The 96,314-nt window shown below is 58.3% G+C and carries 102 protein-coding genes, 1 tRNA gene, 2 pseudogenes and 1 riboswitch; of the genes and pseudogenes, 49 read left to right on the top strand and 56 right to left on the bottom strand.

The genetic code is table 11. The annotated features are described in order from the left end of the window. Positions 1-78 precede the first annotated feature (78 nt). The 11 genes and pseudogenes from OCV66_RS06585 to OCV66_RS06535 form a co-directional block, all read left to right on the top strand. Positions 79-345, top strand: a pseudogene (locus OCV66_RS06585) (VirB4-like conjugal transfer ATPase, CD1110 family); the annotation flags it as partial. Then, positions 342-1,301: a DNA-methyltransferase gene (locus tag OCV66_RS06580; protein WP_002569173.1), complete on the top strand. Its 960-nt coding sequence runs from the start codon at positions 342-344 to the stop codon at positions 1,299-1,301. The pseudogene OCV66_RS06585 and the gene OCV66_RS06580, both read left to right, overlap by 4 nt. A 35-nt stretch (positions 1,302-1,336) precedes the next feature. After that, positions 1,337-3,406: a C40 family peptidase gene (locus tag OCV66_RS06575; RefSeq protein ID WP_002569174.1), complete on the top strand. Its 2,070-nt coding sequence runs from the start codon at positions 1,337-1,339 to the stop codon at positions 3,404-3,406. A gap of 34 nt (positions 3,407-3,440) precedes the next feature. Further along, on the top strand, positions 3,441-3,719 hold the full coding sequence (locus tag OCV66_RS06570) for a DUF4315 family protein (RefSeq protein WP_002569175.1): 279 nt from the start codon (positions 3,441-3,443) through the stop codon (positions 3,717-3,719). After that, positions 3,712-4,413, top strand: coding sequence for a DUF4366 domain-containing protein (locus OCV66_RS06565; protein ID WP_002569176.1), 702 nt, complete (start codon positions 3,712-3,714; stop codon positions 4,411-4,413). The genes OCV66_RS06570 and OCV66_RS06565 overlap by 8 nt, the downstream gene beginning before the upstream one ends. Next, positions 4,410-4,598: a hypothetical protein gene (locus OCV66_RS06560; protein ID WP_002569177.1), complete on the top strand. Its 189-nt coding sequence runs from the start codon at positions 4,410-4,412 to the stop codon at positions 4,596-4,598. The genes OCV66_RS06565 and OCV66_RS06560 overlap by 4 nt, the downstream gene beginning before the upstream one ends. 15 nt (positions 4,599-4,613) lie before the next feature. Further along, positions 4,614-6,704 carry a DNA topoisomerase 3 gene (locus tag OCV66_RS06555; RefSeq protein WP_002569178.1) on the top strand — a complete coding sequence of 697 codons (2,091 nt, stop codon included), beginning with the start codon at positions 4,614-4,616 and terminating at the stop codon, positions 6,702-6,704. A gap of 212 nt (positions 6,705-6,916) precedes the next feature. Continuing rightward, a complete protein-coding gene (locus tag OCV66_RS06550; RefSeq protein WP_456237155.1) occupies positions 6,917-7,879 on the top strand; it encodes an antirestriction protein ArdA in 963 nt (320 codons plus the stop codon). A 98-nt stretch (positions 7,880-7,977) separates the two neighbouring features. Next, complete coding sequence (locus OCV66_RS06545; protein ID WP_456237154.1) at positions 7,978-8,538, top strand: hypothetical protein; 561 nt, start codon at positions 7,978-7,980, stop codon at positions 8,536-8,538. A 2-nt stretch (positions 8,539-8,540) separates the two neighbouring features. After that, positions 8,541-8,747, top strand: a complete 207-nt coding sequence (locus OCV66_RS06540) for a transposon-transfer assisting family protein (protein WP_002569181.1) — start codon at positions 8,541-8,543, stop codon at positions 8,745-8,747. Beyond that, entirely contained in the window at positions 8,744-9,109 is a 366-nt protein-coding gene (locus tag OCV66_RS06535; RefSeq protein WP_002569182.1) for a cysteine-rich VLP domain-containing protein, read from the top strand. The genes OCV66_RS06540 and OCV66_RS06535 overlap by 4 nt, the downstream gene beginning before the upstream one ends. A gap of 177 nt (positions 9,110-9,286) precedes the next feature. Here the strand turns inward: OCV66_RS06535 and OCV66_RS06530 are convergent, their stop codons facing one another. The 4 genes from OCV66_RS06530 to OCV66_RS06515 all read right to left on the bottom strand — a co-directional run bounded on the left by OCV66_RS06530 (position 9,287) and on the right by OCV66_RS06515 (position 11,859). Continuing rightward, positions 9,287-9,538, bottom strand: coding sequence for a helix-turn-helix domain-containing protein (locus OCV66_RS06530; protein ID WP_002569183.1), 252 nt, complete (start codon positions 9,536-9,538; stop codon positions 9,287-9,289). 63 nt (positions 9,539-9,601) lie between these two features. Then, positions 9,602-10,948, bottom strand: a complete 1,347-nt coding sequence (locus OCV66_RS06525) for a relaxase/mobilization nuclease domain-containing protein (protein ID WP_002569184.1) — start codon at positions 10,946-10,948, stop codon at positions 9,602-9,604. Next, positions 10,909-11,238: a plasmid mobilization protein gene (locus OCV66_RS06520; RefSeq protein WP_002569185.1), complete on the bottom strand. Its 330-nt coding sequence runs from the start codon at positions 11,236-11,238 to the stop codon at positions 10,909-10,911. Before OCV66_RS06520 ends, OCV66_RS06525 begins: the two co-directional genes overlap by 40 nt. Positions 11,239-11,505: 267 nt before the next feature. Further along, the gene (locus OCV66_RS06515; RefSeq protein WP_002569186.1) at positions 11,506-11,859 is read right to left on the bottom strand and encodes a helix-turn-helix transcriptional regulator; all 354 of its coding nucleotides are present in this window, start codon (positions 11,857-11,859) and stop codon (positions 11,506-11,508) included. Positions 11,860-12,243: 384 nt separating this feature from the next. Between OCV66_RS06515 and OCV66_RS06510 the strand changes: the two genes are divergently transcribed. The 7 genes from OCV66_RS06510 to OCV66_RS06480 all read left to right on the top strand — a co-directional run bounded on the left by OCV66_RS06510 (position 12,244) and on the right by OCV66_RS06480 (position 17,077). Beyond that, on the top strand, positions 12,244-12,423 hold the full coding sequence (locus OCV66_RS06510; RefSeq protein WP_002588768.1) for a cysteine-rich KTR domain-containing protein: 180 nt from the start codon (positions 12,244-12,246) through the stop codon (positions 12,421-12,423). 23 nt (positions 12,424-12,446) lie between these two features. Further along, positions 12,447-13,436: a 23S rRNA (adenine(2503)-C(2))-methyltransferase RlmN gene (rlmN, locus tag OCV66_RS06505; RefSeq protein WP_002569187.1), complete on the top strand. Its 990-nt coding sequence runs from the start codon at positions 12,447-12,449 to the stop codon at positions 13,434-13,436. A 250-nt stretch (positions 13,437-13,686) separates the two neighbouring features. Beyond that, the gene (locus OCV66_RS06500; protein WP_009243795.1) at positions 13,687-13,872 is read left to right on the top strand and encodes a hypothetical protein; all 186 of its coding nucleotides are present in this window, start codon (positions 13,687-13,689) and stop codon (positions 13,870-13,872) included. 101 nt (positions 13,873-13,973) lie between these two features. Continuing rightward, positions 13,974-14,414 (top strand): RNA polymerase sigma factor, encoded by a 441-nt coding sequence (locus OCV66_RS06495; RefSeq protein ID WP_002569188.1) that lies wholly within the window; start codon positions 13,974-13,976, stop codon positions 14,412-14,414. Continuing rightward, positions 14,395-14,655: a helix-turn-helix domain-containing protein gene (locus tag OCV66_RS06490; RefSeq protein WP_002569189.1), complete on the top strand. Its 261-nt coding sequence runs from the start codon at positions 14,395-14,397 to the stop codon at positions 14,653-14,655. Before OCV66_RS06495 ends, OCV66_RS06490 begins: the two co-directional genes overlap by 20 nt. Before the next feature lie 417 nt (positions 14,656-15,072). Further along, the gene (locus tag OCV66_RS06485) at positions 15,073-15,300 is read left to right on the top strand and encodes a transposon-encoded TnpW family protein (protein ID WP_004613661.1); all 228 of its coding nucleotides are present in this window, start codon (positions 15,073-15,075) and stop codon (positions 15,298-15,300) included. A 100-nt stretch (positions 15,301-15,400) separates the two neighbouring features. Continuing rightward, positions 15,401-17,077 (top strand): recombinase family protein, encoded by a 1,677-nt coding sequence (locus tag OCV66_RS06480; RefSeq protein ID WP_002569190.1) that lies wholly within the window; start codon positions 15,401-15,403, stop codon positions 17,075-17,077. A 48-nt stretch (positions 17,078-17,125) separates the two neighbouring features. Here the strand turns inward: OCV66_RS06480 and OCV66_RS06475 are convergent, their stop codons facing one another. Next, on the bottom strand, positions 17,126-17,350 hold the full coding sequence (locus OCV66_RS06475; RefSeq protein WP_147573972.1) for a recombinase family protein: 225 nt from the start codon (positions 17,348-17,350) through the stop codon (positions 17,126-17,128). A 76-nt stretch (positions 17,351-17,426) separates the two neighbouring features. On the opposite strand from OCV66_RS06475, the pseudogene OCV66_RS15615 reads away from it, so the two are divergent. Next, positions 17,427-17,849: pseudogene (locus OCV66_RS15615) on the top strand (tyrosine-type recombinase/integrase); the annotation flags it as partial. Between the two features lie 183 nt (positions 17,850-18,032). Here OCV66_RS15615 and OCV66_RS06465 read toward each other — a convergent pair. The 9 genes from OCV66_RS06465 to OCV66_RS06425 all read right to left on the bottom strand — a co-directional run bounded on the left by OCV66_RS06465 (position 18,033) and on the right by OCV66_RS06425 (position 24,345). Continuing rightward, positions 18,033-18,614, bottom strand: a complete 582-nt coding sequence (locus OCV66_RS06465) for a 4Fe-4S binding protein (RefSeq protein WP_054326882.1) — start codon at positions 18,612-18,614, stop codon at positions 18,033-18,035. Beyond that, positions 18,611-18,820, bottom strand: coding sequence for an ATP-binding protein (locus tag OCV66_RS06460; protein ID WP_054326881.1), 210 nt, complete (start codon positions 18,818-18,820; stop codon positions 18,611-18,613). Before OCV66_RS06460 ends, OCV66_RS06465 begins: the two co-directional genes overlap by 4 nt. A gap of 268 nt (positions 18,821-19,088) precedes the next feature. Beyond that, positions 19,089-20,075: an alpha/beta hydrolase gene (locus OCV66_RS06455; RefSeq protein WP_262564003.1), complete on the bottom strand. Its 987-nt coding sequence runs from the start codon at positions 20,073-20,075 to the stop codon at positions 19,089-19,091. Positions 20,076-20,370: 295 nt separating this feature from the next. Next, positions 20,371-20,562: a hypothetical protein gene (locus OCV66_RS06450; RefSeq protein WP_174887847.1), complete on the bottom strand. Its 192-nt coding sequence runs from the start codon at positions 20,560-20,562 to the stop codon at positions 20,371-20,373. 464 nt (positions 20,563-21,026) lie between these two features. Then, positions 21,027-21,215: a metallophosphoesterase family protein gene (locus OCV66_RS15530; protein WP_316960656.1), complete on the bottom strand. Its 189-nt coding sequence runs from the start codon at positions 21,213-21,215 to the stop codon at positions 21,027-21,029. Between the two features lie 68 nt (positions 21,216-21,283). Next, positions 21,284-21,694: a peptide deformylase gene (locus OCV66_RS06440; RefSeq protein WP_054326879.1), complete on the bottom strand. Its 411-nt coding sequence runs from the start codon at positions 21,692-21,694 to the stop codon at positions 21,284-21,286. Between the two features lie 96 nt (positions 21,695-21,790). Beyond that, positions 21,791-21,997 carry a hypothetical protein gene (locus OCV66_RS06435; RefSeq protein WP_262564001.1) on the bottom strand — a complete coding sequence of 69 codons (207 nt, stop codon included), beginning with the start codon at positions 21,995-21,997 and terminating at the stop codon, positions 21,791-21,793. A gap of 414 nt (positions 21,998-22,411) precedes the next feature. Beyond that, positions 22,412-23,977, bottom strand: coding sequence for a recombinase family protein (locus OCV66_RS06430; RefSeq protein WP_082396970.1), 1,566 nt, complete (start codon positions 23,975-23,977; stop codon positions 22,412-22,414). Then, positions 23,974-24,345: a helix-turn-helix domain-containing protein gene (locus OCV66_RS06425; protein WP_054326878.1), complete on the bottom strand. Its 372-nt coding sequence runs from the start codon at positions 24,343-24,345 to the stop codon at positions 23,974-23,976. The genes OCV66_RS06430 and OCV66_RS06425 overlap by 4 nt, the downstream gene beginning before the upstream one ends. 751 nt (positions 24,346-25,096) lie before the next feature. On the opposite strand from OCV66_RS06425, the gene OCV66_RS15610 reads away from it, so the two are divergent. From OCV66_RS15610 to OCV66_RS06410, 4 genes are all read left to right on the top strand, one after another. Continuing rightward, a complete protein-coding gene (locus OCV66_RS15610) occupies positions 25,097-25,444 on the top strand; it encodes a helix-turn-helix domain-containing protein (RefSeq protein ID WP_054326876.1) in 348 nt (115 codons plus the stop codon). A 560-nt stretch (positions 25,445-26,004) separates the two neighbouring features. After that, on the top strand, positions 26,005-26,691 hold the full coding sequence (locus OCV66_RS06420) for a viral replication protein (RefSeq protein ID WP_147573971.1): 687 nt from the start codon (positions 26,005-26,007) through the stop codon (positions 26,689-26,691). A gap of 393 nt (positions 26,692-27,084) precedes the next feature. Then, positions 27,085-28,266: an FtsK/SpoIIIE domain-containing protein gene (locus tag OCV66_RS06415; protein WP_147573970.1), complete on the top strand. Its 1,182-nt coding sequence runs from the start codon at positions 27,085-27,087 to the stop codon at positions 28,264-28,266. Positions 28,267-28,284: 18 nt separating this feature from the next. Then, a complete protein-coding gene (locus OCV66_RS06410; protein ID WP_186949590.1) occupies positions 28,285-28,461 on the top strand; it encodes a hypothetical protein in 177 nt (58 codons plus the stop codon). A 71-nt stretch (positions 28,462-28,532) separates the two neighbouring features. On the opposite strand, the gene OCV66_RS06405 is transcribed toward OCV66_RS06410, so the two are convergent. Together OCV66_RS06405 and OCV66_RS06400 are read right to left on the bottom strand one after the other, a co-directional pair. Beyond that, on the bottom strand, positions 28,533-29,153 hold the full coding sequence (locus OCV66_RS06405; protein ID WP_207724440.1) for a GNAT family N-acetyltransferase: 621 nt from the start codon (positions 29,151-29,153) through the stop codon (positions 28,533-28,535). 74 nt (positions 29,154-29,227) lie between these two features. Continuing rightward, positions 29,228-29,303: transfer RNA gene (locus OCV66_RS06400), tRNA-Pro, on the bottom strand. Positions 29,304-29,573: 270 nt separating this feature from the next. Between OCV66_RS06400 and OCV66_RS06395 the strand changes: the two genes are divergently transcribed. Both OCV66_RS06395 and OCV66_RS06390 read left to right on the top strand, forming a co-directional pair. Next, on the top strand, positions 29,574-31,406 hold the full coding sequence (locus OCV66_RS06395) for an NAD(P)-binding protein (RefSeq protein ID WP_107630838.1): 1,833 nt from the start codon (positions 29,574-29,576) through the stop codon (positions 31,404-31,406). After that, positions 31,400-33,154: a [FeFe] hydrogenase, group A gene (locus OCV66_RS06390; protein WP_107630839.1), complete on the top strand. Its 1,755-nt coding sequence runs from the start codon at positions 31,400-31,402 to the stop codon at positions 33,152-33,154. Before OCV66_RS06395 ends, OCV66_RS06390 begins: the two co-directional genes overlap by 7 nt. A 44-nt stretch (positions 33,155-33,198) precedes the next feature. Here OCV66_RS06390 and argF read toward each other — a convergent pair whose 3' ends face one another. From argF to OCV66_RS06350, 8 genes are all read right to left on the bottom strand, one after another. Continuing rightward, positions 33,199-34,110, bottom strand: coding sequence for an ornithine carbamoyltransferase (gene argF, locus OCV66_RS06385; RefSeq protein ID WP_054326873.1), 912 nt, complete (start codon positions 34,108-34,110; stop codon positions 33,199-33,201). Next, positions 34,111-35,292, bottom strand: coding sequence for an aspartate aminotransferase family protein (locus tag OCV66_RS06380; RefSeq protein WP_054326872.1), 1,182 nt, complete (start codon positions 35,290-35,292; stop codon positions 34,111-34,113). Positions 35,293-35,308: 16 nt separating this feature from the next. Beyond that, positions 35,309-36,181 (bottom strand): acetylglutamate kinase, encoded by an 873-nt coding sequence (gene argB, locus OCV66_RS06375; protein WP_054326871.1) that lies wholly within the window; start codon positions 36,179-36,181, stop codon positions 35,309-35,311. Positions 36,182-36,207: 26 nt separating this feature from the next. Beyond that, a complete protein-coding gene (gene argJ / locus OCV66_RS06370) occupies positions 36,208-37,416 on the bottom strand; it encodes a bifunctional glutamate N-acetyltransferase/amino-acid acetyltransferase ArgJ (RefSeq protein ID WP_147573969.1) in 1,209 nt (402 codons plus the stop codon). A gap of 59 nt (positions 37,417-37,475) precedes the next feature. Beyond that, complete coding sequence (gene argC, locus OCV66_RS06365; RefSeq protein ID WP_147573968.1) at positions 37,476-38,396, bottom strand: N-acetyl-gamma-glutamyl-phosphate reductase; 921 nt, start codon at positions 38,394-38,396, stop codon at positions 37,476-37,478. 16 nt (positions 38,397-38,412) lie between these two features. Then, the gene (locus OCV66_RS06360; protein ID WP_054326870.1) at positions 38,413-38,886 is read right to left on the bottom strand and encodes a YbjN domain-containing protein; all 474 of its coding nucleotides are present in this window, start codon (positions 38,884-38,886) and stop codon (positions 38,413-38,415) included. A 17-nt stretch (positions 38,887-38,903) separates the two neighbouring features. Beyond that, the gene (gene argH / locus OCV66_RS06355) at positions 38,904-40,295 is read right to left on the bottom strand and encodes an argininosuccinate lyase (RefSeq protein WP_054326869.1); all 1,392 of its coding nucleotides are present in this window, start codon (positions 40,293-40,295) and stop codon (positions 38,904-38,906) included. Positions 40,296-40,362: 67 nt separating this feature from the next. Beyond that, the gene (locus OCV66_RS06350) at positions 40,363-41,616 is read right to left on the bottom strand and encodes an argininosuccinate synthase (RefSeq protein WP_054326868.1); all 1,254 of its coding nucleotides are present in this window, start codon (positions 41,614-41,616) and stop codon (positions 40,363-40,365) included. A 251-nt stretch (positions 41,617-41,867) separates the two neighbouring features. On the opposite strand from OCV66_RS06350, the gene OCV66_RS06345 reads away from it, so the two are divergent. Continuing rightward, positions 41,868-43,310, top strand: a complete 1,443-nt coding sequence (locus tag OCV66_RS06345) for a nicotinate phosphoribosyltransferase (RefSeq protein ID WP_054326867.1) — start codon at positions 41,868-41,870, stop codon at positions 43,308-43,310. A gap of 50 nt (positions 43,311-43,360) precedes the next feature. On the opposite strand, the gene OCV66_RS06340 is transcribed toward OCV66_RS06345, so the two are convergent. Next, complete coding sequence (locus tag OCV66_RS06340; RefSeq protein ID WP_054326866.1) at positions 43,361-43,855, bottom strand: COG2426 family protein; 495 nt, start codon at positions 43,853-43,855, stop codon at positions 43,361-43,363. 157 nt (positions 43,856-44,012) lie between these two features. Between OCV66_RS06340 and OCV66_RS06335 the strand changes: the two genes are divergently transcribed. Both OCV66_RS06335 and OCV66_RS06330 read left to right on the top strand, forming a co-directional pair. Then, complete coding sequence (locus tag OCV66_RS06335; RefSeq protein ID WP_054326865.1) at positions 44,013-44,363, top strand: PadR family transcriptional regulator; 351 nt, start codon at positions 44,013-44,015, stop codon at positions 44,361-44,363. Beyond that, positions 44,350-44,673 carry a permease prefix domain 1-containing protein gene (locus tag OCV66_RS06330; RefSeq protein WP_054326864.1) on the top strand — a complete coding sequence of 108 codons (324 nt, stop codon included), beginning with the start codon at positions 44,350-44,352 and terminating at the stop codon, positions 44,671-44,673. Before OCV66_RS06335 ends, OCV66_RS06330 begins: the two co-directional genes overlap by 14 nt. A gap of 37 nt (positions 44,674-44,710) precedes the next feature. Here the strand turns inward: OCV66_RS06330 and OCV66_RS06325 are convergent, their stop codons facing one another. Genes OCV66_RS06325 through cls form a run of 3 tightly spaced genes read right to left on the bottom strand, consistent with a single transcriptional unit; the run spans position 44,711 to position 47,483 of the window. After that, positions 44,711-45,169: a threonine/serine exporter family protein gene (locus tag OCV66_RS06325; RefSeq protein ID WP_107630844.1), complete on the bottom strand. Its 459-nt coding sequence runs from the start codon at positions 45,167-45,169 to the stop codon at positions 44,711-44,713. Then, positions 45,166-45,927 (bottom strand): threonine/serine exporter family protein, encoded by a 762-nt coding sequence (locus OCV66_RS06320; RefSeq protein ID WP_054326861.1) that lies wholly within the window; start codon positions 45,925-45,927, stop codon positions 45,166-45,168. The genes OCV66_RS06325 and OCV66_RS06320 overlap by 4 nt, the downstream gene beginning before the upstream one ends. 29 nt (positions 45,928-45,956) lie before the next feature. Further along, the gene (gene cls / locus OCV66_RS06315; RefSeq protein WP_159068064.1) at positions 45,957-47,483 is read right to left on the bottom strand and encodes a cardiolipin synthase; all 1,527 of its coding nucleotides are present in this window, start codon (positions 47,481-47,483) and stop codon (positions 45,957-45,959) included. A 320-nt stretch (positions 47,484-47,803) separates the two neighbouring features. Between cls and OCV66_RS06310 the strand changes: the two genes are divergently transcribed. The 3 genes from OCV66_RS06310 to OCV66_RS06300 all read left to right on the top strand — a co-directional run bounded on the left by OCV66_RS06310 (position 47,804) and on the right by OCV66_RS06300 (position 50,439). Next, the gene (locus OCV66_RS06310) at positions 47,804-49,003 is read left to right on the top strand and encodes a M24 family metallopeptidase (RefSeq protein WP_054326859.1); all 1,200 of its coding nucleotides are present in this window, start codon (positions 47,804-47,806) and stop codon (positions 49,001-49,003) included. A gap of 27 nt (positions 49,004-49,030) precedes the next feature. Further along, entirely contained in the window at positions 49,031-49,900 is an 870-nt protein-coding gene (locus OCV66_RS06305; protein WP_147573967.1) for a DegV family protein, read from the top strand. Between the two features lie 101 nt (positions 49,901-50,001). Beyond that, positions 50,002-50,439: a dipicolinate synthase subunit A N-terminal domain-containing protein gene (locus tag OCV66_RS06300; RefSeq protein ID WP_107630846.1), complete on the top strand. Its 438-nt coding sequence runs from the start codon at positions 50,002-50,004 to the stop codon at positions 50,437-50,439. Between the two features lie 44 nt (positions 50,440-50,483). Here OCV66_RS06300 and OCV66_RS06295 read toward each other — a convergent pair whose 3' ends face one another. The 4 genes from OCV66_RS06295 to OCV66_RS06280 form a co-directional block, all read right to left on the bottom strand. Further along, a complete protein-coding gene (locus OCV66_RS06295; protein ID WP_147573966.1) occupies positions 50,484-51,386 on the bottom strand; it encodes a YitT family protein in 903 nt (300 codons plus the stop codon). Positions 51,387-51,498: 112 nt separating this feature from the next. After that, the gene (locus tag OCV66_RS06290) at positions 51,499-52,257 is read right to left on the bottom strand and encodes a sporulation initiation factor Spo0A C-terminal domain-containing protein (protein ID WP_054326857.1); all 759 of its coding nucleotides are present in this window, start codon (positions 52,255-52,257) and stop codon (positions 51,499-51,501) included. A 224-nt stretch (positions 52,258-52,481) separates the two neighbouring features. Further along, on the bottom strand, positions 52,482-54,092 hold the full coding sequence (locus tag OCV66_RS06285; protein WP_082396958.1) for a recombinase family protein: 1,611 nt from the start codon (positions 54,090-54,092) through the stop codon (positions 52,482-52,484). Further along, positions 54,089-54,229 carry a hypothetical protein gene (locus tag OCV66_RS06280; RefSeq protein ID WP_153802380.1) on the bottom strand — a complete coding sequence of 47 codons (141 nt, stop codon included), beginning with the start codon at positions 54,227-54,229 and terminating at the stop codon, positions 54,089-54,091. Before OCV66_RS06280 ends, OCV66_RS06285 begins: the two co-directional genes overlap by 4 nt. 110 nt (positions 54,230-54,339) lie before the next feature. Between OCV66_RS06280 and OCV66_RS06275 the strand changes: the two genes are divergently transcribed. Together OCV66_RS06275 and OCV66_RS06270 are read left to right on the top strand one after the other, a co-directional pair. Next, positions 54,340-54,792, top strand: a complete 453-nt coding sequence (locus OCV66_RS06275) for an NAD(P)-dependent oxidoreductase (RefSeq protein ID WP_243182375.1) — start codon at positions 54,340-54,342, stop codon at positions 54,790-54,792. Beyond that, positions 54,789-55,379, top strand: coding sequence for a dipicolinate synthase subunit B (locus OCV66_RS06270; RefSeq protein ID WP_054326906.1), 591 nt, complete (start codon positions 54,789-54,791; stop codon positions 55,377-55,379). The genes OCV66_RS06275 and OCV66_RS06270 overlap by 4 nt, the downstream gene beginning before the upstream one ends. A 44-nt stretch (positions 55,380-55,423) precedes the next feature. Here the strand turns inward: OCV66_RS06270 and ribH are convergent, their stop codons facing one another. The 6 genes from ribH to OCV66_RS06240 form a co-directional block, all read right to left on the bottom strand. Continuing rightward, the gene (ribH, locus tag OCV66_RS06265; protein ID WP_054326856.1) at positions 55,424-55,888 is read right to left on the bottom strand and encodes a 6,7-dimethyl-8-ribityllumazine synthase; all 465 of its coding nucleotides are present in this window, start codon (positions 55,886-55,888) and stop codon (positions 55,424-55,426) included. Between the two features lie 18 nt (positions 55,889-55,906). Beyond that, the gene (locus OCV66_RS06260; RefSeq protein WP_054326855.1) at positions 55,907-57,115 is read right to left on the bottom strand and encodes a bifunctional 3,4-dihydroxy-2-butanone-4-phosphate synthase/GTP cyclohydrolase II; all 1,209 of its coding nucleotides are present in this window, start codon (positions 57,113-57,115) and stop codon (positions 55,907-55,909) included. Between the two features lie 21 nt (positions 57,116-57,136). Then, positions 57,137-57,778: a riboflavin synthase gene (locus OCV66_RS06255; RefSeq protein WP_054326854.1), complete on the bottom strand. Its 642-nt coding sequence runs from the start codon at positions 57,776-57,778 to the stop codon at positions 57,137-57,139. Continuing rightward, positions 57,760-58,857: a bifunctional diaminohydroxyphosphoribosylaminopyrimidine deaminase/5-amino-6-(5-phosphoribosylamino)uracil reductase RibD gene (gene ribD / locus OCV66_RS06250; RefSeq protein ID WP_390126114.1), complete on the bottom strand. Its 1,098-nt coding sequence runs from the start codon at positions 58,855-58,857 to the stop codon at positions 57,760-57,762. Before ribD ends, OCV66_RS06255 begins: the two co-directional genes overlap by 19 nt. A gap of 154 nt (positions 58,858-59,011) precedes the next feature. Continuing rightward, positions 59,012-59,139, bottom strand: a riboswitch (FMN riboswitch). Positions 59,140-59,293: 154 nt separating this feature from the next. Continuing rightward, positions 59,294-61,033: an ammonium transporter gene (locus OCV66_RS06245; protein WP_147573964.1), complete on the bottom strand. Its 1,740-nt coding sequence runs from the start codon at positions 61,031-61,033 to the stop codon at positions 59,294-59,296. Positions 61,034-61,244: 211 nt separating this feature from the next. Next, a complete protein-coding gene (locus tag OCV66_RS06240; protein WP_107630854.1) occupies positions 61,245-63,332 on the bottom strand; it encodes a glutamine synthetase III family protein in 2,088 nt (695 codons plus the stop codon). 391 nt (positions 63,333-63,723) lie between these two features. On the opposite strand from OCV66_RS06240, the gene OCV66_RS06235 reads away from it, so the two are divergent. From OCV66_RS06235 to purF, 8 genes are read left to right on the top strand one after another with little or no spacing between them, the layout of a single operon-like run. Next, complete coding sequence (locus OCV66_RS06235; protein WP_107630855.1) at positions 63,724-64,821, top strand: class II glutamine amidotransferase; 1,098 nt, start codon at positions 63,724-63,726, stop codon at positions 64,819-64,821. Beyond that, complete coding sequence (locus tag OCV66_RS06230; protein WP_107630856.1) at positions 64,821-66,326, top strand: glutamate synthase-related protein; 1,506 nt, start codon at positions 64,821-64,823, stop codon at positions 66,324-66,326. Before OCV66_RS06235 ends, OCV66_RS06230 begins: the two co-directional genes overlap by 1 nt. A gap of 13 nt (positions 66,327-66,339) precedes the next feature. Continuing rightward, a complete protein-coding gene (locus tag OCV66_RS06225) occupies positions 66,340-66,768 on the top strand; it encodes a 4Fe-4S dicluster domain-containing protein (RefSeq protein ID WP_107630857.1) in 429 nt (142 codons plus the stop codon). A gap of 5 nt (positions 66,769-66,773) precedes the next feature. Then, positions 66,774-68,015 carry an NAD(P)/FAD-dependent oxidoreductase gene (locus OCV66_RS06220; RefSeq protein ID WP_054326850.1) on the top strand — a complete coding sequence of 414 codons (1,242 nt, stop codon included), beginning with the start codon at positions 66,774-66,776 and terminating at the stop codon, positions 68,013-68,015. Beyond that, positions 68,012-68,740 carry a GltB/FmdC/FwdC-like GXGXG domain-containing protein gene (locus tag OCV66_RS06215; RefSeq protein ID WP_054326849.1) on the top strand — a complete coding sequence of 243 codons (729 nt, stop codon included), beginning with the start codon at positions 68,012-68,014 and terminating at the stop codon, positions 68,738-68,740. The genes OCV66_RS06220 and OCV66_RS06215 overlap by 4 nt, the downstream gene beginning before the upstream one ends. A gap of 46 nt (positions 68,741-68,786) precedes the next feature. After that, a complete protein-coding gene (locus tag OCV66_RS06210; RefSeq protein ID WP_147573963.1) occupies positions 68,787-70,106 on the top strand; it encodes a glutamine synthetase family protein in 1,320 nt (439 codons plus the stop codon). 51 nt (positions 70,107-70,157) lie between these two features. Continuing rightward, the gene (locus tag OCV66_RS06205; RefSeq protein ID WP_054326848.1) at positions 70,158-70,730 is read left to right on the top strand and encodes an ANTAR domain-containing response regulator; all 573 of its coding nucleotides are present in this window, start codon (positions 70,158-70,160) and stop codon (positions 70,728-70,730) included. 53 nt (positions 70,731-70,783) lie between these two features. Next, positions 70,784-72,148, top strand: a complete 1,365-nt coding sequence (gene purF, locus OCV66_RS06200; RefSeq protein WP_147573962.1) for an amidophosphoribosyltransferase — start codon at positions 70,784-70,786, stop codon at positions 72,146-72,148. A gap of 37 nt (positions 72,149-72,185) precedes the next feature. Here the strand turns inward: purF and OCV66_RS06195 are convergent, their stop codons facing one another. The 14 genes from OCV66_RS06195 to OCV66_RS06130 all read right to left on the bottom strand — a co-directional run bounded on the left by OCV66_RS06195 (position 72,186) and on the right by OCV66_RS06130 (position 86,472). Further along, a complete protein-coding gene (locus OCV66_RS06195) occupies positions 72,186-72,578 on the bottom strand; it encodes a VOC family protein (protein ID WP_054326847.1) in 393 nt (130 codons plus the stop codon). A 159-nt stretch (positions 72,579-72,737) separates the two neighbouring features. Next, a complete protein-coding gene (locus tag OCV66_RS06190; RefSeq protein WP_147573961.1) occupies positions 72,738-74,690 on the bottom strand; it encodes an LTA synthase family protein in 1,953 nt (650 codons plus the stop codon). Between the two features lie 78 nt (positions 74,691-74,768). Continuing rightward, a complete protein-coding gene (gene aspS, locus OCV66_RS06185; protein WP_054326844.1) occupies positions 74,769-76,580 on the bottom strand; it encodes an aspartate--tRNA ligase in 1,812 nt (603 codons plus the stop codon). A 23-nt stretch (positions 76,581-76,603) separates the two neighbouring features. Next, the gene (locus OCV66_RS06180) at positions 76,604-76,831 is read right to left on the bottom strand and encodes a hypothetical protein (RefSeq protein WP_054326843.1); all 228 of its coding nucleotides are present in this window, start codon (positions 76,829-76,831) and stop codon (positions 76,604-76,606) included. Further along, complete coding sequence (locus OCV66_RS06175) at positions 76,828-77,001, bottom strand: hypothetical protein (RefSeq protein ID WP_153802379.1); 174 nt, start codon at positions 76,999-77,001, stop codon at positions 76,828-76,830. Before OCV66_RS06175 ends, OCV66_RS06180 begins: the two co-directional genes overlap by 4 nt. Positions 77,002-77,004: 3 nt before the next feature. Further along, the gene (gene hisS, locus OCV66_RS06170; protein WP_054326842.1) at positions 77,005-78,366 is read right to left on the bottom strand and encodes a histidine--tRNA ligase; all 1,362 of its coding nucleotides are present in this window, start codon (positions 78,364-78,366) and stop codon (positions 77,005-77,007) included. A 76-nt stretch (positions 78,367-78,442) separates the two neighbouring features. Beyond that, positions 78,443-78,859, bottom strand: a complete 417-nt coding sequence (locus OCV66_RS06165) for a methylglyoxal synthase (RefSeq protein ID WP_054326841.1) — start codon at positions 78,857-78,859, stop codon at positions 78,443-78,445. 45 nt (positions 78,860-78,904) lie between these two features. After that, positions 78,905-79,645: a nucleotide-binding protein gene (locus tag OCV66_RS06160; RefSeq protein WP_107630865.1), complete on the bottom strand. Its 741-nt coding sequence runs from the start codon at positions 79,643-79,645 to the stop codon at positions 78,905-78,907. Between the two features lie 114 nt (positions 79,646-79,759). Beyond that, complete coding sequence (locus OCV66_RS06155) at positions 79,760-82,042, bottom strand: penicillin-binding transpeptidase domain-containing protein (RefSeq protein WP_054326839.1); 2,283 nt, start codon at positions 82,040-82,042, stop codon at positions 79,760-79,762. A 24-nt stretch (positions 82,043-82,066) separates the two neighbouring features. Then, a complete protein-coding gene (gene mreD, locus OCV66_RS06150; RefSeq protein ID WP_054326838.1) occupies positions 82,067-82,576 on the bottom strand; it encodes a rod shape-determining protein MreD in 510 nt (169 codons plus the stop codon). A 4-nt stretch (positions 82,577-82,580) separates the two neighbouring features. Then, positions 82,581-83,426 carry a rod shape-determining protein MreC gene (mreC, locus tag OCV66_RS06145; RefSeq protein ID WP_107630868.1) on the bottom strand — a complete coding sequence of 282 codons (846 nt, stop codon included), beginning with the start codon at positions 83,424-83,426 and terminating at the stop codon, positions 82,581-82,583. Positions 83,427-83,561: 135 nt separating this feature from the next. Then, positions 83,562-84,134 (bottom strand): Maf family protein, encoded by a 573-nt coding sequence (locus tag OCV66_RS06140; protein WP_147573960.1) that lies wholly within the window; start codon positions 84,132-84,134, stop codon positions 83,562-83,564. Next, entirely contained in the window at positions 84,134-86,164 is a 2,031-nt protein-coding gene (locus tag OCV66_RS06135) for a U32 family peptidase (RefSeq protein ID WP_147573959.1), read from the bottom strand. The genes OCV66_RS06140 and OCV66_RS06135 overlap by 1 nt, the downstream gene beginning before the upstream one ends. After that, positions 86,161-86,472: a cell division protein ZapA gene (locus tag OCV66_RS06130; RefSeq protein ID WP_054326835.1), complete on the bottom strand. Its 312-nt coding sequence runs from the start codon at positions 86,470-86,472 to the stop codon at positions 86,161-86,163. The genes OCV66_RS06135 and OCV66_RS06130 overlap by 4 nt, the downstream gene beginning before the upstream one ends. Positions 86,473-86,740: 268 nt before the next feature. Here OCV66_RS06130 and proB point away from each other — a divergent pair, with 268 nt between their 5' ends. The 8 genes from proB (at position 86,741) to OCV66_RS06090 (ending at position 93,826) form a co-directional block, all read left to right on the top strand. After that, positions 86,741-87,550 carry a glutamate 5-kinase gene (gene proB / locus OCV66_RS06125; RefSeq protein ID WP_054326834.1) on the top strand — a complete coding sequence of 270 codons (810 nt, stop codon included), beginning with the start codon at positions 86,741-86,743 and terminating at the stop codon, positions 87,548-87,550. 169 nt (positions 87,551-87,719) lie between these two features. Next, the gene (locus tag OCV66_RS06120) at positions 87,720-87,905 is read left to right on the top strand and encodes a hypothetical protein (protein WP_054326833.1); all 186 of its coding nucleotides are present in this window, start codon (positions 87,720-87,722) and stop codon (positions 87,903-87,905) included. Between the two features lie 23 nt (positions 87,906-87,928). Beyond that, a complete protein-coding gene (locus tag OCV66_RS06115) occupies positions 87,929-89,176 on the top strand; it encodes a glutamate-5-semialdehyde dehydrogenase (protein WP_054326832.1) in 1,248 nt (415 codons plus the stop codon). Continuing rightward, complete coding sequence (locus tag OCV66_RS06110; RefSeq protein ID WP_054326831.1) at positions 89,176-89,769, top strand: CYTH domain-containing protein; 594 nt, start codon at positions 89,176-89,178, stop codon at positions 89,767-89,769. Before OCV66_RS06115 ends, OCV66_RS06110 begins: the two co-directional genes overlap by 1 nt. A 163-nt stretch (positions 89,770-89,932) precedes the next feature. Further along, the gene (putP, locus tag OCV66_RS06105) at positions 89,933-91,429 is read left to right on the top strand and encodes a sodium/proline symporter PutP (protein ID WP_107630872.1); all 1,497 of its coding nucleotides are present in this window, start codon (positions 89,933-89,935) and stop codon (positions 91,427-91,429) included. Next, positions 91,429-92,301: a ComEC/Rec2 family competence protein gene (locus tag OCV66_RS06100; protein ID WP_147573958.1), complete on the top strand. Its 873-nt coding sequence runs from the start codon at positions 91,429-91,431 to the stop codon at positions 92,299-92,301. The genes putP and OCV66_RS06100 overlap by 1 nt, the downstream gene beginning before the upstream one ends. Further along, positions 92,298-92,531, top strand: a complete 234-nt coding sequence (locus OCV66_RS06095; RefSeq protein ID WP_054326829.1) for a DUF3006 domain-containing protein — start codon at positions 92,298-92,300, stop codon at positions 92,529-92,531. Before OCV66_RS06100 ends, OCV66_RS06095 begins: the two co-directional genes overlap by 4 nt. 29 nt (positions 92,532-92,560) lie before the next feature. After that, positions 92,561-93,826, top strand: a complete 1,266-nt coding sequence (locus OCV66_RS06090) for a diaminopimelate decarboxylase (protein ID WP_054326828.1) — start codon at positions 92,561-92,563, stop codon at positions 93,824-93,826. Positions 93,827-93,868: 42 nt separating this feature from the next. On the opposite strand, the gene OCV66_RS06085 is transcribed toward OCV66_RS06090, so the two are convergent. From OCV66_RS06085 to OCV66_RS06070, 4 genes are all read right to left on the bottom strand, one after another. Further along, on the bottom strand, positions 93,869-94,114 hold the full coding sequence (locus OCV66_RS06085; protein WP_054326827.1) for a hypothetical protein: 246 nt from the start codon (positions 94,112-94,114) through the stop codon (positions 93,869-93,871). Between the two features lie 14 nt (positions 94,115-94,128). After that, positions 94,129-94,665, bottom strand: a complete 537-nt coding sequence (locus OCV66_RS06080) for a putative signal transducing protein (RefSeq protein WP_054326826.1) — start codon at positions 94,663-94,665, stop codon at positions 94,129-94,131. A gap of 39 nt (positions 94,666-94,704) precedes the next feature. After that, entirely contained in the window at positions 94,705-95,253 is a 549-nt protein-coding gene (locus tag OCV66_RS06075) for a class I SAM-dependent methyltransferase (protein WP_054326825.1), read from the bottom strand. A 75-nt stretch (positions 95,254-95,328) separates the two neighbouring features. Next, positions 95,329-96,036, bottom strand: coding sequence for a 4Fe-4S binding protein (locus OCV66_RS06070; RefSeq protein WP_054326824.1), 708 nt, complete (start codon positions 96,034-96,036; stop codon positions 95,329-95,331). Positions 96,037-96,314 lie beyond the last annotated feature (278 nt).

Genomic DNA, 96,314 nt, shown 5'->3' with positions numbered 1-96,314 from the left:
GAGGAGTAAGTCCGGTTCCGAGGGAGGGTGTAGGAAACCTACCGCCAACGGCGGCAAGGCGCCTTTACCCTACCCTACGATTTGCTTGCTTCCCGCGAAGTGGAGAATATCTTTGAAAACTCTGATTTTGTCCTCATGCTCAATCAGGCGGCGGGCGACCGGGCTATCCTTGCAAAGCAGCTCAACATCTCCCCGCAGCAGATGAAGTATGTCACCCACACCGAAGCGGGCGAGGGGCTTATCTTCTACGGGAACGTGGTGCTGCCCTTTGTAGACCGCTTCCCGAAAGACACCGAGCTTTACCGGGTAATGACGACGAAGCCGGAGGAAGTGGGCGAAGCATGAACGGGCTGAAAACTGACACAATCATCAACCGGGACGCGCTCTATGCCTTGCGGGAGCTTCCAGAGGAAAGCGTACACTGTTGCGTCACAAGCCCGCCCTACTATGCGCTTAGGGATTACGGGCTTGATATGCAGATTGGGCGGGAGGACACGCCGGAGCAGTACATTGACAGGCTGACCGAGGTTTTCCGCGAGCTGCGCCGGGTACTGCGTTCTGACGGTACGCTCTGGCTGAATATCGCGGACACCTACTGCGGCACAGGAAATAAAGGCTACCATGCAGACCCGAAGAACCCGAAAGGCAGAAACGGACAGCAGATTGCAAGAAACAACCGCGTTTCCGGCTGCAAACAAAAGGACTTAATCGGTATCCCTTGGCTTTTAGCCTTTGCCCTACGCGCTGACGGGTGGTATTTACGGAGCGACATTATCTGGCAGAAAGAAAACCCCATGCCGGAGAGCGTGAAAGACCGCCCTACCCGCTGCTATGAACATATCTTTCTGCTTACGAAGTCAAAGAAGTATTTTTATGACGCAGCCGCCATAGCCGAGCCGTTAGCCCCCACAACGGCGGCGCGGTACCGCACCGGGCGCAGCGCGGGACAGAAATATGCGGACGAAGTACCCGGACAGGGGAACGTACAGGGGCTTAACCGGGCGCGAAGCGGCAGCTACTACGACGAAGCCCTCATGCCGACCATGCGGAACAGGCGGGACGTGTGGCTTATCAATACCGTTCCCTACAAGGGCGGGCATTTCGCCGCGTTCCCGCCAAAACTTGCCGAAACCTGTATCAAGGCGGGCTGTCCGAAAGGCGGCGTTGTGCTTGACCCCTTTTTCGGCAGCGGCACGACGGGGGCAGCCGCAAAGCAGCTTGACAGGCATTATATAGGCATTGAGATAAACGCCGAGTATTGCGCCCTTGCAAGGGCGCGGATTGGAGGGACAGACACATAAAACAATATAAGGCGCGTGAAAAAGTCACGCAGAAAATGACCCGCGAGGGGGCTGTCGAGGTAAACGCCGCTACCGGGAAAAAGAAACGTATCAGCAAGCGGATAAGGGACGCGGACTTTGCAAAGACCGAAGCCCCACCGCAGCCGGAACAGGCAGCGCAGCCCCTACCGGGCGGCGCAACTTCCCCGCCCTTAACCGACACGCCGCCGCTTCCCCATGCGCCGGGGGCAGAACGGGAACAGGACACCGCAGCAGCCGAGCGCGTCTTGGAACGTATCGACGGGGCGCGTACCAGAAAGGCGAGCAAAAAGGCGGCGAGGAAAGCACAGGCAGAAGCCACAGCAAAAGAAAAATCTTCCCGCTTGCAGTTTACCGACGAGGAACGGGCAACGCCGGAGCTTGAAAGGTATATCCGAAAATCGGACAAAGCAGCCGACCGTCTGGACGCGGCAAAGGCGGCTATCCCCAAAGAAAAGAAACTTGTACGGGAGCGCACCTTTGATGAAGCCACCGGGAAAGGCAAGACCCGCCTACATTTTGAGGAACAGGAAAAGCCCATAGGAAAGAATAAGCCCCACAATAACCCGCTATCCCGCCCCGCACAGGAAGCGGGTATTTTCGTCCACAACAAGATACATTCCGTTGAAAAGGACAATTCCGGCGTTGAGGGGGCGCACAAATCCGAAGAACTGGCAGAGCGCGGCGCAAAGTACGGGGCGCGGAAAGTCAAGGAGGGCTACCACAGCCACAAGCTCAAACCCTACCGGGCGGCGGCAAAGGCAGAGAAAGCGGCGTTCAAGGCGAATGTGGATTTTCAGTACCATAAAGCCCTGCATGACAATCCGCAGATTGCGGGCAATCCCCTTTCCCGCTTCATGCAGAAGCAGCAAATCAAGCGGCAGTATGCAAAGTCGGCAAGGAAAGGCGGCGCAAAAACGGCGCAGAAAGCCGCAGAGAACACCCGCAAGGCGGCAAAAAAGACCGCCGAGGAAACAAAAAAGGCAATCGCTTTTGTAGGGCGGCACCCGGCGGGCGTATGTATCGCCGTTGCCGCGCTACTCTTATTCATCATGGTATCGGCGGGGCTTTCCTCTTGCGGTTCCATGTTCTCCGGCTTGATGAACGGCATACTTGGGACTTCCTACACGTCGGAGGACAGCGACCTTGTGGCGACGGAGAACAATTACGCCGCAAAGGAAAACGAGCTTCAGCAGCAGATTGACAATATCGAAAGCACCCACCCCGGCTATGACGAATACCGCTATGACCTTGACAGTATCGGGCATAACCCCCATGAGTTAGCGTCCTACCTCACCGCCCTTTTACAGACCTACACCCCGCAGAGCGCACAGGCAGAGCTAAATCGCGTCTTTGCCATGCAGTACACTTTGACGCTGACAGAAGAAACGGAAATCCGCTACCGCACAGAAACAAGCACAGACCCGGAAACAGGGGAAACGACCACCGAGGAAGTACCCTACGAGTACCATATCCTCAACGTGAAGCTGACGAACAAGCCCATTTCCGAGATTGCGGAGGAACTTCTAACGCCACAGCAGCTTGAAATGTACCGCGTCTATCTGGAAACAAGCGGAAACAAACCGCTGATTTTCGGCGGCGGCTCCCCCGATATGGGCGCGTCCGAGGATTTAAGCGGCGTACAGCTTGTAAACGGCACACGCCCCGGCAACACCGCCGTTGTAGACCTTGCGAAGCGGCAAGTCGGCAACGTGGGCGGGCGACCCTTTTGGAGCTGGTACGGATTTAACAGCCGCGTGGAATGGTGCGCCTGTTTCGTTTCATGGTGCTACAATCAAGCCGGAAAGAGCGAGCCGCGCTTTGCCGGGTGCCAGTCACAGGGCGTACCCTGGTTCCAGTCACGCGGGCAATGGGGCGCGAGGGGCTATGAGAATATCGCCCCCGGCGACGCTATCTTTTTCGACTGGGACGGGGACGGGAGCGCAGACCATGTGGGGCTTGTTATCGGAACGGACGGGGAGCGCGTCTATACCGTCGAGGGCAATTCCGGCGACGCCTGCAAGATAAAGAGCTACCCCGTCAATTACTCCTGTATCAAAGGCTATGGGCTGATGAACTGGAATTAACATATTTTTGAGCAAAGAAAGGAGAAATTTATTGATGGCTATGAACAAAATTGAACGTATCGACAAAGAGATTGCAAAGACCCGCGAGAAAATCACCGAGTACCAGAACAGATTAAGGGGGCTTGAAGCGCAGAAAACCGAAGCGGAAAACCTGCAAATCGTACAGCTTGTGCGCTCCATGCGCCTTTCCCCGCATGAGCTTTCCGCTATGCTTTCCGGCGGCGGTATTCCGGGCATGGAAGCCGCGCCGGGCTACCCCGCAGAACCCGCAGACCACGACACCGAAGAAATGGAGGACACCGAGAATGAATAAGAAAATCCTTAGAACCTTGACCGCACTCTGCGCCGCCCTCATGCTGACGGGCGGCTTTTCCGTCACCGCCTTTGCACAGACCCCGGAGGGACAGGACGCGACCGACGACAGCGGCGTTGTCTATGAGGAACCCGAAAAGGAAGAACCCCTTACCCCGGACGGGAACGCGACCCTTGTAGACGATTTCGGCGGCAACAAGCAGCTTATCACAGTGACGACCAAAAACGGCAATTACTTTTATATCCTTATCGACCGGGACGACGAGGGCGAGGACACCGTACATTTCCTTAATCAAGTGGACGAAGCCGACCTTATGGCACTCATGGAGGACGGAAGCACCGAAGCAGCCCCGCCCGCCGTTTGCAGTTGCACCGATAAATGCGAAGCCGGAAAGGTAAATGTGAGCTGCCCTGTCTGCAAGGACAACATGACCGCTTGCAGCGGCAAGGAAGCGGAGCCGGAAACCGAGAAACCAACAGAGCAGCCCAAAGAGAAAGGCAATACAGGCGGGCTTGTGCTTTTCCTTGTCGTGGCACTTCTTGGCGGCGGGGGCGCGTTCTATTATTTTAAGTTTATGAAGCCAAAGCAGAACGTCAAGGGCGACACCGACCTTGAAGATTTCGATTTTGACGATTACGACGAGGACGAGGGGGACGGGCTTTCTGATGAAGAACAGGAGGACGAGGAAGCATGACGCTTTTTACCGAAAACCCTTTAGAAAAAATGATGGTACAAAGACCCACCGGGCGGCGTGACAGTGCGCCGCCCGTTCCAAAATCCCCGGCGTGTATGCGTTGCCCTTATAAGGCGCAATCCCCCTGTATCGGCTATTGTCTGAAACAGGCACAGGAGAAGAAGCACACCGCGCCGGAACGCTGAAAGGAGGATTTTTTCATGGCATTTAGACTTGTGATTGCAGAAAAGCCGAGCGTGGCGCAGACTATCGCCGCCGCGCTTGGCATTAAGGGGAAACAGGACGGGTATATCGAGGGCGGCGGCTACCTCATTTCATGGTGCGTCGGGCATTTGGTACAGCTTGCGGAAGCTGCCGCCTACGGGGAGCAATATAAAAAATGGAGTTTTGACAGCTTACCCATTCTGCCGGAGGAATGGCAGTACGCCGTTGACCCGGACAAGGGGAAGCAATTCAAAACCATTAAAGAGCTTATGCACCGCGCCGACGTTTCCGAAGTGGTAAATGCGTGTGACGCGGGGCGCGAGGGTGAATTGATTTTCCGCTTTGTCTACGAAGTGGCGGGCTGCAAGAAGCCCATGCGCCGCTTGTGGATTTCTTCAATGGAGGACGGGGCGATTAAGGCGGGCTTTGCTTCCCTCAAAGACGGGCGGGACTATGGCGCGCTCTTTGCGTCCGCCCTCTGCCGCGCAAAGGCTGACTGGCTTATCGGCATTAACGCCACCCGGCTTTTCTCCTGCCTGTATGGAAAGACCTTGAACGTGGGGCGCGTCCAGACCCCGACCTTAAAAATGCTCACCGACCGGGACGCGGCTATCTCCCATTTCCAGAAAGAAAAATATTATCATGTTCGCCTTGATTTATCCGGCGCGGACGCGGCAAGCGAAAGGATTTCGGACAAGGCAGAAGCCGACGCGCTGAAAGGGGCTTGCGAAGCGGGAAAGGCGGTATGCGTTTCCCTTACCAGAGAGAAGAAAACCGCAGCCCCGCCAAAGCTCTTTGACCTTACCTCTTTGCAGCGGGAAACGAACCGCATTTTCGGTTACACCGCAAAGCAGACCCTTGACCTTGCACAATCCCTTTATGAAAAGCGGCTCCTTACTTATCCGAGGACGGACAGCAGCTTTCTTACTGACGACATGGGCGGCACCGCAGCGGACATTATCGCGCTGCTCTGCGAAAAGCTCCCCTTTATGGCGGGCGCGGACTTCACGCCGGAGATTGCAAAGGTATTAGACAGCAAGAAAGTATCAGACCACCACGCAATCATTCCCACTATGGAGCTTGCAAAGGCTGACCCGGACGCGCTGCCGGAAAGCGAGAAGAATATCCTTACCCTTGCGGGGGCGCGTCTGCTTTTTGCCACCGCCGAGCCGCATATTTATGAAGCGGTTACGGCGGTTTTCTCATGCGCCGGGACAGACTTCACCGCAAGGGGAAAGACCGTACTTGCGGAGGGTTGGAAAGAGCTTGAACGCAGATACCGGGCGACGCTGAAAGATAAGCCCGAAGCAGAGGACGGGGAAAATGAGGGCGTGACGCTGCCGGAGCTTTCCGAGGGACAGAACTTTCCTAACCCCGCCGCAAAAGTAACGGAGCATACCACAACGCCGCCGAAGCCCCACAGCGAAGCGTCGCTTCTCTCTGCTATGGAGCGAGCCGGGAACGGGGACACCGACCCGGACGCGGAACGCCGGGGGCTTGGCACTCCCGCCACCCGCGCCGCCGTCATTGAAAAACTGGTAAAGGGCGGCTTTGCAGAGCGCAAGGGGAAGCAGCTTATCCCCACGCAGAACGGAGCCGCCCTTATATCAGTCTTGCCGGATATGCTCACTTCCCCGCAGCTTACCGCAGAATGGGAAAACAATCTGACGCAGATAGCAAAGGGAGCCGCAGACCCCGGCGAATTTCTGTCCGGCATTGAAGCTATGGCGCGGGAGCTTGTGCAGACACACGCCGCAGCACTGGACGGGAAAAAGGATTTGTTCCGGGAGGAAAAGCCCTCTGTCGGCAAATGCCCCCGTTGCGGTTCCCCCGTCCATGAGGGGAAGAAAAACTATTATTGCAGCAACAAAGAATGTGCCTTTGTCATGTGGAAGAATGACCGCTTTTTCGAGGAACGCAAGACCGCTTTTTCCGCGAAGATTGCCGCCGCGCTCCTTAAATCCGGCAAAGTGAATGTGAAGAAGCTCTATTCCCCGAAAACAGGCAAGACCTATGACGGAACTATCGTTCTGGCTGACACTGGCGGGAAATACGTCAACTACCGTATCGAAGTACAGAAGAACTAAAAACTTGAATAGCAAGCATAGGAAGCGGGTACCCACTTCCGTAAATCCCTGTCCTGCCGCTGACGCGCCGGACGGGGATTTTGCTTGTTGGGAAGTTTCCCAAACCCTCTAAAAAAATGAAAAAATTGTTGGCATAACGCACAGCCCACCGTAGTACGGGGCGAACCCCAAAAGCGCGGCGGTGCGCCGCCATTTCAGAAAGGAGCGAATGAATGGAAAAGAAAAAAGGTTACTCCATGTTTGAGCGTGACAAGTTAGACCCGGCTGACAGTATGCGGATAGAGCGAAATATTTATTTTGAGGAACAGACCGCTGACCTTTCCGGGCTTACCGCCCTGCCCTTAGAACAGTTACAGGCATTGCGGGAAGAATACGCGGCGGCTGAACAGGCAGCTTTTGAAGCCTTGCAAGAACAGGCGGCGGCATGGGACGAACAGGCGGGAAAGACCCTTGCCATTGACAAAGCCATTGAGTATGTGAGGACACCCGAAGCTACGCATACCGCGAACCAGTGGGAAGCTACGGACTACGGGAAGCACATCAGCAACCGCGTCTACCAAATGCGCTACCACATATCCGAGAATACCCGGTATGACAGGGAAAAAGAGAAATCCATTCCCTATTCGTGGACGCTTTCATGGAGTATTTACACCAACAGCCCCCACAATTACGGACAGGCAAAAATCGCCGGACAGGAAAGGAAAGTCTTTGCAGACAAGGCAGCTATGGAAAAATATCTGAATGGGCGTATCAAAGCCTATCAGCATTTATTCACCGAGGTATCGCCGCCTATCCCGCCAGAGTATGCAGAGCATTTCAAAGTAAACGGGCAGCTTTTACCGGGCTATGCTATCGAGGGCGAGGAACGGGCGCAGCCTACCGCTGAAAAAGCAGCCCCCACCACAGCAGAGCCGCCACAGGACACCGAACAGAGAAAGGAGCGTGAAACCATAAACGAGCAGTTTTCAATTCTTATCGACAGCCGCAGCCGCTTTGAAACAGGCAAACCGGGCGGCGTGTGGCTTCCCATGCCGACCACAACAGAGCAGCTTCATGCGGCTATGGAAAGCGTCGGCATTACCGCAGACAATCCGCAGGATTTTTTCATCAACGGGTATTCTTCTACGGAGGACTGCCCCTTTGACTTGCCGCTTTCCGTTATGCAATCGAGCTAACGGGGACGGAGCGCGGGAAAATCAAGGGCAATCTGTACGAACTGGACTACGCTAAACATTATGAGCGCGTCAAGGAAAAGGAGCTGCCCGCCGATACGGTGAAGCTGATTTATGAGCATGGGGAACGGGAGATACCCGCCGGACAGTTTTTCAACGGCAATCCCGATTATGAGCTTGGAAAGTTTGAACGCTTTGAAGCCGTACCCAACGACCCGGACGCGCTGCAATCGCTCTTACAGGAAGAACGGCGCAGCCGGGAGCAGCTTCCGCCGGGGGATTTCAAGGCGCATATCGCCGCATTGCGGGACGGGCTGATTGAAACGGAAGCGCGGCGCATTGTACGGGAAATGAAGCGGCACGACACGCCGAACAGCCCCAACAAGACCCATTTCATGGTAGAGCTTTCCCCGGCGTTCATGCAGCTTGCAGCCACAAAGGACACTGACCGCCTTTTCTCCATGCTGCCCTACAAGACCCTTGCCTTTTCCAAAATCGAGGGCAGACATGGGACGTATGCGCTGATTGACAAGGGGGAGAACCGGGACAGGAAGATAAGGAAGCCCCGCCCCTCTATCCGGGCGCAGCTTAAAGCAGACAAGGCAAAGACCGCCCCGAAAAAGGCGGCGGCAAAAACAAAAAATCACGATATGGAGGTATGAGCATGATTAGACTGACTGTTGAAGAAACAAACCTTTTGAGCATTTACAACGAGGGCGGCAAGCGGGCTTTGATTGAGAATGTCAACGCCGCGCTGCCCTACATGGACGCGGATATGCGGGAGCTTGCAAAGCGCACCCTTTCCAAAGTGGACGCTTTGACCGAAGCGGAATTTGCAGAGCTTCCCATTTACGCCGCTGATGAAGTATGAACGGGGTTAAGCGGCTGACGCCGCCCCAGAGCCGGAAAGTCAACGCCCTTGTGCGCCGGACGTGCTGCAATTATGATAACGGGAACTGTATCTTACTGGACGACGGGGACGAGTGCGTTTGTCCGCAGCTCATTTCCTATTCGCTTCTCTGCAAGTGGTTCCGGGCTGCGGTGCTTCCCGCCGACAGGCTACTCTATGCGGAGCTTTACCAGACAGGGGACAAGAAGAAGTGTACCGAGTGCGGCGCGTTCTTTGCGTCAACCTCTAACAGTGTCAAATACTGCCCCGTCTGCCGGAAGCGTATCACCCGCAGACAAGCTGCCGAGCGCATGAGGAAAAGACGCACCCCTGTTACGCAGTAGGTGCGGAAAATCCCTTGATTTACAGGGCTTTCCGGGCGTGAAAATCGGATAGGCGATACTTTATACCTTTACCCCCGAAAATGGCGTTCTACTGCGTAACATTCACGAAAACAGCACCCATAAAAAGACAGGGCGCGGAAGTCATATACTGGCTTCCGCGCCCTGTTCTTTTTTTGCCTATCTGACATTTCCCTTTTCCATTTCTTCAAGCGGGAACTGCGGGAGGGCTTCTATCAGCTTCTTTGTGATAGACTGGCGCATATCTTCGTTGATTTCCTGTTTCGTGCTTCCGTCTGGCTGTCTGACCGCTACCGTCGATAGCCTGTCGATTTCGTCCTTGTAGCAATCCACGACTTTCTCCACCGCCCATTTCTCCCCGGCAACGGCGGCGCGTATGGTTTCATATTCCGGCATTTTCTGGTTTTCCATGCTCAACGCTCCTCTGCTTTTTGATAGCCCTATCATAGCACAGCGGCGGGGATTTTGCTATCCTTATCCGCGTTCTGTTTCCTTTTCCCGTTCCGGCTGTCTGTCTGCCTGTAAAATGCTGTCAATGTTCTGCTTGATAATATCATATTCCCGGACTTTCTTTTTCAATTTTCCATAGTCGGCGTAAAGGGCTTCTTTCTGCGCTTGGAGGGCTTCATACTCCGATTGCAGCGCGGCGAGGTTCGGGAGCTTCGCAATGCCCGCCGCTTTCAGTGACCTTACGGCGGCTTCATGGAGGATAATTGCCTGTTCCTGTCCGGCGCGGTACTTCTCCCTGTTCCTTGCCTTGCGGTATGCGTCATAGACAGGCTTTGTCTTTTGATAGGTGGAAACATTCTTGATAAGCACCGCCATTTCCGCAAGCCGCTTTTCGGCGTTCTTCAATGCGTCTGCCGCCTGTCCGCTTTCCGCTGCCATTTCCTCAATCCGGCTGACTAAATCCGCGTACTGCTCAATCTTATGTTCCGTCAAGAAATTCATTGTTTTAGCTGCCTGTTTCAGATTGTGGATTTTCGCCCACTGTTCATAGCCCTTACTCTGCGCTGCCTTGATACTGTTCTCAATGTCGATAAGCAGCGACACGCCGCGCTGCTCTCTGGGAGCTTTCGCCACCTTTGTCCGTCTGCCCGCTATCCGTTCCCTTACGGCTTCCTCTGTATAGTCTGCGCCGAGGGTTTTAAGGCGGGTGAAGCGTTCCTGTCCGGGGGCGCGGCATGATACATATTTCCCCGGCTTTATCTCATAGCCCGCCGCCTGTAACCGCGTTAGCAATTCCTCAAAACTGGAAACTTGGGGGATAAGCGCGTCAACAGTGGTTTTCAGCTTGCCTTTCCAACTTGTACCCGTCTTTTCTGCCTGGTACTCCGCATAGCTCTTTCCCTTGCTGCCCTTGCCGGGGACGACAACGGACAAGCCATTTTCCCGGCACAGCTTGTCGCTCATGTTCCGTATGCCGTAATAGCTCCTTTTGTTGGAATTGTATTTATGGTGGTCTACAAAGTTCACCGCGCAAAAAATGATATGGTTATGGACGTGTCCTTTGTCAATGTGCGTCGTGAGTACATACTCATGCTGCCCCTTTGTTACCGCGTCGGCAAGCTGCTTTCCGATTTCATGGGCTTTCTGATAATCGACTTCCCCCGGCTCAAAGGACTGTATCAGATGAAAGGCTAAATTGTTCCCCTTTTGGAGTGCTTGCGACAGGGTATATTCAAACTCAATATCTGCCGTTTCATAGGAGCAACCGAAAGAGGACACAAGCATTTTCCCGTCCGTCTTGTCCGGGTTTTCGATATAGTCAAGGGCTTTGCTTAGAGTGCTTTTAATAGGCTTAATCTTTGTAACCGCCATATCTCCGCAAGCACCCCCTTTATTTCCTCTATGTCCTCTTGGTATGCGTTCCCCGTCGCGTTTACGCGGCGTGCTATCTGGTTGACGTTGACACCGATTTTCTGTATCTCTGCGGTCATAGCCTTTATATCGGCGTGGTCTATCTGAATGATATACCCGTCAATGGCAATCTTCCGCAGATACGCCGCCATGTTCCGGGTGGGTACGAGCTTCATTTTTTCCAGTATTAAATCCCGTTCCGCTTCCGTCACTCTGAATTTGATTTGCACTGTCCTTTTGCGTCCGTCCATGTGTTCGCTCCTTTCCTTTCCGTTCCGAGGGTTTGGGACACTTCCCAACAAGCAATTTTCAACCGACGCGCCGCAGCGCGGGAGGGCGAAAATACGGAAGTGGTACCCGCTTCCTATGCTTGCTACGAATGTTTTTATCCTTTAGGCTCTTATCACCTACTACGGAGAAAAAGCGATTTTGCCAAACTTACGCAAAAGAAAAACGCTGCAACCTCAAAAAAGATTACAACGCTTTCTAAATCCTGTTCAGTTTTAAGTCGGACATTCCTATTCGCCCTCTTTTTCGACTTCGGAAATCTCCTTTGCCGTTGCGGTTACAATCCGTATGCCTGTATCGCTCATACCGTCAAGAAGCGCGTCAAGCTGCCGCCGCTGCGTGTTCTTCTCCGGCGGCGTTTCTAAAAGGAATTGGTCTACGGATATATGGTAACGCTGTATCAGCTCAAAGAATATCTGTAAACTTGGGTGCTGCCCCTTGTTCTCAATGTTCGCAAGGTAGCGCGGCGAGATAAACATTTCGTCGCCTACTTTCTTGCGGCTCTCCTTGCATCCCTCACGCGCTGCCTTTATCGCTGCCCCAAAAGCCTTAAAGTCGTATCGTGGTACTGGTCTTTTTGCCATAGTTATTCACCCTATTACATTTTACTGTTCCCCTTTCTTCTTGGATATGTCTACGTAGTTCTATCAGTTAGCCAAAATAATTCATATATATATATGTTGACAACAAGCTGCTTTTGTATATAATATTATATAAAAGGGGGGGAATGTTTATGTTACATAGCATGCGTATTCGATAAGCATTGAAATCAAAAAAGATTTTTCCCATTTTCAATATGGGCTTTTTTGTCATGCTTATTTTGCGTATGCTATACAACAAAACTAACGACGTATAGACATAGTATAAAAACTATGCCTTAATTTTGTTGTAGTATTATATGTATAAATGCAGGTCAATGCTCATGTTGAGAATTGACCTGCATTTTTTTGCGCAAAAGGAGAAATATTATGCTTGAAAAATATTGGATAAAATGTCCAATTTGTAACGGAAAGACGAGGGTTCAAGTATTTTATAATACGGTATTAAGAAATTTTCCTCTTTTCTGCCCTAAATGTAAATTAACGCATATCGTTGATGTTGAAAAACTAGAAATCATAATCAAAAACTCTGAAAAACAAACTTTTTAATTTTGAAAAGGAAGGATATTTAAATGAAACACTTACCTAAAAGTACACCTACGGAAATATTGAATGACCCATACGGATTTACTTACAAAGAAATGTCGGAAGTAATTGGAGAGGATAAAGCAAGAGCCTTATATACGGAATTGTATAAACAGCCATTTCACAAAGAAAATCTATCAATATCAACAAAAAAAGTCTATAAAAGTAGCGATACTGAAAAGTATGTTTATGAATTGAAAGATAACAGGTATATTGAAACGGTTTTTATTAAACGGCGAGATGGTGGGACTGTTTGCGTAAGTACGCAAGTTGGTTGTTCTGTTGGCTGTATTTTTTGTGAGTCCGGACGCAATGGTTTTGTTCGTAATCTAACACCGTCTGAAATTGTGCAGCAGGTTGTATTGATACGTCAAAAAGTAAATCGTATCGTTTTTATGGGAATGGGAGAACCTTTATTCAATTACGACAACTTGATTGCAGCAATCCATATTCTTCGAGATAGAAATGGACTTAACTTTCCAACCGACGGCATTACCGTATCAACAGTTGGTCCAGTTAATCAATTAAAAAAATTGCGCGAAGAACATCTAAAAATTCAGTTGACAATATCTTTACATGCAGCAACACAGGCTGCGAGAAACTGTATCATTCCTCATATGCACATGTACGCTATTGAAGATGTTGTTAAGCAAGCATTGTCCTATTCTCAAAGGCATAATCGAAAAGTGGTATTTGCGTATTTGCTTTTACCAGGTATAAATGACCGTTCCTCAGATATAAGGCAACTTGCAAAATGGTTTAAGGGCAAAAATGTTATGATTAACGTGCTGCAATACAACCCGACGAGTAATTCAAAAATTAGAGCACCACAAAAACAAGAAATGGTTGCGTTCAAACATCAATTAGAGCAAACAGGACTTGAAGTTACCATGAGAGTTTCTCATGGTAGAGAGATTAAAGCAGCTTGTGGACAGTTAGCTAATACATATAATAAAGCCAAAAAACAACAGAAATAATTTAATTAAAAGAGCCAGACGCACAGACGCAGAGCCGATAATATGCAGTTTGAAATACTGCTGTTATCGGCTCTTTTTTGATTTTAATTTGTGCCCCTAATAACCATATTGGAGCAAAATCAGAACTGTTGCTTGTCGTTCTTTGATTTCCGCAGCAGCTTTGAAAAATCAAAGCCGCCGTTTCTTTTTATCTTCTAATGAAATGACGCGGTATCACTGTTGAAATCGGCGGCTAAAGGAGGTAGCCGCCATGAAGCAAAAAGCATATCGACAAAATCCGACAGTTATTGACTTATCAAAAAAAGCCCGCCCACCACCGGGGGAAACTACGCTTATATATATGAACTGTCTAATCATCTGGATACTGCTTACAATGCCTATGCGCCCGTCCGGGCTTTTCGGACGGGCGCATTTTGTACGTTCAAAAAATTTTTGAAGAAATTTCAAAAAATCTTCGGCGTTTTTGAAAAACGCCGTATTGCCCCGCGAAAAGGGGGGAAGCACCACCAACTTTCCAACGAGAAAGGAGGTGAGAATGTGGAACCTAATAGCAGGGAGTTTTACAAACAGTGTGCTTTTCAGAAGTTTTGTAATACGGTATTGCACAATGAAGCTTGCGACACCCATAGAGAACTTCGCAGACACAAGGCAAAGGAAGTGACCTTTTCCGACATGACCTTAGACGAAGCGCGGCAGCTTCATACGTTTGATGAATATTTCAAACGTGAAGCCGCCGAAACCGTCTTTGAGAAAGCCGGGAAGAAAATCACGCCAAAGCTGCTTCTTGAAGCAATCCGTACTTTGCCGGAAGAAAAGCGCAAAGCCATATTGCTGTATTACTTCGAGGGAATGAACGATACCGAGATTGCGGAGCTGTTCAACACGTCGAGAAGCACGATACAGTACAGGCGGACAAGCTCTTTTGAGAAATTAAGAAAATATCTGGAGGAAAATGCTGATGAATGGGACGAATGGTAACGAACCCGGCTACCCGGAAAATGCCCTTGTTCCTTATCCTGTCATTGTGGCAGCGACAAAGGGCGACCCGGACGCCATGAAGATTGTCTTGCAGCATTTCAGCGGCTACATAGCCCGCCTCTCCATGCGGAAGCTGTACGACGAGCGCGGGAACGTCTATTTTGGCGTAGACCACGACATTCGGGAACGGCTGCAAGCAAAACTGATGATGGCTGTCCTCACCTTTAAGGCAGAGGAATAAACCGCAGCGGCGGCGGGACGCTTTCTCTCTCCCCCTTTTCCGTTCCGCTGCTGACGCGGCAGCAAAGCCATTCTGAACCTTGACAAAGAAAGCGGCGCAAGATAACGGCGGCGCAGCATAGGGCAAATCGGATACGTTCCTTTTGCGCCGAGCCATACGGCGGGTGCGCCATGACGCTATCCGGGTGAGGTTATCCCCGCCCGGACAGCCGAGCGACCAACACCGCGCCGGAAAGCAAGTGTAGCGGCTTGCGGGCGACGACACGCAGAATATACAATGATACTTCCTTACAGCCACAGTCCGAGCGTTAAGAGCGTCGCAGGCAATGGGTAGGGCGGCATGAGAACCATGCCGGGGTGAAATTCCCATGAGGTTATGCTAATAACCGTCCGATTAAAGCCTTTGTTTTATTGAATAGTGGACTTGCTGCTATTCATAGACTATATTATATGTTTGCGAAAGAAAGGGGGATTTTCTTTGACGCAAAACCAAACGCCCGTTACCACAACGGAGCATAAAATAGGAAAAGTTACTTACCTTGTATGTTCGTCCGCAAGTGAACGCGCAACGGACACACTGGATAAAAAGATAAAAAAACTCATTCGCAAAGACATGGAACTGAACCCCGCAAACGCCCGGAAATAGGGCGTTTCTTCACATTTTATACATGACACAGGCAGCGGTATGTGGTATAATATAGACAGTACAAATACCATGCTTGTCTGTCGTCGGAAAGGAGGACAAAATGTTACAGACAGACAAGATTACCGCTTTATATTGCAGATTGAGCCAGGAAGATATGCAAGCCGGGGAAAGCGAGAGCATACAGAACCAAAAACTGATTTTACAAAAGTATGCTGACGAACACCACTTTTTCAACACGCGCTTTTTCGTAGACGACGGATTTTCCGGCGTGAGCTTTGAGCGTGAGGGGCTTCAAGCCATGCTGCATGAGGTTGAAGCCGGGAACGTGGCGACCGTCATAACAAAAGACCTTTCCCGTCTGGGACGTAATTATCTGAAAACCGGGGAGCTGATAGAGATTGTCTTTCCCGAATATGAAGTGCGCTACATTGCCATTAACGACGGTGTAGACACAGCAAGGGAAGATAACGAGTTTACCCCTCTGCGGAACTGGTTCAACGAGTTTTACGCCCGCGACACCTCAAAGAAAATCCGGGCTGTCAAACAGGCAAAGGCGCAGAAAGGCGAGCGCGTCAACGGCGAAGCTCCTTACGGCTACCTTATCGACCCGGATAACCGCAATCATCTGATACCCGACCCGGAAACGGCGCACGTCGTAAAACAGATTTTTGCAATGTATGTACGGGGCGACCGTATGTGTGAAATCCAGAACTGGCTGCGGGACAATGAAATACTGACCGTCGGGGAACTGCGCTACCGCAGGACAGGGAGCAAACGCCACCCCCGCCCACAGCTCAACGCATGGTACAACTGGCCGGATAAGACGCTGTACGACATTCTGACAAGGAAAGAATATTTAGGGCATACCATAACCGGGAAAACCTACAAGGTATCTTATAAGTCGAAAAAGACGAAAAAGAACCCGGAGGAAAAAAGGTATTTCTTCCCCAACACTCACGAACCTTTGATTGATGAAGAAACCTTTGAACTTGCACAGAAGCGGATTGCCACCCGGCAACGCCCGACAAAGGTTGATGAAATTGACCTGTTTTCCGGGCTGCTCTTTTGCGGGGACTGCGGCTACAAAATGTATGCAGTACGCGGAGCCGGGACGCTTGAACGGAAACACGCCTACACTTGCGGCAACTACCGCAACCGGGCAAGAAATGATATGCTCTGCACTACGCATTATATCCGCAAAAGCGTATTGAAAGAACTTGTCCTTGCAGACTTGCAGCGAGTAACGTCTTATGTGAAAGAGCATGAACAGGAGTTTATCGAAACAGCCAACGAGTGCAGCGCAAAGGCAGTACAAAAGACGCTGACACAGCAGCGGAAAGAGCTTGACAAGGCGCAGAACCGTATTAACGAGCTGAACATCTTATTCCGCAAGCTCTACGAGGACAACGCTTTAGGGAAACTTTCAGATGAACAATTTGCTTTTCTGACTTCCGGCTATGATGAAGAAAAAAAGACGCTGACCCGGAGGATTGCGGAGCTGTCACAGGAAATCGACAACGCCACCGAGCGCAGCGCGGACGTAAAAAGGTTTGTCGCACTGGTACGCAGATACACAGCGATTGAAGAACTGACCTACGAAAACGTCCATGAATTTATTGACCGTATTCTTATTCACGAACTGGATAAGGAAACGAACACCCGCAAAATCGAAATCTTTTATAGCTTTGTCGGCAGAGTTGATACAGGTGACAAGCCTACCGAAAGTATCTCCTATTTCAGACAGATAGGAGCCGACGTAAAGAGTTATGCTATCTAACATACATCAAAAAGAGGTAAGATAACACCCTCTGCAAAAAAGGTATCGTTATCTTACCTCAACAAACTGTTTGCCGCTGAAACCGTTATCAATATAGTAATGCGATATAGGAATCTGATGCTGATCGCCCCAGCGTTCGATAATGAATTTCTGATTTTGGATAGAACTGGATTCTTCTTGATTTGCAACTGAAAGTCGAACATAGCCTACTGCTTTGGTGATAGAAGTTTTAACAATTTCTGCGTGTTGATATTTTCTGCTTTTTCGTGCCATAAAAATGCCCCTTTCGACGAAAAAGACTACGGCGCAAACCGTAGCCTCTGACAATATCATACCATATGTCATTTTCCGCTTCCACGAGCTTAGTCACACCTTTTCCACCTTGCCCTTAGAGAGCGGCATGGATGTGAAGCCCCTCTCCGCCATGCTGGGCCATGTATCGGCGGCCACTACCCTGAACATCTATACCCATGTCACCGGGGATATGCAGAGCGAGACGGCGACCAAGATCGGCCGGGGGCTGGGCAACGAAGTACGGGAGGAATCCGCTCAGTCGGAACAGAGCGCAGCCAAAGACTTCCAGCCGGTGCTGAGCAAGACCTGGACGCCCGGCACCGGGCACATCACCCAGATCAACGACCACCTGTTCGAAGGCCGCTACTCCCCCCCACCTGGCCGGACGGCACCAAGCAATCCAAATGCGTCTACGCCCACCCACGGGAGGAGTGTGAGGCGAAGCTGAAAGTGCTGATTCAGCAGATGAACGCGGCGCGGCAGGCCCGGCGGGATCGGATGCCGGGCATCCCCCCGCCGGATAAGCTCACCAAAATCCAGAAGAAGATCTGGATGTAAATGAAGTTCCACCCCGACGCATACGGCGGCAAAATGGTATGAAATGATCTGGGGGATGCCAGGGCAGACGGCGTAAAGCAAACAGGCCCTTTTGCATATTGTATCAAGGCAAAACGGATCTCTCTTTTACCTTACAGATCAGCTGTGTCATGGTGCCCATGGGACAGTAGACACACCAGCTGCGGGGCTTGAACAGCACCATGGTGATGAGGCCCAGGACGGTAGAGGTCAGCATAACGCTGTAAAAACCGAAAGCAAACTGCGCCACGCCGGGGTGAAAGAGAGTACCGTGGTAAGCCCAGTGCCAGGGGAGCTTAAAGGTCCACAACAGCGTGACCACCTGCCTCAGGTCCTGCGCTCCGGCAAATACCAGATAGGTGTTCCACAGCATTAGGAAGAACATTGCGAAGAAAAAAATCAGAAAGCCGTATCGGAAGGCCTTGCTCTTCATCCATTTGGGGATGTCCTTCTTCCGTGACAGGCCAAAGCGTCCGCCCAACAGCCCAAACAGCTGACCTCGGCCGCAATAGCGGTTACAATAGCCCTTTGTCCCACTAACCACAGAGATCACGAGGGGAATGAAGAAGCACAGCAATCCCAGCCAAGCAAACAGGATGTTGAAAAAGCCCAGCACAAGATAGGTGATGGAGGCGATCCAGAGATAATCATACCAGTGCATTTTCATGCCTCCACCTCCCGGATCTCGATCACGCTGGCGGGGCATTCCTTGGCACACTTACCGCAGCCCACGCATTTGTCCCCGTTGACCTGAGCCATGACACCCCTGACAATCTCAATCGCCTGCAGGGGACAAACCTTTATACAGCAGCCGCAGGCCACGCAGGACGATTGATCCACAACGGCTCTGCGCCGCTTCTTTCCAGCAACCATGGAATACCTCCTTACTGTTGTTTTTCTATCATACCGCAAATTTATGATCTTCTCGGTGATAAAATCACAGTAGGTGAAGTCTGCTGTATCGATCCGTCACATCTGCTTCAAAAAACAGGCTGTCAGGAAAACTTTGGGATATTCCCCGTACTCACAGCCCACATGCTCCGTGTGGACGTCGTCCATCACCCCCTCTTCCTCTCATACAGCCGCACAGTGCCGGAACCGTTGCCGCAGTTCCACAGTCGGGTGTGGCGTTTATAGCCGTCTACTCGTAGTTGATGAGGAGTTTTTCCGCCTTGGGGCAGGAGATCTCCACCTCCATCTTGGCCCTGAAGGTAGTCTGGACTACCTTCCAATGGATTTCCGCATCCGTCTCCCGGCAGTCAAAGAAGGTGCGGCTGCCAGTCCAGAATTTGCTAAAATTGAATTCATAGTCCTGGCCCTCGTAGTAGAACTGGCCCAGCAGCTTCTGGCCTAGGGCGATGCCGAAGGCCTTGGGATTGCCGCCGCCCACCTCGAACACGCTGTTGGCGAGCCGCTTGCCGGTAACATTGCTCACCAGATCGTTAGAGGACAGCCACACCCAGGGGAAGGTGAAGTCCCCGCCCCAGTTCTTGTCGGCATCGTCGAAGCAATCCTCCGGTCGGACGATGTACTCCTCCCCGTTGAGGTGTACCCAGCCGGAGAAAGCGGTCTTCATCCCCTCGGCGTGCCAAAACAGCTCAAAAGCGTTGAGGGTGCGGAAAAATTTGGAGGCCCCGTAGCCCATGTGGTAGGCCGCCAGCTTGCGGATGTCCAAGTCCCACTCCCTCTCTCCGGCGTCGCCCATCCACTCCAGATGGTCGGCGGCCTCCTCCGCAGTCACGCGAACATGGCCGCTCATGTGGGTTTCCGTGCAGGAACATTCCCCTGCTTTCAGGTCCAGAGGAGCGTCCATGGGAATGGACACTGGCTCCAGGGAAGAAAGCGGTGGGCTGCCCCTTCTCCCCCGGAAGCCCACATTTTCCGTGTAGTCGATCTGGCCCTCCACGTTCTGGTTCAGAGTGCCGTAGACGGTGAGGGTATTGGCAGGCGGATAGTCGCCGTAGAGGTAGTCCCCCAGTAAGATCAGACCGTCCACTTCGTCTGGGGGCTCCGAAACGAATTGAGAGGCCATGGAGTGTCCGGCGATGTGCCAGTGGGAGATATCAGGGAACGCTTCCATCACCTCCGCCGCCGCGTTTACATCGAAGATGGCCATGTAGAAGGGCATCTCCACCTTGGCACTGGGGTAGAAGATGATTGCGGTATCCGTGAAGGAGGACGGGAAGAGGCTGGTCAGGTCGTCCCAAACCTCCAGATGATCTCCGCTGGCCAGTACCTCCAGGGCCACGTCCCCTGCCCTGTAGTAATCGGACACATACCAGAAAAAGCCACCCGCCGCCAGGACCAGCACCGACAGAAAAATGCCAGCAGCGATTTTCCACTTCTTGTGGCAGGGTTTTTCCGTTGATTGTTCCATTGCGCTCACTTCCCCTCCAACAGTTCGGTGCCTGGCCCCTAGGCCATCAAAGCCCACGCACCGGCTTGGGCGGGTGTTGGCGGCGTGGTCCAGCAGGGGGCTGGGCCTGCCGCTCCGTGTCCATACACAGATCCAATGCCAGCATATCCTCCCAGACCCGGTTGAGAAAAGCCACCTCCCTGCGCCCATGGGTTCGGATCACCTCGACCGTCCCTGCCCGATCCAAATAGTCCGCCACCAGCTCCTGAGAAACTCCGGCGACGGTGAGGCGTCCAGAACACCCTCCGGAACAGGCTGGGGAGGGGCGTCACATCATAGTGGACGAAGTGTACCGGCTGTGGCAGTGGACGGCTAGGAGACACGGTTTCCTCGCAGAGTGATGATAGGAGGTCCCAGCAGGACCTCCTGTCCAGCTCGGCGCCATAGGGAGGGCGGTCTCCGCTTCAAAAACCGCTGGAGGGGAAAGGTCAGCCCCAGCACCATCATGTCGCCTCGTGGGGAGTGGTGATCTTCTCCACCTGAAAGATCCCGTTCTCCGCCTCCGCCATCATCATGGTGATCTCCTGATGGAACCGCCGGAGACCACAGGAGCCGGGGGGTACAGCCAGAGGCGGCTGTCCTTCTCCTCCTGGAAATACTTATGAGAGTGGCCGAACACCACCGCGTCGATACTGGGGAGCTCTGCCGTGACCTCTTTTTTTGTTATGCACCATGTAAAAAGACACCCCGCCAAGGGTGACAGTGAGGGTGTGGGGTAGGTCTTCCGCCCCCCTTGTCGTTGTTGCCTCGGACGGCGTACAACGGTGCGTACTGCCGAAGCTGGTCCACGATTTCCTGCCGGTTGATGTCCCCAGCGTGGAGGATGGCGTCGGCGGTCTTCAGGCATCCCATCACTTCCGGCCGCAACAGGCCGTGGGTGTCAGAGAGAATGGCAATGTTCACAGGCTGCGCCCCCTTACTTAAATGATGATGCCCTCGCAGTGGTCGATCTCATGCTGGATGATCTGGGCTGTCCAGCCGGTGAAGGTTTTCAGCCGCTCTTGAAACTTCTCGTTTTGCCAGCGCACCTTGATGGCACTCCACCGCTGGGCTGAGTGGGTGCCGGTGAGGGAAATGCGGCCCTCCTCTGCCTGATAAGGCCCTGACTTTTTGATGATTTCCGGATTGAACATGACCGTATAGGTCCCCTCGTTGTCAAAGGTGATAATCCGCTTGTTCACGCCGATCATGTTGGCCGCCATACCCACGCAGCCGTCTTTGTGGTGCTCCAGGGTTTCAAGCAGTTCAGCCGCCATCCGCAGGTCCTCCGACGTGGCGGGTACCGCCTTCTGGGGCAGAAATGCTGCGTCTTTGCAGATTTCTCGAGCCATAATTGGTTCTCCTTGTGTGCCTGAATGACGATGGCGTAGAGGTCCCAGGTATCAGACAACTCATAAAACCGCCAACCTACGTCGGCAATCAGAGCGTTATTTTCCCCCGCCGCCCTGTGACAGCTTTCGGGCCATCTCGTCGTAGGCCCAGCCCTTGGCCGCCAGCTTGGCTCCGCCCCTCTGGTAGGCCCAGGTGGCAAACAGAATGGACACCGCCCCGTTTTGCCGACAAAGCTGCTCCACACTGGAGCAGAAACTCTTGGGGGAGGTGATGGGGTCGTGGCTCATCTCCTGGAGCATCACATAGTTCCACTTCTCCTTTTGGAGCGCCACCTGGGGCTGTTTGCCCAGCTTGGTGTTGAGACTCAGCTGTTCCGACAGCCGCGCCCGCCCCGGATGTGGGGGACCACCTCCGCCCCGGTCAGTTCAGCCAGCATTTTCGGCATATTGTTGGTGAAGGTAAAGTTGTTGCCCAGAATGAGGATCCGTATGACACTGCTCCTTGCTCGTTTATTTCACTGCTTTCAACTGCCATTATACAAGGCTCGGTCGGGAGGAACGAGGCTGGGACGCGCGATGGTCCTATCAGATTTTGCGATGAAAGATTCAAAGATAGGGCCGTAGACGTGTGCGGTAGTCGAAATTGGATGGTCATGACCCCATATTTCAAAAATTGTACAGTTTGCCTTTGCCTCTTTTCGGAACGAATCCTCAAAACTAATTTGACCACGTTTGATATCCTGTTTGTATAAAACACCAGATACATTGTTGTCCAAAAAGTTCCAAAAACCGTCTCAAAACATCGATTTTGAGACGGTTTTTGGCCACGACCGATTGTAAATCCGAACTTTCAATATCCTTAAAATCAAGCCTTGTTTCGCCGTCTTTGTAGTTGAAAGTTATCAAAATGTAATTGTCAAAGATGGTAACGGAGTTTACAAAACTGTCAATCAACCGCCGCCGTTCTTCCAGCTTGCTCACATCAAGTTTTCGGAAACGGCAAATCCAGAATGTCACATCTTCACGGGAGAGCATAGGCTTTTTGATTTCCTCCTGGATGATATGCAACTCGATTTCCTTTTTCCGTTCCTCTAACTCGTCAAGGCGCTGTTTCGTGGATTGGTTGATAATCCCCATCTGGATGGCGTTCAGCATATTTTCTATGCCTCGCTCTGTTTCCGCCAACTGCTGGCGCAAGGAGGGAAGTTCACTGCTTTCCATGCCCTGTATCTCCAACACCCTATCGGCTATATACTCCACAAAATTATCATTCATCACTTTCGCCATAACTGCATTTACCACGGCATTTTCCAGGGGTATCTTGCGGACGCTCTTGTGTCTGGCGGCGCAAGTCTTGTGCTTCTTGGTATTCACACAGCGGTAATAATGGTACTTCCGGCCCTTGCTGGCGCTGGTGTCGCTCTCGCCTACCATCATAGCCCCGCAGGTGCCGCAAAAGAGTTTCGTAGTCAAAAGATAATCGTCCTCGGCCTTATGACGGGCCGGGGCTTTCCTGTTTGCCTCAAGCCTCTGCTGTACCCTGTCGAAAAGGTCTTGCGGGACGATAGCGGGAATACCGCCGGGGGTGACAATATGGCGGTAACTGTATTCCCCGATATACTTCCGGTTTTTCAGCAGACGGGCAATAAAATTCAGGTCGATTTTCCGGCCCCGCACTGTGGTAAACCCGCTTTCCACAAGATACTGCATGACCTCTTTCATGGTGGCTCCATCGGCATACCGGGTGAAGCTCTCCAGCACCACGGGGGCGGTGTGCGGGTCGATCTGATAGCATTTCTCCTTGTCGATGATAAAGCCAAAAGTGGGCGTGCCGCCGTTGTACTTGCATTTCAAGGCGTTTTCGGTATGGCCCCTGATGACTTTCTCGGACAGCTCGGCGGAGTAGTATTCCGCCATACCTTCCAGCATACTTTCCAGGATAGTGCCCTCCGGCCCCTCGGAAATGTTCTCCGTGGCGGATAACACCTTAACGCCATACTTCCGAAGCTGGGCTTTATAGTGGGCGCTGTCGTAGCGGTTGCGGGCGAAACGGTCAAGTTTCCAAACAATGATAACATCAAAGAGGCCCTTGGCGCTGTCTTTAATCATCCGCTGGAAGTCCGGGCGGTGGTCAGTCTTGGCAGACATGGCCCTGTCAATGTATGTCCGTAAAATGGTAATATCGTTCTTCTTACAGTAGGCCGTACACTCCCGAAGCTGGCCCTCTATGCTTTCCTCCCGCTGGTTGTCGCTGGAATACCGGGCATAAATCACGGCTTTCATTTCTGCTCTCCCTCCTCCATGATACGGAACAACGCCTCTTTCAGACGCTTGTTGACGGGCGCTTTCGGGTCAAAGCACATTTCAATAAACGCCCTCATTTCCCGGTTTTGCTCCGTCTTGTCCTTTAGGGCCTGGGGCTTGTAGTCGTACAGTTTGCCCCGTGGCTCGTCTGTGCGGCAATAGAGATAATCCATCGACACATTGAAATAGTCGGCGTACTTGATAAAGACCTCCGGGGGCGGCGTGGAGCGGCCTGTTTCAAAGCGGTTTATCCTGGATTGCTGTACGCCTAAAATCTCCGCCATGTTTACCTGTGTCAGCCGGACACCCTCACGCAAGGCCCGGAGACGTTTTCCAATCTGCTCCATAAAAATCCCTCCTATTAAATCTAAAATATCACAAACAGAGATAATTGTAAATAACACTTTCAAAATATTTTTGCGGGTGTCAGCCAGCCTGCGGCTGACACCCCTTGATTACCGACAAGCCCCGGCTGCGCCCCCTGTCAATGGCGGCACATGGGCCGTTTATCTTGACCATTGACAGGGGGCACAGCCGGGGCTACTGGCAGGCGAAGCAAAGACTACAAAATATAGATTTATTTACAGTTTATTCATCAATATATAGTTGCCCTTAGTGCGTGTCTGTGGTATTCTATTATCGAACCAGCCGAAAGGCATATTGTTTAGAATGAATAACAGTAAACCAGAAAGACCATCCAAGCGAAAGCCGCCTTGTGCGGCGAACAACAGCGACAGCCGTTCTAAACGGCACAGAAGCATAGGAACAGGGAGGGTCACACCATGCGCCCTCCCGCACAGGTGAATACAGTTCACTTGTATTCAGTATCGTTTTATGCGTTTGTAGGGCCTGTCGTCGGGGGTAGTATCGTAAGCACATACTATCTCGACATTCCACAAAGGAGGTGGTGCGTATGCAGAAAGCACTTTTTCCGTGTTTCCGCATATACCAGTCACAGCATACATCACCTCCGGCGGCGGAAACCATTAACAACTAACAGGTAATTTGTAATTGCTGAAAAACGGGGCTGACCGCTCCCGTTTGACAGCACCCAAACAAGAAAACACTGTTCCGCCCCCGCCTGGGGACATTCCCGGAGTGGTCGGGTGGAATATAAGGCGTATTCGTCTAGGCCAGGGCTTGACGCAAGAAGAACTTGCGGAAAGGGCTGGTACATCGTCAGACACAATCAAGCGGTATGAAAGTGGAACATACGAGGGTATAAGGCTAGTCATGGTGTATCATATAGCCGAAGCCCTCGGCGTTTCTCTTGATGCGCTGGTGCCTCCCCCTGCAAACCGTTCCCCGGAACAGTTGCTTGAGGAGGCGGAGGCGCTTATCCGTCGCAAAAGAACTCTGCAAAACGAAATAAAACGATTAGGAGCGCAGATCTGCACCGTGAGGTGGCAGATCTGCGCTTCACTTGTACTCTGGGGCTTGGTATGATAATAGCACACGAGGTCTTGTGGATTTATCAACCAGGGCGGAGGTCAGGCCAGCCGCCCCCCTCGCATGAAAAGGAGTATTTTATGTTTAAGTTTAGTGATTTGGAAATCAAGTCCCAGAGCCTGGGAAACAAGTTGTGGCTGGTGGATGTATCTCCGGCCTACTAATATAGGGAGGGGCGTCGTACAGAGCATATTCTCGGCTACCGCTACACAGTGGCCTTGCCGGAAAGGGGCCTGGAGAAAATCAATGTACGCATTGACGGGGATAAGCTCATGGATGCCCCGGACGGCTATGCCGAAGTTCGTTTTGACAACCTGGAGGTATTTATCTATTGGAGCCAGGGTCAGCCCCAGGTGGGAGCAAAGGCCACGGGTATTCATTTGGTAAATCCTAAAACCTGATGCTCCGGCGGCGCTGGTGAGGCCAGCCGGGGAAAGAGATTTTTCCCCAAGAAAAATATCCCCCGGCGGCAATACCAGCGCCGCCGTTCCCATAAGGGGCTAGTATTACCCCTTATGGGAACCTTGTAGCATGTAGCAATACAATGGAGGATTTACATGGGCAACAATAGCCAATCCCGTAAATGGGCGCTAGTAATCAACAATCCATTGGAGGCCGGATTAGATCACGCCGCTATCACCAAACTGCTGTTGCTGTTTTCTCCCGCCTATTACTGCATGGGTGATGAAATAGCGTCAACGGGGACATATCACACGCACTTGTTTTTCTATGCGCCATCGCCTGTGCGCCTCTCCACCGTCAAAAACCGCTTTCCAACGGCCCATATCGAAAAGGCATACGGAACAGTACAGGACAACCGGGCGTACATTCGGAAAGATGGCCGATGGGCGGACACGGACAAGGCGGAAACTTCGGTGCCTGGGACTTTCGAGGAATGGGGCGAGATACCCCCGGAACAGGCGGAGAAACACCCGGAGATGTTCCGCCTTGTCCAGAATATCCGGGACGGCATAACCACCACGGAAATCATAGACGATAATCCGGCTATGGCCTTTCGTGTCCGTGACATTGACCTGCTCCGGCAGGTATTGACGGCGGAAAAGTACGCCGTGGAAAACAGGCCCTTGGAGGTGTCCTATCTCTACGGGGCCAGCGGTGCGGGCAAGACAAGGAGCATTTACGAAACCCATGACCCCCGGAGCATTTACCGGGTGACAAACTACCGGGCCTCAAAGGGCATTTCCTTTGACGGCTACCACGGGCAGGAGGTGCTTGTGTTCTAGGAGTTCAGCGGTCAGATACCGATTGAAGATATGCTCAACTACCTGGATATTTACCCTCTGTCCCTCCCGGCCCGGTACAATGACAAGACGGCCTGTTACACAAAGGTTTATATCACCTCTAACCTCCCGCTGGAAAAGCAGTACTGGGGCGAACAGTGGGACAGGCCGGAAACCTGGCGGGCGTTTCTCCGCCGTATTCATGTCGTGGTAGAGTACCTCCCGGACGGCTCCACGGTCATTCACAAGAAAGGGGGGATTTCCCTATGACAAGAAATGAAAAAGACACCATCAACAGGCGGACGGAAAACCGCCACTTGCTCCAACGCATGAAAAGAGGGCTGGAAGCGGTCAGGGACACCCCCCCATAAACGGGCGTTGCTGGCGGCCTATCTGGTGGGCGCTGTGCTGGTCTGGCTGTTCCGGGCGTATCTGTTCGGCTTGGACACTTACGGTATGTTTTCCCCCATCCTGGAGGCCGTTATCAACCTCCTGCTCCCCCTCTACGCCGTGGGCGGCCTCCTGGCCGTCCTGGTACTCCTGGGGACACCCTGGGGCGGCAAAGCGGCAAAGGAGGGCTTGCAGAAAGTGGGCCTTGTCAACCATGCGGGGGAGGCCCCTGCCCTCATAGCAAAGCGGCAGGACACAGACAACCCCCGGCTGACGGTCTGGGAGTTCGACCCCTGCGGCATACCCATGGGGGAGTGGGAGGACAAGCGGGCCAGGATTGAAACGGCCCTGAATATCACCATAGCTAAAATGACATGGGCAGAGGGGCGGAAAATCATCCGTGTCTATTCCGCTCCCGCTGAAAGCGATTTCCCTGCCCTGCTCCCCTGGAAAGACAAATACCTGTCCCCGGACAACTTTGTGTTAGTGTTGGGGGAAAGCCTCACTGGGCCTGTGTCGGTCAACCTTGCGAATATTCCCCATATCCTGCTGGGCGGCTCCACGGGGAGCGGCAAGAGCGTCCTGTTAAAGCTCCTGCTCATGCAGGCGCTCCGCAAGGGGGCGGAGGTCTACATAGCCGATTTCAAGGGCGGTGTGGACTTCCCCAAGGTCTGGCGGCAGAAATGCCATATGTGTTTTCGGGAAGATACCCTGCTTTATGTCTTGGGCCAGCTTGTGGCGGTGCTGGAAGCCCGCAAGGGGTGGCTGGAGGAAGCCGGGTGTAAAGACCTGGACGCATTTAACGAGGCCACGGGGGAGGGGCTTCCCCGGCTGGTATTCGCCTGTGACGAGGTGGCGGAACTGCTGGACAGGACAGGCCGGAGCAAGGAGGACAGAGACAAGCTCAATCAGATCGAGGGCAGGCTTGCCACTCTCGCCCGATTGGGGCGGGCCTTTGGTATTCACTTGATACTTGCCACCCAGCGCCCGGACACGAATATCATCCCCGGCCAGATCAGAAACAACATGGATTTCCGGGTATGCGGCAGGGCCGAAAGCGTATTGTCCGGCATTATCCTGAACAATACCAGCGCCGCCGAACAGATACCCAAGGACGCAAGGGGCCGTTTCATTACTGGGGACGGGACTGTGTTCCAAGCCTACCTGTTTGACCAGGAGCGGCTATAGACTGGGGGCGGCTCTCCTATGGCGAGGAAACGGAAAATCAACGACCACGGCACGGGAATACCCGTCCATGAGGTGGACGCATTGGCCCGTGTCCTGCTTCCGAAGATACAAGCGTTTTTTGAGAGCGAGGAAGGACAGCGGGAGTTTGCCGAGTGGAAAGCGCAACAGGAACAAGACAAAGTGAAACAGGACTAACAAAAGGCGGGGGCATCGTTACAAATGCTCCCGCCGTTCTTCAACACGTCGACAAATTGGAAGTTATCAAATTATTTATGAACAGAATAGAGGAAATGAAGCATTTCACCGTTATAATATTGTGTGATAAATTCATCTTCTTTAATTATACCAATACTTTCTGCTATTTTCATAGAAGCAAGATTATCTGATTTTATGACTGAATATACTTTAGCCCTATTCAAATTTTCAAAAGCATATTTCTTACACCCCATAGCCGCTTCTCTTGCGTATCCATAATGCCAAAATTTTTCTTTAAGCAAATAGCCAATTTCAAGTACTTCCGTATTTTTATAAGGCTGCATTGTAAGCCCCGCTTGTCCTATCATTTCATTGGTATCTTTTAATACCACTGCCCACAAACCAAATCCATATTTTTTGTATCGTTCTATTTGTCGGTCAAGCCATGCTTGAACATCATTATCTGAGAAATCATGCTCATACGCATACATAACCCTGGGGTTTTGTAAAATTTCTGCTAAATCTTGAAAGTCATTTTGTTTCATTTCTCTTAGAAATAAACGCTCGGTATCTAATATTATTTTATATTCCACTCCACTTGCACAAATTCCGATTTGTTCAATAAAAGTATGATAACAATAGAGAAAGCAAAATACAAGGGCAGGAATGTTTCTCCCGCCCTTGTTCGTCATATTACATTGTCGATAGAAATGATAAATCCGAACACATTACCCACCTGGATAATGTAGTTCGGATTATCATTGTTTGGTCCGAGTGGGGAGACTCGAACTCCCGGCATCTTGCTCCCAAAGCAAGCGCGCTACCAACTGCGCTACACCCGGATAGTGAAATTCTGTTATACTAAGATACTCTGATAAAAAGTATACCAAATATCGGTCTTCCCTGTCAAGAGCTTTCGCTTTGCGCAAAAACGAGTTTCTTCCCTTTCCTATCCTCGATTTTACGACAATCCCCCTTTCCCCACCTTGAGCTATGCGTCCGGTATTTTCAGTTTTTTGCGCGGTATCGGTTTCGCAGTTGACTTTTCTCTGCAGTTGGTCTATGATTCAATTGTATGTGTGTATAAAATATTCATCGAGGGAGGATGTAAATTGAGCAGATTATCCATCGAGACGCCTGGCCGCGCGCAGACAGTTGTCGAAAGCCTGTACCGTGATGTTGAGCGTCGTCTGAGCGCAAGCCCCCCGGGCCTTTGTCCGGTCGATATGGCGCTCTCGTTCCTTCGCCTGTGTCATGCACAGACCTGCGGCAAATGCGTTCCGTGCCGCATCGGACTCGGCCAGCTCACCTCGCTTCTCGAAAGCGTACTTGACTCCACCGCCACGGTCGAAACCATTGACCTGATCGAAAAAACCGCCCGCGTTATCCAAGATACCGCAGACTGCGCGATCGGTTACGAAGCCGCGCGCATGGTTTTGCAGGGCGTGCAGGGCTTCCGCGAGGACTATCTCTCGCATGTGGAGCATGGCCGCTGCCTGTTCGGCCTGAACCAGCCGGTCCCCTGCGTAGCCCTCTGCCCCGCGGGCGTGGATATCCCCGGCTACATCGCCCTGGTTCGCGCGCACCGGTATGACGACGCGGTGCGCCTGATCCGCAAGGACAACCCGTTCCCCACGGTCTGCGGCTATGTCTGCGAGCATCCCTGTGAGGCGCGCTGCCGCCGCCGCATGGTGGACGACGCGGTCAATATTTGCGGTATCAAACGCTTTGCCTGCGACCACGCGACCGGCAAAACGCCGCCCCCCTGCGCCCCGTCCACCGGCAAGCGCATCGCCGTGATCGGCGGCGGCCCCGGCGGGCTTTCCGCCGCCTATTTCCTTTCTCTGATGGGGCATCAGGTGGTGGTATACGACCAGCGGCCGCAGCTCGGCGGCATGCTGCGCTACGGCATCCCCGACTACCGCCTGCCGCAGGAGAAGCTGGACGCGGACATCTCCTTTATCCTGTCCACCGGCATCGAGGTACATACGGATACCTCCATCGGCCGCGACATTGCATTCTCCGATATTGAGGAGCAGTTCGACGCGGTATATATCGCTATCGGCGCGCATAACGACAAAAAGCTTGGTATCGAGGGAGAGGACAGCCAGGGCGTATACGCCGCCGTCCAGCTTCTGCGCGATATCGGTGAGGGCCGCGCACCTGATTTCAAGGGCAAGCGCGTCTGCGTGGTCGGCGGCGGCAACGTCTCGATGGATGCCACCCGCACCGCCATCCGGCTGGGCGCGGAATCCGTCACCTGTATTTACCGCCGTCGCGTCGCCGATATGACCGCGCTCGCGGAGGAGATCGAGGACGCGCAGAGCGAGGGCTGCCAGATTCTTCCCCTGCAGGCGCCCGATCACATCGAAGCGGACGAGAACGGCCATGTTACCGCGCTTTGGACCCGCCCGCAGATCATCAGCGAGTATGGCTCGGATGGGCGTCCGCGCCCGAAAAACGCGCGGGAACCGCTGTTCCGCATCCCCTGCGATATTGTTATCGTTGCCATCGGCCAGGCGATTGACGCAAAGCCGTTCGAGCAGGTCACCCCTGTTGTCCGCGGCAAGATTCAGGCGGAGTCCGACGCTTTCGTACCCAACACGCCCCATGTGTTTGCGGGCGGCGACGCGGTCACCGGCCCCGCGACCGTTATCCGCGCGGTTGCGGCCGGCAAGGTCGCGGCCGCTAATATCGACCAGCATCTTGGATACCACCATGTCATCACGGTCGATGTGGACATTCCGCCCGCCCATTTGACCAACTCCCCCGCCTGTGGCCGCGTGGAATTAAAGAACCGTCCGCTCGCGGAATGCATCGATAATTTTGAGCTTGTCAAATGCGGCATGACCGAAGAGGAAGCCCAGCAGGAGACCTCGCGCTGCCTGCGCTGCGACCATTTCGGCTATGGCATCTTTAAAGGAGGGCGGACGTCCAAATGGTAAACCTTACGATCAATGATATTCCGGTTTCGGTTCCCGCCGGAACGACAATCCTGGACGCCGCAGCCAGCGTCGATATCGAAATCCCCAGCCTGTGCTATCTCAAAGACCTGAACGAGATCTCCGCCTGCCGCGTCTGCTGCGTCGAGGTCGAGGGCGAGGGCAAGCTCGTTCCCTCCTGTAACAACGTGGTGCGCGATGGTATGGTCATCCATACCAACTCGCCGCGGGTCCGCCAGGCGCGCCGCACCAACGTCGAGCTGATCCTGTCACAGCACGACAATAAATGCGCGACCTGCGTGCGTTCCGGCACCTGCCAGCTACAGAAGGTTGCGACCGACCTGGGCGTTCTGAACATCCCCTACCCCGCCGATCTTGCGCGCGGGAAAAAGCTGGAATGGACCACCACATTCCCCCTGTTCCGCGATGTTAATAAGTGTATTAAATGTATGCGCTGCGTACAGGTCTGCGACAAGGTGCAGTCGCTTTCCATCTGGGATGTCAGCGGTTCGGGCGCCCGCACGACCATTGACGTTTCCGGCAATCGTTTCATCAAAGAAGCGGACTGCTCGCTGTGCGGCCAGTGCATCACCCACTGCCCAACCGGCGCGCTGCGCGAACGGGACGACACCGCCAAGGCATTTTCTGCGCTCGCCGATCCGGACCAGGTCACAGTCGTCCAGATCGCGCCCGCTGTCCGCGCGGCCTGGGGCGAGGCGTTCGGCATGGACACCGGCACGGCGACCATCGGCCAGTTGGTTACCGCCCTGCGCAAAATGGGCGCGGAATATGTCTATGACACAACGTTCTCCGCTGATCTGACTATCATGGAGGAGGGTACCGAGCTGCTGCACCGTCTGCGGGACGGCGACCTTTCCGACATGCCGATGTTCACCTCCTGCTGCCCCGGCTGGGTGCGGTTCCTCAAGTCCCAATACCCCGAGCTGACCGGACGCCTGTCCACGGCAAAATCCCCGCAGCAGATGTTCGGCGCGGTCAGCAAAACCTGGCTGGCAAAACGCCTCGGCCTTGCTCCGGAAAAGATCTTCAGCGTTTCCATCATGCCCTGCGTAGCGAAAAAAGCGGAGTGCGAGCTGCCTGGCATGCAGTCCACCGCCGCCGGTCCGGATGTCGACCTGGTGCTGACCACGCGCGAGTTTGCGCGCATGGTGCGCGCCGAGCATATCGACGTACCCGTGCTCGCCGAATCCCCGTTTGATTCGCCGCTGGGCGATGGTACCGGTGCCGGCGTGATCTTTGGCGCAACGGGCGGCGTGATGGAGGCTGCTCTGCGCTCCGCCTATTTCCTTGCCACCGGCGAAAATCCGCCGGCCGACGCGTTCCACGACGTGCGCGGCAATATTACCCGCGGCGGCTGGCGCGAAGCGACCTTTGACCTCGCCGGCATCCCCCTGCGCTGCGCGGTCGCAAGCGGTCTGGCCAACGCGCGCCACCTGCTGCACGCGCTTAAGCGCGGCGAGGTGAAGTACGAATTTGTCGAGATCATGGCCTGCCCGGGCGGCTGCGCGGGCGGCGGCGGCCAGCCGATCGACGGAACTGACCGCGAGAAGGCGGTCTGGCGCGGAAATGTGCTATATGACCTCGACCGGCACGCCGATCTGCGTTTCTCACATGAGAACCCCGCGGTACAGGCTTTGTATCGGGAAGAGCTCGGCGAACCCTGCTCGGAAAAGGCCGAGCGCCTGCTCCACTGCAACCATTTTGCCTGGCAAATGCCGCAAAACCGATAAAAAAAGAATGCGCGCCGCTAAAAGCGGCGCGCATTCTTTTTTATTTATTCCCGACTGCCCATAAGCGTGACCATGACCGCCTTTTGCGCGTGCAGACGGTTTTCCGCCTCTTCAAAGATCTCGTCCGCATGCTCCTCAAACACCTTGGTCGTGATCTCCTGCTCGCGGTAGGCGGGCAGACAGTGCTGCACCATGCAGCCGGGCTTAGCGGCGGCGAGCAACTCGTCGTTCACCTGATAGCCTTGGAACGCCTGCATGCGCACTTCCTTTTCAGCTTCCATGCCCATGGAGGCCCAGGTGTCCGTGATGACCACATCCGCGTTCTCTGCGGCTTTCATCGGGTCGTCCGTGATGGAGAAATCCGGATTGGCGCCGGCAAACGCCATGACCTCCGGATGGGGACGGTAGCCCTCGGGGGTGGCAACCGATACCTTCATGCCGGTCTTGAGGCCGCCGACGATCAGGGAGTTGGCCATGTTGTTGCCATCGCCGATGTAGCACATCTTCAGCCCTTCGAGTACCGCGAACTTCTCGCGAATGGTCATCAGGTCGGCCAGTACCTGGCAGGGATGGCAGAAATCGGTCAGACCGTTGATGATCGGGATGGTGCCGTAGCCCGCGAGGTCCTCGACCTCTTTCTGTTCATAGGTGCGGATCATGATGCCGTCCAGATAACGGGACAGCACGCGCGCCGTATCCTGCACCGGCTCGCCGCGGCCGATCTGCAGGTCGCGGTTGGAGAGGAACAGCGCCTGTCCGCCGAGCTGATACATACCGGTCTCGAACGAGACGCGGGTGCGGGTGGAGGACTTCTGGAAGATCATGCCCAGGCTTTTGCCCTCCAGATGACGGTGGGAGATATTATGCTTCTTTTCATATTTAAGCTGGTCGGCCAGGTCGAGCAGACCGATAATCTCCTCGGTCGAGCAATCGAGCAGCTTGAGCAAATGCTTCAATTAAAACACCTCTTTCATAATGGTCAGCGCCTCATCCATTTCTTCCCTGGATATGGTCAGCGGCGGCAGCAGGCGCACCGCGTTTTTGCCCGCCGTGATCGCAAGCACGCCTTTTTCAATCAGTTTATTGGCAAAGGCCGTGTGCCTGCCCTCGTCCACAATGATGCCCAACATCAGCCCCATGCCGCGCACGCCATGGATGCTGGGGGAGCCAATGGACAGGATGCCGTTTTTCAGGTACTCGCCCTTTTCCCTGACCGCAGCGAGGAACTGCCCCTCCCCTACAGTATCGAGAACCGCATTCACCGCGGCGCACACGATGGGCGTGCCGCCGAAGGTCGTCGCATGCGTACCGGGGGTCAGCACGCCCGCACAGCTTTCCGCGGCCAGCACCGCGCCGACCGGCAGGCCGCCGCCCAGCCCCTTGGCCATCGTGACGACATCCGGACGGATGCCGTACTGCTGGAAGCAGAACAGGCTGCCCGTGCGGCCGACGCCGGTCTGCACCTCGTCGATGATGAGCAGCAGGTCCTTTTCGCGGCAAAGCGCCTCGACCTGCTTGACAAACGCCGGATCGAGCGGTAGCACGCCGCCCTCGCCCTGCACCAGTTCGAGCATGACCGCGCACGCCATATCGTCCGCTTTGCGGCGGACCGAATCAAAGTCGTTTGCCTCCGCGTAATCAAAGCCCTCGGTAAACGGGAAAAAATAATTATGGAAACGGTCCTGACCGGTGGCCTTAAGCGTGGTCACCGTGCGGCCATGAAAGGAATTGACGAGCGTGACGATCTTGTAACGCCCCTCGCCGTACTTGTCGAACGAATATTTGCGCGCCAGCTTGATCGCGCCCTCGTTCGCCTCCGCGCCCGAATTGGCAAAAAACACCTTGCCGTTCAGATGCGTTTTCTCCACCAGCTTTTTCGCAGCCCATACCATAGGCTCGGTCGTGAACAGGTTGGAAACATGCATCAGCTTGTGCGCCTGTGCGGTGATCGCGTCAATGATGATCTGGTTATTGTAGCCCATGCAGTTGACGCCGATGCCCGAGGCCAGGTCGATATACTTCCTGCCCTCGACATCCCATACCGTCGCGCCCTCGCCTCGGTCGAGCGCGATCGGGAAACGGCCGTAGGTGTTCATCACATATTTGTTTTCCTCGGCCTTGAGTTCTTGGTAGGTCATTTTCCTCGCTTCTTTCTCACTGGAACATCGTACCGACGCCCACTTTGGATAATAATTCGATCAGGATGGAGTGCTTGACGCGCCCATCCTGGATATTGGCCGCTTCCACGCCCTTGCGCACCGCCTCGACGCAGCAGTCCACCTTGGGGATCATGCCGCCCTTGATAACGCCGTCGCGCATGAGCTTGGGTACCTCGGAAACCTTGAGGAAGCGCAGCAGCGTCGACTCGTCCTCCGGATCGAGCATCAGCCCGCGCACGTCGGTCAGCAGGATGAGCTTTTTCGCGCCCAGCGCGACCGCCAGCTTGCAGGCCGCGGTATCCGCGTTGATGTTGTAATTGGTTTCATCGTCGATCCCCTGCGCGACGGTCGAGACGACCGGAATATAGCCCTTTTCCAGCATATCGATCACCGGCGCCGGATTGACCTCGACGATGTCGCCTACATAGCCGTAATCCGTACCGGTACGGTCGGTCAGGCGTTTTGCCTGGAACATGCCGCCGTCCATGCCGCCCAGGCCAACGCCGCGGCCGCCCGCCTTTTCCAGCAGCGTCACCAAATCCTTGTTGACCTTGCCGCACAGCACCATCTGCACGATATCCATGGTCTCGCGGTCGGTGTAGCGCAGGCCGTTGACAAAGCGGGACTCCTTGCCGATCTTTTTCAGCATATCCGAGATCTCCGGCCCGCCGCCGTGTACCACGACCACCTTGACGCCGACCAGGTTGAGCAGCACAAGGTCGTGGATGACCGCGTCTTTCAGTTCCTCATTAATCATGGCGTTGCCGCCGTATTTGACGACGACCGTCTGCCCGTAATATTTTTGAATAAACGGCAGCGCTTCAACCAGTATTTTGGCCCGCAGCTCTGCATCCAGTTGTGTATCCATCTTGTCTCGTTCCTCTTCGTTTATTATCAGGTCCGGTAATCGCCGTTGATCTTCACATAATCATAGGTCAGGTCGCAGCCCCACGCGGTCGCGCAGTCTGTCCCCTCGCCCACGTCCACCTGAATGGTAACCTCGCTTTCCGAGAGTACCTGCTTGGCAAGCGCCTCGTCAAAATCGATCGCCGCGCCCTTTTCGCACACAGCCACGCGGCCCGCTGCGGACTCGAACGCCACGGACACATATTCCGGCCGGAACGGCGCCTTGGAGTAGCCCATCGCGCACAGCACGCGGCCCCAGTTGGCGTCCGCGCCGAACATCGCCGCCTTGACCAGGTTGGAGCCCACGACTGCCTTGGCCAGCCGCTCGGCCGCCTCCTCGGAGCGGGAGTTTTTGACCGTGCAGGTCACCAGCTTGGTCGCGCCCTCGCCGTCCGCCGCGATCTGGCGTGCCAGACGGGTGTTGACCTCGTTCAGCGCCTTGCAGAACGCCTGATACTCCTCGTCCTGCCACTCGATCAGCTCGTTGCCCGCCTGTCCGTTGGCCAGCACCACGCACATGTCGTTGGTGGAGGTGTCCCCGTCCACCGTGACGCGGTTATAGGTCTTGCGCACGTTCTCCTGCAACGCCTCGGCCAGCATTTCGTGTGTGATCGCACAGTCGGTCGTCAGGAAGGACAGCATGGTACCCATGTTAGGATGGATCATGCCGCTGCCCTTGCAGATACCGCCGATGCGGCAGATCCTGCCGCCGATGGTGAACTCGACCGCCGCAGTCTTGGTTTTGGTATCGGTCGTCATGATGGCGCGGTTCGCCTTTTCCGAGCCGTTTCCGTCCAGCACAATTTCGGGCAGGTGCTGCTCGATGCACTCAACCGGCAGGCGCTGACCGATCACGCCGGTCGAGGCGACGACCACGTCGTCCTCGTCCACGCCGAGCACCTTCGCCGCGACCTTGGCCATGCGGCGGGCGTTTTCCATCCCGTCCGGCGCGCAGGCGTTGGCGTTGCCCGCGTTGGCGACGATCGCGCGCGCCACGCCGTTTTCCAGATGCTCCATCGTCACATACAGGGGCGCGGCCTTGACGCGGTTCATCGTATAGGTCGCCGCGGCCGTACACTCGCACGCGCTGAAGATAATCGCGGTATCGTCGTCCGCGCGGCTGTCCTTGATGCCGCTGCGGATGCTGCCCGCGGTAAAGCCCTTTGCGGCGCACACGCCGCCGTCAATAATTTTCATAGCTGCATTTCTCCTTACCGCCCGAAGCGGCGCGAAATAGATAGGATACGCTGTTTTTATTATACCGTCAATCCCGTGGCTTCGTCCAGACCCAGCATGATATTCATGTTCTGCACCGCCGCGCCCGACGCGCCCTTGCCGAGATTGTCGAACAGGGCGGTCACGATCGTCTGCCGCGCATGGCCGCATACGATCAGCCTCAGGCTGTCCTTTCCCGCGAGCGTATTGGCGTATATAACCGGCTCGTCCCCGCCGAACGGAGCGACCGTGACCAGCCGCTGCCCCTCGTAGTGCACTTCCAGCGCTTCCTGTACGCGGCGAGCGTCCACGCTGGGCAGCATGACCGTCGTCGCCATGCCCTTGTAAAAATCGCCCACAACCGGCACAAATACCGGCGGCTGGGTCAGGCCGCAGACATACTCCATTTCCGGCAGATGCTTATGCTGCAGGTTCAGGCCATAAATCCGCTCGGAGGCATGCCGCGGGTCGCGGTTTTCATCCTCGTATTCTGCGATCATTTTTTTCCCGCCGCCCGAGTAGCCGGTCAGCGACGAGCAGGTGAACGCAAAATCCGCGGGTACCACCTCCCGCGCGACCAGCGGATACACCGAGGAGATAAACCCGCTCGCGTGGCAGCCTGGATTCGCCACCCGTTTGGAGGCCGCGATCGCAGCCCTGTGCGCCTTGGACAGCTCTGCAAAGCCATAATCCCAGTCCGGCTCGGTGCGGTGCGCGGTCGAAGCGTCGATTACGCGGGTCGTTTCGTTCTCGATCAAGCTGACCGCGTCCCGCGCCGCCGCGTCCGGCAGGCAGAGGAATACGATGTCGGCCGCATTGAGGAACCTGCGACGCTCCTCGGTGTCCTTGCGTTTGTCCTCGTCGATCAGCAGCAGCTCGAGGTCGTCCCGCCCCCCCAGCCGTTCATAGATCTGTAGGCCGGTGGTACCCTCTCTGCCGTCGATATAAACCTTTGGTTTCATCCGTCTTTCTCCGTTTTCATTCCGCCTGCGCCTCGCGCTCCGCGGCCTCGATCTCCTCGTACGCTTCCACAGGCCCCTTATTGCCGTATACGATGGCGAATACGCCAGGAACATATTTATCAAACATGTTGAAGCCCACATAAGTCATGCGCCGGACTATCTCGTCCGCCAGCGGCTCGTTTTCCTCAAAGCAGCCCGCCACCCGATAGCAAAGCTCCCCGTCGTTCGGGTCCATCTCAAAATTGCCCAGCAGCAGCCCCCAGTTCGCCCGATTCAGGTAAAGAGCGACCGCGTCCCGCTTAGCTTCCGGAATATTCATCGGCAGGATCGTGGTAAACAGCGCGGTCGTTTCGTTAACAATGCGTGCGGTGAACGACACGTCCGGCGAAACCTTGGTGTTCATCTTGAAGCGGATGCGCTGCTCCTCCTCGTCGGTGGCGAAGTTCAACTCCTCTTCTTCATATACCTGTGCGATATCCTCAATATACATACAAAATCCTCATCTGTTTATGTTTCGTTTTCCACATCGGCGATAAACTTTTCGATCTTGTCGATCTGGCGGGCGACCTCCTGCGGTGCCGGACCACCGATCACCTTGCGTTCAGCCACGCAGGTACGCAGGTCGAGCGCGTCGTAAACATCATCCCCAAATTTATTGGAGATCGCGGCAAAATCGCGCATGGTCATGGTTTCCAGCGTTTCATCCGCCTTGATGCACTGGTTGACCAGCCGGCCGACCGTTTTGTACGCATCGCGGAAAGGCATGCCCTTCTTAGTCAGGTAGTCCGCGCAGTCTGTTGCGTTAATGAAGCCTGCGGAAGCTGCCTTGCGCATGTTGTCGCGGCGCAGCGTCATGGTGGAGAACATGGGGGTGAACACCTCCAGGCACTGCTTTACCGTGTCGATCGCGCCGAACACAGCCTCCTTGTCCTCCTGCATATCCTTATTGTATGCCAGCGGCAGGCCCTTGAGCACGGTCAGCATGGTGGTTAGGCTGCCGTACACACGGCCGGTCTTGCCGCGGATCAGCTCACACACGTCCGGATTCTTCTTCTGCGGCATGATGGACGAGCCGGTGGAATACGCGTCGTCCAGTTCGACGAACTTGAACTCCCATGAGCACCAGGAGATGATCTCTTCAGACAGGCGGGACAGGTGCATCATCAGGATAGATAGCGCGGAGAGCAGCTCCACGCAGTAATCGCGGTCGGATACGCCGTCGAGCGAGTTATCGGTCAGCCGCTTGAAGCCAAGCTGCTGCCGGACGAACTCGCGGTCGATCGGATAGGTGGTGGATGCCAGCGCGCCCGAGCCGAGCGGCATTTCATCCATGCGCTCGTAGCAATCCTGCAGGCGGGTGATATCGCGCTTCAGCATGTTGGCATAGGCCATCATGTAGTGTGCGAACGTGGTCGGCTGCGCGCGTTGCAGGTGCGTGTAGCCCGGCATGACCGCGTCCAAGTTCTCGCGGCTCTTTTTGGCGAGCGCTTTCATAAACGTACAGATCATGGTGATGATCTCGCGGATTTCGCTCTTGACGTACAGGCGCATATCGAGCGCGACCTGGTCGTTGCGCGAGCGTCCGGTATGCAGCCGCTTGCCGGTGTCGCCGATGCGCTCGGTCAAAAGCTGCTCGACATTCATGTGGATATCCTCATAATCGAGGGAAAACTCCACATTCCCCTCCTCGATATCCTTGAGGATTCCCTTCAGCCCTTCGACGATTTTTTCCGCCTCGTGCGGCTCGATGATGCCCTGCCTGCCCAGCATGGTCGCATGCGCGATCGAACCGGTGATGTCTTCCTTATATAAACGGCAGTCAAACAGGATGGACGAATTAAAGTCATTTACCACCAGATCGGTTTCCTTTTGAAACCGTCCTGCCCATAATTTTGCCATATCTCGTTACCTCACAAAACACCCGCAGGGCGGCACGTTCGGACATGCCGCCCCACGATATCCTTTCTTACTTTTCAACCGACGGGAAATGCTCGCCGGTCTTTTTGTACAGCATCTGGTCGTTGAGCGCGCGCACCTTGAGCGGCAGGCCGAACAGGTTGATGAAGCCGGCCGAATCCGCCTGGTCGTAGCAGTCGTCCTCGTTAAAGGTGGCCATATCCTCGGAGTACAGGCTGTACGGCGAGGTGACGGACGCCGGAATGATATTACCCTTGTACAGCTTGAGCTTGACGTCGCCGGTAACGGTCTCCTGCGTGGAATCGACGAACGCCGAAAGCGCCTTACGCAGCGGGGTGTACCACTGGCCGTTGTAGACCAGGTCGCCGAACTTCATCGCGACCTGCGCCTTGTAGTGCGCGGTCTCCTTGTCGAGCGTGATCTCCTCCAGCTTCTGGTGCGCCGCATACAGCACCGCGCCGCCCGGCGTCTCGTATACGCCGCGGCTCTTCATGCCGACCAGGCGGTTCTCGACGATATCCAGGATGCCCACGCCGTTCTCGCCGCCGAGCTTATTGAGCTTTTCGATGATTGCAACCGAATCCAGCTCCTCGCCGTCCACCGCGGTGGGTACGCCCTTTTCGAAATGAATGGTAACGTAGGTCGGCTTATCGGGCGCCATCTCCGGAGAAACTCCCAGTTCGAGAAAGCCCGGTTTATTGATCGGCGCCTCGTTGGAGGGCAGTTCAAGGTCGAGGCCCTCATGGCTCAGGTGCCACAGGTTCTTATCCTTGGAATAGTTGGTTTCCTTGTTGATCTTGAGCGGGATGTTATGCGCCTCCGCGTAGGCGATCTCCTTCTCGCGGCTGTTCAGTTCCCAGAAGCGCCACGGCGCGATAATGTCCATCTGCGGGGCGAACGCGTGGATCGCCAGCTCGAAACGCACCTGGTCGTTGCCCTTGCCCGTGCAGCCGTGGCAGATCGCGTCCGCGCCCTCCTGCAGCGCAATCTCAACGATGCGCTTGGCGATGATCGGACGCGCGAACGAGGTGCCAAGCAGATACTGCTCATAGGTTGCGCCCGCCTTCATGGTGGGGATAATGTAGTCGTCCACGAACTCCTTGGTCAAGTCCTCGATGTACAGCTTGGACGCGCCGGTCTTGAGCGCCTTTTCCTCCAGCCCGTCCAGTTCGGTACCCTGGCCCACGTTGCCGGAAACCGCGATGACCTCGCAGCCGTAATGCTCCTTGAGCCACGGAATCAGCACCGAAGTATCCAAACCGCCCGAATAGGCCAGTACAACCTTGTTATATTTCCTTTCCATGTCTGCTTACCTCCGTAATCCGTCGTTTTTTTGACTTTTCCATTATACCCCCTATCCCTGCATTTGGCAAGAAAAATTTATAATTATTTTATATAGTGAATATTTATTCATATTGTGAATCGATATTCCGAAAGAAAGTCTTGCACTTTGCGCAAAAACGTACTATTATAACTATAAATGCACTGTGTCAAGACAGATGCACGGATTGAATAAAAGCGCATGGCATCCATGCGCAAAGGGGCGTTTTCGCAATGACCGAAAAAAATCTGACCATGCTGACCGACTTTTACGAGTTCACAATGGCGAACGGGTACTTTGAAAAAGGTATCGCCGACCGCCGCGCTTATTTCGACATGTTCTTCCGCCGCGTGCCGGACGGCGGCGGCTACGCCATCATGGCGGGCGTGGAACAATTGATCGACTATTTCAAAAACCTGCATTTCACCGAGGAGGATATCGCCTACCTGCGCCGCCGCGGCTGCTTCTCGGAATCCTTTCTCAATTACCTGCGCGAATTTGAATTCGCGTGCGACGTATGGGCCGTGCCGGAGGGTACGCCGGTTTTCCCCGGCGAACCCCTTGTCACCGTGGCCGGTCCCATGATTCAGGCGCAGTTCGTGGAAACCATGGTCCTGCTCACCATCAACCATCAGACGCTGATCGCCACCAAGGCCAGCCGCATCACCCGCGCCGCGCAGGGGCGCACCGTGCTCGAATTCGGCTCCCGCCGCGCGCAGGGCTACGACGGCGCGATCTATGGCGCGCGCGCCGCTTATATCGGCGGCTGTCAGGGGACGGCGTGCGTGCTGGCCGATCGGGATTACAAGATCCCCGCGGGCGGCACGATGGCGCATTCCTGGGTGCAGATGTTCGACAGCGAATACGAGGCGTTCAAGGCCTATGCGGACATTTATCCGGACAACTGCGTCTTTCTGGTCGACACCTATAACGTCCTCAAATCCGGCGTTCCGAACGCGATCCGTGTAGCGCGGGACATGGTCAGCGAGTACGGGATCCGCCCGCGCGGCATCCGTCTGGATTCGGGCGATATCGCCTACCTTTCGATCGAGGCGCGTAAAATGCTGGATGCGGCGGGTTTTCCGGATATGCAGATCATGGCCTCCAACTCGCTGGACGAATACCTGGTGCGCGACCTTCTGGTACAGGGCGCGCAAATCGACTCCTTCGGCATCGGTGAGCGGCTGATCACTTCCAAATCCGAACCGGTGTTCGGCGGCGTATACAAGCTCGCAGCCGTGGAAAACGGGCAGGGAGAGATCGTCCCCAAGATCAAGGTTTCCGAAAACGTGGAAAAGATCACGACCCCACACTTCAAGCAGGTATACCGCCTGTTTGACAAAGCGACCGGCAAGGCGCTGGGCGATGTTATCACAATCCATGACGAGGTCATCGACGCCGCCCTCCCCTATGTGCTGTTCGACCCCATCCATACCTGGAAGCAGCGCGTGGTGTCCGATTATACCGTGCGCCCGCTGCGCGTGCAGCTGTTCCAGGCCGGCAAATGCGTTTACCAGAATTCGGCGATCAGCGACATCCGCAGTTACTGCCTTGCCGAGCTGGACACGCTCTGGGAAGAGATTAAGCGCTTCGAGAACCCGCAGACTTATTTCGTCGATCTGTCCCGCAGGCTTTGGGACTGCAAGCACGAGCTGCTGGAATCCTGCCGTATTTAAACCGAAATGCAAAAAGAGCCTCCCTCACGGGAGGCTCTTTGCTTTCGCTTTCAAAACAGGCTCGCCACGCCCAGCACGCCATTGGAGGCAACCAGCATGATAAGCCCCGCCGCCACGACGCCGCCCGCAATGGAGAGCAGCGCTTTCCCCTTTGGCATTTCGAGCAGCGTCGCGATCAGCGCGCCCGACCATGCGCCCGTCCCTGGCAGCGGCACCGCGACGAACAGGAACAGGCCGATCCGCGCATACTTGGTAACCTGATCCTTTTTGCTTTCCAGCTTCGCCTTGTAGCGGGTGACGAAGCCGGTAAACGGCCTGAGCGTCCCCACCCAGTCCAATACCTTTTCCCCGAAAAACAGCGCGAACGGAATCGGGAGCAGGTTGCCCAGATAGGCCAACGGCAGCACCTCGTACCACGGCATGCCCGCCGCCATAACGCCCAGAGGCACCGCGCCGCGCAATTCCACCAGAGGAACCATGGAGATAATAACAACAGCCAGCTCGCGGCCAGCGCCGAGCAGCCATTGAAACAAACTATCAAACATCGGTTTTCCATCCTCCAAAGCCTGCAAACTATTGCTTATGATACCCTAAAAACCGAAAAAGAGCAATACCTTAAAAAAATTTTACATTTGACAGCCCCTGCCGCCGGATGTATACTGTGGATACATCGATAAAAAAGGTATTTGGAGGCGGTTTTCCATGCCCCGCAGAAAAAACGACTCTCCTTTCCCCGGCAGTAATACGCTGCTCGTCCTCGCCATGCTGGAGGACGCAGACAAATACGGCTACCAGATCATCCGCGAGCTGGAATGCCGTTCCGACCAGACCTTTTCCATGAACGAGGGGACCCTGTACCCCATCCTGCACAGCCTGGAAGAGCGCGGCGAGGTGCGCTCCTACGAAAGGGAATCCACGGCGGGGCGGCTGCGCCGGTATTATCAGCTCACCCGCCAAGGCGTCAAAACACTCGCGCGGTGCCGACGCGAGTGGGAAAAATTCTGTAAAAGCTTCGGCAAGGTGGTCGGGGGTGAGGCGTGTGTCACCAAATGAGCGCATCAGCCTGTTTCTGGACCGCGTATGCGCCCATCTTCTTTGGCCGCCGTACCGCGCACGGGTGCGGCGCGAGCTGACCGACCATCTACTGACGCGCATGGAATATCTGCAAAACGACCGCGGCTTCAACGAAGCGGAGGCGGTCGAGCTGGCGGTGCGCATGCTCGGCGATCCGGACGCGCTCGGGCGTAGCCTGCGGCACGCCCGCTTTCCGCCGCGTTATCTTTGCTGCCTGATCGCCACGGGCCTGGTTTGGGCGGCGATCGCCGCCTGTGTGGTCTATCTTCTGCTGCAGCTCCAAATTTGAAAAGCGTTCTGCACGGACCGGTCGCAGAACGCTTTTTTCATATTCTTTTCTCCCGCGCCAGAGCGAGCAGCTTGAGCAGCGTCTGCACTGCACAGGCAATCAGGATAACCCCGAACGAGATCGCACCGGACTCCTTCAGCACCAGGCTGCCATACTGCGCAAACGCCGCCATATCCCCCCGGACAAGCGCCAGCGTGGTATAATACAGGTCGCCGCCCGGGACGAGCGGCACGAGCATCGGCACCAGCAGCGTCAGGACCGGCGTTTTGAGCAGGCGCGCCAATACCTCCGCCAAGGCGGCTGTCGCGAGCGCGGCGGCAAAAAACGCGGCGACGCGGTCCTCATAAGCCCACAGGGCGAGCAGGTAAAACCCCCAGTTTGCCGCGCCGCCGAGCAGGATGGTCACCAGCCGGCTTCCTGAAATATGGAACAGCAGGCCGAAGCCCAGCGCACCCACGGCTGCCATGCCGACCTGCACCGCCATTTCCCCGGTCATACCGCACCTCCCAGCTGCAGCAGCACCAGTGCGCAGCCCGCCGCAATCGCAATCGCGCGCAGCAGCGCTTCACACGCTCCCAGCAGGCCGCTGATCGTATCGCCCACGATCATGTCGCGCAGCGAATTGACCAGCGCGATCCCCGGTATCAGCAGCATAATGTTTCCAATAATAATCTTATCCAATGCCTGCCCCAATCCGGCTTCCACGGTTATCACCGCGGCCAGACACATCGCGGCCGCGCTCAACACGGTCAGCACCAGCGGCTGTAACGCAATACGCGCCCCCATGCGCCCGATCGCGTACAGCACCATGCTGCACAGCATCGCCGCCAGACCATCCCGCACCGAACCGCCGAAAAACACGGCGAACGAGCCGGAAATAACCAAATATGCCAGCGGGATACGCCACGGCATATCGTCCCGCATGGTCCGAATCGCTTCCACCCGCGCGCGCAGCTCCTCCAGCGGCAGCGGCGCGCCGCAGACCGCACGCGAAAGCGCGTTCACCGCCTCGATGCGCCGCATATCGGTTTCCCGCCGCAGGATGCGGCGGGTCTGCGTCAGAACCGCGCCGTCCTCTGCCTGCGCCGTGACGATCATACTGGCCGTGATGGTCAGCACATCCACCCTGCCAAAGCCATATGCCTGTGCCATACGGCGGATCGTGTCCTCCACGCGCGCCACCTCGGCCCCTGCGGTCAGCAGCAGCTCACCCGCGTCAAGGATCGCGCACAAAACCTGTTCCCGTTGTTCCATTTCAGCCCCTTCACTCTGCCGGCGTCCGGTCACAGCAGCGGCGCAAACAGCCGCAGCACACTGGCCACGATAGACCGCAGCCAAGGTACCTTATGCAGCCAGGCGTCGTCAATGCGCCGGCTCACATTGATCGTTTCCAAAATATCCTGCTTGACCGCATGCACGACCGAGCTGTTGTAAAAGCAGGTCGCGCACTCAAAATGCAAGAAAAAGGAACGGAAGTCCATATTGATCGTTCCGACGACCGCCGTATCATCGTCCGATACGATGCACTTCGCGTGCAGGAAGCCTGGGCGGTATTCATAGATCTTGACGCCCGCGCGGTGCAGCTGCTGGTAATAGGAGCGCGTAATCATATAGACCAGCTTTTTATCCGGAATCCCCGGCGTCAGAATCCGCACATCCACGCCGGACTGCGCCGCGATGGTCAGCGCCGTGATCATCTCGTTATCCAACACCAGATACGGGGTCGTGATATAGACGTAATCGCGCGCGTTGTGGATGATCTGCAGGTAGGTCGATTCGCCGACGTTCAAATCGTCAAGCGGCGAATCCGCGAACGGCTGGACATAGCCGTCCTCCGGCATTTTCATCGTCGGCAGGTAGGCGTTGAGCGGCGGCACGGGCTCGCCGGTCACATATTCCCACATCTGCAGGAACAGCGAGGTCATGTTGACCGTCCCTTCGCCCCGCAGCATGATGCCGGTATCCTTCCAGTGGCCAAAACGCACCTTCTCATTGATATATTCATCTGCCAGGTTGATGCCGCCCATATACCCCACATTCCCGTCTATAATCATCATTTTGCGGTGGTTGCGGTAATTAAGGTAGGTGTTGAGCGTGGGGATAAAGCGGTTAAAGCGCACCGCGCGGATGCCGAGTGAAGCCAAGAAGCGGTCGTAGTTCTGCGGCAGCGTGGCGATCGAACCCACATCGTCGTACAGGATGCGCACATCCACGCCCTCGCGCACCTTTTCCTGCAGGATATCGAGGATGGTATTCCACATGATGCCTTCCTCAATGATAAAATACTCCAGAAAAATGAATTTATGCGCCTGCCACAGCTCCTCGCACATGGAGGCGAACATATCCTCGCCCACGCGGAAATAATGCGCCTCGGTGTTGGTCCAGGCCGGCATGCCGTCCAGCGCAGTGATATAACGGGCGCGCGCCGCGTGGCGCGGATCCTCCTGTGCGAGCGCCTCGGTCGCCGGCATCAGGCGGTATTCGGTGAAATCCGGCGGCTGCGGCTCGTACTTATGCTGAGTGCGCGCGCGGTTAAACGGCGTGTTGCCCCACAGCAGGTAAAACAGGCCTCCGAACAGCGGCAGCAGCAGGATAACGATGATCCAGCTGATCTTATAGGTCGGGTTATCATATTTACGGACAAGCCAGATCACGATGATGACGCTCAGCACGGTCAATATCCGTGGCGCCCACAGCCAGCGCCCGCTCATCCAGCCCACGCTGTACATGACGATCACCAGCTGCGCAACCAGCAGCAGGCCGCCGACCACACGCCGGTCCGCCAGGATCCGTCCCAAAATTCTGCGCATAACCCGACTCCTTTCTCCATAAACTTTCCTGTATAGCATCATATCGCACCATTCCGCAAAAGTCAATGCGCACGCATTGCCCAGCCGGAAAAACTATGGTATAATAGCCGCAAAGCGGCTATTATACATTAATTTCACTTCATTATACCACCAGCGGCACTTTGCGGTCGCTTCAGGCGAATAAGTGCTGGCCGCTGTGGTATAATAGCGCCGCAAAGCGGCCGAGCCGCCTTTTTCCCATGCGTGTATCTTCGCCGCCGTAAGGCATGCCGCTGGCCCGCATCACCCCAGAACCAACATAAGCAAAGGAAGGAACACAAATGCCACATACCCCCGTGCCTGCCGGCGAGCTGAACGCCCGCCTTTCCCGACTGCGCGCAGCATTGGCACAGCACGATCCCGCGTGGTCCATGACCATTCTGGACAACAAGATCGATCTTTATTACTTCACCGGCACCATGCAGGATGGCGCGCTCATCGTCACGCCCGACCAAGCGGTGCTGTTCGTCCGCCGTTCATTCGAATGTGCCAAACGCGAATCCGCTTTTGCGGATATCCGTCCGCTGAGCAGCTTCCGCACGGTTGCGGAGGCGTTCCCCGCCATCCCCGACCGTGTCTATGTCGCCGCGCGCACCATGACGCTGCAAAAACTTTCTATGTTGCAGAAATATTTACCCTTTACGCAGCCGCAGCCAGTGGACGGCGTCCTCGCAGGCCTGCGGGCCGTCAAAAGCGCCTATGAGCTGGACTGCATGCGCCAGTCCGGCGCCCTGCACCGCTTCGCGCTGGAGGAGATCGCCCCCGTCCTGCTGCGGGATGGCATTAGCGAGGCGCGGCTGTGCAGCGAGGTCAGCACGGTTCTGCTCGAGCGAGGTTCGATGGGTATTTCCCGCTTCAACCAGGCGATTGCAGACGATGTGCTCGGCGTAGCCAGCTTCAGTGAAAACAGTCTGGCCGGCTGCGGTCTGGACAGCCCCACCGGTACGGCCGGCACCTGTATCGCCATGAAATCCATCGGCTCCTCCGAGCGGCGCCTGCGCGAGGGCGATATTGTGCTGCTTGACATACCGAACGGCTATCGGGGCTACCATACGGATAAAAGCATTGTGTTTTTCTACGGTTCCCTCTCCAAGCATCCACAGAGCAAGCTGATCCGTGCCGCGCGCGAACAATGTGTATTCCTCGAGAACGAGGCTGCCGCCATGCTGCGCCCCGGTTCGGTGCCATCCGAGGTATATGGCAAGCTGTGCGCCTGCGTTGACCCCGCGTTCCGCGCGGGCTTTATGAGCGGCTGCAGGTTCTTCGGACACTCGATCGGCCTGACTATGGACGAATCGCCCGTCCTCGCCAGGGGCTTCGACGAGCCGATCCGCGCCGGCATGACGTTCGCGGTCGAGCCAAAGATCGCCCTGGAGGGGGTCGGTCTGGTTGGCTGCGAAAATACCTACGAGGTCGTCTCCGACGGTCCCGCCCGCTCGCTAACCGGCGCGTGCGACACCCCCTTTGAAATCAACGGCTGATCCGGCCGCAAAGCAAGGAGTTCTGCTATGTATCCATTCGCTCTTATCACCGATTCGACCATCGATGAGACCGCCGCCTACTTTTCACAGAACGACATTGGCTGCGCGCCGCTCGCATTTACGATTGACGGGCGCACCATTGAGGAGGACTGTGGGCAGACCGTTTCATTCCACCAGTTTTACGACCTGCTGCGGGAGGGGAAACTGCCCGTCACCTCTCAGGCAAAGCTGGAAACGTTTCTAACCCTTTTCCGCACCGCGTTGGAAGCCGGGCAGGACGTGCTGTACATCGGCTTTTCCTCCGGCCTTTCGGGTACGTTCCACGCGGGCTGCATGGCACGCGACGAGCTTGCCCCGCTTTTCCCCGCGCGCAAAATCATCTGCATCGACTCCCTCTCCGCGACCGGCGGCGAATACCTGCTGGTCGATAAAGCCCGTGAAATGCGCGACAGCGGATGCACCATCGAGGTGACTGCCGCCGCGGTGGAGCAGATGCGGCTGCATGTGATCCATCTGATCACGGTCAACGACCTGGGCCACCTGCACCGCGGCGGGCGGCTGAGCAAGACCTCGGCCGTGGTTGGCGGGCTGCTTGGCATCAAGCCGGTCATCTGGGTTGACAATGCGGGTAAACTCGACGTCGGCTGCAAGATCCGCGGCCGGCAGAAATCTATTTCCTACCTCGCGGAACGGACGCTGCGCGAGATGACCGACCGGAACCAGGTTGTGCGCATCTGCCACGGCGACTGTCTGGAAGACGCCCGCCAACTTGCCGCGCTGCTCGACGCGCACGGCGTCCGCTCGGACATCCGCTACATCGGCACGGTCATCGGCTCGCACACCGGCCCTGGCGTGCTGACCGCCTTTTTCTTTGGCGGCGACAGAAAACCGGAATAAGCGCTGCGGCCTATCCCACGGGACAGGCCGTTTTTCCTGCCCCGCACGGGATAACAACGCCTCCCCCGCTGGCATAGACTGCCCTGAAGGAGGTTTTTCTTATGAATCAATCGGCGACCCTTGCGGTCGTCGGCGGCGACGTACGGCAGGCTTATCTGGCCTCCCTGCTGCGCGCCGACGGCCACACGGTGCGCACCTATGCGCTTGAACGGCGCCCCGTCGAGGGCTGCGCCGCTGTCAGCGACCCCCGCGCCGGCTTTGCGGACGTACAGGCGGTGATCCTGCCGCTTCCCATCCAGCATGGCGACGCTCAACTCAACGCCCCGCTCTCCAACGCCCCGCACCCGCTCGCGGATATCCTGGACGCGATTCCGGCGGGTACGCTTGCCCTTGCCGGCTCGGTCCCGTTCTGGGTACACGCCCGCGCCGTGCAGAACGACCTGCGCCTTCTGGACTACTTATCCCGCGACGAGCTTGCGATACGCAACGCGGTACCTGTTTCCTTTGGTTATAGGCCGGTTCGCCGCCGCGAACAGTAAAGCAGCCCCAAGCGCATCGCTGCGCCCGGGGCTGCCCTTCCGTTTTAATCGTGCGGCCGGCGGTAAAAATTGCCCGCCACTTGGTCGGTTTTCAGGATATTGATAAACGCATGGGGGTCGATATCGCGCACGACGCGGGTGATCTGCTTGACCTGATCGCCCGCGATGACCGAATACAGCATATCCCGCTCCTCGCCGTTATACAGGCCGGTTCCGTGGAACAGCGTCGCCCCGTGATGCGTCGTATCCTTGATCTGTTCGTATACCTCCTGCGCCCGATTGGAAATGATGAACAGCGTGGTCCGCTTAAAGCGCGGGTCGAGCATATGCACAACCTGCGTGGAGGCAAACTGGAAAATGATCGAATACAGCGCCTTATCCCAGCCGAACAGCAGGCCGGCCACGGCCAGCATCCCGCAGTTGGCAAAAAAGATGTAATTCCACGCGTCCACGCCGAGCCGCTCGCTCAGCGCCACGGAGATGAAGTCCGTCCCCCCGCTGGTCGCGCGCCCCAACAGGCACAGGCTGATCGCCAAGCCGTTAACAATGCCGCCGAAAATACAGACCAGCAGCACATCGTTGGTCAACGGCATGGAAGGGATCAGGTCGGTCAGCACGCTCGTCAACGCGATCATCAGGCAGGAATACAGCGTAAAGCGCTTCCCGATCAGCCGGAAGCTGACCACTGCCGGAACCACGTTGAGGAGCAGGTTGATTGCGGTAAACGGCAGGGAAACACCGGCAAACTGCTGCGCGCTGCGCTGGATGAGCAGCGTCAGCCCATTGAAGCCGCCGGGAAACAGGCCGCCCGCGTCCACAAAGCTTTTAATGTTGACCGCCATCACCACGGACGCCGCCACAATCAACAGCAGCCGCCTGAGCTGCTCCCCCCAGGACTGCCCCCGTTCCAATCCCCCCTGCTTTCCCTGTTGTTCCGTTCCAGACATTTACGCCCCCACCTTAACTGAAAAATGCGCAGCAGGCCCGCTGCAGGTATAGTATACCACAGCGGCCGCCGGAAGTTAAGCAAAGGCGCGTCCGAAACGACCTGTTTTTGCGTTACCCCTCTTCGTCCTGTCGGCTCAGATAGTCCAGGATCGCCTTGATAAAGCGTCCGTTGCTGATTCTGCCCCGCATCCTGACCGCCATCTCGCCAAAATACCGTTCCAGCACGGACGCCTCGCAGTCTTTCCAGATCTTTTTGACCGTATACCGGATGTCCCGCTCCACATTTGCCGGCGTTGTGTCGCGTTTGCGCGCGATCGCCGGATAGATCTCCTTGGTCAGGCCGCTGTTCTTCCGCCGGCAGGCGCAGACCGCGTCGACCGTATAGGCGTAGCCCTTGGAATCGGTGCGCAGGTCAAAAGCCTTAAACACCTGGTCCACCTGCTTCCGGAAGCGGGTTTCCTCGGATAATTCCTTTTCCCGTTCCTCCATGCCTGCCGCCCACAGCCGGATATGGTCGTACAGCGCGTCCTCCTTCAGCGGCTTGCGCATCATATAATCGATGGACAGCACGTTGCATTCGGCAAGCACCTGTGCCCCTTGGAACGCGCTGAGCAGAAGAATCGTCTCTTTCCCGCCCTGCTCCCGAATGCGGGAAGCCACCGTCAGCCCATCCACATGGAACAGATCGGTATCCAGCACAACCAGCCCGGGCCGCGTATCGCGATACAGTTCCAGCGCCCGCGCCCCATCCTCGGTCCATCCGGCTAGCTCGATCTTCCCGTTCTCCGGCAAACGGCGCGCGACATATCGGGAAAGCTCGCTGTCCGCACAGGCCAGCAAAACGCGGAGCTTTTGTTTTTCATCCGCCATCTTTGATCTTCTCCTATGGCCACTTTCCTGTTTTTCGGCCTTATATTTCTCTGTTCTATATTTTTACATATCTCTTCCATTGGTTCAAGTGCCAAAAAGATTTATTTTTCTCAAAATATCGACACAAATCGACAAAACTATCCCCTGACTTCCGTCTGCGGCAGGGCGGCGCGGACAGAAAGAGCGGGTTTCCGCAAGGCGGAAACCCGCTCTTATTTTTTGCATTAGGTATCCGGTAGCAGCGTGCAGCGTATGTCCTCCGGCCGCAGGCCAGCTCCGCGCCTGGGCGGCGCATATTGCAGCCGGAACGTCACCGCCAGTCCACGCAGCCGCACCAGAACTCCCCCCTCCCCAATGCGCATCTGCTCCAAAAGCTCGCCGTACACCGCTTCACACCGGAGCGCCTCGGTTTCCAGGAACGCCCGAAGAGCCGTCCGGCCATCCCCTGTGCGCGCCGCCTGCCACTGTGCCTCCAACGTCCGCTCCTGCCCGTCCAGACGCGCGAGCGCAGCGTCATAACGCGCGCGCAAGCTGTCCAGCTCCTCTTTTGTGATGCTGTGTCCCAGCCATGCGTCCAGCGCGTCCCCCCGCCGCTGTAGCACGCGCTGCCTGCGCTCCCGCAGGCGCTCCAACGCCACAGGCACGCCGCCGTCCTCCGCCTGTTCCACCAATTCGGCCGTCTCGCGGATCAGCCGGCCGACGTCCAGCCCCAGCCGTTCCACCACCACGTCCATGCAGGTGCAAAGCGCCTGGTGAGGCATCATCCGCATATCGCAGCCGTCAGGGGTCTCCCGTCCATCGGTATGCCGCGGGCCGTGCCTTCCCCGTGCGGCGCACACCCAATACCGGTATACCTCACCTCCCGCGCGCCGCCGCCGGCGCGGAACGAAGCGGCGGCCGCAGGCCGCGCAAATGAGCTTTCCCGAGCACCAGTACCGGCGGACGCAGCGCCGTCCCTGCGCGCCGGCCGGTGCGCGGCGCGCAAGCTCCTGCTGCGCCTGCTCGAAAACTGCGCGTGGGACGATCGGCTCGTGGTGATCGCGCAGGTATATCTGCTCCTCCTCCCCCCGATTGACCTGTTTTTTGTGATCCAGGAAATCCGGCGTATACGACTTTTTCTGCAGCAGGTCGCCACAGTATTTTTCATTCCGCAGCAGACGCAGCACCATCGTGGAGGACCACGGCTTCCCTTTGGCGCGGGGCGGCTCGACGCCCGACTCAGACAGCTCCCGCGCGATCACAAAGGTTCCTTTCCCCTCGTTCAGAAATTTGCGGTATACCAGCCGGATCACCTCCGCCTCGTCCTCCTTCACCGTCAGCCTGCCGTGGAGCAGGGAAAAGCCGTAGATATTGTTGCACCCGAACACCACGCCGTTCTCCATGGAGCGCCTTTGCCCCCATTTGACCCGCTCCGAGGTCTTGCGGCTTTCCTCCTGCGCCACGCTCGCCATAATCGTCAGGCGGAACTCGCCGTCGTTCTGACGAGTATCGATCCCGTCATTGATGAATACCACGCCCACCCCGTACCGCCGGAGCCGCCGCGTGCAGGCCAGCGCATCCACCGTGTTGCGGGCGAAGCGGGACACCTCCTTGGTCAGGATCAGGTCGATCTCCCCCTCCTCCGCGGCGGACAGCATCTGCTGAAAGGCCGGCCGGTTGCGCGCGGCGGTGCCGGACAGTCCCTCGTCCGCATACACCCGCGCCAGCTCCCAGTCCGGCTGGCTGCCGATATACTCCGCGAAATAGCGGCGCTGGTTTTCCAGGGAGTTCCTCTGGTCGTCCTGCGATGTCGATACGCGGCAGTACGCGGCGACCCGAAGCTTTGCGCCGGTCACCGTTCGCCTGCGCGCAGCTTATCCAGCGCGCGGTCCAACTGTGCCTCGTTGATCTGTCCCGCTTCACGCAGCTTCTTCAGCAGACCCGTCTTGACCGCCCTGCACAGGTTCTCCCGCTCCTTTTCCTCCATCCGCATACCGTTTCCCTCCTCCCTGCCAGCATATGCCGCCGTATCCCCCCGGTATTCCTGCGGGAGCCTATACCGCTAACGATGTACCTACCTGCGAAGGCGCCCTACAGCTCGCTATGGAACAGACCGAGCATACCCTGCAGGGCGCGTCCTGCCTGGTCATCGGATATGGGCGTATCGGCGCGCTGCTCGCCCATAAGCTGCACGCGCTGGATGCCGCCGTCACGGTTTCCGCCCGTTCCCCGCGGGATTTCGCCAGGATCGAGGCCGATGGCATGCGCGCGCTCGACACCCGCAGCCTTGCCGGACGGCTCAGTGCGTTCCAGCTCATTTTCAACACTGTCCCCGCGCCGGTGCTCGGCGCTGCGGAGCTGTCCAGCCTTTCCACCGGCTGCCTGGTCATCGATCTGGCTTCCCTGCCCGGCGGCATCTCCGCGGACGCGAAGCTGCCGGCCGGCTGCCGGCTGCTGCACGCGCTCTCCCTCCCGGGACGGGTCGCACCGCTGTCCGCGGCGCGCGCCATCCACGATACGGTACTCACCATTTTGCAGGAGGAATCCATATTATGACCGCTCCGATCCGCATTGGCTTTGCCCTGACCGGCTCGTTCTGCACCTTTGCGCGCGTGATGGATGTCATCCAGACGCTTGTGCGGCAGGGCTGCGAGGTCACGCCGATCCTGTCCTTCCACGCCGCCCAGCTCGACACCCGCTTCGGCGACGCCGCCATGTGGCGCGGCAAGCTCTTTGCCCTGACCGGCCGCCAGCCGATCGATACCATCCAGGCCGCGGAGCCGATCGGCCCCAAAGGCCTGTTCGACGTACTGGTCGTGGCGCCCTGCACGGGCAACACGCTTGCCAAGCTCGCGCACAGCGTAACCGACACGCCGGTCGTCATGGCGGTTAAAAGCCATCTGCGCGGCGACAAGCCGGTTGTGCTCGCGGTATCCACCAACGACGGGCTTTCCGGCAGCGCAGCCAATATCGGCGCGCTGCTCAACCGCCGCTATTATTACTTTGTCCCCTTCCGCCAGGATGCGCCCGACGCCAAGCCCCGCTCGCTTGTGGCGGACATGGAGCGTATTCCGGATACCGTCCAGGCTGCGCTGCAGGGGCGCCAACTCCAGCCTCTGCTGCTCAGTCCTGCAAACGTGTAAAGAAAAGACCATCCGAAACGGATGGTCTTTTCTTTGTCTGCGGGTCAGCGCAGCTGCGGAAGCAGATCCACAAGCTCCAGCGCCGCCAGAGCCGCGTCCGCACCCTTGTTGCCCGCTTTGGTACCCGCACGCTCGATGGCCTGCTCAAGGTTCTCGGTCGTAACCACGCCGAACAGCACGGGTACGCCGGTCTGCAGGCCCACCTGCGCAATACCCTTGGAAACCTCGTTGCACACATAATCATAGTGCGTAGTCGAACCGCGTATGACAGCGCCCAGACAGATGACCGCGCAGTACTGCTCGCTCTGCGCGAGCTTTTGCGCCGCGAGCGGTATCTCAAATGCGCCCGGCACCCAGGCGAGCGTGATATCATCCGTATCCACGCCATGCCGCACCAGCGTATCCTCCGCGCCCGCAATCAGCTTGGAGACAATGAACTCATTGAACCGAGCCGCGACGATTGCAAATTTCCCTTTCCCCGCGACAAGCTTGCCTTCCAGTACATTCATTTCGGTTTCCCTCCTGTTTTATATGGTTTTCTGGAACAGATGCCCCATCTTGATCTTTTTGGTGTGCAGGTAAAACGCGTCGTCCTCCTGCGGCGCGATCTCAATCGGCACGCGCTCAACGATCTCCACGCCGAACCCGTCCAGTCCGTAGATCTTTTCCGGATTGTTGGTCAGCAGGCGCAGCTCCCGCGCGCCGAGATCTTGCAGGATCTGTGCGCCGATCCAGTATTCGCGGAGGTCGGGCGCAAAGCCGAGCTTAACGTTGGCCTCTACCGTATCCCAGCCCACCTCCTGCAGCTCATAGGCCTTGAGCTTGTTAATCAGGCCGATGCCGCGGCCCTCCTGCCGCATATAGAGCAGCACGCCACGGCCCTCCTTTTCGATCTGCTGCATGGCGGCCGCGAGCTGCTGCCCGCAGTCGCACCGCCGCGAACCGAACACGTCGCCGGTCAGGCATTCCGAATGGACACGGCAGAGCAGGTTCTTCCCGTCCCCGATCTTCCCTTTGACGAGCGCGACATGGTGCTCGCCGGTCAGGTCGTTGACATAGCCGTAGATCTGGAATTCCCCAAAGCGTGTCGGCAGCTTGGCGCTGGCCTCGCGAACCACATGCTTGTCATGCCTGCGGCAGTAATCCTGCAGGTCGCGGATGGCAATGACCGCAACACCCCACTCGCGCGCCTTTTCGAGCAGTTCGGTCGTGCGCATCATGGTGCCGTCGTCGCGCATGATTTCACAGCACAGGCCGCACTCCTGCAGCCCCGCTATGCGGCACAGGTCGACCGTTGCCTCGGTGTGTCCGTTGCGGGTCAGCACGCCGCCCCGGCGCGCGGTCAGCGGGAACACATGGCCCGGCCTCCGGAAGTCCGCCGGCCCTGCGGCCGTATCCGCACACGCGCGGCAGGTCAGTCCGCGCTCCTCGGCGGAGATGCCGGTTGACGTATCCACATGATCGACCGAAACGGTAAACGCGGTATGGTGATTGTCTGTATTGACCTTGACCATCTGCTCAAAGCCGAGCCGAGCCGCGATTTCCGCGCTCATCGGCGTGCAGATCAGCCCTTTGGCATGGGTCGCCATAAAGTTAACGTTCTCCGTGGTCGCAAATTCCGCCGCGCAGATCAGGTCGCCCTCGTTCTCGCGGTCCGGATCGTCGATCGCCATGATCAGCCGGCCGGCGCGCAGCTCGTCAAGCGCCTGTTCGATGGTTGCAAAGTTTTGCTGCATGATTCCGCCTCCCTCTTTCTGTTAAAAGCCGTGTTGGCTGAGAAATTCCATAGTGACGTCCGTCTGCCGGGCGGTATGCGGGGCAAGCAGCTTTTCCACATACTTGCCGATCACATCGCATTCCAGATTCACCCGTTCGCCCTGCCGCTTGCCGAGCAGGGTGGTCTGTGCGCCGGTATGCGGTATGATGGACACGGCAAAGCCCTGTCCGTCCACCTGCGCGACCGTCAGGCTGACGCCGTCGATCGCAATCGAGCCCTTTTCCACAATGTACCGCAGCAGAGCCGTGGGCGTCTTGACCGACAGCCAGACCGCGTTATCCTCGCGGAGGAGCGACGCGACCGTCCCCGTGCCGTCGATATGTCCGGACACGATGTGTCCGCCTAACCGCCCGTCCGCGGGCATCGCGCGCTCCAGGTTGACCGGCGCGCCCGCGCGCAGCTCCCCCAAGTCAGAGCGGCGCAGGGTTTCTGCCATCACGTCCGCGGTAAACGTCCGCCCATCCAGCTCCGCAGCCGTCAGGCATACGCCGTTTACCGCTATACTGTCGCCGCACCGTGTCCCCGCGAGCACGGCATCGGCCGCAATCATCAGCCGCGCGCCCCGCGCGCCGTGCGCGATGCGTTCGACGCGCCCGACCTCCTCTACAAGTCCTGTGAACATGGCAGGTATCCCTCCAACAAAAAGTCCTCTCCAACCGGCTCGGCGGTCAGACCGGTCAGACGCCACGCATCTGCCATCCGAGCAAGCCCCTGCCCGCCGGCCGGCGTCCTGGCCGTGCTACCGCCGAGCAGCTTGGGCGCGATATACGCCTGCACCTTGCGGACGATGCCGGCTTCCAGCGCGGCGAACGCCAGCGTCGTGCCGCCCTCCAGCAGGATACTGTCCACGCCGCGCGCGCCGAGCTGCCGCATCAGCTCGCGCAGATCGACCCGTCCATCCCGCTCCCCGCAGAGCAGGATCTGCGCGCCCGCCTTTTTGAGCGCGGCAGCCCGCTCATTCCAGCCGACTGCCGCGATTATGGTCGGTATCTCGCCCGCGCTTTGGATCAGGCGGCTGTCCAGCGGTGTGCGCGCCCGACTGTCGCACACAATGCGCAGCGGATCACGCCCGCCAGGTATGCGGCAGGTGAGCAGCGGATCGTCCGCCAGCACCGTGTCCACGCCCACCATGATTGCGGAAAGCTGCCCGCGCACCTCATGCACTCTGCACCGTGCGGCCTCCCCGCTCACCCAACGGCTGTCGCCCGAAGCGGACGCAGTCTTGCCGTCCAGCGTCATCGCGTATTTATACACGACAAACGGCGTCCGGTGCTGGATAAAGTGGAAAAACACTTCATTCAGCCGCCAGCACTCCTGTTCCAGCACGCCGGTCTCGACCTCCACGCCCGCCTCGCGCAGCAGGCGCACCCCTTTCCCGTCGACGAGCGGATTAGGGTCCGTGCATCCGACCACCACGCGGGCGATACCCCGCTCCAAAATCGCGTCCGTGCAGGGCGGCGTGCGGCCCCAGTGGCAGCAAGGCTCCAGCGTGACATACAGCGTCGCACCCGCGGGGTCCTCCGTGCAGGCAGCCAGCGCATTTCGCTCCGCATGCGGCCCGCCGCACGTCTCATGCCATCCCTCGCCGATCACGCGCCCGCCGCGGGCGATCACACAGCCCACCATCGGATTCGGGCTGACCCGTCCCGCACCGCGCCGCGCCAGCTCGAGCGCCCTGCGCATCAGAAGCTCCTCTTGCAAACGGCATCATCTCCCAATAAAAAATGTCCCGAAAGCCGCAGACTTCCGGGACATATATGGCGCGCCGCCAAACAAAAAATCCTGAAACGCCGCGCGACGTTTCAGGACGGTAAACAAGCGAATCAAACAAAGGGGCATCCCCCTTTTGCTTTCACACTTTCTTCTTTCATCCAGACTATACTGTCGGCCTCGGAGTTCCACCGAGTCATGCTTCCGCCGGAAAGGCGTCCGCTCGCGGGCTGTACCGCCGGTAGGGAATTGCACCCTGCCCTGAAGAAATCTGTTTATTCGGTTTTCCTGCAGAAAGCTTTCTGCTCTTTCAGTATACACCCTTCCCCACAAAATGCAAGCATAAATTTTCATCTGGCCTCCGGTTTCTGCAGAAAGTGAGACAGAGCAGCCGCCCTGTCCCACTGTTCCGGCTTGTTCCCCTCGATCAGTCGTCGTACTGCAGCGCGTCGTAGCCCTCCGCGCCCGTGCGCACCTTGACCGCGTTTTCCACATCGTACACAAATATCTTTCCGTCGCCGATGTGGCCGGTGTACAGCACCTTTTTGGCCGTTTCGATCACAGTCTCGACCGGCACCTTGGATACCACGATCTCCATCTTGATCTTGGGCAGCAGCGTCACGTCCACCTCCGCGCCGCGGTAGTACTCGGGCGCGCCTTTCTGCGTGCCGCAACCGACCACATTGGTCACGGTCATGCCCGCAATGCCGATCTCGTTCATCGCGTTTTTCAGCACCTCGAATTTGGACTGCTTGGCAAGGATGACCACCTTGCTCAGCTTGTGTCCGCCGCTGGACGCTTCGGATGTAATCTTAGTGACCGGCACCGCCTGAGCGGGCGCGGCCGCGGCCGCAGCCGCTTCCCCTGTGTCGTCCTGCGCCGCCTTGGTACCCAGCACGGACGGAACCACCGGCATAAAGTCCGCATAGGCGGAGGGCAGGCCGTGCTCGGGCTTGTCAAGGCCCATGATCTCTTCGGCCTCGCTGACGCGCAGGCCGACCGTATGCTTGATGATCTGGAACACCACGGTCATCGTGACCGCGACCCACGCGATCACCACGGCCATGCCGAGCGCCTGGATGGCCAGCGCGTGCCAGCCGCCGCCGTAGAACAGGCCGACCGGCGCCACGTCGTTCGTACCGTAGGCGTAGTAGCCGAACAGGCCGACCATCAGCGTGCCGGTCGCGCCGCACAGGCCGTGTACACCGACCGCGCCAACCGGATCGTCCACCTTGAGCTTCTGGTCGATGAATTCAATGCCGAACACCACCACAAAGCCCGCAATGATGCCGATGATGGCTGCGCCGAAAGGTGTTACCGTGTCGCAGCCCGCCGTGATGGCTACCAGGCCGGCCAGCGAGCCGTTGAGCGTCATGGAAACGTCCGGCTTCTTGTAGCGCACCCAGGTCACGCACATAACCGTGACTGTCGCGACCGCCGCCGCCATGTTGGTGGTGACGAACACGCGCGCCGCGGTTTCAGCCGCGCCGTTCGACAGCGCGACTGTCGAGCCGCCGTTGAAGCCGAACCAGCAGAACCACAGAATAAACACGCCCAGCGCGCCTAGGGTCAGCGAGTGGCCGGGGATCGCGCGCGCCTTGCCGTCCTTGGTGTACTTGCCGATACGCGGGCCGAGGATGGCCGCGCCCACGAACGCCGCTACGCCGCCGACCATGTGTACCGCAGTCGAACCGGCGAAGTCATGGAAGCCAAGCTCGGCGAGCCAGCCACCGCCCCAGATCCAGTGACCGGAGATCGGGTAGATCACCGCCGATATGACCATGGAATAGATGCAGTAGGCCGAGAACTTGGTGCGTTCGGCCATGGAGCCGGACACGATGGTCGCGGCGGTGGCACAGAATACGGTCTGGAAGATCAGCGTCGTCCAGTCGTAGCCTTCGCCGACCACACCGTCCGCCAGAAGGTCAAAGCCGCCGAACACGCCGTTCATCGAACCGAACATGATGCCAAATCCGACCAGCCAGAAGATCGGCGTACCGAGTGAAAAGTCCATCAGGTTTTTCATGATGATGTTGCCCGCGTTCTTAGCCCGGGTAAAGCCGGTTTCCACCATCGCGAAGCCCGCCTGCATGAAGAACACCAGTGCGGCTCCGACCAGCGTCCACCCAGTATCCATCGAGGCGGCAAGGTTTACAAGGTCTTGCATGAGAAAATCCCTCCTAAAAAAATTTGGCGTGTATCTCCGGTCCCAAGGCCGGAAATACACGCCGTTGTGTATGATAATTTTTTACACACGAAAATTGCTTTGCCGCGCCCTTTGCCCCAAGGCTGTCGGGCCGCGTCATTCGAGTATCGAAACCAGACTTCTCCGGAACCTGGTTTCGTATACAGGGAGACTTTTCAGGTCCCCTGTCCGTTCAGGTATAAAACAGGATATCCGCGTAGGTCGGGAACGGCCAGTACTCCTTGCCCACCATCCGTTCCAGCGCGTCGGACGGCTTGCGTACGGCGTCCATGCACGGGAGTACCTCATCGTGGTAATAATGCGCGAGCGTTTCCGCGTCCGCTTTCGGCACAGCCTCCACGGCTTCCTCCAGCGTGGATACCGCGCACTCCAGCGCATCGTTCAGGGCGGATACCTGCGTCAGCAGGCGGGTTTCCGCGCCGCCCGCAAGGCCGAGCTGCTTCTTGGCCAGCGCGCCGTCCGCCACCGCGCGCTCGAACGACAGGCAGGCGGGCAGGATCTCGCGGCGCGCCATGTCGCGCATGGTGAGCGCCTCGATGTGCAGGGTCTTGTAATACTCCTCAATCACGGCCTCCTCGCGGGACTCCATTTCCAGCTTGGTATACACGCCGTGCGTCTCAAACAGACGGATGTTCTTTTCATCCGTGTAGTGCGGCAGCGCCGCGTCCGTGGACTTGAGGTTGAGCAGGCCGCGCTTTTCCGCTTCCGCGACCCAGCTTTCGTCGTAGCCGTTGCCGTTGAAAATGATGCGCTTGTGCGCCTTGATCTCACGCCGCAGCAGCGCGGTGAGCGCCGCCTGGAAGTCCGTCGCGCCGTCCAGCTCATCCGCGAACTGGCGCAACTCCTCCGCGACCGCAGTGTTGAGCATGATGTTCGGGCAGGCGATGTTGAGCGAGGAGCCCAGCATGCGGAACTCGAACTTGTTTCCGGTAAAAGCAAAAGGCGAGGTGCGGTTGCGATCGGTGGTGTCTTTCTGGATGTCCGGCAGCGCGGACACGCCGAGATCCATCTTGGTCTTGGCCACATCCGTGTAATCCCGCCCTGCCTCGACTGCATCCAAGATTGCCTGCAGTTCGTCGCCGATGAACATGGAGATGATCGCCGGCGGGGCCTCGTTCGCACCCAGGCGGTGATCGTTGCCCGCGGAGGCGACCGAGATGCGCAGCAGGTCCTGATATTCGTCCACGGCCTTGATAACCGCAGTCAGGAAGAGCAAAAACTGCAGGTTGCCGCTCGGCGCCTTGCCAGGCTCGAGCAGATTCTCGCCCGTGTCGGTCGAGATCGACCAGTTATTGTGCTTGCCCGACCCGTTGACGCCCTCGAACGGCTTTTCGTTGAGCAGGCAGACGAAGCCGTGCCTTTCCGCCACACGCCGCATGACCTCCATGGTGAGCTGGTTGTGGTCGGTGGCGATGTTGGTCGTGGTGAACACCGGCGCCATCTCATGCTGGCAGGGGGCGACCTCGTTGTGCTTAGTCTTGGCAAAAATACCGAGCTTCCACAGCTCCTCGTCCAGCTCCTGCATAAACGCCGCCACACGCGGACGGATGGAACCGAAGTAGTGATCCTCCATCTCCTGCCCCTTGGGCGGCATGGCGCCGAACAGCGTGCGGCCGGTGAAGATCAGGTCTTTGCGCTTGGCATAGTCCGCCTTGTCGATCAGGAAGTATTCCTGTTCCGGCCCAACCGTGGTCGTCACGCGCTTGACGTCCTTGCCGAACAGCTTGAGCACGCGGCACGCCTGCGTGCTGAGCGCGTCCATCGAGCGCAGCAGCGGGGTCTTTTTGTCCAGAATTTCGCCCGTATAGGAGCAGAACGCGGTGGGGATGTACAGGGTGCCGTCCTTAACGAAAGCGTAGCTGGTCGGGTCCCAGGCCGTGTAGCCACGCGCCTCGAAGGTCGCGCGCAAGCCGCCGGAGGGGAACGAGGACGCGTCCGGCTCGCCGCGGATCAGCTCCTTGCCGGAAAACTCCATCACGACCCCACCGTCGTCCGTCGGGGAAATGAACGAGTCGTGCTTCTCAGCCGTGATGCCGGTCAACGGCTGGAACCAGTGCGTATAATGCGTTGCGCCCTTTGAGAGTGCCCAGTCCTTCATCGCGGTCGCCACGACCGGCGCGACCTCGGCGTCGATCGCCGTACCCTCGCGCATGGTCTGCTTCAGCTTTTTGTATACGTCCTTGGGAAGACGCTCCCGCATCACAGTCTCGTTAAAGACCATGCTGCCGAACAGCTCCGGTACATTTTTCGCCGTATTCATATCGATTCGCTCCTTACCGTCTGTCAAATGGCAACAAAAAAGCGCCGTGGGTGTCATTCCCACAGCGCCTTTGCTGCTTACAAGCGCAGTATACGCGCCCCGCCGCAGTTTGTCAACCCCCTTTGGCCGGATTTTTTACTCGCTCACCTTTTTTGTTGCAATCTGCCGGTTTAATCCCGTCCCATCCCCTCCCGTTCTGGGCAAAGCGCAAAAAATCCGCATTTTCTTTTAAACCCGCTTGACGTTTGTGCGCGCCTGTTCTACAATAAAAGAACGGACAACGGCGTCCGCTGCAAAGGAGCATTCTGCTCGTTTGCGGCGGGCGCTTTTCTTTTTATCCTTTTCTGGAAAGCGAACCCGGCACGCCGGGCAACATAAGGAGGAAACACCAATGCTGCAAAAAGAAGGTCAGGTCCGCATCCCGGCCGGCTGCGCGATCTCCGGTATCTTCCACAAGGACGGGACACGGGAAACCGGGGAGCGCATCATCGCCTCCATCCGCCCCATGCATGACCGCTCGAACGGGCTGGGCGGCGGCTTCGCGGGCTACGGCATTTACCCGGAGTACGCCGACTACTATGCGTTCCATGTATTTTATGACACGCCGGAGGCCAAGGCCGCCTGCGAAAAGGAAATCGAACACCATTTCGACATCGTCGACCTGTCCAAAATCCCCACGCGCCGCCACCCGCGCATCACGGACGAACCCATGATCTGGCGCTACTTCGTCACCCCGCTGCACACCAAGCTCACCTCCAGCCAGCTTGATGAACGCGAATTCACCTCCCGCTTCGTCATCCGCATCAATCACACACTGGACGGCGCGTATATTTTCTCCTCGGGCAAAAACATGGGCGTGTTCAAGGCCAGCGGTTTTCCGGAGGACGTCGGCGAATACTATATGCTGGAGAATTACGAGGCTTACTCCTGGACCTGCCACGGTCGCTATCCGACCAACACCCCCGGCTGGTGGGGCGGCGCGCATCCCTTTGCCCTGCTGTCCACGACCGTCGTCCACAACGGCGAAATCTCCTCGTACGACGCCAACCGCCGCTTTATCGAGATGTTCGGCTACTCATGCGACCTGCTGACCGACACCGAGGTCATCACCTATATCGTCGACTACCTGGGTCGCAAGCTCGGCCTGACCTACCGCGAGATTGCCAACGTCATCGCCGCGCCTTTCTGGTCCACCATTGAAAAGCAGGCGCCGACCGAGTGCGAGCGCCTGACCTACCTGCGCAACGCCTTCGCCTCCCTGCTGGTGACAGGTCCGTTTTCCATCCTGGTCGGCTACACGGGCGGCCTGATGGCTCTCAACGACCGGCTCAAGCTGCGTTCGATGGTCGTGGGCGAAAAGGGCGACACGGTGTACATCGCGTCCGAGGAATGCGCCATCCGCGCCATCGAGCCCACGCTCGACCGTATCTGGGCGCCGCGTGGCGGCGAGCCAGTGATCGTCAATCTGCATGATGGAGGAAAGCAATAATGGCTATCGACTTTTTGTATCCGCAGTATGAGGTCGTGCGCAATTACGACCGCTGCATCGCCTGTCGCGCGTGCGAGCGGCAGTGCGCCAACGAGGTACATTTTTACGACCCCGAGTTTCAAAAGATGCAGGCCGACGAGTCCAAGTGCGTCGCCTGCCACCGCTGCGTTTCCCTCTGCCCGACGCGCGCGCTGAAGATTGTCAAGACCGACCATACCTTTAAAGAAAATGCGAACTGGACGGGCAAGGCCATCTCCGAGGTCTACCGTCAAGCTGGCACGGGCGGCGTGCTGCTCTCCTCCATGGGCAATCCGGAACCGTACCCTATCTACTGGGATAAGATCCTCATCAACGCCTCCCAGGTCACCAATCCCTCCATCGATCCGCTGCGCGAGCCCATGGAAACGCGAACCTTTCTCGGCAAAAAGCCTGGCAAAATCGAGCGCGACGCGGACGGCAACCTAGTACCCAACCTGTCTCCCCAGCTCGAGCTGCGCGTGCCGGTCATGTTCTCGGCCATGAGCTACGGCTCGATTTCCTACAACGCGCACGAGTCGCTCGCCCGCGCGGCCTGCGCGCTCGGCACCTACTATAACACCGGCGAGGGCGGCCTGCATCAGGACTTCTATCAATACGGCCCGCACACCATCGTGCAGGTTGCGTCCGGCCGCTTCGGCGTACATAAAGACTATCTGGAGGCGGGCGCGGCCATTGAAATCAAAATGGGCCAAGGCGCAAAGCCCGGTATCGGCGGCCACCTGCCCGGCCACAAGGTCGGTCCGGATATCTCGCGCACCCGCATGATCCCAGAGGGTACGGACGCCATTTCGCCTGCCCCGCACCACGACATCTACTCCATCGAGGACCTGCGCCAGCTCGTCTTTTCGCTCAAGGAAGCAACCGCGTACAAAAAGCCGGTGCTGGTCAAGATTGCGGCCGTGCATAACGTGGCGGCCATCGCCTCGGGCGTGGCGCGCTCGGGCGCGGACATCATTTGCATCGACGGCTACCGTGGCGGCACGGGCGCGGCCCCGACTCGCATCCGCGACAACGTCGGCATCCCGATTGAGCTCGCGCTTGCGGCGGTCGACCAGCGCCTGCGCGACGAGGGCATCCGCGACCAAATTTCGGTCGTGGTCGGCGGCTCCATCCGCAACGCGGCCGACCTTTTGAAAGCCATCGCGCTCGGCGCGGACGCGTGCTACATCGCGACCAGCGCGCTGCTTGCGCTCGGTTGCCATCTGTGCCGCACCTGCCAGACCGGCAAGTGCAACTGGGGCATCGCGACCCAGCGCCCCGAGCTGGTCAAGCGCCTGAATCCGGACATAGGCTCACAGCGGCTGGTCAACCTAGTTACTGCCTGGGATCATGAACTCAAGGAAATGATGGGCGGCATGGGCATCAACTCGATCGAGGCCCTGCGCGGCAACCGCCTGATGCTGCGCGGCATCGGCCTGAGCGACCGCGAGCTGAGCATCCTCGGCATCAAGCACGCGGGCGAATGAGGAGGGAAACTGCATGAAACGAGTCTATGTCAATGAAAAATGGTGCCTGGGGTGCCATTTATGCGAATATTACTGCGCGTTCGCCAACTCGGGCAAGTCCTCGATGGTCAAGGCGCTCAAGGACCACAAGATCGCGCCCCGAATCCGCATCGAGGAGCGCGATAACATCTCCTTTGCGGTCAGCTGCCGCCACTGCACCGACCCGCTATGCGTCAAGGGCTGCATTTCGGGCGCGCTGTCCATCGTGGATGGGGCCGTGCAGATCGACTCGGACAAGTGCGTTGGTTGCTACACCTGCATCCTGTCCTGCCCCTATGGCGCGCTGTCCACTTCGAATGAGGGCGCGGTGCAGAAATGCGAGCTGTGCGCCAAAAACGCGTTCGGCCAGCCGATGTGCGTGCAGGGCTGCCCGAACAAGGCCATCGTATACGAGGAGAGGTGAACGCTATGAACTATGTCATCATCGGAGGCGGCACCGCCGCAGTCGGCACGATCGAGGGCATCCGCGCGGTCGATCAAACCAGCCCCATCACGGTCATTTCGGACGAGCCGTATCCGGTATACGGCCGGCCGCTCATCTCCTACCTGCTGCTCGGCAAGACCACGGAGGAGAAAATGCTGCGGTACCGTCCCGCGGATTTTTACGAGAAAAACGGTGTGACCACCCTACTCGGCCGCCGCGCGGCCAAGGTGGACGCGGCCGCGAAAACCGTCGTGCTCGAGGACGGCGCGGCCGTTCCCTATGACAAGCTGTGCCTGTGTACCGGCTCGCGGCCGTTCGTACCGCCCATGGAGGGGCTGGATGCGGTGGAAAACAAAACCAGCTTTATGACACTGGACGACGCCAAGCGATTGGACGCTCTGCTGGGCGCGGGGAACGATAGGCGCGTACTCATCGTGGGCGCGGGCCTTATCGGTCTGAAATGCGCCGAGGGCATCCAGCAGCGCGTATCCGAGCTGACCGTCATCGACCTGGCCCCGCGCATCCTGCCCAACGTACTCACCGAAGCGCCGGCCGCCATCATCCAGAAGCACCTGGAGGGCAAAGGCGTGCGCTTCCTGCTGGGCGATTCGGTCGCGCGGTTCGAGCCGCACACCGCCTATCTCAAGAGCGGCGGGACGGTTGACTTTGACGTCCTGGTGGTCGCGGTCGGCGTACGGCCGAACATCGAGCTGGCCGCCGATACGGGCTGCGCGGTCGAACGAGGGATCTTAATCGACGAGCATTCGGCCACGACCGTGTCCGACATCTACGCTGCGGGCGACTGCACGGTCTCGCACGACATCGCGGCCGAAACCGACCGCATCCTCGCCATCCTGCCCAACGCCTACATGCAGGGCGAGACCGCGGGCAAGGCCATGGCGGGCGGCAGCGCCTGCTTTGACAAGGCCATCCCGATGAATGCATCGGGTTTCCTCGGGCTACATATGATAACCGCAGGCTCGTACGACGGCGAAACCTACCTGGAGCAGGACGGGGAGCACTACAAGCTGCTCGTCACACGCGACAACCGTCTGGTCGGATTTATCCTCATCGGGGATGTGGACCGCGCGGGCATCTACACCTCGCTCATCCGCGAGCAGACCCCGCTTGACAGCATTGACTTTGATTTAATCCGCGAGAAGCCGCAGCTGATGGCATTCTCCCGCGCTGAGCGCGCGAAACAGTTAGGAGGCGCACACGGATGACCACAGCACATGCAAACCTTACCTATTATAAAGAACTCAATGAGCAGCTCCGTCAGATTGACGATACCGAAATCACCATTGAGAACGCGGTCGGGCAGCGCTATCTGGGCTGCGGCTCGTCCGGCAAGACCCTGACCATCCACGGCACGCCGGGCAACGGTCTCGGCCAGTACCTCAACGGCTCGACCATCGAGGTGTTTGGCAACGCGCAGGAGGCGGTCGGCGACACCATGAACGACGGCGACATCATTATCCACGGCAGCGCGGGCGATGTCTGCGGCTACGGCATGCGCGGCGGGCGCATCTTTATCCAGGGCGACTGCGGTTACCGCGGCGGCATCCATATGAAGGCCTACCAGGACCACTTCCCAGTGGTCGTCATCGGCGGCCGGGCCGGCTCGTTTCTGGGCGAATACCAGGCGGGCGGCCTCATCCTGGTACTCGGCATCGGGCAGGACGGCGCGTTCCCTGCCGGCAATTTCTGCGGCACCGGTATGCACGGCGGCAAAATTGTGCTAAGATGTGATCAGGCGCCCGCAGGCCTGCCCCGGCAGGTGCTGGTCAACGAGGCTTCTCCGGAGGAGGCTGCGTCCTTCGCCCCTTATATCGATGATTTCTGCCGGCTGTTCGGCGGCGACGCCGCCGCGCTCAAGGCGCAGAAATATTATGTACTTTCGCCCAATCCGGAAGCGGGCTACCATCAGCTTTACACATATGAAAGCTGAACGACCGAAGCGGGATATTGTGATTTTCAGAGAGGAGCGCGGCTTTATGGATACCACCGTCAGCGAAGTCGTACAATTTATTGCAGAAAATGATGTCAAATTCATCCGGCTCGCCTTTTGCGATATTTTCGGAAACCAGAAAAATATCGCTATCATGCCGTCCGAGCTGCCGCGCGCCTTTGCGCACGGCATCCACTTCAACGCCTCCGCGCTGCGAGGATTCCTCAACGTGGAGGACAGCGACCTGTTGCTCTTCCCCGACCCATCCACGCTGTCCATCCTGCCGTGGCGCCCGTCGCAGGGCCGCGTCGTGCGTTTCTACTGCGATATTAAGTATCCGGACGGCCGTCCGTTCGAGGGGGACGGGCGGAACATCCTGCGCGCTGCCTGCCAGCGCGCGCGGCGCGCTGGTTATTCGGTCACCATGGGTACCGCGAGCGAGTTTTACCTGTTCGAGCTGGACGAGACCGGCGCCCCGACCTCGCTCCCGCATGACCACGGGGAGTATTTTGATGTCGCGCCGCTCGACAAAGGCGAAAACGTGCGCCGCCAGATCTGCCTGACGCTCGAGGAAATGGGCATTCAGCCCGAGTCCTCGCACCATGAGCAGGGGCCGGGCCAGCACGAAATCGACTTCCGCTACGCGGACGCGCTCGAGGCGGCGGACAATTTTGTCACCTTCAAATGGGTGGTCAAATCCATGGCCGCGTCCAGCGGCCTGTTCGCCTCCTTCCTGCCCAAGCCGCTGCCCGACGCGCCGGGCAACGGCCTGCACCTGAGCATAACGGTCTGCAAGGATGGTCACAACCTGTTCCATCCGCGGTTCGATCAGGCGGACGAGGGGCGCAGCTTTGTGGCGGGCATCCTGCGCCACAGCGCGGAGTTGACTGTTTTCGGCAACCCACTGACCAATTCCTACGCCCGTCTGGGCGAGTTTGAAGCGCCCAAGTATATCACCTGGTCGCACCAGAACCGCTGTCCGCTCATCAGCATCCCACTGGCGCACGGCGACGCCCCCAACCGGATGAAGATCCGCGCGCTCGACGGCTGCATCAACCCGTATATCGTGTTTGCGCTGCTCATCCACGCCGGTCTGGACGGGGTCGAGCAGAAGCTACCGCTGGGTCCCGCCTGCGACGTCAACCTGTTCACCGCGCCGGCCGAGGTCGTGTCCCGCTATGATGCGGTACCCGCTTCGCTGTGCGAGGCGATCCGGCTGGCACAGCAGAGCCGCTTTATCGACGCGCATCTGACGGCGCGCACGCTGGAGGGCTTTTTCAGCGCAAAGCAGGTTGAGCACGACCGCATCGCCGCCGCCCGCAACCGCCCCGCCGCCGAGCATGAGATGTATTTCGCGCGCTATTGACCACAGGGCGCTTGCCGCCCGTACAATTTGACGGAAAGGGGGAGGCCCGCCTTGGAGCGCATTCTTCTCATATCCTCCACGCAGAAGTCCCAGGCCACGCTCGCGCAGTTCCTGGCCTCCTGCGGCATGCAGGCGCAGACCATTCCCACCGCTTCAGGCGCGGAGGCAAGGCGCGCCCTGCTGGACGGGATATTCGACATTGTTCTCATCAACACGCCCCTGCCCGACGAGTTCGGCCATGAGTTGGCGCAAGCCGCCGCGCACGAAACAGCCGCCGGTGTGCTTCTGCTCGTCAAATCCGAGCAGGCAGACGCCGTTTCCGAGTTGGTGGAGGCGGACGGCGTGTTCGTCCTGCCCAAGCCGCTCAGCCGGCCTCTGTTTTTCCAGGCGCTGCGCATGGTCCGCGCCGTGCATGCGCGTCTGGACGGGCTGCAGAAAGAAAACCAGCGCCTGCAGAGCCGCATCCAGGATATCCGCCTGGTAGACCGCGCAAAATGTATTCTGATCGAGCTGCGCGGCATGACCGAGCCAGAGGCGCATGCCTATATCGAACAGCAGGCCATGAACGGTCGCAAAAGCAAGCGGCAAGTCGCGGAGGAGATCCTCGGTCTGAGCCAGTTCTAAGCGGCTTTTTGCGCCCGTGCTGGCTATCTCAAGCGAATCGGAGGAGTTTTTTCGTGTCAATCCATGAAGAATGCGGCGTGTTCGGCGTCTACGACCCGCACGGCGACTGCGCCCGCACGACATACTACGGCCTGTACGCCTTGCAGCATCGCGGCCAGGAGGCCTGCGGCATCGCGACGATAAACGACCGCGAACTTTCATTCCACAAGGACATCGGCCTGGTCGGCGAGGTATTCAGCGCGGATGCGCTCGACCGGCTCGGCGGCACCATGGCGGTCGGCCATGTCCGCTATTCCACCACCGGCGGTACGCGCCGCGAAAACGCGCAGCCGCTGACCATCAAATATGTGAAAGGAACGCTTGCGGTGGCGCATAACGGCAACCTCGCGGGTACGGCCGAGCTGCGCACTGCCTTTGAATACCGCGGCGCCATCTTCCAGACCACCACGGATTCCGAGCTGATCGCCTACGCCATCGCGCAGGAGCGGCTGCGCTGCCGCTCGGTCGAGGAAGCGGTCTGCCAGGCGCTCCGCGACCTGCGCGGCGCGTATTCCCTGATTGTCATGTCGCCGCAGAAGCTGATCGCCGCGCGCGATCCCTGGGGCTTCCGCCCGCTCTGCATGGGACGGCGCGGGGACGCTGTGGTTTTTGCCTCGGAAACCTGCGCGCTGAGCGCGGTGGGTGCAGCGTTTGAGCGTGAGCTCGACCCGGGCGAGATCGTGGTTGTGGCAAACGGCGGGGTGCGCTCCATCCGTGAAAACTGTGAAAACGCTTCCAGCCACATGTGCATTTTTGAATATATCTATTTTGCCCGTCCGGACTCGGTGATCTGCGGTCAGTCCGTCCACGAGGCGCGCCGCAACGCCGGCAGGTTCCTCGCGCGGGAATATCCGGTCGCGGCCGACGTTGTGATCGGCGTACCGGATTCCGGTCTGGACGCCGCGATGGGCTACGCTGAGGAGTCCGGCATCCCTTACGGCACGGGCCTGGTCAAAAACCGCTATGTGGGCCGCACGTTTATCACCCCCGGCCAGCAGAGCCGCGAGCAGGCGGTACGCATCAAGCTCGGCGCGCTACGGAGCTGCGTGCAGGGCAGGCGCGTAGTCATGATCGACGACTCGATCGTGCGCGGCACGACCTCGCGGCAGATTGTATCCCTGCTGCGGGAGGCGGGCGCGGCTGAAGTGCATATGCGCTCCTCCGCTCCGCCGTTTGTCTCCCCCTGCTATTTCGGCACGGACATTCCAGACAAGGACAACCTGATCGCCTGCCGGTACTCGGTGGAGGAGATCCGCGCGCTGATCGGTGCAGACAGCTTGGGCTTTCTCAGCCTGGACGCGCTGCACCAGATCGCGCCGGAAGCCGCCTGCGGCTTCTGCGACGGCTGCTTCACCGGCAAATACCCTATCAGTGTATAAAAAAGTCATGGCGAAAAACCGCCATGACTTTTTCTCTTTACAGCATTTGCAGCAATTCTATCTGTTCGCCGGACGGTCCGGTGAAAAACCAGTTCTGCAGGCCGCCGAAGGTGTCGGGCAGCACGCGCTTTTCCGGCGTGGTGAACGAAAACACACCCGCGGCCTTGATCGCCGCCACCACCTTGTCCAGATCATCCACATACACGGCAAAATGCGGGATGCTGCCGACACCCGAAGGTACCAGCTCGCCTGCCGGTGGCTGGATCAGCTCCAGCACCAGACCGCCGAACTCGACCAGCGCCAACAGCTTTTCACCCACGCTCGAACGCGCGGTGACCGTGCCGCCGATCTTTTCGTAAAACGCGATGCTTTCCTCCATGTCCGCCGTATTGACCGCCACATGGGCAAGCCCTTTATAGAGTTCTTTCATGGTCAATCCCCTCCTGTCATGATCCCATTATGCCACAGCGGCCTCTAAGGGCCGCTGTGGCATAATCATGTGAAATAAATATATAATAGTCGCTTTGCGGCTATTATACCATAAAGCTGTGGGGGCGGGAACCCCCTTAGCGGCTTGTCGCCCAAAAATCTACGCCAGCGGCTCGTACCAGGCGTCAATCCGTCTTTTCGGGTCAAACAGCTGCGCGTATTGCACGTGCTGATAGAGCGACAGAGCCGGCTCCGCCGCCGCGCCCGAGGAATCGCGCCACGCGCCGCCCGCCAGGTAATAGCCGTAGTTGTTGATGCACGGCACCTGCTCCCGCGCCGCGAGACGCAGCTGGTCATAGCCCGACACCGCGCAGCCCAGCGCGTCCAGCGCATAGGCGGACAGGTAGTTCGCGCTGATCTGCACCCCTGCCCGTTCCTCGATATCATAGTTCGCCCAGATGAAGAACGGCGTGGTCAGCTTGGCCTGCTTTTCCTCTCGTGTGCGAGCTGCCTCCGTATTGCCGAACAGATCGTCGTAGAAAGCGCTGGTCACATTCGGCTGGTGGTCCCCAAAAAAGATGATGGCCGTCGGCTCGTCCACCTGTGAAAAATATGCGACCAACTGCTCGACCGCTTCATCGCTGTACCGCACCAGCGACAGGTATTGATCCACCTGCGGGTACTTCCCCTCATATGCGCCGGTGAGACGGATACGTTCCTCAAATGCCGGATCGTCAGACGGCCCATATCCCCCATGGTTTTGCATCGTGACGTTGAACACAAACAGCGGCTCGCCCGCCGGCTTTGCCTCGTACAACTCGATGATCTTCCGGTAATCTGCACTGTCGCTGATATAACCGCGCAGCCGCGCGGCATCGTCCGAAAAATCCGTTTCGTACAACTGGCGGTCAAAACCCAAGCGCTCATAGACCTGCTGGCGATTCCAGGAGGTCGCCAGATAGGGGTGGAGGGAAACCGTCTGGTAGCCCTGCGCCTCCAGGCCGGATACCAGCCCCGGCGTTTCACTCTTGACATACATTTGATAGGGCGAGCAGCCGAACGGCAGGAAGGCCATGGTATCCCCTGTCAGCACCTCGAACTCGGTCGTCGCCGTGCCGCCGCCGAACGTGGATACCAGCAGGTCGCCGCTGATCGTATTCTCCGCTTCCGCCAGAGAGTGAATAAAGGGCATATAATCCTCATTCGTCTCAAAATCGCCGATGCTTTTGAGGTCGGCAAAGGATTCATTCATAATCATGATAATATTGGGCTGCACTGCTCCGGACCGGCCGGCATACGCCTGCGCCGCCTGTTCCAGCACCGTCTCCGAATAGCCCGCGGGCTTTTTCACAACCGCATTCTCCGCCGTGCGGCAGAAGTAATACCACTCGCTGTATTCCAGATTGCCCTGCCAGAAGCCGAAGCTGTTTCCGGCAAGCCCCAGCCCATAGAGCCAGCATCCCATCAGCAGGGAGCAGGCCGCGAACTGCCAGCGCCGTGGCGCGGACGCCGGACGCCGCACCCGCCAGACCGCAGCACAGAGCAACGCCGCGATCGCCACGGTCTGCAGGACCGAAAGCTCGACCGGCACCGAGTAGCTCGCCGCTACATTTTTGGCCGTGCCGACGGCGAACAAATCGCTCAGCAGGACCGGCGTGCCGCGGAACACGGTCACATAATGGTCGATCAGCGCATATACCATCGTGATGCCCATGCCGATGCACACCGTGAGCCGTATATTGCAGACGATCCAATAGACGATGCCGAAAATCGCCGCATGGTAGACATATCCCTGCCAGATCTGTACGTTGCCGATCAGGATACCGCCCTTGACCACATACTCGGTCAGCAGCAGGGCGAACGACGATGCGGAGAGCAGCACCAGTACATCGTGTATCAGCAGCTCGGGCGCGGTCGCTCTTTTTCGGGGCCGCAGCACAAGCGGCAGGCCGGTCAGGATGCCGAGCGGCCACTGGCTCTCCGGCCGGTAATGGATCGAGCCCTTGCGCAGCAGGTACACTGCGGCATAAAATACCGCCGCCGCCAAGGCGATATCCACGACATAACCAATTATTTTCCCAATCTTTTCTCGTTTTTTACATTCGGGACACACGTTTGCTTTCTCCTTTTTCCGCGATACAGGAAAGCCGCTGCAGCATCCGCCGCAACGGCTTTTACGGGCCAAGGCCCGTTACGCTTCCGCGTCCTTCTCCTCGCGGGTGACCGCGATGGAAAGATCGTCAAGCTGCTTTGCGTCCACCACGTCCGGACAGGACATCATCAGGTCGGACGCGTTCTGCACCTTGGGGAAAGCGATCACGTCGCGGATGGAGTCCAGCCCCGCGAGCAGCATACACAGACGGTCCAGGCCGTAGGCCAAGCCGCCGTGCGGGGGCGCGCCGTAGGAGAACGCTGTGATCAGATGGCCGAATTGCTCTTTCGCGCGCTCCTCGGTGAAGCCGAGCGCCTCGAACATCCTGGTCTGCAGCGCGGGATCGTGGATACGGATCGAGCCTCCGCCCAGCTCACAGCCGTTGAGGATGATATCGTACGCCTTGGCGCGCACCTTAGCCGGATCGGTGTCCAGCAGCGGGATATCCTCGTCCATCGGCGCAGTGAACGGGTGGTGCTTGGCGACCAGGCGGTCCTCCTCCTCGCTGTACTCGAACTGCGGGAACTCAGTGACCCACAGCAGCTTGTAATCGTCCTTTTTGGCAAGGCCGAGACGCTTGGCCAGCTCGCAGCGCAACGCGCCGAGCGAAACCAGCGCGGTCTCCTCGGAAGCGTCTGCGACAACGAACAGCACGTCGTTTTCGTGCATATCCGCGCGCTCCTTGATGGCCGCGATCTCGTCCTCGGTCAGGAACTTGGCAAAGGAAGAGGTCATGGTGCCGTCCGCCGCGACCTTCATCCACGCCAAGCCCTTGGCTCGGTAGGTCTTGACGAAGTCGGCCAGCTTGTCGATCTCCTTGCGCGGGAACTTGTCCGCGTAGCCGCCCAAGTTGATCAGCCGCACGGTGCCGCCGGACTCGACCGCGCCCTTGAACACACCGAAGCCGCAGTTCGCCGCGATGTCGGAAATATCGCGGATCTCAAAGCCGAAACGGGTGTCCGGCTTGTCTGAGCCGAAGCGGTCCATGGCCTCGCGCCAAGTCAGGCGCGGCAGCGGGAGCTGGATGTCCACGTCCAGCACTTCCTTGAACACGCGCTGGAGAAAGCCCTCATTGACCGCGATCACGTCGTCCTGCTCGACAAAGCTCATCTCGAGGTCGATCTGGGTGAACTCGGGCTGGCGGTCGGCGCGCAGGTCCTCGTCGCGGAAGCAGCGGGTGATCTGGATATAGCGGTCCATGCCCGCGAGCATCAAAAGCTGCTTGTACTGCTGCGGGGACTGCGGCAGGGCGTAGAACTTGCCCGGATGCACGCGGGAGGGTACGAGATAGTCGCGCGCACCCTCGGGCGTGGACTTGGTGAGCATCGGGGTTTCGATCTCGAGGAAACCCTGCTCGTCAAAGTAGTTGCGAGCCACCTGGGTGACGCGGTGGCGCAGCATCATATTGCGCTGCATGGAGGGGCGGCGCAGATCGAGATAGCGGTACTTGAGCCGCACCTGATCGCCGACCTCCTTGCTGTCGTCGATCTCGAACGGGGTGGTTTCCGCGCGGGACAGGATGCGGAGCTCCTCCGCGACGATCTCGACCTCGCCGGTCGGCATCTTCCTGTTGATTGCCGCTTCGTCGCGCGCAACCAGCTTGCCGCGCACAGCTACCACAAACTCGGTGCGGCAGGTAAAAGCGACATCGAACAGGCCGGCGTTGACCGACTTGTCGAACGTACACTGCACGATACCCGCACGGTCGCGCACGAGCAGAAACAGCACGCCGCCGTTGTCGCGCACACGGTCGACCCAGCCGTTGACCGTCACTTCCCGCCCCACGTCGGACAGACGCAGTTCACCGCACATGTGCGTGCGTTTCATCCCTGAAATAGAGGTTTCGTTCATGTTCTATCAATCCTTATCAAATGTTATTTGTTATCGTCTTTCGTATGCAGCGAGGGACACACATGATTCCAGTAGCCTGCAATCATAGTGACAATCCCGCAAATCAGAAGGAAAATGCTGATGAGCACCAAAGCAAGCGACAGGCTCTCGCCCATGTCCGCTGTGTGCGGCATCCAGTAAAGCAGTACGCCGAGCAACACGGTCTGCATGCCCAGCAGCATCTGCGCACAGCCCCAAACCAGTTGTTTCACCGTTCGTCCTCCCCGTCATCCTGCCTGTCCTGCGCACGGACCTGTCGCACCAGCGAAACCGCCTGTCCCAAGCCGACCAGCAGCAACGGCACGAACACGACCCATTGACCTTCCACAAAGGCAAGCGCCATCCCCGTGATGCAGGCGATCAGCGTATAGGCCGGCCGCATGATTTATACCCTGTCACAAATGACTTTGCCCTGGTTTTTCGCGGCCAGTCCCGCTTGGATGCGGACGACCGCCTCCTTCAGCGATACCTTGACCTGCTCGCCGGTCTCCATATCCTTGACCGCGACAACACCCTCCCTGATCTCGTCCTCCCCGTGGAATATCACATAGGGGATGCCGAGCTTGTCCGCGTAGCCGATCTTGTGCTTGAACTTTTTCTGCTCGCTGTAAAGCTGGGTGCGGATACCCGCGCCGCGCAGGCTGGTCGCCAGCGCGATCGCCGCGCCCATGTCGTCAGTCATGGGCAGGATGAGCACGTCCGCGGGCGCGCGGTTCATCTTGTCGTTCAGGTAGCCCTGCTCGCCCAGCACATAGAACAGGCGCGTCAGGCCAATCGAGATGCCCACGCCCGGCAGCTGCTTGTCCGTATAGTATTCCGCGAGGTTGTCGTACCGGCCGCCCGAGCAGATCGAGCCGATCTCCGGATGGTCGAGCATCGCAGTCTCGTACACCGTGCCGGTGTAGTAATCCAGCCCGCGCGCGATGGTCAGGTCGATCTCAAAGTGGTCGTCCGGCACGCCGAAAGCCTGCATGTACCGCGCGACGGTTTTCAGCTCGTCCGCGCCCTGGTCGAACACCTCGTTTTTGCCCTTGTAGCCCTCGAGCGCGGCGAGGATGCCCGCCGTGCCGCCCGGGGTGGCGATGAACGCCAGCAGTTCGTCTGCGGTTTCGGCGGCCACGCCGAAGTCGTCCACCAGGATGGCCTTCACCCTTTCCGCGCCGATCTTTTCCAGCTTGTCAATTGTGCGCATCACGTCACCCGCCTTGTCGGTCAGGCCGAGGATGGCGAAAAAGCCGTTCAATACCTTGCGGTTGTTGATGCGGATTTTGAAGCGCTCGAGTCCCAGCGCGGTAAAGGTCTTGTAGATAATGCTCGGCACCTCGGCCTCGTTGATGATATCCAGCTTGCCGTCGCCGATCACGTCGATATCCGCCTGATAGAACTCGCGGAAGCGGCCGCGCTGCGCGCGCTCGCCGCGGTAAACCTTACCGATCTGGAAGCGGCGGAACGGGAACGTCAGTTCGCCGTAATGCTGGGCGACGTATTTCGCCAGCGGCACGGTCAGGTCGAAGCGTAGGGACAGGTCGCTGTCGCCCTTGGTGAAGCGGTAGATCTGCTTCTCGGTTTCGCCGCCTCCCTTGGCCAGCAGCACCTCGGAGGACTCGATCAGCGGGGTGTCCAGCGGATAAAAGCCGTACAGTGCATAGGTTTCGCGCAGCACCTGCATGATGCGCTCCATCTGCACCTGCGGCGCGGGCAGCAGTTCCATAAAGCCGGACAGGGTTCTCGGTTTCACTTTTTCCATAGCGTTTTGATTCTCCTCAAGACAGACGGATGCACCGAACGGGCGCAGGCCCATCCGGTGCAGTTGTGTCCTATTGTTATTTTCTCGAACTGTTTTTCGGATTTACGATATTTCGCCAGTCCAGATCGCCGCGGTCCAAGCCGAGGATGAGCATTTCAGCCGTTGCCGAATTGGTCGCGATCGGGATATTATGCATATCGCACAGCCGCGCGATCGCATGGAGGTCCGGCTCGTACTGCGAATTGGACATCGGATCGCGGAAGAACAGGACAAGGTCGATCTCATTGTAAGCAACGCGCGCGGAGATCTGCTCCTCGCCACCCTGCATGCCCGCAAGGCACTTGTCTATTTTCAGTCCGGTCGCTTCTTCGACGAATTTTCCCGTCGTGCCGGTTGCGCAGATATTATGTTTTGCCAGGACGCCGCAATACGCCATGCAGAACTGTACCATCAATTCCTTTTTGCGGTCGTGCGCGATTAATGCAATATTCATTTCAAGGACATCCCCTTTCCTTCCTAAGCTACTCTTCCACTCGGTTCAGATTTTTATCAGTGGAACGCGTTCTCCGTCCAGCCGCCGCGCGATGTTTTGGAAAGCGCGCGCCGCGCCGGTGTGCTTGACCGCAAAAATGCTTTTTCCACTATTGCCGCAGGAGATCAGGTCCTCGTCCTCCGGAACGACCCCCAGCAGCGGTAAGCCTGCTTCGTCCATCGCGTCGTCGATATTGCCCGCCTTGCCGCGGCAGATCAACTGCGGCCGGATGCGGTTAAGGACCATCCGGATCCGCGCGATGCAGTATTCTTCCTCCAGCTTGCGCGCGCACCGTTCCGCACCGCGAATGCAGGCGCGGTCGGTCGAGGTTACGACGACTGCCTGCGTAGAGATGTGCGCCAGCCACGACAACTCGGCGGGCAGCCCCGCAGGCCCGTCGATGAGGAGGTACTCGATTCCCGCCTCCTCCGCCTGCACGGCGAGCTGCTCCATGCCGCGCTCGCTGAGCGCGGGCAAAGCCACGGGCGCGGTCAGTAAGTATAGCGCTTCATAGTCCGGATGCCGCGCCATCGCGGTTTCCAGCGGCACCGCGCCGCCCGCCACATCGGCAAAAGAATACACCACCCTGTCCGACATGCCGAGCACGATATCCAGATTGCGGAGGCCGCAGTCGCCGTCGATCAGGAGCACGCGGTGGCCGCGCTGCGACAGCGCCGCGCCCACACCTGCCGTAAAGGAGGTTTTTCCCGTGCCGCCCTTGCCGGACGCAACCAGAATGACCTTCAATCTACCGCCTCCGAAATGATAAAACTATATTGACATTATAAACCACACATGTCGAATTTACAAGCGTTTATGCAAATTTTTTGTCACGCTTCCGCTTTTTTATACAGGATTTTATCAAGGTACGATCACATTTTCCTGCTGCACGGATTTCACCGTATCCACGTCGCCTGTCTGGAAGTAGGTATCCAGCATATCGCGCACGATCGGCGTTACCGATGAGCCGTGCTCCGCGCCCTCACCCACGACGCAGATCACGATTTCGGGATCGTCGAACGGGGCGAAGGCGATAAACAGGCCGTTGTCGAATTTTATCCCGTTTTCAATAGCCTCAGCCGTACCGGTCTTGCCGCCAACCTTGATCGGGTAGTCCGCGAACACGCTGCCCGCAGTGCCGCCCTCGTCGGTTACCTCGCTCATGCCGGTCATGACCAAATCAACCGTCGTATCAGACATCTCGATTGTATTTTTGACTTCCGCAGTTTCGCTCTTGACCACCTCGGAGTAGTCATAGCTCTTGACACTTTTGACCAAAGTGGGCCGATACAGCGTGCCGCCGTTGACCACGGCCGCGATATAATTGGCAAGCTGCAGCGGCGTGAAGCCGTTGTCCGACTGGCCGATCGCGGCCTGCACGTCGTCGCCGCCGAGCCAGTCCTGCAGCGTCGGGTCGGCCGCGACCATCTGCTCACGGTAGGTCGGTCCGGCCGCGCGGCCCGCCGCCTCGTCCACCTCTATTCCGGTCAGCATGCCCAGGCCAAACTTGGCGTCCCATCGTTCGAGCCGCTTGCCGGTCAGCTCCCGTCCCACAGTATAGAAGAATGTGTTGCAGGAATATTTAATCGCCTGCGTCACGTCGAGCGTCATGGGCTGGGAATGGTTGTTGCAGTGGAACGTCTGCCCGCCGTATTCGAACTCGCCCGTGCAGGTGATCGTGGTGTTCGCGTCAATGATACCCTCTTCCAGCGCCGCGATCGCGCTGAGTACCTTAAAGGTGGAGCCGGGTTCGTATACGCCCAAAGTCGCGCGGTTGAATTCCGGCGAGCGGGCGTCCTCGTTCCGCGCCTCCGCCTCCTCCACATAGTTTTCCAGGCTGTAGGTCGGATAGGAGGCCATCGCAAGCACCTCGCCCGAATTGGGGTCGATCGCGACCGCCGCCCCGCCCCGCCCATACTGCGCAAGGTTTTCCGCAAGAGACTCCTCGGCCGCGGCCTGCAGGTCGAGGTCGATCGTCGTGACCACGTTATCGCCCGGCTGGGGCGCGGCATAGGAGCTTGCCTGCTCGTTGACCGCTTGACCGCCCAGATCGGTCTGCACCGTGCTGGAGCCTGCCGTGCCGTGCAGGTACGGCTCAAGCGCCAGCTCCAGGCCGGTCTTTCCGGTGATATCGTTCATCTTATAGCCGGCCTTGCCCTGATACGGACCGCCGTATGCATCGCCGCTCCACTCCTCGGCCCACATCGTAGCCGCGCGGCCGAGCAGGTGCGCGGCGTATTCCGTATCATACTGCCGCACGGCCTGGCTTTCCACCTCAACTCCGGCGTAATCCTGATGGTGCTCCTTGATATATGCGATCAGGTCGATCGATATGCCGGTTGCAAATGTGAAATTCGTGCGGTTGTCAAAGCCGTTCTGCCGCATGGTATAATACAAGCCGACCAGCGTGCGGGTATCCGCGTCCGTCATCGTTTCCGGAAGCCCCCAGTTGCGGTCCAGATAGTCCCTCATCGCGCTAAGGAAGTCCGCGGCGGAAACCAGCGTGGTCGCATCCAGCGCGTTCACCTCGTCGATCACCTCGCCGGTTTCCTCATCCGTGCGCGGGTTCTGCTCCTGACGCGCTTTCGCGTCCGCGATCGCCTGCTGGACCGCGGTCAGGCTAAGCGTGTCCGCACTGTCCTTGATATATTTGGAAAGTCTGGCGCCATCGCTGGTCGCCGCATCCGTGGTATAGGCGTATGGGGCGGTATCGCTGATGGGCAGAATATCGTTCAGCTCGGCCGTACTCTCTGCCGCAGCGGCGGCGCCGTTCTCCGTGTCCGTATCGTCCCCGTCCCCGTTCTGCGCCGTGTTTGCCGCGGCGGCCGCCGCGTCCGCCTTGACCCGCGCCGCCAGATCGAGCAGGCGCGCCGCCTGCCCCTCCTGCTCCCAGGCCGAATAGACCAGTACCAGCGAAAACTCGGTTTTGTTCGTCACCATCGGCCGGCCGTACCGGTCGAGTATCTCGCCGCGCGCGGCGGAAACCGTCGAGGTGGTCGTCAGCCAGTACGCCGACTGGCGGACGTAATCCTCGCCGTTCACAAGCTGCAGCTGCACGAGCTGCCCGCCGGCCAACCCTGCACAGAGCAGCAGCAGGCAGGCCAGCGCCGCCAGCCGGCGCAGCAGTTGATTTTTGTTCACCATGGGATTCCTCTTTTCTGGCAGGGGTCAGCGCGCGGAAAATTTCCGGCTTATCTTGGCCATCGGGACGTATACCGCAAAGCACAGCAGGCTGGCGAGCAACGTGCCGCCGACCGTCTGCTGCAGCACAAGCCCGAACGGCGCGCCTTTCTGCGGCAGCAGGTAGCAGAAATACCGCAGCAGGTCGATCACGACCATCTCGACCGCGTTGAGCATCAGCATGGACACATAGTTCCGGCTGAGCGTCAGCCGGCTCATCGCGCCCGCAACCATGCCGAACAGCATGAAAAAGATGGGGTACAGCCCGTCGATGCCGGTAAAGCCCAGGTCGTACAGCAGCCCGACCACAACGCCCATAATAACGCCCTCCACCGGCCCGTCCAGCAGCGCGGCGGCCGCGACGAACGCGGGCAGCAGATCGAGGTGGTAACCTCGGATCGACCACGCCCCGAACAGGCTGGACTGCAGCGCATAAAACACCAGCGCGAACAAAATGTACAGGATCATCTTCGGGATGGATAACTGTTCTCTCTGCATAAGCTCACTCCGTAGTATCCGTAAAGGCGGTCACGACGGACACGTTCGTCACCGTTTCCACATCGACGAACGGCTTGAGGACCGCGTAATACGAGATGCCGTTTTCCTCCGGCAGGACGCTCTCGACCGTGCCGATCATCACGCCCTTGGGGAACACGCCGCCCGCACCCGAGGTCTCCACCGTATCGCCGATCACGATGCTGGCGTCCTCTGTCAGGTAGGACAGGCGCAGGCTGCCTTCCGCCATCAGGTCGTAGCTTCCTTCCGCAATCGCGCTGTCGCGCGTGCGGGTGATCAGCGCGCCGCACTGCATCTCGATATCGACGACGGTCGTGATCGTGCTGTAGTTGGGTGCGACCGCGCTGACATAGCCGACCAGCCCATCCTCGGTGATGACCGCGTCATTGACCTCTACCCCGTGCGACGAACCCTTGTCGAGCGTCAGCACGGTCGCCCAGTCGCCCGGGTTGCGGGCGATGACCTCCGCGTTGAGCGTGGTCAGTTCGCGCGCGCGTTCGGGCTGGCCCGCCTGCGCGCGCAGGCGGTTGTTCTCCTCTATTGCAAGCTGCGCGTCGCGCACGGTCTGCTCCATCTCACGGATCTGTCGGTGCAGCTCCTCATTCTCCGCCTTGAGCGCGTCGAATTCGGTAAAATAGCTCAGCCCTTTACCGAAAAAGCCGCTCACACCGGTCGCAAGCTTCTGGATCGGTGTGGCGACGATCCCCACTGCGGTCGTCACGGGCGACGGATTTCCGGTCACGCCGCTGTACAGTGCGGAAAGGATGCACAGCACGATCACCACGGCGACGCCGATGAAAAAACGCGAGCCCAGTCTGTTTCTTCTTCGCAAAAATCAAACTTCCTTTCTGATATCTCCCGTCCGGAACCCCTGTTCCAAACGAAAGGGCCGTGCCGCGTACCGCGCGGACAAAGCCCCCAACTGCGCAACCCCTGTTTGCGCGCCCACTTTTCCGGACGCGCGTCCCTATCCGGCGCGGAGCGCGCCCAGCCCGCGCAGTACCTCGTAAAGCGGCGCGACCGGCAGCCCCATGACGCTGTAATAATCGCCCTCGATCCCCGCCACCAGCAGCGCGCCGCGGCCCTGGATGCCGTAGGCGCCCGCCTTGTCCAGCGGCTCGCCCGTGGCGAGATAGGCAGCCAGCTCGTCCTCCGCAAAATCGCGGAAAGTAACGCGCGTGCGGGTGCAAAGCGTGCGCGCCGCGCCGTCCGGTGGCAGCACCGCAAGGCCGGTCAGCACCTCGTGCGTGCGCCCGCGCAGATGGCGCAGCATGTCGGCCGCCTGCCGCACGTCCGCCGGCTTGCCGAGTGGCAGGCCGTCAATGGTCACCATCGTGTCCGACCCGATGCACACCGCGTCCGGATGCATACGCCGCGCCGCCTCCGCCTTGAGGCGGGACAGGCGCACGACCTCCGCGTCGAGCGGCGCGCCCGGGCGCAGCGTCTCGTCCGCATCCACCGGATAGACGGTAAATTCCTTCGTAATCAGCGCCAGCAGCTCCCGCCTGCGCGGCGAGGCGGACGCCAGTATAATCCGCATTATTCGACTCCTCTTTTGTACAGGCCGTTGGTGAAATCCCCGTCCAGCGGCGTCCCGTCCAGGAACGCCCGCGCGATGCGCGCGCATTCCTCCGGCGGCTCCGTCGTGAACAGCAGCCGCGCGGTCTGCACGCCCAAGCGCTCATACGCCGCGCGCAGGTACAGCGGGCGACTGTTGAGCAGCGTGTTGCGGCAGCCGTATTCGGGCAGCAGCGCAAAGCGCGCCTTTCTCCGGTCTGTCAAACAGGTCGTACCCTCCCGACAGGCGCAGCGGCCGCCGTGCTGCCGGCGGATCGCACAGTTTTCGAAGATCATCAGCGGCAGATATCCATAAACTATCAGCTCGGTTTCGAGCGGCCCTTCCATATCGCGCGCCTGCGCCAGACGCACCTCAAACGAAAGCGTCTGCCGCGTCACGCCCATTTCCGCGAGCGCGTGCAGCGTTTTGCTGTTATAGGCGTTCAGGCCGAAATCGCCGTGTATCGTGAACCCCATGCGCCGCGCAAGCGCGACCTGCCCGATGTTGCCCACCAGCACCGTGCGGGTGCCGCGGCTCATCGCCTCGCCGAGCAGCATCTCCAGTTCGGGCTGCTCCGCGTCCGAAAACACGCGAGGCAGCACGGCGGGCAGGCCAGTCTCGGCCGCCACGCCGACCGGCGCGTAAACGGTTTCCAGTCCAAGGCCGCGGAGCGCCGCCGCCTGCGCCTTGGTGCGCACGGACGCGGTAAAGCCGCGGAAGCCTTCGCGCGACGCGCATTCCTCGTCCCGCCGTAGCAGAGGCCCTTCCAGCCAGTCGCGGGCGGGCGGCGTACCGCGCTTGGCAAGCAGCAGCGCAAGCGCGTCGCGCCGCATCCCGTTCATCACGGACGCCGGCACGGCCAGCCCGTCCTCCAGCTCGATGCGCAGGTTTTTGACATAAAACGGCGTCCCGCCGGTTTTCCGCAAGGACTTTTCCACCATCTCCGGCGTGGTCGGACGGTTGACCGCCCGCTCGGCCGGCGCCGCGGCGGAAACCCCGTCCGCGCTCAGCACCGCGCCGGTATCCACCCGCGCGGTAAAGCAAAGCGACACCGGAACGAGCGGCGCCTCCTTCCCCTCTGCAAAGCGGCGCGCCGCCTCGTCGTACAGGGACTGAACCTCCTGCAGCGGCACGTCGGTCTTGGTGCCGAACATCCCGTCGCCCTTTTTGCCGGTATAGTACCCGTCTGTAAAGCCATCGCGCGAAAACACCCGCCGCAGGATATCCCGCTCCCCGGGCGTGGGCCCGCGCCGCTCACGCAGCAGGCCGGCATAGATTCCGGTGACGATCGCCGTGTACTCCGGCCGCTTCATGCGCCCCTCGATCTTGAGCGAGGACACGCCCATCTCCGCCAGCTCGGCCACATGGCCAGCCAGCGCCAGATCCTTGAGCGACAGCGGGTAGCCGCCGCCATACGGCAGGCGGCAGGGCTGGGCGCACAGGCCGCGGTTGCCCGACCGCTGGCCGATCACCGCAGACAGGTAGCACTGTCCGGAATAGCACATGCACAGCGCACCGTGGACGAACACCTCGGTTTCCACCCCCGCCTGTTCGGTGATCAGGCGCACCTCGTCCCGCGTGCATTCGCGGCTGAGCACCACGCGCGAAAAGCCGATATCGCGCGCCTCCCGCGCGCCGTCCAGCGTGTGAACGGTCATCTGCGTGGAGGCGTGCAGCGCGAAATCCGGCGCGTGCGCATGAATCAGGCGCGCAAGGCCAAGGTCCTGCACGATCAGCGCGTCCGCGCCCGCTTCGTAGAGGAACCTTGCGTCCTGCAGCGCCGCGTCCAGCTCGCGGTCACCGGCAAGGATATTCAGGGTGATATTGGTCTTGACGCCCCGCGCGCGGCAATAGGCGATCGCCTGCGCCATTTCATCCTGCGAAAAGCCCTTCGCGCCCCGGCGCGCGTTGAACGTGCCGAAGCCCATGTATACCGCGCCCGCGCCCGACTGGACTGCGGCGCGCACCCCCTCCGGCGAGCCTGCGGGGGCCAGAAGCTCTATCCGGTTCATTTGCGTCGGTTTCCGGGGTGGTTCGCGCTGTTGCGGCTCACCTGCTGCCGCAGCGCGGTGTTTTCCGCTTCCAGCGCGCGGCACTTGGCCTCGGCCGCTTCCGCCGCGGTCTTGGCCTTGATATATTCATCCGCGAGGTTGACGGTCGCCAGCGCAAGCGCGCGTGTGGACGCGAACGACGCCGAGCCGCCGCACTCCGCGATGGTCTGCTGCGCCAGTTCCGCGACCTCGTTCATATATTCCACGGTCTCGTTGGCCAGCATGGTATAATGCTGCCCCGCGATCTGGATGGTCACGCGGTTTGCCATGACTGATCCCTTCCTTTCGCAAAATCGTTCAAAAGGCATAATTTGATAAAATATAGTATACCACAACAATTGACCTTTTGGAACAAAAAATATGCGCAAAGATAGCCGTCCGGCGGGTATATTTTTCTACGAACCGGTTTTTCCGGCAATTTGTAAAAGATTTTTGTTTGCCTTGTGTGAAGCCGCCCGCTGTGCTACAATAAACATGTATATAATAGGAAGCCAGCGGCGCGGCCCTGTCCGCCCTGCCGGAAACCGGAGGTCTTTTATGCTTAATATCAACGAGGTCCGGCGCATCGTCGTCAAGGTCGGCACCTCGACGCTGACATATGAAAACGGTAAGCTCAACATCCGCCGCATCGAGCGGCTCGTCCGCACCATCAGCGACCTGCAGAACCAGGGGTTTGAAATGGTGCTTGTGTCGTCCGGCGCGGTCGGCGTCGGCGCCGCCAAGCTCGGCTTGAGCGAGCGCCCCACCGAGCTGGCCATGAAGCAGGCCGCCGCTGCGGTCGGCCAGTGCGAGCTGATGCACATTTACGACAAAATGTTCCTGGAATACGGCATCAACGTGGCTCAGATCCTGCTCACGCGCGAAAACATTGTGGACGACGACCAGCGTGAAAACATCCACAACACCTTTACCGCCCTCATGCGCACCGGCGTGGTGCCGATCGTCAACGAGAACGACACGGTCGCCACAGCCGAGCTGAAGCATATTGAAAACTTTGGCGACAACGACACGCTTTCCGCGGTCGTCGCGCGTATGTGCGAGGCCGACCTGCTCGTTATTTTTTCGGATATCGACGGGCTGTATGATTCCGACCCGCGCAAAAACCCGCAGGCCAAGCTGATCCGTCACGTTTCCAGGATCGACGCGAAAATACGCCGCATGGCGGGCGGCGCCGGCTCGGCGCACGGCACGGGCGGCATGGCCACCAAGATCACCGCCGCCGAACTGTGCATGGACGCGGGCATCCCCATGCTGGTCGCCAACGGGGATAAGCAGGGTATATTATACGATATCGTCGACGGTAAGCCGGTCGGCACGCTTTTCGCACGGGAGGTTGCAGGACTATGACCAAGACACGCATCCGGTATCTGATCGCTTCTCTGATCGGCATCGCGGTCGGTTCGTTTTTCGGCCTGCAGGCCTATCTGCACGGCTGGCCGTGCTGACGCGGGGCCGCCGGCGCCCCCCTCTTTCCCCTGAGCACCCCCAGCGGATATAACGAGGGAGGAAGCCCGTTATGACAAAGAAAAAATCACGCCTCATCGCGCTGGTTATGCTGATAGCTGCCGCCGCGTTTTTCATCTATGCGCTGCACCATCCCGAAGCCTCTTTCCCTTGGAGCAACGCCGTTACCTACATCCTGTACGGCCTATACTTGATCGTGATGCTTGTTATGGCGGCCGCCCCTTTCAAAAAGAAATAAAACGATAAAACGAGGTGTAACCCATGCGACAACTGATGGACATTGCCGCGGACGCGCGCCGCGCCAAATACGCGGTCGCCAGACTCGGCACAAACGATAAAAACCGCGGCCTGCTCGCCATAGCGGACGCGCTGCTTGCGAATACCCGCGAAATCATCGACGCCAACCGCATCGATATCGAAAACGGCCGCGCAAACGGCCTCGTGGAAGGGCTGATCGACCGCCTGATGCTGGACGAAAAACGCATCGCCGGCATCGCGGAGGGCTGCCGCCAGGTCGCAGCCCTGCCCGACCCCATCGGCGAGGTGCTGTGGATGCGCAAAACGCCGAACGGCCTAAACATCGGGCAGAAGCGCGTACCTATGGGCGTGATCGGCATTATTTACGAGGCGCGCCCCAATGTCACGGTGGACGCGGCCGCGCTGTGCTTCAAGGCCGGCTCGGCGTGCATCCTACGCGGCGGCAAGGAGGCATTCCACTCCTCCATGTGCCTGACCCGTCTCATGCGTGCGGCGCTTGCCGGCGAGGGCCTGCCGGAGGGCGCCATCAACCTGGTCGAGGACACCTCGCGCGACAGCGCCACGCAGATGATGAAGCTGAACGGCTGGCTCGACGTGCTTATCCCGCGCGGCGGGGCGGGCCTGATCCAGTCGGTCGTCCGGAACGCGACCGTTCCAGTCATTGAGACCGGAACCGGCAACTGCCACGTGTATGTGGATGCGTCCGCCGACCTAGAGATGGCGCAGCGCATCCTGGTCAACGCCAAATGCCAGCGCCCGAGCGTATGCAATGCGGCCGAAAGCCTGCTCGTCCACAAGGACGCGGCGGCGCGGTTCCTGCCCATGGCGGCGGCCGGCCTCGCGCCGAGCGGCGTCTCCATCCATGGCTGCCCCCGCACCAGGGAGCTTCTGGGCGACGCCGTCTTCCCCGCCACAGAGGAGGACTACGGGCGCGAATATCTGGGATATGAGATCTCCTGCAAGGTCGTTGATTCGCTCGACGAGGCGATCGCACATATCAACCGCTACAACACCGGTCACTCGGAGTGCATCGTCACCCGCGACTACGAGGCTTCCCAGCGTTTTCTGGATGAGGTCGACGCGGCGGCGGTCTATGTCAACGCCTCCACCCGTTTTACCGATGGGTTTGAGTTCGGCTTCGGTGCAGAGATCGGCATTTCCACGCAAAAGCTGCATGCGCGCGGCCCCATGGGGCTGACCGCGCTGACCACCACCAAATTTATCATTTATGGAAACGGACAGATACGGTAATGGAAAAGGAATACAAATGGCGGGCGGACGAATGGGTATTGGGACAGGCGCTGCTCTGGGCCTCCTCCCGTATCGGCAGCCAAAGCCGCACCATCCATATGAAATCGCAGTATTTCGATACGGCGGACGGTCTGCTGCGCCGCAACGACGCCGCACTCCGTCTGCGCCGCGAAAACGACCGCAGCGTATGTTGCATGAAGCGGCGCAACACCAGCACTCCCGCCGGCATGCGCGCGCATGAGGAATACGAGTGCGACGCGCAGACGGTCGCGGAGGGACTCTCCGCGCTGCCCGACAAAGGCGCGCCGCGCGCGCTGTGCGAGCAGGCACTCGCCGCGCGCCTGGAAACGATCTGCACGGTCGACTTCCGGCGCTGCGCCATCCTGCTCCAGCAGGAGGACACGGTCTGCGAGCTTGCGCTGGACGAGGGCATGCTGCACCATAACGGGCGCTCCGCCCCCCTGTGCGAGATCGAGCTGGAATGGATCGCGGGCAGCGAGGAGGTTTTCCATGCGCTTGCCGCCGACCTTGCCGATTACCTCTCCCTGACGCCGGAGCCAGAAAGCAAGCTCGCGCGGGCCATGAAGCTGTGAACCGGCCTATCCGTCATTCATAACAATCCTTCCCCTGTTTTTGCGGTCCACTTTTATCTATATTGTCTATTTTTTGTGAAAACCGCAATTTCCCACCCTCATTCTTGCAAAAAAAAGCGAATCCATGTATAATAAAACATGAATTTTGGGAGGGTAATTATACATGAATATTGACAGCATCATCACACTCGTCGCGTTTGGCGTGTATCTGATCTTTATGATCTGCATCGGCATGTACTTTATGGGGAAAAACCGCACGACCAGCGAATATTTCCTCGGTGGCCGAAAGCTTGGCTCCTGGGTCACCTCGATGAGCGCGCAGGCCTCCGACATGTCGGGCTGGCTGCTGATGGGCCTGCCAGGGGCGGCCTATCTGTCCGGCATTTCGGCCGGCTGGATCGCCATCGGCCTTGCTATCGGCACCTATCTCAACTGGCTGCTTGTCGCAAAGCCGCTGCGCCAGTACACCAAGGTGGCGGACGACGCGATCACGCTGCCGCAGTTCTTCAAGAACCGTTTTAAGGATGAAAGCGGCATGATCTCGGTGATCGCCGCAATATTCATCCTGGTGTTTTTCCTGTTTTATACCGCTTCAGGCTTTGTCTCCTGCGCCAAGCTTTTTTCATCTGTATTCGGTATGCCCTATCTGGTGTCACTGCTGATCGGCGCGGTCGTCGTTATTTCGTACACCTTTGCCGGCGGCTTTTTCGCCGTGTGCTGGACCGACTTTTTCCAAGGCCTGCTGATGTTCTTCTGCGTCATCGCGGTACCCTCGATTGCCATCGGCTCGCTGGGCGGGCCGGCCGACTTTTTTGCGCAGGTCGATTCGTTTAACCCGAATTTCCTGAACCTGTTCGTGGATGGCGCGACCAATACGCCTTACACGGCCATCGGCATCATTTCGTTGATCGCGTGGGGGCTGGGCTACTTCGGCCAGCCGCATATTCTGATCCGCTTCATGGGTATCGAGTCCCCGAAAGCGATCAAAAAGTCCCGCCGCATCGCGACCGTCTGGGTTCTGATCTCGCTGACCGCCGCCGTACTGATCGGCGTTTCCGGCCGCATGTTCCTGGGCGACGGCCTGCTCGTCACCGCGGGCAATGAGGAGACCATCTACATCAACATGGTCACCCGCATCTTCCCCGTGTTCATCGCGGGCATCTTCCTGTCCGCCATTCTTGCGGCGATCATGTCCACCGCGGATAGCCAGCTCCTTGTTACCGCGTCTGCCATCACCGAGGACTTTTACCACAACAAAATACGCCCCAACGCCTCTGCCAAGGAGCTGATGTGGGTCTCCCGCGGCTGCGTTATGGTAGTCGCATTGATTGCCGTGCTGATCGCGACCAACCAGAACAGCACGGTACTCGGTCTGGTCGAATACGCGTGGGCCGGCTTTGGCTCGGCGTTCGGCCCGCTCGTGCTCTGCTCCCTGTTCTGGCGGCGCGCCAACAAATACGGCGCGTATGCGGGTATCATCGTCGGCGGCCTGGTCGACCTGTTCTGGGCGCAGATGTCCGGTGGCATTTTCGAACTGTACGAGATCGTACCCGGCTTTGTCTGCGGCCTGCTCGCCATCATCATCGTCAGCCTGGCGACGCCCGCCCCGTCCAAAGAGATCACGGACAAATTCGATTCCTACCGCACCTGTGAAGAATAATGAAGCGAATCCTCCGGCGCATCCTGTTTATTGGCGCGGCACTTGTGTTGGCGCTTGACGCCTGGCTTTACCTGCCCGGTTTTTTATCCGGTCCGCAGGAACTCACCGGCGAGACCGAAGTCCATTTTATCGACGTTGGCCAGGGAGATTCCATCCTGCTCCTGTCGGGTGGCCAGGCCGTGCTGGTGGACGCTGGCACAGCGGAAAGCGGCGATACCATCGTCCGCTATTTAGAGGAGCTTGGCGTGCAGGAGCTGTACGCCGTGGTCGCCACCCATCCGCACGCCGACCATATCGGCGGCATGGCGCGGGTGATCGAGGCATTCCCAATCGGACATTTCTTTATGGGACGGGAGACTGCCAACACCGCCACCTACGGCAGCATGCTCGACGCGCTGGAGGCGCGCGGCCTCCGTCCGACCGTCCCGCAACGGGGCGACATCCTGCCGTTTGATTCCGGTGCGTCGCTCACGTTCCTCGGGCCGGACGACGATGTATCGGACAGCGACCTGAACAACCGCTCCCTGGTCACGCTGTTCCAGGCGGGTGGCCGCAGCGTTCTCCTGATGGGAGACGCCGAGGCCGCGGCGGAACGCTCCCTGTTGAACCATTATCCACTTTTGTCGTGCGAGATCCTCAAGGTTGGGCATCACGGTGCAAACACTTCCTCCTCCGAGGAATTCCTGTGCGCGGTGCGGCCCTCGACCGCGGTGATTTCGTGCGGCGTGAACAACGATTACGGCCATCCCAGCCCGCAAACGCTGGAAAACCTGTCCCTCGCGGGTGTTGGCGACGTCCGCATCACAGCGGAAAGCGGCACGGTCGTCCTCCCGCTCGACCCACTACCATCAAGCAAGGAGAATGCTGCATGAAACAGACCGGTATCGTCGACCGCTTTGAAGGCGATTTCGTTGTCGTGGAAATCAACGACAAAATGGTCAATTTCCCCCGCGCAGAAACGCCTGCCATGCTCGCAGAAGGCATGGTCGTTATCGTGCAGGACGGCCGCATCATCGGCGTCGACCAGATCGAAACCCAGCGCATCGAGGACGATATGCGCCGCCGCTTCGAGCGCATCCTCGGCAAACAGACCGACGAATAACCCCAGAAACAAAGGAAAGGCGAAAACCAATGGAAAAGAAACCCTTTTTGACCCTTGAGCAGGTGCAGGAGATCGTAAAGACCCATCCCACCCCGTTCCACATCTACGATGAAAAGGCCATCCGCGAGAATGCCCGCAAGGTCAAGGCCGCGTTCGCATGGAACCCTAGCTTCAAGGAATATTTTGCCGTTAAGGCGACCCCGAACCCCCGTCTGGTCCAGCTCCTTCATGAAGAAGGCTTCGGCTGCGACTGCTCCAGCTATACCGAGCTGCAGCTGAGCCGCGCCTGCGGCATCACCGGCCACGATATCATGTTTTCCTCCAATGTGACGCCGGACGAGGATTTCAAGCTCGCCAGCGACTTGGACGCGATCATCAACTTTGACGATATCACCCACTTGGACTATTACGATAAGGTCGGCCAGTGGAAGGAAACCATGTCCTGCCGCTTCAATCCGGGCGGCGATTTTGTACTTGAAAACGAGATCATGGATACGCCGCAGGAGGCCAAGTACGGAATGACCCGCGAACAGCTGATCGAGGCGTTCAAGTATATGAAGGCCAAGGGCGTCAAGCATTTCGGCATCCATGCGTTCCTGGCCTCCAACACGGTGGCAAACGAATACTATCCCGCGCTGGCCCGCATCCTGTTCAAGCTGGCGGTCGAGGTCCGCAAGGAAACCGGCGTGCATATCGCGTTCATCAACCTGTCCGGCGGCGTGGGTATCCCCTACAAGCCGTGGCAGGAGCCGAACGATATCATGGCCATCGGCGAGGGCGTGCGCCGCGCTTATGAAGAGGTGCTCGCACCGGCGGGTATGGACGACATCGCGATCTATACCGAGATGGGCCGCTTTATTCTCGGACCTTACGGCGCGCTGGTCGCCCGCTGCATCCACCACAAGCACACCTACAAGGAATATGCCGGTCTTGACGCCTGCGCGGCCAATCTGATGCGTCCGGCGATGTACGGCGCCTACCATCACATCACCATCCTTGGCAAGGAGGACGCGCTGCACGACCGCACCTATGATGTGACCGGCGGCCTGTGCGAGAACAATGACAAGTTCGCCATCGACCGCAACCTGCCCCGTATCGATATCGGCGATTATGTGTATATCCACGATACGGGCGCCCACGGCTTCTCGATGGGCTATAACTACAACGGCAAGCTGCGCTCCGCCGAGCTGCTGTTGCGCGAGGATGGCTCGGTTGAGCTGATCCGCCGTGCGGAAACGCCAAGGGATTATTTCGCAACACTGGACTTCACCGGCCTGTTCGACGATATTCGGTAACAACAGCATATAAAAAGGGAGTGCGTGATACGCACTCCCTTTTTATATCCCCTTATCCGCGAGCAGCAGTACGACCGCCAGCGCCAGAAACAGGATAATCAGCGTCCGCAGCAGCCGAAGCAGCTTTGTCCGTTTCCCATCCTCGCGCAACCAGGCCTCGTCGGGCTGAGCAGGCTCCGCGATCGTTTCCGTCCCATCCGGTATATGGTCGATCAGCGGCACATGACAGGTATTGCACACGCTGAAGCCCTCGCGGAACTCCGCTTTACACTTCGGACACCACGGCATAGGCACTCTCCCCTTTACATACGGTTGGAAACCAAATACAGCAGCAGCAGCGCCACCGCGATCACGCCTGCCACCACGGGCAGCAGCTTGAACGAAGCGTTATCCTCCATAGGCTGCTCCGGCACCTGCATCGCCTGCTCCTCGGCCAGACGGGCCAGCTCTTCCTCATCAACCGGCGCCTCCGCAAAGCTGTGGTTCATTTCGTCGATCAACGCACGCGCGCGGGCGGTCTGGCTCGCATCGACTACAATCTCTACCCCGAAGCGCGCGTCCGCGCCGCTGTAAGCCTGTATCTGACGGAACGCCGCCGGCCGGTGGAGTACAACAATATCATTTTCGCGCAGCATGTCGCAGACCATTTCCGCTTCCAACCGGTTTTTGGCGGTGTAAACCGCGATTGGTTTCTCCATGCCATCCGGCAGGACGAATTCCTCCGGCTTCTTATTTTCCTCATTTTCCTCGGGCAGCGTATCCACCAGCGGCACCCGGCAGGTACTGCACTCCGTAAACCCCTCTCTGTATTCCGCTTTACATTTGGGACACCAAGGCATATCATATCCCTCCTTTTCCTTTATTGTAACACAGACCGCTCACTCTTTCCATATGAAAATCGGCAGCGGCGGGTCGTTCCGTCGGTTGAGCCAATCGCATGCCAGAACAGTGAACAATCGGTCATTTATCGACTTTAAGTGCGATAAAATCGCATTTTTCTCCTCATATCCGTTTTCTTTCCCATAATACAGCGCAAGCGCCATCACGCCGCCCTGCCGCAGCAGCGTCAGCCCCGCGTCGATCGCCGGAAGCGAGGAAGCGGCTGTGGTGAATATTTTTGCATCTCCGCCCGGCAGCCGGCCAAAGTTAAACACAATGCAGTCCACCGTCCCCGGCGCCGCATAGCGCGCCATATGCGCGTGACTGTCCTGCACGACCTCAGCGGTCAAGCCTTGCTCCGCCAGCAGCGCGCGCGTCTGCTCGACCGCAGCCTCCTGGATATCAAACGCGATCACCCGCCCGTTTTTTCCCGCAAGACGGCAAAGGAGCGCGGTGTCGCGCCCCTTGCCCGCCGTGGCATCGATACAGACCGCGCCCGGCTTCACCTGCCGCCGCAGAAAATCATGCACCACGTCCAATGTATTCATACTCTTATCCCTCCGCGATCCAACGCCCCGTTCTCATGAGCTATTGTACCACAGCGGAGTGAATTTGCAAACGCCTTACCGGTCCAGTATCTCGCCCGTGGTCGATACCACGACCACCTGCCACGGCATAAACTTGCCGCTGTTTTGCAGGGCTGTGCGCACCGCATGCTCGATACCGCCACAGCACGGCACCTCCATGCGCACCACCGTAACACTTTTGATATCGTTCTGCCGGATGATCTCGGTCAGCTTTTCACTGTAATCGCCCTCGTCCAGTTTGGGGCAGCCAATCAGCGTGATTTTGTTCCGGATAAAGTCCTGATGGAAATTTGCATATGCGTAGGCGGTGCAGTCCGCCGCTACCAGTAGGTGCGCATCCTGGAAATACGGCGCGTTGACGGGCGCCAGCTTGATCTGCACCGGCCACTGGCGGAGCTGGGAAACCTTCGGAACCGCGCCGTCTGCCTGCGGTGCGGCGAGACGGTCGATTGCGCGCGCATGGCTGCCCGGGCAGCCGCAGGCAAGCGGCTGTTGCGCCTCAGCTTTCGCGCGCAGGTTCTCCTGCACCGCCGCTTCGTCATAGGCAGCGGCCTCTCGCTCGACAAATGTGATCGCTCCTGTCGGACAGACTGGTAGGCAGTTGCCCAAGCCGTCGCAATAATCGTCCCGCAGCAGCTTCGCCTTTCCGTTTACCATGCCGATCGCCCCCTCGTGGCAGGCATTGGCGCACAAGCCGCAGCCGTTACACTTTTTTTCATTGATTTCAATAATTTTCCGTATCATATCCGTTTCCTCCTGATAGGTAACCTGTTCCGCGTCCGGACAAACCGGCGCATACTTGACTTTATGCTCCTATCTTACTATACTGGTAGCACACCGTATGTTGTTGTAACAACAAAACAGGAGGAAATATGGAAGCATCCGTATTAATGCACTGCCGCCTGTTCCAGGGTCTGCCGGAAGCAAAGCTTCCGCCGCTGCTGGAACAGCTGCACAGCTACCGCCGCTCCTACGAAAAAGGTCATCCGGTCTATCGGGTCGGGGATACGGCCCACGCGCTC

Source organism: Agathobaculum ammoniilyticum, assembly GCF_025567315.1.
Classification (GTDB): Bacteria; Bacillota; Clostridia; order Oscillospirales; family Butyricicoccaceae; genus Agathobaculum; species Agathobaculum ammoniilyticum.
Note: the sequence above shows the minus strand (reverse complement) of the source record. Positions and strands in the feature narration are given on the sequence as shown.

Coding starts and splice junctions, on each gene's coding strand:
- OCV66_RS06235 (WP_107630855.1), top strand. CDS start 63,724: ATGCTGCAAAAAGAAGGTCAGGTCCGCATCCCGGCCGGCTGCGCGATC.
- argB (WP_054326871.1), bottom strand. CDS start 36,181: ATGGATACACAACTGGATGCAGAGCTGCGGGCCAAAATACTGGTTGAA.
- OCV66_RS06245 (WP_147573964.1), bottom strand. CDS start 61,033: ATGCAAGACCTTGTAAACCTTGCCGCCTCGATGGATACTGGGTGGACG.
- OCV66_RS06210 (WP_147573963.1), top strand. CDS start 68,787: ATGGATACCACCGTCAGCGAAGTCGTACAATTTATTGCAGAAAATGAT.
- OCV66_RS06130 (WP_054326835.1), bottom strand. CDS start 86,472: ATGGCAAACCGCGTGACCATCCAGATCGCGGGGCAGCATTATACCATG.
- OCV66_RS06390 (WP_107630839.1), top strand. CDS start 31,400: ATGGTAAACCTTACGATCAATGATATTCCGGTTTCGGTTCCCGCCGGA.
- OCV66_RS06215 (WP_054326849.1), top strand. CDS start 68,012: ATGACCACAGCACATGCAAACCTTACCTATTATAAAGAACTCAATGAG.
- OCV66_RS06560 (WP_002569177.1), top strand. CDS start 4,410: ATGACGCTTTTTACCGAAAACCCTTTAGAAAAAATGATGGTACAAAGA.
- OCV66_RS06535 (WP_002569182.1), top strand. CDS start 8,744: ATGAACGGGGTTAAGCGGCTGACGCCGCCCCAGAGCCGGAAAGTCAAC.
- OCV66_RS06550 (WP_456237155.1), top strand. CDS start 6,917: ATGGAAAAGAAAAAAGGTTACTCCATGTTTGAGCGTGACAAGTTAGAC.
- OCV66_RS06165 (WP_054326841.1), bottom strand. CDS start 78,859: ATGAATATTGCATTAATCGCGCACGACCGCAAAAAGGAATTGATGGTA.
- OCV66_RS06305 (WP_147573967.1), top strand. CDS start 49,031: ATGTATCCATTCGCTCTTATCACCGATTCGACCATCGATGAGACCGCC.
- OCV66_RS06490 (WP_002569189.1), top strand. CDS start 14,395: ATGAATGGGACGAATGGTAACGAACCCGGCTACCCGGAAAATGCCCTT.
- OCV66_RS06240 (WP_107630854.1), bottom strand. CDS start 63,332: ATGAATACGGCGAAAAATGTACCGGAGCTGTTCGGCAGCATGGTCTTT.
- OCV66_RS06525 (WP_002569184.1), bottom strand. CDS start 10,948: ATGGCGGTTACAAAGATTAAGCCTATTAAAAGCACTCTAAGCAAAGCC.
- cls (WP_159068064.1), bottom strand. CDS start 47,483: ATGCGCAGAATTTTGGGACGGATCCTGGCGGACCGGCGTGTGGTCGGC.
- OCV66_RS15530 (WP_316960656.1), bottom strand. CDS start 21,215: ATGGGATGCCTGAAGACCGCCGACGCCATCCTCCACGCTGGGGACATC.
- aspS (WP_054326844.1), bottom strand. CDS start 76,580: ATGAACGAAACCTCTATTTCAGGGATGAAACGCACGCACATGTGCGGT.
- OCV66_RS06325 (WP_107630844.1), bottom strand. CDS start 45,169: ATGACCGGGGAAATGGCGGTGCAGGTCGGCATGGCAGCCGTGGGTGCG.
- OCV66_RS06085 (WP_054326827.1), bottom strand. CDS start 94,114: ATGCCGTGGTGTCCGAAGTGTAAAGCGGAGTTCCGCGAGGGCTTCAGC.
- OCV66_RS06510 (WP_002588768.1), top strand. CDS start 12,244: ATGCTTGAAAAATATTGGATAAAATGTCCAATTTGTAACGGAAAGACG.
- rlmN (WP_002569187.1), top strand. CDS start 12,447: ATGAAACACTTACCTAAAAGTACACCTACGGAAATATTGAATGACCCA.
- OCV66_RS06270 (WP_054326906.1), top strand. CDS start 54,789: ATGACCGCTCCGATCCGCATTGGCTTTGCCCTGACCGGCTCGTTCTGC.
- OCV66_RS06090 (WP_054326828.1), top strand. CDS start 92,561: ATGGAAAAGAAACCCTTTTTGACCCTTGAGCAGGTGCAGGAGATCGTA.
- OCV66_RS06430 (WP_082396970.1), bottom strand. CDS start 23,977: ATGAAAGCCGTGATTTATGCCCGGTATTCCAGCGACAACCAGCGGGAG.
- OCV66_RS06225 (WP_107630857.1), top strand. CDS start 66,340: ATGAAACGAGTCTATGTCAATGAAAAATGGTGCCTGGGGTGCCATTTA.
- OCV66_RS06580 (WP_002569173.1), top strand. CDS start 342: ATGAACGGGCTGAAAACTGACACAATCATCAACCGGGACGCGCTCTAT.
- OCV66_RS06140 (WP_147573960.1), bottom strand. CDS start 84,134: ATGCGGATTATACTGGCGTCCGCCTCGCCGCGCAGGCGGGAGCTGCTG.
- OCV66_RS06300 (WP_107630846.1), top strand. CDS start 50,002: ATGAATCAATCGGCGACCCTTGCGGTCGTCGGCGGCGACGTACGGCAG.
- OCV66_RS06405 (WP_207724440.1), bottom strand. CDS start 29,153: ATGACGAACAAGGGCGGGAGAAACATTCCTGCCCTTGTATTTTGCTTT.
- OCV66_RS06175 (WP_153802379.1), bottom strand. CDS start 77,001: ATGCGGCCGGCCTATACGCTGATCGCCTGCATCACGGGGATGGCGCTT.
- OCV66_RS06360 (WP_054326870.1), bottom strand. CDS start 38,886: ATGTATATTGAGGATATCGCACAGGTATATGAAGAAGAGGAGTTGAAC.
- OCV66_RS06135 (WP_147573959.1), bottom strand. CDS start 86,164: ATGAACCGGATAGAGCTTCTGGCCCCCGCAGGCTCGCCGGAGGGGGTG.
- OCV66_RS06500 (WP_009243795.1), top strand. CDS start 13,687: ATGAAGCAAAAAGCATATCGACAAAATCCGACAGTTATTGACTTATCA.
- OCV66_RS06100 (WP_147573958.1), top strand. CDS start 91,429: ATGAAGCGAATCCTCCGGCGCATCCTGTTTATTGGCGCGGCACTTGTG.
- OCV66_RS06345 (WP_054326867.1), top strand. CDS start 41,868: ATGACCGAAAAAAATCTGACCATGCTGACCGACTTTTACGAGTTCACA.
- ribH (WP_054326856.1), bottom strand. CDS start 55,888: ATGAATGTACTGGAAGGCAAGCTTGTCGCGGGGAAAGGGAAATTTGCA.
- argJ (WP_147573969.1), bottom strand. CDS start 37,416: ATGAAAATTATTGACGGCGGCGTGTGCGCCGCAAAGGGCTTTACCGCG.
- OCV66_RS06515 (WP_002569186.1), bottom strand. CDS start 11,859: ATGGCAAAAAGACCAGTACCACGATACGACTTTAAGGCTTTTGGGGCA.
- proB (WP_054326834.1), top strand. CDS start 86,741: ATGCTTAATATCAACGAGGTCCGGCGCATCGTCGTCAAGGTCGGCACC.
- OCV66_RS06195 (WP_054326847.1), bottom strand. CDS start 72,578: ATGAAAGAACTCTATAAAGGGCTTGCCCATGTGGCGGTCAATACGGCG.
- OCV66_RS06440 (WP_054326879.1), bottom strand. CDS start 21,694: ATGGCTCGAGAAATCTGCAAAGACGCAGCATTTCTGCCCCAGAAGGCG.
- OCV66_RS06530 (WP_002569183.1), bottom strand. CDS start 9,538: ATGGAAAACCAGAAAATGCCGGAATATGAAACCATACGCGCCGCCGTT.
- OCV66_RS06310 (WP_054326859.1), top strand. CDS start 47,804: ATGCCACATACCCCCGTGCCTGCCGGCGAGCTGAACGCCCGCCTTTCC.
- mreD (WP_054326838.1), bottom strand. CDS start 82,576: ATGCAGAGAGAACAGTTATCCATCCCGAAGATGATCCTGTACATTTTG.
- OCV66_RS06260 (WP_054326855.1), bottom strand. CDS start 57,115: ATGCAGCAAAACTTTGCAACCATCGAACAGGCGCTTGACGAGCTGCGC.
- OCV66_RS06465 (WP_054326882.1), bottom strand. CDS start 18,614: ATGAAAATGCACTGGTATGATTATCTCTGGATCGCCTCCATCACCTAT.
- OCV66_RS06115 (WP_054326832.1), top strand. CDS start 87,929: ATGCGACAACTGATGGACATTGCCGCGGACGCGCGCCGCGCCAAATAC.
- OCV66_RS06570 (WP_002569175.1), top strand. CDS start 3,441: ATGGCTATGAACAAAATTGAACGTATCGACAAAGAGATTGCAAAGACC.
- OCV66_RS06295 (WP_147573966.1), bottom strand. CDS start 51,386: ATGTCTGGAACGGAACAACAGGGAAAGCAGGGGGGATTGGAACGGGGG.
- OCV66_RS06080 (WP_054326826.1), bottom strand. CDS start 94,665: ATGCCTTGGTGTCCCAAATGTAAAGCGGAATACAGAGAGGGGTTTACG.
- OCV66_RS06075 (WP_054326825.1), bottom strand. CDS start 95,253: ATGAATACATTGGACGTGGTGCATGATTTTCTGCGGCGGCAGGTGAAG.
- OCV66_RS06455 (WP_262564003.1), bottom strand. CDS start 20,075: ATGCCCTTCTACATGGCCATCTTCGATGTAAACGCGGCGGCGGAGGTG.
- OCV66_RS06540 (WP_002569181.1), top strand. CDS start 8,541: ATGATTAGACTGACTGTTGAAGAAACAAACCTTTTGAGCATTTACAAC.
- OCV66_RS06410 (WP_186949590.1), top strand. CDS start 28,285: ATGGCGAGGAAACGGAAAATCAACGACCACGGCACGGGAATACCCGTC.
- OCV66_RS06425 (WP_054326878.1), bottom strand. CDS start 24,345: ATGGAGCAGATTGGAAAACGTCTCCGGGCCTTGCGTGAGGGTGTCCGG.
- OCV66_RS06255 (WP_054326854.1), bottom strand. CDS start 57,778: ATGTTCACAGGACTTGTAGAGGAGGTCGGGCGCGTCGAACGCATCGCG.
- OCV66_RS06320 (WP_054326861.1), bottom strand. CDS start 45,927: ATGGAACAACGGGAACAGGTTTTGTGCGCGATCCTTGACGCGGGTGAG.
- OCV66_RS06340 (WP_054326866.1), bottom strand. CDS start 43,855: ATGTTTGATAGTTTGTTTCAATGGCTGCTCGGCGCTGGCCGCGAGCTG.
- OCV66_RS06275 (WP_243182375.1), top strand. CDS start 54,340: ATGGAACAGACCGAGCATACCCTGCAGGGCGCGTCCTGCCTGGTCATC.
- OCV66_RS06380 (WP_054326872.1), bottom strand. CDS start 35,292: ATGACCTACCAAGAACTCAAGGCCGAGGAAAACAAATATGTGATGAAC.
- OCV66_RS06420 (WP_147573971.1), top strand. CDS start 26,005: ATGGGCAACAATAGCCAATCCCGTAAATGGGCGCTAGTAATCAACAAT.
- OCV66_RS06095 (WP_054326829.1), top strand. CDS start 92,298: ATGAAACAGACCGGTATCGTCGACCGCTTTGAAGGCGATTTCGTTGTC.
- OCV66_RS06555 (WP_002569178.1), top strand. CDS start 4,614: ATGGCATTTAGACTTGTGATTGCAGAAAAGCCGAGCGTGGCGCAGACT.
- OCV66_RS06230 (WP_107630856.1), top strand. CDS start 64,821: ATGGCTATCGACTTTTTGTATCCGCAGTATGAGGTCGTGCGCAATTAC.
- OCV66_RS06520 (WP_002569185.1), bottom strand. CDS start 11,238: ATGGACGGACGCAAAAGGACAGTGCAAATCAAATTCAGAGTGACGGAA.
- hisS (WP_054326842.1), bottom strand. CDS start 78,366: ATGGAAAAAGTGAAACCGAGAACCCTGTCCGGCTTTATGGAACTGCTG.
- OCV66_RS06070 (WP_054326824.1), bottom strand. CDS start 96,036: ATGATACGGAAAATTATTGAAATCAATGAAAAAAAGTGTAACGGCTGC.
- OCV66_RS06110 (WP_054326831.1), top strand. CDS start 89,176: ATGGAAAAGGAATACAAATGGCGGGCGGACGAATGGGTATTGGGACAG.
- OCV66_RS06120 (WP_054326833.1), top strand. CDS start 87,720: ATGACAAAGAAAAAATCACGCCTCATCGCGCTGGTTATGCTGATAGCT.
- argH (WP_054326869.1), bottom strand. CDS start 40,295: ATGGCAAAATTATGGGCAGGACGGTTTCAAAAGGAAACCGATCTGGTG.
- OCV66_RS06460 (WP_054326881.1), bottom strand. CDS start 18,820: ATGGTTGCTGGAAAGAAGCGGCGCAGAGCCGTTGTGGATCAATCGTCC.
- OCV66_RS06280 (WP_153802380.1), bottom strand. CDS start 54,229: ATGCGGATGGAGGAAAAGGAGCGGGAGAACCTGTGCAGGGCGGTCAAG.
- argC (WP_147573968.1), bottom strand. CDS start 38,396: ATGAAACCAAAGGTTTATATCGACGGCAGAGAGGGTACCACCGGCCTA.
- OCV66_RS06575 (WP_002569174.1), top strand. CDS start 1,337: ATGACCCGCGAGGGGGCTGTCGAGGTAAACGCCGCTACCGGGAAAAAG.
- OCV66_RS06155 (WP_054326839.1), bottom strand. CDS start 82,042: ATGGTGAACAAAAATCAACTGCTGCGCCGGCTGGCGGCGCTGGCCTGC.
- OCV66_RS06480 (WP_002569190.1), top strand. CDS start 15,401: ATGTTACAGACAGACAAGATTACCGCTTTATATTGCAGATTGAGCCAG.
- OCV66_RS06220 (WP_054326850.1), top strand. CDS start 66,774: ATGAACTATGTCATCATCGGAGGCGGCACCGCCGCAGTCGGCACGATC.
- OCV66_RS06475 (WP_147573972.1), bottom strand. CDS start 17,350: ATGGCACGAAAAAGCAGAAAATATCAACACGCAGAAATTGTTAAAACT.
- putP (WP_107630872.1), top strand. CDS start 89,933: ATGAATATTGACAGCATCATCACACTCGTCGCGTTTGGCGTGTATCTG.
- OCV66_RS06565 (WP_002569176.1), top strand. CDS start 3,712: ATGAATAAGAAAATCCTTAGAACCTTGACCGCACTCTGCGCCGCCCTC.
- OCV66_RS06335 (WP_054326865.1), top strand. CDS start 44,013: ATGCCCCGCAGAAAAAACGACTCTCCTTTCCCCGGCAGTAATACGCTG.
- OCV66_RS06350 (WP_054326868.1), bottom strand. CDS start 41,616: ATGGAAAGGAAATATAACAAGGTTGTACTGGCCTATTCGGGCGGTTTG.
- OCV66_RS06290 (WP_054326857.1), bottom strand. CDS start 52,257: ATGGCGGATGAAAAACAAAAGCTCCGCGTTTTGCTGGCCTGTGCGGAC.